Source organism: Desulfosporosinus shakirovi (genome assembly GCF_020595055.1).
GTDB classification, from domain to species: Bacteria; Bacillota; Desulfitobacteriia; order Desulfitobacteriales; family Desulfitobacteriaceae; genus Desulfosporosinus; species Desulfosporosinus shakirovi.
In genome coordinates this window covers 1-115,343 of sequence record NZ_JAJDOO010000014.1, presented here as the reverse complement: position 1 = coordinate 115,343, position 115,343 = coordinate 1, and the positions used below count along the sequence as shown (strand labels likewise).

Sequence of the window (115,343 nt, the reverse complement as noted above, 5' to 3'; positions counted from 1 at the left end):
GTAACAGATATTGATCCGAGTCACTTAGACATACAATCAATACTCAATGGTGAAATAAAGCAGTCTTCGAATACCCGGAATTTCATAACTTCAGTTCCAAAACTGGTGAGCTTTATGTCTCAGGTCATGACGCTTAATCCTGGGGACGTAGTACTTACTGGTACTCCTGAAGGAATTGGAGCTATACAGTCAGGGGATGAAGTTATCGTTAAAATTGAAATGATTGGGGAACTACGCAATACCGTAAAATAAATCATTGAATGACACTTATTACTTGCATAACATGGGGGTACAAGCATGATTCGAATCGGACATAACCCTAACACTAATATGTTGCCTATGTTCTTTTTTTTGCAAAAGGACCACCCTTTACTGGAATCGGTTACCGCTGAGCCCACGGGACATAATGCAATGTTGGCTGATGGACGGATTGATATGGCACCGATAAGTGCGTTTTCCTATGGAGAGCATTGGAAAGAATATGCGATTTTGCCCAATCTGTCGGTTTCTACGAAAGGGCGAGTAGGATCAATTCTGATATTTTCGAAAGTGCCTTTAAAGAACTTGCACGGTTTGACCGTCGCTTTGACAGATACATCTGCAACCTCAGTTAATCTTACTAAGATTTTGCTTCACCATTTCCAGGGAGTAGTTCCTAACTATTTGACCATGTCCGCTAATCTTCAAGAGATGTTTGCTAAAGCTGATGCAGCGCTCCTAATTGGGGATGCAGCTATTCAAGCAGCGCTTCTTCATCCTGATTGTTATATCTATGATTTAGGTGAGGAATGGCTTAAATATACTGGCTGTTCCATGACATATGCGGTTTGGGCATTCCCAAAAAAACTCTTAACAGAGAGGAAGCAAGAAATACAGGCCACTTATCAGTTGCTCTTGGAGGCTAAAACTAAGGCACTGTGCCATATAGAGAATATCATTGAGACATGCCAAGTCATGCTTGGAGGATCCCAGGATTTTTGGAGAGATTACTTTACACAGTTTAACTATGGTTTAGATCCCTCGTTTGTCTTAGGGCTAAATAAATATCTAGATTTATGTTTTGAGCAGAATTTGTTGTCAAGTCGTCCAGTCCTTGAGTTTTGGCCTAAGGAGTAAATTATGGGATATTGGGTTTACCTTGCAAGATGTGGTGACAATACAATCTATACCGGTGCGACAACAGATCTTATGCGGAGGGTGAAAGAACATAACAGCGGTGTTACAAGAGGCAAAGGAGCAAAGTACACTGCCTCCCATCCTCCAGTTACTTTGGCACAAGCTTGGGAGGTTGAAACATGGAGTGAAGCCTTGCGCTTGGAATATGCCATAAAACGATGCCTCCGTATAGAAAAGGATCAATTAATAAAGCAACCTGAACTTATTTACCACCTTGCGGAACGACGTGGCCTTAAATTTTCGATTTTAGAGGTTTCTCAAGAATTGGTAGATCAGGCGAATTGATAGCAGTTAATAGAATATTGGGAGGGGATTTCATGCCAATTGTACAAATCGAATTATTAGAAGGTCGTACACTCGAACAAAAAAGATCACTCGTAGAGAAAGTCACTCAGGCAATTATAGAATCAACAGGGGCTGCGCCAGAAGCTGTCTCAATAATTATTCGGGATATGCCAAAGGAAAATTACGCTAAAGCTGGTAAGCTTGCTAGTGACAAATAGGTTAATTAGGTTAGTTATAGCATAAAAAGCAAAGTGCGAAGAGTATTCTCGTCTTCGCACTTTGCCTTTATGTGATTAGATGGGGCTATACATTGTAGGCACTTCCTCCTAAAAACTCTCTTAAAATAGAGTTGAAAGGAACAGTAGAAATATCTAATATATCAAAAAAGGATAAAAGGGTTAAGAGGTGAACGGCCATCTCATAATGAGGGCATTCTGGAGTTATAGAGATCAGTAAATGTTCGGCATAGGGTCGTAATGCGTTGAGTTCGTATAGCAGGCTAGAATTAAACATGACATCTGCTTCTTCCTGATAAGGAAAGATATTGTTGTTTTCTCCTCGACGAACACTTTCCCATTGGGCTAAAGTTCGAGCAGGATCACTCCCGCGGAATTTATAATCTCTTACAAGACGGCGTATGAGTCGAACCTCTGTAGTGGGAACTCGAGTATAAGCATCAATATTGAGCTGGAAAAGGGCACTAACATATATCTTGAACATTTGAGTACGATCAAGTGAAGGAAGTAAAGATGGGTTAAGTGCATGTATTCCCTCTATAACAAGAATTTCATCAGGACCCAGACGCATAGTTCTCCCGGCAGGACATCGCCCGCCGCATACAAAATCAAAAAGCGGAGTTTCAACTTCTGATCCCCCAATCAGAGCATTTAAATGGGCAGCAAGAAGGGGTAAATCGAGAGCTTCCAGGCACTCAAAATCGTACTGTCCATTGCAATCTAAGGGGGTTTTTTCCCGAGGTAGAAAGTAATTATCAAGAGATAATGCAACTGGGCGAAGACCGTTAACGCGTAATTGAGTTGACAAGCGTTGGGCAAAGGTTGTTTTTCCAGAAGATGTAGGCCCAGATATAAGGATAACACGGACTTTGGAACGTTTCTTAAAGATACGATCAGCAATTGAGGAGATCATCTTTTCATGTAAGGCCTCAGCCAAATAGATCAGGTCCTGAGAAGATTTGGCGGAAATAATTGCATTGACATCTTGAACGTTAGAAAGATGTAAGTTCTCCAACCAACGCTGGGTTTCGGAGAATGTTGCAGATAGTTTTTCCGGTGGAACAAAGGGAGAGAGCGATTCTGGATGATTGGCATTAGGAAAAAGCAGAATAAACCCAGGTAAAAAGTGGATCAATTTAAAGTGCTTTAAAGTCCCAGAACGCTCTAATGGAGGATAGATCGTAGTGATCATTTGCTCTTCTATTTGGCAATGAAATAAATGATCGTTACCAGTCTCATAGTGAATAGTTTGATCTGTATTCACCCAAGTCTTCAAGTGGTCTTCAATTTTCTGAATTTCCCTTGAAGACAGTACTGAATTTTTGAGTTCACAATATACACCATCAAGGATAGAGTGAGAAATTATAAGTTGTTCGCCCGGAAAAAGCCCTTTAATGAGTCCTATAAGTCCAATAATTAGAGTTTGCCGATATTTGCGGATTGAGTAATCAGACATTCACGATCTCCTTTCGTTTTTTGCTATATTTCACAATGGTATTCGATAATAGAGTATAGGTTTCCTTTAAAACTATGATCTGATTTCAGAACTTAATTATGCATTTAAGCTTTTAAGAAGGAGATTTATTATTATAGGGCGAATATACAGCGAATAGATTGTAAATAATTAATCAAGTTAAATAGGTCTGGGAGGGAAACGTATTGTACGAAAGCACACGGGGTAATCTTTATGGACAAACTGCAGCGCAAGCTATAACATTAGGAATGGTACCGGGCGGGGGACTTTTTGTCCCTTCAACTTTTCCCAACTTGAATTGGAAAGACCTTCAGGGGTTAACATATCGTGATGTCGCCAAACGTGTCATGATGCCATATTTAGCGGACTTCGCTGAGGAGTCTCTTTCCGAAATAGTCAACGTATATTCAGATGGCAGATTCGATAGAGAAGACCCTGCACCTTTGGTATCCTTAGGGAGATTTGGAGTGTTGGAACTTTGGCATGGACCTACGGCTGCTTTTAAAGACATGGCCTTGCAAGTATTGCCCGACTTAATGAAGGTTAGCCTTGAACAGTTTGACAGGGAAGAAGATGTATTAATTCTTGTAGCAACCTCCGGTGATACTGGAAAGGCTGCCTTAGAAGGGTTTAAAAACAGAAAAGGGATGCATATTGTTGTCTTTTACCCAGATGGTGGTGTGAGTCCTGTTCAAGAGCGTCAAATGACAACAACAGAGGGATCAAATACTCATGTAGTGGCTGTTGTGGGTGGGAACTTTGATCAGTGTCAAACAGCCGTAAAGCACATCTTTGCTTCAGATTCTTTAAAGGCAAAACTTCAAGGGAGAAATTTAATCTTTTCCTCTGCTAATTCAATTAACTGGGGTCGGCTTTTGCCTCAAATAGTATATTATTACTGGGCTTATTTACAAGCAGTAAGCCAGGGGAAAATTACCTCAGAGGGAAAGATGAATGTGGTAGTCCCTACTGGAAATTTTGGAAACTTGCAGGCTGCGTACTACGCTAAGGTCATGGGTCTTCCGATTAATCGGATAATATGTGCTTCAAATACTAATAATGTCTTAGCAGATTTTTTTGCAACTGGAGTTTATCAGAGTCAACGTGCCTTTTTTCAAACGATCTCACCTTCAATGGATATTTTAGTCTCAAGTAATTTTGAGCGGTTTCTATATGAAATGAGTGGGCGAAATGCAGAGAAGATTCAATCATGGTATGACGCAAGTAATCAGGGGACGTTTACAGTTGATCCAACTACCCTGAAAGCATGTCAAGATACAGTTTATGCAGGATGGGCGAATGAAGAGGAAACTCTTGAGACAATAGCAAGAAGTTATAAAGCCTATCAATATGTTTTTGATCCACACACTGCAGTTGCTATGAAAGTGTACGAGGATTATCTTTCCGCAACAAACGATCAAACATTCACGGTTATTGCTTCAACGGCAAGCCCTTTTAAATTTTCCTCAAATGTCATTAGAGCGTTAGATGGAGAGCAAGAGGCGAGTTGTAAGGATGAATGGGAAGCTCTTGAGCGTTTAAATCTATTTACAGGATGGAGAATCCCTCTAGGTCTGCAGGGATTAGACAGTAAGATAGAGAAAAAAGCTGCATTATGTGTACCAGAAGGGATTGCTGAGCTAATTGAAAAAATGTTTATAGATTAGTCTAAATGGACTATGTAAAGATTAAGGAGTGAGGATGACTCTCACTCCTTAAAATACTCTCTCGTGCGGGTGTGCTTTTGGGTAAGAACCAAGAAGTTTAACGGAAATATGTTCTTCCTTAAGTGCCCAAAGCACATCTTGAATGAGGGGAGCAAAGACATAACCGTCTACATCAACAAAGAAAACATACTCTCCCAGTTTTCGTTTTGAGGGACGGGATTCAATACGGCTTAGATTGATATGGCGTTTGGCAAATTCACCCAAAATACGATATAGGGCGCCGGGGGTATTTTCTGCAATAACCAAAAGAGAGGTTTTATCTTCGCCGCCAGACATTTCTGCAAGGCTATGACCAACCAATACAAAGCGTGTTGCATTTAATGTAGCGTCTTGAATGCATTCTCTTACAAGGTGAAGGTTATATAGTTGAGCAGCTCGACGAGGACCTATAGCCGCCCAGTTTTCCCGAATCGAAGAAATTCTATGGGCTGCCTCAGCTGTGCTCAGGCAAGTGATTTGTTGTGCATTAGGGAGATGATTCTCCAGGAAATCCCTGCATTGCCCAATCGCCTGTTCGTGAGAATAAACCCGCTCGATTTGTTCCAGAGGCATAGGTTCGTGTGCTAAAAGGCATTGGTCAATGGAATGGATAAACTCATTGGTGATAAAGATGTGCTCAGTTTGACCTAGTGTATCCATAGTTACTCCAACTTGCCCTTCGGTAGAGTTCTCTAAAGGGACAAAGGCCAAGTCAATTTCATTATCATTACAGGCGAAAAGCAATCGTGGAATTGTAGAGAATGCGATAAGCTCAGGCAGTGAATCATTTAATTCAGGCTGAGAAGCTATAAATAAATGAATCGCCTCCTCAGAAAAGCTGCCTTTAGGTCCTAAATAGCCAATTTTTTTCATGTCCAGTATGTCTCCTCTCTAAATAAAGAAAACTTGGCAAGCATAAAACGCTGGCCAAGGATGGCCGAGTGTCCCTGGAGCCAAGGACGGCGGGAAGGGACCGCTGGGAATGTATAAAAAAATCCGTCCCATCCCGTTTAAGGAACGATTCGGAGTTTTACGGCCCGCCCTCAAGGAGTTAAGCGATTTCTGTGTCCATTATGTAAAGACTTGATGAATATCGAATATATTTCTACTATCATAATACAGATAGAGATTAACGGCAAGTTTATAGTCGAAAGAGAAGAATTACACACTTGCATAGGTCGCAGTGATCTAGTAGAATATATCTTGGAAGGTTGGGGAACCTTCCAAGGGGATAGTGGACAAGGTGAAGCAGGCAGTGGTACGTACGCTGTCTGTTTCGCTATGTTTATAGGTATTTTGGGTATAATTTTTATAGGAGTACAACAATTTGATTTCTCCTATTACTTATAAAGTCTCTAAGAAATAGTAATTTACATGCAGGATGTATATAATAAAAGATAGGTAATTATTACTGGGGGGGTAAATATTCGTGGATCAGCAAAAACTTAAGACTAGAGCAGAAATACCAGAAGCTAATAAGTGGCATTTGGAAGACGTTTTTTCCGATAATAATCAGTGGGAGGCAGAGTATTCTCATGTCGAAAACCTATTGGAAGAAGGAAAGAAATTTGAAGGGCATTTAGCCGATAATGTGGATATGTTAATCTCGTGTTTTGACTGGATGGATGATTTAAGTCTTCGTATAGAAGAAGTATATGCATACGCGCGTATGAGGCGTGATGAGGACAATAGAATTGCTAACTATCAGGCTTTAACAGATCGAGCAGGTGCTCTCGCCGTTAAGGTTAGTAGTGCGGCATCTTTCGTTGTTCCTGAATTATTGGCCATGCCAGAAGGGAAACTGAAAGAATTCCGAGCAACGTCCACAAAAATGGAACTTTATAATCATGCGCTGGATGATATTCTTCGCAAGAAAGAACATATTCTTAGTTCAGCTGAAGAAAGATTATTAGCTGAAGTTGGTGAATTGGCAGAGGCCCCGGGGGCTATTTTTTCCATGGCTAATAATGCGGACCTTAAATTCTCGAATATTGTCGATGAATCTGGCCAAGAGATGGAATTAACAAAAGGTAATTTTATTCAGTTCATGGAAAGTCAAAAGCAGGAAGTGCGCAAGGCAGCTTTCAAGACGCTCTATGGTACGTATGAGAAGCAAAGAAATACCTGGGCAGCTACCTTGAACTCAAGCATAAAGTCAGACATCTTTTTTGCTAAAGCCAGACACTACCCCTCAGCCCTTCAAGCTTCTTTAGATGATGATCGCGTTCCGTTAAAGGTTTATGATTCTTTGATTAATACAGTGCATGATTTTTTGCCTCATATGCACAGATATATTCAATTGCGCAAAAAAACCTTGAAGCTTAGTGAATTACATATGTATGATATTTACGTCCCCATCGTCCCAGAAACGACCATGAAGATAACCTATGAAGAAGCAAAAGATATGGTCATTGAAGGATTAAGGCCTTTAGGGGAAGAGTATACCCGTATTCTGGAAGAAGGATTTTCAAAGAGTTGGATTGATGTTTATGAAAATGAAGGGAAAACAAGTGGAGCATATTCTTGGGGTACATATCGCGCCCATCCATTTGTGTTACTAAATCATCAAGATACACTGGATTCTATGTTTACCCTTGCTCATGAGATGGGACATTCATTACATACTTATTTATCAAATCGGAAACAACCTCATCTTTATGCTGGATATAAAATCTTTGTCGCTGAGGTTGCTTCGACGTTGAATGAATCATTAATTATGGAGCATCTCTTGAAAAAAACAACAGACCCTAAAATTCTGGCATATTTAGTGAACCATTATCTGGAGCAATTTCGAGGTACTATCTTCAGACAAACTATGTTCGCGGAATTTGAAAGAAAAGTTCACTCAGTTGTTGAGCAAGGCGGTGCCTTGACCGCGGATAATCTCTCGGAAATGTATCGCGATTTGAATTCAGTCTATTATGGAAAGGATGTCGTCCTTGACCCGGAAATTGCCTTAGAATGGGCACGTATACCTCATTTTTATAACGCTTTTTATGTTTATAAATATGCAACAGGTTTCTCGGCGGCAATTGCCTTTGCACGGTCGATACTGGAGGAAGGTCAACCAGCCGTGACTCGGTATTTAGAGTTCTTAAGCGGTGGAAGTTCGGATTATCCAATCGAATTACTGCGAAAAGCAGGTGTGGATATGGAGACCCCTGCACCTGTAGGGAATGCTCTTCAGGTTTTTGCGGGACTTGTAGATCAATTGGAGAAACTCCTGAATTAAATTAGGGTTTGACCAAGGTTTGAAAGCGAGGATCACTACGAACGGGGAGAAAGTCGTGTTCGTTACGGGCGACTTCCTTGACATCGGTATCAAGAGCAATCGCAGGTTTCAGATATTCTAGGACTTTGTCAATATTACCCTGGCGACCGTAAATGCTGGCAATGCCATAATAGCTCCATGTATCTCCATCGTCCAGTTGCAGAGCCTTTTGATAGGATGCGATTGATTCATCCCAGCGACCCGCCAGTTCATAAGCCAGCCCTTGGTTAAAATGTGCATAGACAAACGAAGGATTTAAATCAAGGGCTTGCGTAATAAGAGCAAGCCCTTGATTGTGGTGTCCTTGAAAAGCGAGAGCAGCTCCTTTGGCATTTAGTGCTTCATAACAATGATCATCAATTTGTAAAGCGTGATTGAAAAGATCAAGTGCTTCAGGGTATTGGCGTTGATAATAAAGCTTAAGCCCCTGTTCGTAGAGAACAAGTGCTTGGGAATCTGATATATGGACTGAGAGCAGAGCTGAGGTTCGGGAGAGCTCCCTATCTTGAGGTTCAGATGAAGAATCAAGGCTTTTCTCAGGCACGGCAGGTATTTCTTCTGGTTTAGTTGGGGATTGGGTTTGGTCAAATTCAGATGTAAAAGAAAACGTGGAATTAATTTGTAAAGTATAGAAAACTATTATAGCAATAACTAGGCCTACTCCAAGTGAAATGATAATTTTTGACGATAATCGTTTACGCATAAGCACTCCTTTGAGCATATGAATAGAGTCCAACAGAATTCTTTGCTAATTATAGCATAATTACAGAGATATATAATTAATATCCCTATAGACTTAAGTTGAGAATATAATTGCTAATTTCCATAATTGGAAAACTTGACAAGGTAGGAATAGCGGAATAAGATAATTTTAGAGTATTGTACCGAACCATCAAGTGTAAATGGTGTTTATCCTCTGGAATGGGGGGTTATAAAAATGACTGGTGTTTTATCACAAGGTGCTTTGCAACAGATTATTCAAGTTGCGCAAGGATTCTACGCTCGGAAAGATCGTGCCCATGATTTAGAACATGCTTTGAGAGTTAGAGAGTGGGGCAGAAAACTGGCTCTGGAAGAAGGCGCAGATATAATTGTCATTGAATTGGCTGCACTTCTCCATGATATTGGTCGTTCTGGTGCAGTGGAAAAAACTCATGCAGAAAGCAGTGCTGGGTTAGCCGTGAATATCTTGCAAAAAAACGGTTATTCTGAGGGGATAGTCAAACAAGTTAAAGAAGCAATTATTTCTCATTCTCGTGAGGCGGGGCATGAACCGAAGACCCTTGAAGCGAAGATTCTGTATGATGCTGATAAATTAGATTTTGTAGGTGCAATCGGGTTGGGACGATTGTTTACTTGGGCTGGAGTCCAAGGGTGGACTTTAGTAGGAGAAAACTCCTGTGAGAAGTTTTACTATGATAGAATCTGCAGCTACAGAGATCACTTGTTTACACAGTCTGCTAAAACATATTTTGATCCATTATTTCTTTATATGGAAGGATTTTGGCAACAATTACGTGCCGAAAGACTTAAATTATCTAATTCTGGACAAGCTGACACTATATAAAGCTTGAAAGGATGAATCAAAATAATGCGTTGGTTTTGGCGACTGTTGACTCTCCTTGTTTTTCTGGGACTCGTTCGAACTTTATTGGTTCCAGAACCGAAAACCTTTATTATTTGGCCAAAAGATCAAAATTGGGTACAAATGATTCAAGGGGAACTAAGACAATGGCAAAAATTATCCCAGGATCTCCCGGCGAGTATTGAAGTTGAAGTGCGTCGTCTTTGGAAAGATTTTAAACCAAATGGAGACGGCAAAGAAGTATAATAAACAATAAGAGTTATATTTATGTGATACTTTTAAAAAAACTAGAAGTATGGTATATTAAGAATTAATTGGATTAAAAAGGAGTGAAGATAATGGTTAATATTACTGAAATAGCTGCCCAGAAAGTTAAAGAAGTGCTTAAGAATCAAAATAAAGAAAATGCATTTCTTCGCCTTTATCTTGTAGGCATTGGCTGAGGTGGGCCGAATTTCGGCATGACTCTGGAAGAGTCAAAAACGGATGAAGATGTTCTTGATGTTGAGCATGGTGTTTCTATTCTAACGGATAAAAAACTTACTACCCACTTAGAAGGGGCAGTCGTCGATTTTATTGAATCCAACAATGGTGGTGGATTTGAAATTCGAACGGCGAAGTCCGGTGGTGGTTGTGGAGATAGTTGCGGTGGAAGCTGTTCGTAATTGTTCGGTGAAAGAGAGCTCAGTGAGCTCTCTTTTTTAGTATCTTATATAGAACCATTTATAAGAACAATTTATCCCACGTATGAATTTATATTTAGTAAAAACTTACGGTTTTTTAGTCATTTTTGGTTATACATTTATAAACATAAAACTTGAATGGGCTTGAGTATACTAGGTAAATATGTTAGTCTAATCCCCATAATAGATACATTGCCGATAAAAGGGAGGAAGAACCATGACTATGCCACGAGAAGAATCTAATCATGCAATTATAACCGTAATAGGGCGTGATCAGATTGGAATTATTGCTTGGGTATCCGGGCGTCTTGCTGAATATCACGTAAATATTCTAGATATTAGTCAGACAATATTAAATGAATTTTTCACAATGATTATGGTCGTAGACTTAGAGCCATCTGCATTAAAGCTTGACGTATTAGCAAGCGCCCTGGAACAAGAGGGAGACGACAAAGGATTACAGGTAAAGGTTCAACACGAAGATATTTTTAAGTTTATGCACCGTATCTAATTGTAAAAACAGACAGATGGAGTTAAGTGAATAGTGGAGGTAAGTCATGACAATCACATTCGCACGAGAAGAAATACAACAAACAATTAATATGATTCATAAGGAAAACCTTGATATTCGGACTATTACAATGGGAATTAGTCTGCTTGATTGCAGCTCCGATGATATTGGCAAGATGGAAAAGAAAATTTATGATAAGATTACCAAAAATGCAGGGAGATTAGTTGAAGTTGGCGAGCAAATCTCGGCACGTTATGGGATTCCAATTATAAATAAACGGGTTTCTGTTACCCCCATAGCTATCGCTGCAGCACAAATGAATGTAGATGAAATGGTACGGATTGCTAAGACATTGAACCGGGCTGCCCGCGAGATTGGAATTAATTTCGTCGGCGGTTTTTCTGCGCTAGTTCAAAAAGGGTTTACTTCAGGAGATTTGGCACTTATAGATGCTATACCACAAGCCCTTAGTGAGACGGAATTTGTCTGTTCCTCAGTGAATATCGGAACAACAAAAGCTGGAATTAACATGGATGCGGTGCTTAAAATGGGCAATGTAATTCTAAAGTCTGCGCAACTCACTGCAGACAATGACGGGATTGCGGCTGCTAAGTTAGTGGTATTTTGTAATGCCCCAGAAGATAATCCTTTCATGGCGGGTGCTTTCCATGGTGTAGGCGAACCGGATACAGTTATTAACGTTGGTGTCAGCGGCCCAGGGGTTGTCGCAAAGGTTGTGAAAAAATATCCTGAGGCAGATTTTAGTGAACTGTCAAATTTGATAAAACAAACTGCCTTCAAAATTACCCGTATGGGAGAGTTAATTGCGCGCGCGGCATCAAAGGCTTTAGATGTCCCGTTTGGAATTATAGATCTTTCCTTAGCCCCTACTCCCGCAATTGGAGACAGTGTAGCAGAAATACTTGAGAATATGGGTCTTGAACGATGTGGAACCCATGGAACCACCGCAGCCTTAGCTCTGCTCAATGATGCAGTTAAAAAGGGGGGAGCAATGGCATCATCTCATGTTGGAGGGTTAAGCGGCGCTTTTATACCTGTTTCGGAGGATGCAGGAATGGTAAGGGCTGTCGAAGAAGGGGCTTTGACCCTTGATAAGTTGGAAGCAATGACCTGTGTCTGTTCAGTCGGCTTGGATATGATTGCGTTGCCGGGTGATGTTAGCGCAGAAACGGTTTCGGCCATCATAGCAGATGAAGCGGCCATAGGGATGATTAATAAGAAAACTACGGCAGTGCGAGTGATTCCTGCGATTGGTAAAAAAGCCGGAGATCGAGTAGAATTTGGAGGACTTTTGGGAGGAGCACCTGTTATAGCTGTGCATCCCTATTCTTCAAAATTGTTTGTGCATCGCGGAGGTCGAATTCCTGCGCCAATTATAAGCCTTACAAACTAATTCGAAATTTGTTGCTAAGTATTCATAAAGTTAAACGACCTGTAATGAGGTCTTTTTTCTTTGTGTCTTCATTTTACTTAAGGAAAAAACATAAACTTCTTGGATGTGGCTCAAAAATAGCCTTTCTAGGTAAACATTGGTTGGATGGCGGATTTAAAGTGGGATAACACTGTTGTAGGGATTTAAGTGAGACCATTCATATAGTAAGGTTACAGGCAGGTTTATCGTCTTCTGGATAGGCCTAACCCTATATCCGATTTAGGTCTTAGGTAATTTCAACATATAATAACTGGAATTGATATTTTTCCGCAGAGAGGAATTTTTTTCCTCAGGAATTTTGCAGGACATTTTAGGTTTGTCTCGAATAGTATTAACTATAGTAAAAGCTGAATCCAAATCCTGTACTTTGGAGCGGGGGATTATTATGGGGGTGAATCACGTGCCTATTCACGTGTAGGGCTTACACCTGCTGCCCGAATCCGTCAACTAACCTCGCAAGCTAAGAAAGGTGGATTTTTTCTTGGCGGTTTCCTCATCTACGTGTAAGTGGTTGGGAAGCGTTGCTTTGTCGGGCTTGCTTTTAGCAAGCTGCCTTCCTACTTTAGCTTCAGCTCAACCCACGACGATAAGCCGTACCCCTATGAAGTCCTTGTTGCTAGTTGCTGATAGTTTATCGGCAACAAGTTATACTCAGACAGTACGCAAGCAAATGCAATGGGTCGCAAGCCCGATCACCAATGTCAGTGTGGAAAGTGCTGCTTCCATACCTGAATCTATATCTATACCGAGCGAGCCAGTCGCTGTTGCCGTTGCTGAGAAAACAACTCAGCAAAGTAATGATGCACAAACAATTATAAAAGTACAGACTGCTAAAAAAGCTTCAGAACCTGTTCAAGTCGCAGCCGCAGTGCAAGGAAAAGCCGCAGTGGAAACAGAACTGCCTAAACAACAAATATCTAGATCCGGAAGCCCTAATCTTGTGAGTAATGCTTTAAGTCTAAAAGGTGTACCTTACGTTTTTGGAGGAATTAGCAAGAGTGGCTTTGATTGTTCGGGATACACTCAGTATGTTTTCAAGGGTTCGGGCATATCCTTGCCAAGGACATCTCAAGAGCAATTTAATGTGGGGTCACCTATAAAGAAAGATCAACTGCAAACGGGTGATTTGGTATTCTTCACGACGTATGCAAAAGGACCGTCCCATGTTGGCGTTTATATCGGCGGTGGAAATTTCGTACATGCGTCAAACAGTGGTGTACGTACAACAAGCCTTAGTGATGGTTATTATTCTAGCCGTTATCTGGGGGCACGTAGAGTCAACTAGTTTACCTAATAAGGGAAACTATGACAGTACAAAAAGGTCCAGCAAGAATTTGAGTTCTTGCTGGACCTTTTTGTATTATTACTTTCAAAAATTGTTCTAAAGTTGTGGTAACCAGGGGATAGGTTTGAATTTAACGCATTCCCCACCTGGTTTAGAAAAAGCTAACGACGAATTCTGGATATAATAATCCGTCATTGAGCATTTATGAGTTCGTTTAAAGTAACATTTTCGACATACTTCAACTCGATAATTTAGGATCACTGGAAGAATTCTCCTTTCTATTCGACAGCTAAGGTTGGCTTAGTGTCGCGAAAATATTCATAGATTGTGGTGGCTGCATTTTGTGGAATTCCAGCTGCTTGAAGCTCTTCAAGGCTGGCACACTGAATCTCATCCAGAGATGGAAAATGACGTAACAGTTGCTGCTTGCGTTTAGGGCCAATACCTGGGATGCTGTCTAGTGCAGAGAAGGTCATATTTTTAGTTCGTTGTTGGCGATGGAAGGTAATTGCAAAGCGATGGACTTCATCTTGAATTCTGCCAAGTAAAAAAAACGTGGGATGATTTTTAGTTAATGGGACTTGGACCCCTGACTGATCTAGAAGTCCATGAGTTTGATGTCGGTCGTTTTTAACCATGCCAGCAACGGGGATGGATAAGCCTAATTCTTTTAATGCCTTTAAAGCAGCGCTTACTTGGCCTTTCCCTCCATCAACTAGAATTAAATCTGGAAGAGGTTCGTTTTCTGATACTAATCTTGAATATCTGCGCATAACCACCTGATTCATGGCAGCAGTATCGTCCAATGTTTCCATGGGTTGAATTTTGAATTTACGGTACCCCCTGCGTTGAGGTTTACCTTCGATGAATTGTACCATACCGGCAACGTTATGAGTTCCCGCAATGTTTGAAATGTCAAAGGCCTCGATTCTGCTGGGAGCTGGGATGCTTAAGACTTCTCCAAGTGTTTCTAAAGCCTGCCCTGTTTCATTTTGCTGCTTAACTTCAATAGTAATTGAGTCGTGAAGGGTGGTCTGGGCATTCGTCATTGCCATTTGGATTAATTCTCGTTTCTTCCCTTTTTGGGGGACAACGATGGGAAATAGTCTAGATAAGACCAGAGATTCAATAGATGGGAGCAAAATTTCTTTGGGCCATACTTGGCGTTCAATATAGAACTGAGCGATAAAGGAAATGAAGGCTTCTTCTGGATCCTCGTAATAGGGGAAAATATAGCTATCTCGAGCTAACAATTTGCCTTGACGCAAATAAAAAACTTGAATGCACATCTGGTCTGTCGTTATAGCATATCCTAAAACATCGCGATCAATAAAGTCATTGAGCGTGATGTTTTGCTTTTCTCCTAATTGCTTCAAATCTTCAATTAGGTCTCGATATTCTTTGGCTCGTTCGAATTGAAGCGCTTCTGAAGCTTTAAGCATTTTTCCATTTAAGAGAGCGAGAATATCGCTTTGATCACCCTTTAGAAAGGTGGAGACCTCTTTCCGCATTCCTGAATAGACATCGGGAGAAATGTCATCAATACAAGGGGCCAGGCATTGCTCTAAGTGGTAATATAGGCAAGGCTGTGAGGGTATCTGCCGACATTTTCGAAAAGGAAACAATCGATTAAGCAAACGTGCAGCTTCCTTAGCGGCTGTTGAATTGGGATAAGGTCCATAGTATTTAGATTTATCTCTTTTTATTTGTCTGGTTACAAGGACCCGTGGATGACTTTCCTCAGTAATTGTTAGGTAGGGATAAGTCTTATCATCACGTAAGAGAACATTGTATTTGGGGTTATGCTTTTTAATTAAATTACATTCTAAAACAAGGGCCTCAACTTCGGAATCTGTCGTGATATATTCAAAATCAGCAACTTGACTGACTAATCGGGCGGTTTTACCATCATGTGATCCTGTGAAATAGGATTTAACTCGGTTTTTGAGTATTTTTGCTTTGCCGACATATATAATTTGCCCCTGATTATCTTTCATCAAATAGACCCCTGGTTTTTCTGGCAACAACGTCAATTTTTGTCGAAGAAGATTCATATTCCCCACCTCAACTCTTATTTTAGAGGGTGGAATTATGAGATGCAAGTTTATTAATCATATCTTTGCACTGACATACGTATATATGGTAATGAGATTGCGGGTGTCATAGCAGACCTGAAGTACAAGTACAAATGGAGGGAAAGGTATGTCTAATACTTGGAGACGACCACCGCGCAATGAAATATGGCGGGATTTACAAGCCCTTGCTCTATGGATATTGATTATTGGAGTTGTGGGTTACGTTCTTTTTCCAAGCTTTTTTAAAGATATCTATTCGCATCTGGCGGACCCTGTTACTCAAACTAGTACTCTTAACGATCAATATACTCTAAATAATTCAATTAGTACAAGTTCTGATTTGACAGATCAGAACTTCTTTGGGCAGGATTATTCTAGTGTATCTAATGCACTATATAATAATAGTAATGACGAAGTATCCATAGGTTACTGGGTTATCTTTGTCGCTGACGGAGAATTCAAGCAGTTGTCAGTAAGCAGTAATACCTACACCTATTTGCTTAGCTTAATAGAAAGTGATGTAAATGCTGCCGGAAAAATTACGATGATATTATCTTCAAACGGTAAAATAAGCAAGTATAATGTAAGTCAAGAGATATACGCCATTATTACCAATATGGCTTTAATCGTAAATCGTAATAATACCTAAAAATTACAATAGGCTCAACGGAAGAGCAACTTGGCTCCTACAGCGAAGAAGCCAATCCCCAGCAGTTGCCATGGACTCCATGGCAGTCTGTTCACACCTAGCAAGCCAAAATGGTCTATGAGTACAGCGGTACTGACTTGGCCAATAATAATCGCTGTGGTGGCATTACACACCCCCACTTTTGGGATGCTCACTGCAACAAGTCCTACTATGATGACACTTAGAACACCGCCCAGATATAGATACCAAGGGGTTGAACTCCAATTATGGTTTAAGAATGGTGCTCTCCACAAGAGAACAGCACCTAGAGAGACAATGGTTCCAATGATATGGACAACGAGTGTCGCCGAAAGTAAAGATGTCTTTTGACTTAACGATGAGTTTATGGTGCCCTGAACAGCCATAGCAACCCCTGAAATAGCTGCTATTAAAAAAGGAAGAGAAAGCAATTTTAACATTTAATACCTCCTGAATAAGTTTTTGGAAGCATGGTGAATAAAGCCATTTCCGTTAAGATGTATCAGTATTCATTACCAAGGTTAAGGGGAAAATGTAAGTATCGTAAAAATAAAATAATTGAAAAAGAGGTGCATCATGGACATTGATTACAATTTGGTACAGCGCGCCCAGATGCTACTCACTCTGGACCATCCTTTAACACATGTTCGAGAAATCCTGCTAAAGGAAGGATATCCTCAAGAACAAGTTATAGAATTAATGGATGCCACCGAAGAAGTATTAAACTACCTCGTTCCGCCACAATATGATAAAAATAAAATAGGAATCGATATCTTACACCCTGGAGAAGAGAAGACACAGGGCAGGAAACCGACAGTTGATATATTAATTGACAAACGATCTGGACGGTTGGAACTTATAACCTCAGACCAACCTGAGACCTGGCGCGTGGCCAACGAGGTTCGCAAAGCTATCAAGCGCCAACGCAAAGCAACGAAATATTATCATTAAATATTAGCCTGACTGTAAAAGTATTTACAGTCTTTTTTTATTTAGTTCGACATCTTTCTATATCTTTTCTCGAATTTCAGGAATTATGTTATAATAAGAATAAGTAACAATTTCAGGAAAGAAGGGTCCATAGTGGAATTTAATCCAGTATTAAAAGGGTTAGAAAAGGTATATACAAAAATTATTAAAGAACAAAGACTAAACAGAGAAGACGGTTTAGAACTTTTACAAACGACTAATATACTTGGTCTTGGTCACCTGGCGGATGAGCGGAAACGTGCTATGACTGGTGATCAGGTTTTTTATAACAATAATGCTCATATTAACTATAGTAATGTATGTAAAGTGCGGTGTGGACTTTGTGCCTTTGCAAAAGACTCTGGTGAAAAGGGATCTTATACAATGTCAATCGATGAAGTTGTCAATAAAGCAGGACAATTCGCAGAGCAAGGAGTTACTGAACTTCATATTGTAGGGGGAATACATCCGGATCTTCCTTTTTCGTATTATCTGGACATGATCCGAAAGATCAAAGAACGTGCTCCTCAAGTTAGCTTAAAAGCTTTCACTGCGGCAGAATATGATTTCTTTGCTCAGATTGAGAATGTGCCTGTAATAGAAATTCTTAAAACATTAAAGGACGCCGGTCTGAGCTTTATTACGGGTGGGGGAGCAGAAAATTTCAGTCCAAGAGTACGAGAAATTATTTGCCCCGGAAAACTAAGCGGTCAGCGGTGGTTAGAGATTCATCGTCTTGCACATCGGCTCGGCATTCCTTCTAATGCCAACGTGCTTTATGGTATTATTGAGACAGATGAAGAACTGATTGATCATCTCTTAGCGTTACGGGATTTGCAAGATGAAACAATGGGATTCAAGGCCTTGATTCCTACGGCCTTTCATCCCAAAAATACCAAATTTGAAGATCTGCCTCAGGCCAGTGCTATTCGCACCTTAAAAGTAATCGCAGTTTCTCGCTTAATATTGGATAACTTTCGTTATATTAAGGCTTATTGGGTTTCTTCAAGTCCTCAAGTGGCCCAAATGGCGCTTTCATTCGGTGCTAATGATCTTGATGGGGTTGTACGGGAAGAGAAAATTTATCATACGGCTGGTGCCACAAGTCCACAAATGCAAAGCGAATTGCAGTTAATTAGCATGATTCACGAACTAGGCCTAGAGGCCGTTGAGAGGGATACCTATTACAATGTGATTAAGACCGTACGTCCTCAATAGAGTTAGAACTAAGAGGTGGTTAAGATGCACATCGCAGTATTGTCAGATACCCATTTACGCAAAGGAAAGTCTCTCCCTAGTTTTGTTTGGGAACACATATCTCAAGTTGATGTAATTTTGCATGCCGGTGATTTAACCCATATTGGGGTGTTAGAGGAACTTTCTTGTATTGCCCCTGTTCGAGCGGTTAGAGGAAATTGTGATGGCTGGGATGTTTCGTTGCCCGATCATGATATAATTGAATGCGGGACATTAAATATTGGTTTAATTCACGGTAATACCGGAAAGGGGAAAAATACCCCGGACCGTGCCTATTCTTCATTTGCAGATTCTGCAGTTAATATCATTGTTTTTGGTCATAGTCATTCTCCATATTTGGAATGGAGAAACGGTATCCTTTTGTTTAACCCGGGTTCTCCAACGGATAAAAGACGGGAACAATACTTTTCTTTTGGGCTGATGGATAATTCTGCAAGGGCAGGTCCAAGCCAAGCATCTTTACTTCTAAATCCGGAGGAAATCATGAAACATCGAAGGAATAAGGTCAAACGTGAACACGGTATTATTCAAAATGCTTTACTCTGGTTAGAAAGTTTAAGCCGTTTAGCGGAAGTGACAGACATCATTCCTGGTGTTATAGATGTTAGTCGGTCCTCAGAAAGAGGCATTGTTTATAAATACGAAACTCAAACGGGATGTAAGCTATTGCTTAAAAGTAATGGATCCATTCAAGAAGCCTTTGTAGTAACTAAACACCCTGGACGTGTTCGGGAGTGGGTTGATACGGAGTTTCCGCCCGATTTACCACCAACCATTGCTAAAAGCATATATCCAAATGACTCCTACGAAACTAAAAAGAAGATATTAAAGATTTCCACAAAACCAGCGGTCGAATTAGAATACAAACCTTCCATACCAAGGCGCCAATCGAAAAAACAAAAGCGCTCTAAAGCTGTACCGTCTTATTTTAAAGATGACGATGCACTAAATGTTGCTGACCGATTGGACAGTTCTACACTGAAGGCCTTGAAACAGTTTGAAAAATCACTGGAAACCGTTAAGACTGAAAACCTTAACGCAAAAGATAAAAGAAAATCGTAGATTAGCAGCTTAAGACGCATGTCTTGTCAGGCTGAAAAAATTAGTAACTTATGGCTATATAAGCTGTTCAGCATACGAGAGGTGTATAAGTATGGAAGTAAGCAACATATCGACAGCACCTAGTTCGATTAGTGCATCTTTTCTTAATAGGTTTCAGCTTGGAGAGCGTCTATTGGTGGAAGTCGTTCAAAAACTCAATGACGGGGAAGGGACTGTTCGAATAAAAGGACAAAATATGCACGCTCTTTTAGAAACTTCTACTCAGGCGGGGGAGAAGTTTTGGGTTAAAGTAGGAAGTTTAAATGAGGGCGGCTTATTGCTGATACGCGAGCCCATCCTTGGGAAATCGAAAGATATTTCTTCAGCCCCTCAACAATTACAACTGATCATAGAGAGGGGATTACCCAATAACCAAGAAATTATTGCCTTGATAAAATCATTCCAAACATCAAATTTGGGGTTGTTTCGTTCATTGTTTGGGAGTATGCAAGGGACTTCAATAACTGATGAATTGTTAACCAACTTAAAAAGGGCAATCCCTCAATGGAACATTTTTTCAGAAGATAATGGAACGGAAGAACTATTGTCGAGTTTGAAAAAACTTGGTCTTAATTATGAACAACGGATACATCAAATGATGAAATTAGATTATCCTGAACGGGAAAGCGAGAAACAAAGGCTACAGGAGACCTTCAAAGGAGTGCTCCTTAAAATAATCCAAAGTCAAACAAGTGAGGACATGTCTGATTCTGATAGTCCTCTGCTACAATTACTTCAGAAGATAACCGGTCAACAACTGTGGCTTAAAACAGGAACTATGGACAGTGCTTATATGATGCTCCATATTCCACTCTTTAATAAAGAGCAGTTTATTCCTGTCCAGATAGCCATTGAAAGTGCGCGAAAGGGACTGAAAATGGATGAACAACACTGTAGAATTGCTGTCTTAGTTGAAACTCAGGAGCTCGGAGAGATAGGGATTGATGCTTTTTTTAATGAGAATTCATTCACATGCCTTGTTTTAAGTAATGATTTGCAATTCTTGCCGGCTCTCATTGAAACAGTTGTTCCTGAAACAAGGGAAAGGTTTGCAAAACTGGGATTTCACATAGAGAGAGTTGAAATGGGAGAATTTGATCAAAATCTTGAATTTAAACATTTCCTTCAAGGATCTCGCCGTACTGGAGTTGATATTTCGAGGTGAAAGATAAGAGCGAAAACAATGACAAGATGCAGTTTAAGAAGGAAGAGAAGGCAACTGCCTTAATATATGATCAAGCCGGGGCACCTCGGCTAGTGGCAAAAGGGGTAGGAGAAGTGGCTCGGAAAATTATTGAAGCCGCTGAAACAGAGGGAATCCCTATTCAAAAGAATGCGGTACTTGTTGAAGCCTTAATGCAAGTGGAGCTGACTAAGGAAATACCGCCTCAACTTTATCGTGCAGTCGCAGAGTTACTAGCGTTTATTTATCGCTTGGAAAATGCCAAAACCTCATCTGGATCGTAATTGACCATACATAATTCATAGAACGCTTCTGCAAACTATCAAAAGAAGGAAAATAAGGATGCAGGAGGTTCTCTATGAAGACATCATATGAAGCGCTTAATAAGATCCTTAAGGGCGAACATATGGCGATCAGACAATATCAAGCGTATATTGACACACTGACTGACAGTCCGTTGCGCAACCATCTTACCGCTATTCTCACAGATCATAAAGAGCATGCAAGCCGTATAGCATATTACATCCAAACCAATGGGGGGCAGGTTGAGGAAGGTGCAGGATTGGTGGGTATTGTGGCAGACTGGAAAACTCGTCTGACTAATTTGAGGGAGATAACGCCAATAGAAATGCTGAAACGTCTCTATGATGGTGAAGATAATGGGTTGGCTAGAGCTGTTCAGTATTCTGAACAGTACTTAAACAGTGCGGAGAAAGAGGTGCTTAATCCAATATTCTCAGATGAACATGATCATCTGAAACAATTACAAAATCTGTGGGAAGGACTTTACAATAATATTTGATATATGAGTTAGTTTCATAACTCATAGCGCTTGCTATGAGCGGACTTTTTACCCACAAAAAGAGGAGTACCTCCCCAAAATCTCGAAAGTGTAAGTGTCTAAGCAAACACCGAGAGGTTGAAAGGAGAACTCCCAATGTTTAGTATTCGCCAAGAAAGTCTATTCTCCTTGGAAGAAATTTTGGAAATGTCACCGAAAAAATCCTATCCCCTCCTTCTTGATCCGCTGGATATTAACCCGTTGTTGAAAGCTGTTTCCAAAAAAGCATTCCTTGGAGCTCCAACACAACTTAACTATTCAGCCATGATCTACTCTTTATTCATCCGTGTCATCGAAAGAATTCCCACGATTAAAGACTTGCGAAAGCGGCTGAAAAACAGCATGGAATTTCGTTTTGACTGCGGATTTACTTTAGCGGACTCAGTTCATAGTGAGGCTTCCTATTCTAGGATGATACAAAAAATCCATGCTTCATCTGCTTTAGAGCAAATCCAAAATGACTTAGTGTCTCAGGCGTTTCAAGAGGGTTTTATAGATGGTAATGTTGTCGCAATCGATGCAACCCATATTGAAGCGAGAGATCGATTGCCTGAGAAAAAGAAGGAAGAAGAGGTTCCGGCCCAGCAATCTACCAAAAAACGCGGACGAAAACCCAAAGCGGAACGAGAGAAATGGCTGAGAGAACAACAGGAACTGGAGGAGAATCGGCCCCTTTTTGAGAAGGAAATTGAAGCTCAACTTCCTCTTGATTTCAAGACGATAGAAGCGCAAATCCCTCAACTTCCTCACTGGGGAATTGAGAAAAACTCTGAAGGGAAAAACGTGTTCTGGTTCGGTTTTAAAGGTCATCTTCTCGTGGATTGTAAAAGCCAATACATTTTAAGTTCTCTACTCTCTTCAGGAAATGTTAATGACGGTAAAATGGCGATTCCGCTGCTTAAGGCGTTGAGTGAATTTCATCCTTAGATGAAACCATCATACGCGCTTTTGGATGCAGGTTACGACTACACTGCCATTTACCAACAAGTTCAAAGTTTGGGAGCAAGGCCCCTCATCGATTACAATCCCCGAAATGAACAGCAACCAGAAGACAAGGATAAATACTATCGACCCAAGTGTCAGAATGGTCATTCCTACCGATATGATAGCTATGATTCCCAACACGACGCTCTAAAATATACTCAACCTAAGGAGTGCAAAGAGTGCCCTCGGAATGAAAACAACCAGTGTCAAAAAGTATTCAAGGTTAAGATTTCATCCGACCTCAGAAAATACACTGTACCAGCCAGAGGAAGCAGTAGCTATTTTGAACTGTATAAACAAAGAACCGCGGTAGAACGAGTGAATGCCTATCTCAAAGAGTACTTCCAGTTAAACAACATTCGACATAGAGGAACCCTAGCCAAAGTCGATTTTGAAATATCCGTCTTGGCCTATACACTCGGTAAATTAGCGGTAGACCGTTTAAACAAGTCAAAAAAGATCGCCGCATAGGGTTTTCAATAAAAAGTAGGTTGACAAAATTCTGGAGGTATCCCCTTCGGAAAATAAACATTATGAAATTGACTCATATAATAAAAAAAGCGGCAAATTGCCGCTTTTTATACTTAACTCATTAATTGGACAGAGCATCCTTTTCGCGTTGTTTCTTTGATAAACGCTTCCGTGCTAACATATTGGCCACTTTACTATTGTCTCCTAAAATCATTCCTTGTAATCTCCATTCGCGGAAGAACTGCCAGAACTGTTGTTCAGAGATTCTACGGGTAAAGCCTTCAGACTCCTCATCATAAGGCCAAAATACATCGACCCAAAGTGTTCCATTGTTGCTTAAAACCAGTAAAAAATGTACCAGTTCAGGATTCGTAGATTCAGAATCACGCATTAATATGTGGGTACGACCGTTAGGAAAATCAGTTCGTATGTAACTCAGCTTCATCTCAATCCCCCTCTGATAATTCCAGAGATTCCTGACATATCAGGTTTAGTATAGCATGAAATGAATGATAAAACGATGGGCATTTTTAACTGCGTCGACCATTATGCCTTATCTTAAATTATGCTAAGTGTTGATTGAAAGTTCACGAGATTTGACGTATGTGTTAAGTAAGTTTAGGACAAACTAAAAAAGCTAACTTTATATAAAGGATAATGGGGGGTATATTATGCTGACAGTTATTCATACGTTCAACGGTCCGGACGCAGATCGAATTTTAGGGGAAGTTCGAACCGGGATACAATCCCTTGAAGATATAGAGGGATTTAAATTTGCATCCGTCAATAAACAGGAAAACACAAGAGATATAATGCTTTTTTCGAAGTGGGAAAATCGTTCCGCTTACGAAAATTGGGCAGATACTGTTGGAGAGAATAAGGCCTTCAAACAAGCATCGCCACAAATATTTGAGGTTCTCGAAGAAAAATACTAAAGATATAACAAAAATACAAGGGAGGTGCCTGGGTGAATTATCACTGGGCACCTCTCTTGTATTTAGAATTTATGTATCAAGAATATAGGCGGATGTCTTAACAAAATTCTTGTACGCAGTTTCAAGGCATCTCATTCCTGAATCTAGGGTGCCTAATGGAGACACCAGAAAGGAAGTAGCGTTGACTTTACTAACTGGCATTATACCCATTAAGGAGTTAGTCATAAAGATTTCATCAGACGATAAGAGGTCAGATAAGGTGTATAAGCCTTCTTGTATAGAGATTTGTTGAGAGCGAGCTAAATTTAGAATAACTTGACGACGAGTTCCAGGTAAACACCCACTAGAAAGTGAAGGGGTAAAGAGAGTTCCATCTTTCAGAAAAAAGAGATTACTCATTGTTCCTTCAGCAAGGAATCCTTGGGTATTAAGCCATAAGCCTTCTTCACACCCATGGCGACCAGCTTCTTCCTTTGCCAAAATATTTTCCAGGTAATTTGTCGATTTAACAGAGCACAAAGGAGATTGTTCATTCCTAGGGTAAGGCAACATGTTAAGCTGTATCCCTGAGGCATACTGTTCAAGTGTGTATGGTATTGAACGTTTGTGAAGCAGAAGTCGGGCAGGATGCCGGGTCAATGGTGATCCGCCGCTTAGAGTGATCCTCAGGGCATATGGGTGGGTTTCCGGGGTTTGTTGGATAAACCCTTGGATAAGTCGTAACCATTCTTGTTTATCTGGCAACCTGAGGCCGAGTATCTGAGCGCCCTTGTACATACGTTTCCAATGCAGATCAGAAAATAATGGCCCGCACTCGGTGATAAGAAGAGTTTCAAAAAGTCCAAATCCAAATAAAACCAAACGATCATTGGTTAAAATCATTTCATCGGGAATCATGTAAACTTCCTTTCAAAACCCTAAAAAGTGCTTTAGCTTTATCGAGAGTCTCAGTATATTCAGCCTCGGGTCTGGAGTCTGCAACAATCCCACCTCCAGCATGGATAAAGGCCTTTCCATCCTTTAATAAGATGGTGCGTATGACAATATTAAAGTCCCAGGCACCATCAAAGCCCATATAACCTATGCTTCCAGTATAAAGCCCACGAGTATGCGGCTCTAACTCTTCGATAATCTCCATAGCTCTAATTTTTGGAGCACCGGTGATTGACCCCCCAGGGAAAACTGCATTTAAGATCTCACTTGGTTTTAACCCTGGCAACAATTGTCCGGTAATACTCGAGACAAGATGCCAGACTGTTGGATATTTTTCCAGCCTAATCAAATTAGGAACTTTAACCGTTCCAAACTTGCAAATACGCCCGATATCGTTGCGCTCTAAATCAATAATCATAGTTAATTCCGCACGATCTTTGGGGCTGTTTTGAAGCTCAACGGCTTGTTGTTGATCAGCCGAAGGTGAGTCTTCACGCGGACGGGTACCTTTAATCGGACGAGTCTCTATTTGTCCTTCCGGTTTAATTCGTATAAACCGTTCAGGAGAGCTGCAAAGAACTTGAAAATCTGAGTAAGGCAGAAAGGCAGCGAAGGGAGCAGGATTTTGTTGATGAAGTTGAGAGTACAGATTCCAGGCATCTCCTTCCCAATTCACGTAGAAGCGTTGGGTGAGATTGGCCTGATAAATATCACCTGCGTAGATATAGTCAATTACACGCTGTAAATCTGCTAAATATTGTTCTCTCGTGACACTTGGTTCGATTTTAGAATAGGTTTGAGTTTCTAATGCGTCAAATGTTTTTTGCTGGGCTTTCTCTCTGGCAAATGTATTTAATTTTTGTTCCAAGCGTTGGATTCGAGTAAGAGCTGATTCAGCACGACATCTTCCATCTTCTTCAATACCACAGGCAGCAATCCAATATTTACACTGATCATGATCATAAATAACGATTCCATCATACCAGGCAAAACGCCACAGCGGTAAGTTCATGTCATCTTTAGCATACTTTGAAAGTTGCTCAATTTCATTTTTTAGGTCATAACTTAAAAATCCAACGGCCCCACCGGAAAAGGGAAAAGGAGAATTAAGTACACGGTATTTACGATTTATATCATCAAGAAAGTTTAGAGATTCAGATCGTTGAAGAGGGGTTAAGTCTTGCTTTGAAAGGTAGGGCCATATTAGTTCGAGTTGATCTGGATAGGCTGTGGCTTCTAAAAAAGGGGATGACCCCATATAAGAATACTGGCCGAGTTCTTTGTAATCATTTCCACTATCCAGGAAAAAAGGGGAGGGCTCTTCTTTAAATGATTGGAATAAGAGATAAGGGGGAATTGACAAAGAAAGTGGCTGAACCACCCATTGTGAGGGAGAATTATTGTGCTGCCATAACTTGGCATTTTGAAGGGCGTTTTTTAATAATTGATGACCAGACTGAGTTAAGATCGCTTCAGGATGAAATTGAATGCCTTCTATCGGCAGTTCAGTATGGCGAATACCCATTATTTCTCCATCGGTTGTTTCTGCGGTAATTATGAGTTCTTCAGGAAGGGTAGAACGCTCGATTATCAAAGAATGATAACGTGTTACTTCCAAAGGATTGACAAGTTCTCGGAAGACTCCCTGTTGATCATGTCGAATAGGCATTGTTTTCCCGTGAATTGGTTGCTTGGCACGGATAACCTTTCCTCCAAAAAATTGTCCTATAGCTTGATGTCCGAGACATACCCCTAAAATTGGGATTTGACCTTTAAAGTGTTCGATAACAGCTAGGGATAGGGGAGCTTCATCGGGTGTACAAGGACCAGGTGATAACACAATCAGGTCGGGATGCAACTCTTCGATATCTTTAAGAGTGCACGAATCTCGACGTTTGACTATGACATCTTCACCAAGTTCACCGAAGTATTGGTAAAGGTTATAAGTAAAGGAATCATGATTATCCAGCATAAAAATCATAAATTTATTCCCCTATCGCACATTGCAAAATTTTTAGATTTAGCGATGATAGTCAAGCAAAACAATAGTCAAGATATAGGTTTCTAATGAAATATAGTGTCTCTGGTTAAGCAGTCTTTATCCAAATATGGACGTTCAAGCTGTTTTTTTGTAATAGACTCCTTGATAAGAAAGCTTGGGGGTAGTCGCCAAGCTTTTGGTGCATTAACGCCAGGTTTAGTGTTACTAGTTTCAGTATTACAGTACAAAAAGAAAAGTTGCATTAATGCAACTTTCTATTCCACTTTATGCAACGCATCTGTTAACTCCAGAAAAGCTGGTTGAAGGTTTGGATTTTCAATCCCCTGTAATATAATTGTCTGATTGAGGATAACTTGCCCCACATTTGCCCCTTCTACCTCTATTTGTATAGACTGTACATCTATCGTAAGTACTTTGTTGTCTACTACAAATTTCATGCGCTTTGGTTGAGGGAAATTAGCTTGTATTCTCGTTGCTTTAACTGGGGTCTCTGTAGATGTTCCCAATGAATTGGGAGTGTGTAAATCGCTCAGGACAAACGATGCCTCTAAGAGGAATTTTTGCAGTACCGCCATATTCGTGTTCCAAGGTAATTCTACCAGCTCTGATTGGGTCATTCCTGAAGGAGAAACAGTCAAGATTACATATGTTCCGTCTTGTGTTAAAAAGGGTTTGGGAGAACATCCGTTAAGGAAAAGACCGGCGAATAAAATCGCGAGACTGAGTCCGAACATCGATATCCTTTTTTTCAACAATGGGGAATCCCTCTTCCTAATCAAAGATAGTCGAATTTCAAATTCATAAAGAGTATTCGCTATGGATTTTGAAAAATCCTGCTTTGTTGGTCCGAAAGTTGAAAATAGTGTACAATATCATTAAGAGAGGGGTCAACATTTGTGGATAAGGATATCGTGTTTTTTGATGTGGAGACATTGGACTTGGAGCTTGAAAGTGATAAATTCAATGAATTTGCTGCACTTCGAGTTCGTAACGGACAGATTCACGAATCATGTCGTTATCTTTTACAAGGAGTAACCGGTAAATTGCATATGGATCTTCAAATAGAGAAACTTGGTAATGAGTTGCTACTATCTAGTGATCACCAAGAAATCATAAATTTTCTTGGTGATGCAGTTCTAGTTGGTCATGAAATATCGGGCTGCCTCTCTATTCTTGAAAGGAAGTTAAACGTTCGTTTTCAGCAACCTTTATGGGATACATTAGACTTAAGCAAGGTTTTTTTCCCAACTATGCATCATTACCAACTGTCATACTTGGCTGATAAGCTTTCATTACCATTAAAAGATGAAACACTACATCCGTCGGAAGAAAAGGCCTGGTTAACTTGGAAGCTTTTTGAAGCTTGCTGGAATAAAGGCTTGAAGTTTGATTTGAGCTTTTTTAATCATGCCAAAGGCTTTATGGCGGAATGGGTAGGTAAAGATTTTATTGAACAATTGCATAAAGAAATTATTATGTCCTTTCCTGACCGCCCAATCCGTACGGATCTAGTTCTTACTCCTTTTACAGACGACGGCCTGTTTGCCACTGAAAAGATATCGACAAGTATTCCGGAATCTATAGACTGGGTAGTAGACAATTTTTCTCCGGGAGGGAACCTCGAACAAAATTTACCAAGTTATGAAAGCAGACCGGGTCAAGTGAAAATGGCAAGATTAATAGCTAAAGGGCTTTCTTCTTCACAACACGTTGTTGTTGAAGCTGGCACTGGGACAGGAAAATCATTTGCATATTTGATTCCAAGCCTATGGTCAGCTAAAAAAACCGGTCAAAAAGTCGTTGTAGCGACCCATACAATTCCACTTCAGGAACAACTTCAGAAAAAGGATATTCCGATTTTAGAAGCGGTGTTGCCGTTTTCGTTTAGAACCTCTGTACTAAAAGGGAAAAGTAATTATTGTTGCCTCAAAAAATGGCAAGGGTGCTTAGTTAATCGAGAAATATTAGGCAACCAACAAAAACTGGCAGTATTAAGTGTCCTAGTTTGGTTAAGAGAAACCTTAACGGGGGACATCCAAGAACTTTCGAAAGTTCCTGGACTCATGGAACTTTGGCCAAATATAAATGCGGATAATGAAACCTGTATTCCGGGAAGGTGCTCGAAAGCTGGAGTTTGCTTCTTGCTTAGAGCTAGAAAAAAGGCTGAAGAGTCTGATGTTCTGATTGTTAATCATTCACTCCTTTTCTCGGATCTAAAAACAGATTATAATGTCTTGCCTGAATATCATCAATTAGTGATTGATGAGGCCCATCAGATCTATCAAACGGCACTGCAACACCTCGGTTCTGAACTAAGTCTAGAAAATGTCACGCGAATTATTGATAATATATATCGGCCAACCGGAATGAATTTTTATGGGACAACCAAACAACGTCTGCAGTCACTTGCAAGCAGTGTGCCATCTGTGCCCTGGGAGATATTTACTAAACGGTTGGAGGGAGTTCCTGAAACTTGTGCGAGTGTCTTAGAACAGATGAAAGAATTATTCGAGTTGCTGTCGATGATTCTAGGAATGGAGCGAACGTTCCGATTTGTTACCCAACATACAGTTAAACCTTGGTGGGCAGGACTTAACGTTCAGATCGAAAACTTAGTGGGAAGACTCAAAGGCCTGCTTACCGTCCTCGAAAGTTTAACAAGCGTCCTAAGTGGAGATGACGCAGATGAGATTGAGGAACTAAAATATACCTTAAATGGTCATCAGAGAGACTTACAATCATTTGTAGACACGCTTATACTGGCGATAAATGTAAATAATCCTAAACAAGTAACTTGGCTTGAACAATCTTCTAGATTGTATTTAAAGACTTCTCCAATTGAAGTTAGTGAAATTCTAAGAGAAAAGATATTTTCACGTCTCGATTCCGTCATTTTGACGTCAGCCACCTTAAGCATCTCAAATTCATTCGAACATTTTCTTCAAGATATTGGATTACCAAAGTCTACTCTAACTGCACAGGTTGATTCCCCCTTTGACTATGAGCGACAGATGCAATTTATTGTAGTTAAAAAAGGGATGAACCTTCAAAATACTGATGGGGAAAAGGCAATAGAACTTGCTCAGTTTATTGCTGAAGTTGCAGGGCGAATGAATGGTCGGACAATGGTTTTATTTACTGCTCACAATATGCTACGGCAAACGTATGAGTATTTGAGTCCTTTACTGGCTAAGGATGGAATTGAATCCTTGGCTCAAGGAATACAAGGTGAGCGCAGCACGTTGCTTGAAGCTTTTAAAAGGAATTCTAAGAGTGTTCTTTTGGGGGCTAACAGCTTTTGGGAGGGAATAGATATTCCCGGCGATACATTATCTTGTGTCATTTTGGTTAAGCTTCCATTTTGGCCTCCTTCGTTGCCATTAATAGAGGCCCGCTCTGAGTATCTAAAATCTCAAGGACGGGATCCTTTCCATGAACTCCTTTTGCCTGAAGCGGTTATTCGTTTTAAACAAGGATTCGGGCGTCTGATTCGCTCTAAGGGGGATCGAGGGGTCGTCATCTTACTGGATGATCGGGTCATTGAAAAATATTACGGAAGATTCTTTTTAGGTTCATTGCCAATAAGGACCCATATTCGAGGAGAGAATGCACTCGTATTTCGAAAAATCGAGGAATATACCAGGGATTTAAGCGAAGAGCTTTTATAATCGTCCTAAAAATGATAGACTAGAGTAAATCAAGAGGAGGAGGTCAATTTTTAGGTGAAACAATATCCCATTTCCCGCGATGGTTGGATGTATCTTGCGATATTAGCAGGGCTAACGGCTTTAGCCTATTGGGTTTGGCCGTGGCTTATTATTTTACCAGGAATTCTGTTTTTATTTGTTTTATTTTTTTTCCGAAACCCGGAAAGGCAAGTGCCTATTGACGAATTAACGTTAGTTTCCCCTGCAGACGGGGTAGTTATGGATGTAGAAAGGGTCTATGAGGACCAATTCTTTAATGGAGAAAGCATTCGTGTTCGAATCTTCTTAAGCGTTTTTAATGTCCATGTTAATCGCAGTCCAATGGCTGGAGAAGTTGTTTTTCGTGCCTATCGCCCGGGTAAAATGATTCCCGCCTTTAAAAGCCATGCTTCGGAGCTGAATGAAAAGAACTTTGTAGGAATTGAAAATAGTCACTTGAAAATTTTAGTGACACAAGTGACAGGATTTATTGCTCGTCGCATAGTGTGCTGGGTTGATAGAGGAGATGTCATGACCAAAGGGGAAAGATTTGGCTTGATTAAGTTTGGATCATGTACAGAAATTTTTGTGCCGACCAATGTTGAAATAATGGTTAAACAAGGAGATAAGGTGCGAGGAGGACTAACTATAGTCGGGAAGGTGAGTGTGGAATGAGGAAAAATCCGATTACTGCACGCATGATCCCAAGTATCTTCACCTTAGCAAATTTGCTGTTTGGTTTCCTGGCACTGATCTGGGTTATTGAAGGGCAGTACACTTTAGCAGCAGCTATGATTGTGCTTTCTGTTCTTATGGACAGTTTGGACGGAAAGGTAGCCCGCAGACTTTCAGTGAGCTCTGATTTTGGTAAAGAACTTGATTCACTAAGTGACTTGGTTTCTTTTGGGGTGGCGCCTGCTATTCTTACTTACCAAGCAATCTTGTATCCTCAGCCAGATTACGTGAGGTATACAGGGTTAGGTATTGCTGCAGTTTTTGCTTTATGCGGTGCTGTACGTTTAGCTCGTTTTAACATGCTTAATATTACGACTTATTTTGTTGGCGTACCGATTACTTTCGCTGGTGGTTTTATGGCTCTGTTAATGTTTTTTCGAACAATGTTGCCATGGTATATTTACTTGGGCAGTATGTTTATTTTGTCTTTTTTAATGGTTTCGACATTTAAGGTTGCGAAATTAGGAAAATAGAGGGGACTTTTACGACACAGCGCTCGGTGCTTACGACGTAAAGAAAACTAACCGTTTAAGCTCTTTTCTCTGGGGAGCGGGGCGGAACACGGGTGGTGAGTGTTCCGCCAGATGAGTCGCCTTGGCTCACTGGCGGCAGTGTACATTCTCCCTGGATGGACTGGTGTCCCCAGAGCCCGAAGACACTGTCTTCCCACGGATTAGCCTTCCTGCATGATGGCGGGAGGGGGCCCTGTAAACTGTCCCGTATCCGGGGTCGCCTAAACGGAAGTTTGCTTTTCTGCTTACATAAAGACGTCGCGCTCGTGTCACACTGCGCTTTAGCTTTGGGGCGGGCAGTTATGTCCAGCTTATGAATTAGTTGTGAATTCGGTTAGTGACAAGAGTTGGGGGCACATTTAGGTCCGACCGTCTTGTCTGGGGTCAATGCGAACTGCCAATCAAGAATTACAAGCTAAATATGACAAGTCTCTCAAGAGCAGAGAAGGTATTTACCTTCTCTGCTCTTTTTTTCACCCTTGTAACGCTTCAGGCATATAGTATGGCACGGGAACTGAATGTTTAGGGGGGACATATTAATGGAAAATCAACAAGTAAGTTGGAATAGCGTGGGATTACGTATGGTGCAAGGCTTAACGACAACAATTGATGCAGTTCGTCAACTAGATGTTCAGGAAGCTTCTTTAGTCATGAGGTTGTTAGGAAAGAGTTGTACCCGCATGATTAAGGAGGGTGTAGGGCATCAATTTGGAATTGCCTTGATAGAAACCAGTGCCCAATTAGCTATGAAAGAGAAGTTAGTTTTGGAAGACGTCCTAAAAGTTATAACCGGCATTATTGGACGGCTTTATTTTACAGCAAATACTGAGGAGGAGCGTTTACTTGTTGCTCAACTCGAGGAGGCAGTAAAGAATTACCAATCCGTTTAGAAGGTCATTCCCCGCTTTGTCTGCATACATTACCACTGAGTAATGGATATTAAATGGGATGCAAAGGAGGAAGGAGACTATGCGAATTTATTATGTTCGGTTACCGGAGTTCGTGCTTAATGTATTAAGAAAAGTTTTTGGTTAAAGTGGTCTGAAATTTGCTTTTCCCTCCTAGAATATATGGTAGAGACAAGCAAGGAGGGAAATTATGCGTCAAAGTCGTTATGTATGGTTAATTGGGATATCACTCTTATGTCTAATTACAATAGTCGTATTGAAAACACCTCAAGCAGTGATATCGACTCTAGCGGATCCACAATACGGGAATTCTCAAAGGAAGACAATCCAACAATTCTGGAAATATATGGATTTGCGCCAAATTGACTTAGCTTGCGATCTGCTAAGCTTACCAAAGGGTTCTGCGGATGAAAGTGAGTTTAAGGTTTGGGAGACCCTAATGAACAAGGATCCAATGTTGTCATTACAAAAAGTGGAGTTTATGAATCCTGATATGGAGGGTTCGCAGGATGTCATTGTGCGTGTTTCATGGACATCGTCGTTAGAAAAAGTGCAGCAGGTAACATTTTCTATGAGCCTGGCTAAAACTGAAAAGGGTTGGCAAATTCAAGGAATTAAGCGGATCAACGATCTCTCGTATATTGGGGGGGATCAAGATGGAGGGTCAGTTTAGACCTTATAACAGTATGAGTTCAAGTACTCAAGTGAGTAAAGCCCCTTTACGCTTATATGTGGGTATTGTCTACTTAGCTATTGGGTTAATATTATATCTGTTTACCAACTGAATTTTGACTTAGTTATAAGGAAATAGTTTGAAACACGGTGTACCTCATTGGGTACACCGTGTTTCTCGAATTATAAGTTTGAGATAGATGAATTCATAACGAAAACTTATTAAGGTATTAGTTGGATCATTGATCAGATTAAAGAATAAGTACAAGTCATTGCATAGTTTGTCGAACATTGGTTTAAACTGAGGCTGAAATAGGTTTACTTTGGAGCGTGCTTAAATACACTCAGAAATGTGTTTTAGGTCACACTTAAGCGATGGCAGGCATGTTAATCTATGATCATGAAGAAGGAGGTTATTTCAATGGCAGACGTTAAAAAAGAAACTCCTGAGATGGAGTGCGATCATTGTGGAACTACAAGCGAATTAGCTCCTATATTGACTTATGCTCATCAAGGTGAAGAAAAACATGTATGTACGCGTTGTTTGCCAATGCTTATTCATGGTTAGGAGTTGAGTAGATGCGCTTTACACTAGATATGAAATTAAAAGACATAATGTCCTCCAATCCAAAAACAGCAGAAGCAATGCAGGAATTAGGATTACACTGTTTAGGGTGTGCTTTTTCAGTCAATGAAACTCTGGCCAATGCAGCACAAATGCATAATTTAGATCCTAATGTCTTGTTGGCAAAAGTAAATTCTGTGGAACAAGGCGAGATGTCGGCGGAGGCTGCTGCAAAAGCTCAACCAGCGGGAGGAATTTTGCAAATGGATAAGAAAACTTATTCAATTGCTCCTCATATACCGGCTGGTGTTGCGACTCCGGAAATCCTGCGTAAGATAGCTGATGTCTCTGAAAAATATCATGCCCAAGCAATTAAGGTGACTTCTGCTCAGCGTATCGCTATCGTTGGACTAAAACCCGAGGATGTCCCTAAAATCTGGGATGAACTTGGCATGGACCCTGGACATGCTGTCGGATTATGTGTGCGAAGTGTAAAAGTTTGCCCAGGCGATACTTTTTGTAAAAGAGGTCTGCAAGAAACACTATCTCTAGGGGTGGAAATTGATAAACGTTATCATGGCATGCAGTTACCCTCTAAATTTAAAATCGGGGTTGCCGGTTGTCCCAATAAATGTACAGACTCAGCTTCGGTCGATTTAGGATTGATGGGTACTAGCAAAGGATATCATTTGTATGTAGGCGGAAATGGCGGAGTTAAGCCAAGACCGGGTAATATCCTTTTGGAAAATTTGCAGAGGGAGCAAGTATTATCGGTTATGGATGCGGTCATTTCGTATTATAAAGAAAATGCCAAGCCACAAGAACGGATTGGACGTCTCATTGACCGAATCGGAATAGATGGACTGCGTGAATTTGCGGAGCAAACAAAACATTAAGAAAACGCGGATGCATTGCCATCCGCGTTTTGATTGTCTTAACCCTTTAATCTAGATTTAGTCAATTTAAATTATTCGACATGTATAGCATCTGTAGGACAGCCGTCAGCAGCATCTTTGGCAGCTGACTCAACTTCACTTGGTACAGGGTTAGTATAGGCTACGGCTAATCCGTCATCTTCCATCTTAAAAACCTCAGGGCAAAATTCCGGGCAAGCTCCACAACCAATACAAGCATCTTTGTCGACTGCAGCTATCATAATATCATCCTCCCTTACCTTCTTAACTATCATTCGACCATAGTATAACCAAAAATAACAATAAACTTAACACTGAAATATACTTTATTTTTTAATGCTTCTTCGTAATTCATGTATTTAATTAAAGAAAATTGTATTATACCCAGCGGTTTGATAAATCTCGATTGTGTTAGTATTAATTCGATAATCTTACGCCACGTAGTAATCGATATGGAAAATAGTGGTAGATTTTGCGATAAATATAAATACCATAAATATCCAAATAAGTGCCTTGAAGTTAGGTCTTACCTCACTTTTGAGCGGAAATTAGTGTTGACTTATTATTTGCGATTTCGACATCAACCATAGCGTATAATAAAAGCACCGGAGAGATGCAAATGCAAATTATGGCGCTAATGCTGGACCGGAATACATTTAAGGCGGGATGATTTTAAGAATGAGTAAGAAAATAAAAATAATTGTTGCCGATGATAATCGTAATTTATGTCAAATGCTACAAAACTATCTCCAAGGCCAAGAAGATTTAATCGTTGTTGGAGTTGCAAATAATGGTTTAGAAGCGTGGGAACTTATTCAAAGCCAGGAACCGGATTTAATCATTCTTGATTTAGTAATGCCTAATTTGGATGGATTAGGTGTATTGGAAAGAATTAACTCGCGTACAACAATAAATCGACCTAAAATAATCATGTTAACAGCCTTTGGACAGGAATCACTTACTCATCAAGCAATGATGCTCGGTGTCGACTATTTTATACTTAAACCCTTTGATTTGGATATTCTCAGTAAACGTATTCGTTCTTTAACTCAGGATATACCTTCATCCCAGCCTAACCATAATTCCTCCGCTTCACCCATTGTTGTTTCAACCGTTGGAAGTGGATTGAACCTGTGTGTAGAAGTGACGACGATGATGCATCAAATTGGGATTCCAGCTCATGTAAAAGGATACCAATATATTAGAGACGCTATTCTGATGGTGGTTGAAGATGTTTCATTGCTAGGAGCGGTAACCAAAGAGCTATACCCAAGTATTGCCAAGAAATTCGATACTGCTCCGAGCAGAGTAGAACGTGGTATTCGCCACGCAATAGAGTTGGCATGGGAACGTGGACATACTGATACCTTGAAGAGAATTTTCGGATATTCAATGAACATTGAGCGACAAAAACCTACAAACTCAGAATTCATAGCTTTGTTAGCTGACAAGTTGAGAGTTATGAGCAAGGTTAGCTAGAAATAGAAAAGACTTGAAAAATTCAATTATAAAAGCATCTCCTTTTAGCTTTAGGGCAAAAGAGAGGTGCTTTCGATTTTGTAATTAAATCTTACAATTAACTATTAAAGTGTTGTTGAAATGCAATTTTATTGATAGACTAATCATTAAAGTAACGCTAATTACTTTAATCAAAACTTTATAGTAGATATAAAGCATAAAGAAGGAGCCGGTTTTTTTGAAAGGAAAACTCATAGTCATAGAAGCAGGAGATGGCAGTGGCAAGGCGACGCAAACAAAATTATTGTTTGATAAACTATCCCTGTATAATTATAACGTTAAGCATGTAGAATTTCCTGATTACCAGAGCAAGTCCTCTGCTCTTATCAAAATGTATTTGAATGGGGAATTTGGCAATAATCCGAATGATGTCAATCCCTATGCTGCGTCTACTTTCTATGCTACTGATAGATATGCTTCCTATAAAAAAAAGTGGGGAGACTTCTATCAGAGTGGCGGCATTATTTTAGCTGACAGGTACACCACATCCAATATGGTTCATCAGGCGGCTAAAATAATCAACCCTGACGAACGGGACGAATATCTCAATTGGTTATGGGACTTGGAGTTCGTAAAGTTCAAACTTCCAGTACCTGATTGCGTAATTTTCCTCGATATGCATCCACAATACAGTCAGATCCTAATAAACAACAGATCTAACAAATTTGGCGACGGTGAAAAGGACATACATGAAAGGAATTATGATTACTTAGTTCACTCATATAACAATGCTACTCAGATCAGAGCATCATTTGGCTGGGAAATGGTAAATTGCGTACATAATGGTCAGTTGCGAAGTAAGGAAGATATTCACAGGGACATTTATGGAATTGTAACAAAAGTCATCCATGGCGAAGGCTAAGGAGGGAAAAAGGATGCTAAAGGGTACAGGACGTTGGTATTTGGTTATTGCGGTTTTGTTATCAATAACTTTAATCCTGTCCGGATGTGGACCGAACACTGCACTGACAAATGGGGATAAACCAAGCGGTGCAACTCCTGTTGATGGTGGAACATTTCGTTTTGGGATGATTTCAAGTCCTTCAGCTCTGGAACCGGCCTTTTTAGAAGAAATTAATGGCATACAAATTGGCAAAGAACTCTATGATGGACTTGTAAAATACGATCCTTCCTCTTTAGAAGTAATGCCCGCTATAGCGGAAAAATGGGATTATTCTGCGGATAAGAAAGTTATTAAATTTCATATACGCGATGACGTTAAATTTCATGATGGAACTGCAGTAAAAGCTCAGGATGTTTTAGATGTCTGGAATCGTTTAGCTGCCAAAGACACACTTTCCCCCGTTGCCTTCCCACTTGAACCTATTGTTGGATTCGCTGATGTGAATAGTGGAGAAGCCAAGACAATTTCAGGACTAAAAAAGATTGATGATTATACGATTGAAGTGACTTTAAGAGAAAAGAATGCAGCTTTTCTAACCTCTTTGGGGCACCCGGCAGTCAGTATTTATAAGATAGAATCTGCGCTAAAGGCGGGTAAAGATTTTGGTACGCCTGTCGCCACTCCCGAAACTTTAATTGGAACAGGAGCCTTCAAGTTCGTTAAATGGAATTCCGATCAAGACGTAACAATAGAGAAGTTTGATGATTATTATGGAACCAAGGCACATGTCGATAGAGTCGTCTATAAAATTTTTAATAATGAATCGACGGCTTTAAATGAGTTTCGTGCTGGAAACTTGGATTATGTGGATATGTTGCCTCCAGGTCAAAGAAAATCTATTAATATGGAATTCCCTGATCAAACCATTAATCAAACCACTTTAACTACACAGTTTATCGGATTTAACCTGACTAAGGTGCCGTTTAAGGATAATGTTAACTTACGCAAGGCAATTGCCTACGCTCTTGATCCCCAGAGTATCATTGATACTGTACTAGAGGGAAACTCAACTCTGTCCAACGGACCATTGCCTTCAACAATGCTAAGCTATGATATAGACCTAAAAGCACCAAAATTTGACCCTGCTAAAGCTAAAGAATATTTAGCTTTAGCAGGGTACCCCGATGGCAAAGGCCTCGCACCGATTCAGTATGCCTACAACTTTAATCAAGAAAATCAAAAAGTTGCAGAAGCTTTCCAAGGCCAATTGAAAGAGATTGGAATTCAAATCGAGCTAAGAAACATGGAATGGGGTTCCTACGTTAAAGCTATGCAGTCAGGCGAAAATCAAATGTTCCGCGTAAACTGGGTTGCGGATTATCCGGATCCGGCTAATTTCCTGAACATTCTTTATTCCAAATCTCAATGGGGGATGAATAATGTTGTTTTTTATTCTAACCCAGTGGTTGAAAGTCTACTGACTCAAGGCTTAGAGGAAACTGACACAACCAAACGTATGGATATCTACAAAAAGATCCAAGAATTAGTCGTAGAAGATCAACCTGCCGTTTGGACATTTAACCCTAACTATCTTCGTTTGTTAGGAAAGAAAGTTCATGACCTGACCATTAGTGCTTTAGATCATAAAGATATGCGTATAGTCTGGTTATCCAAGTAACTTTGGTGCAATTAATATTGGAGTTTATGCTTACTGATGCATAAACTCCAATTTAATGTACGACTATTCGAGTAAATTGTTTGAATTTTAGGAGGAAGCTAATTTGTGATACGTTTTGTCATTCGGCGTATTTTTCAATTGATACCTGTTATCTTAGGGATATCAATGTTGACTTTTGGGATGATGTCTTTTGTCCCTGGAGATCCGGTAGCATTAATGTTAGGACAACATATTTCTCCTCAAACCATGGAAAGTGTTCGCATGGAATTGGGATTAGATCTGCCCTTTTTAACTCGTTATCTAAACTACCTTTGGAATGTCCTGCATGGAAATTTTGGTCGATCCTACATACAACATCAAGAGGTTTCCCAGATGCTCTTAGATAAAATCCCTGTTACCTTTTGCTTAGCATTGGTATCTTCAGCGATTGCGATAATATTTGGTGTACTTATTGGAGTGTTGTCCGCAGTTAGGCAATACAGTTTTTGGGATAATTTTACTACCTTTTTTACGTTAATAGGTCTCTCGTTGCCAACTTTCTGGTTGGGGATGGTCTTGCAATTGGTATTTGGCGTTATTTTTCGTGTATTGCCAATCAGTGGATCTGGTGGTGAAGGGTTTCATCTTCAATACTATATCTTACCCGGATTTGCACTAGGTTTTGCTTCAATGGCAATGTATGCCGGACTGACTCGCTCTAGCATGTTAGAAGTTTTAGGTGAGGATTATATTCGTACCGCACGTGCTAAAGGTCTTTCTAAACGGGCCGTTGTTTTCAAACATGGGATGAAAAATGCGCTTATTCCAGTGTCTACGCATGCAGGTATGGATTTTGCGAGCTTAATGGGTGGCACGATTTTAATCGAGACAATTTTTTCGCTTCCTGGAATTGGATACATGCTTTTTAATGCCATCTCCAGAAGAGATTATCCTGTTGTCCAAGGGGCTACGCTCTTTCTAGCCCTCGTTTTTGTGGTTATGAACTTGCTTGTAGATATTTCCTATGCATTTTTAAATCCTCGCATTCGATATGATTAACGGCTAAGGAGGTAGGAAAATGTCAACTAATTCAGATGCCGATAAAACCTTGGAATTATATGAAACATCCTCACTTTTCTTGGAAATATGGGTTCGCCTGAAAAGAAATAAGCGTGCGATATTTGGCCTTTTCTTAGTTGTTTTCTTAATATTGGTAGCCTTATTTGCCAATGTTATTGCCCCGTATGATCCGGTACAGATTGCTTTGAAAGATTCACTAAAAGAACCTAACTTGGCTCACTTAATGGGTACGGATGTTCTGGGACGAGATGTTTTTAGCAGAATTGTCTACGGAGCTAGGGCTTCATTAATCATCGGTGTGGTGGCTACAAGTATTTCCTTAGTCATAGGAGTCATCATTGGTGCTTTTTCAGGCTATTATGGGGGATGGCTTGATTTACTAATGATGAGAATTACGGATATTTTCTCAGCATTTCCATTTTTCCTTTTGGCAATTGCAATCATGACTTTTTTTGGACCAAACTTGCTAAATATCTTCTTTGCCTTGGGGATAGTGGGATGGACAAATTATGCGCGCCTTGTCCGCGGACAAGTTATCTTAGTTAAAGAAAGTAAATAATAGAAGCAGCTCGCTCTATCGGGGCAAAAGACAGACGAATTATTTTAAGACATATCCTTCCCAACGCTTTAGCACCTGTGATTGTTTACACTGCCCTGAATATCGGAGGAGTTATTTTAGCTGAGGCAGGATTGAGCTTCTTAGGCCTTGGAGTTCGGCCTCCTGCTCCGAGTTGGGGATCGATGCTGGCAGAAGGCAAAGACTTCATCTTTAATGCTTCGTGGCTGGTTGCTTGGCCCGGTGAAGCCATTTTTTTTACTGTACTAGGTTACAATTTATTAGGTGACGGGTTGAGTAATGCTCTGGATCCGCGCTTGAACCTTAGGAGGATAAAGTAATGGATCAAGAATTGTTACTTCGTGTTAAAGAACTTAGAACTTATTTTTACACGGATGCCGGGGATATAAAGGCTGTAGATGGCGTGAACCTTGAGATTCAAATAGGAGAGACTCTTGGAGTTGTAGGTGAATCGGGTTCAGGAAAAAGTGTTACGGCCATGTCTATTATGCGTCTGATTCCTATCCCTCCAGGTAAAATCGTAAGTGGAGAAGTAATGTTTAATGGCAAAGATTTGCTCAAGGCTTCGGAGGATGAATTAATGAGGATCCGTGGCAATGATATTGCTATGATTTTTCAGGACCCTATGACATCTTTAAATCCAGTACTTACTGTTGGAGATCAAATAATGGAAGCTATTATGCTTCATCAGAAAGCAGGACGTACTGAGGCGAAAAAAAAGGCTGTCGAAATGTTAAAAAGGGTTGCTATTCCTGAAGCGGAAGTACGCATTGACAATTATCCGCATCAATTTAGTGGTGGTATGAGACAACGTGTTATGATCGTTATGGCTCTATCCTGTAATCCAAAACTTCTCATTGCTAACGAGCCAACAACAGCGCTCGATGTTACTATTCAGGCTCAGATTTTAGATTTGATGAATGACTTGAAAAGGGAATATGGTGCAGCGATTATGTTGATTACCCACGATTTAGGGATTGTCGCAGAATTGTGCCAAAAAGTGTTAGTAATGTATGCTGGAAATACGGTCGAATACACGGATGTTGTTTCTTTGTTTACCAAGCCTATGCATCCGTATACATGGGGATTGCTAGGATCGTTGCCAAAACTTGATGTGTGGGCAAAACAACATCTGGAACCTATTCAAGGGCAACCCCCTGATCTGCGAAATTTACCGCAGGGGTGTAACTTTGCACAGCGATGTAATCATAAAAAGCTCATTTGTGAACAACAAAAACCGACCTGGCTCGAGAATGAACCAGGGCATTTCGTAAGCTGCTTTTTATATGAAGAAGAGGGTAAGCGACATGATTGAAACTAAGAAAACAACTGAAACCCTGTTAAAGGTTGAGAATCTGAAGAAATATTTTCCTATCAAGAAGGGAATAGCAGTTCAGCGGTATGTAGGTGATCTTAAAGCAGTTGACGGGGTTTCTTTCGAAATTCGTCGCGGAGAAACACTAGGATTAGTTGGAGAAAGCGGATGTGGCAAATCCACAATTGGACGGGTAATCTTAAGATTACTGGAACCAAGCAAAGGAAAGGTCATTTTTGAGGGGAAGGTTCTGAATCAGCTTTCCCATGAAGAAATGCGCCAAATGCGTAGTCAGATGCAAATGATTTTCCAAGATTCATATGCTTCTTTGAATCCTCGCATGAGAGTGGGGGATATCATTGCAGAGCCTATTTTGATTCAGGGAGTTTCGAGTCGTGCCGAGCGAGAGAAACAAGTTTGTAAGATCTTGGAAGTCGTAGGTTTAAGTCCTTATCACGGAGCACGTTATCCACATGAATTTTCGGGAGGACAACGACAGCGGATTGGAATCGCTAGAGCTTTAGCTCTTAACCCAAAGTTGATTATCTGCGACGAACCAGTATCGGCACTAGATTTGTCGATTCAAGCACAGTTGATTAACTTACTTGAAGATTTACAAAAAGAGTACCATTTGACGTATTTATTTATTGCACATGACTTATCAGTAGTTAAACATATTAGTAACTGCGTTGCAGTTATGTATTTGGGTAAGATTGCTGAACTTGCAAATTCAGAGGAACTCTATAAAAATCCTCAACATCCTTATACAATCGCTTTATTATCAGCTATACCTGTTCCGGATCCAACCGCTAAAAAAGATCGCATAATTCTTAAAGGAGATGTTCCCAGCCCAGTTAATCCCCCTTCAGGCTGTCGATTTCATACGCGTTGCTCTAAAGTACAAACTATTTGCAAGGAGCAGGATCCGAATTATAGAGAATTGGAAATGATCATTTCGTAGCTTGTCATCTTGTTTAAGATAACTGAGCGATTGGCTGTCATATAAATGAATAATATTTACAGCAAAAGCCACAACAAAAGTTGTGGCAAATTTATCATGGTGCGCCCGGCGGGATTTGAACCTGCGACCTCCGGCTTCGGAAACCGTCACTCTATCCACTGAGCTACGAGCGCTTATAAGAGGCACTTCAATACTTTATCTAATTATGAGTATTTTGTCAAGCTAAATAGCAGGATCCATTGAATGCGATATTCCCTTTATGATATAGTAAAAGATAAGTTATCTTTGGATTTGTTTCTTAAAAGACTCTACTGTATAATTTAAAAGATAACAATGCACTGTTACAGGTGAAGAACGGGGGTTCCTATTGCTGAGGCGTTTTCGTGACTATTTTACATGGTATTTGTTTAAGCACTTTTTTGGAATCGTAATTGGTTCAACTATTGTAAGCGTAAGTATCAATACATTAATTATTCCTAATGGAATAGCTGATGGCGGAGTCACAGGGATCTCGATAATTCTGCATTACTTATTTGGTTGGCCAGTTAGTTGGGCTGTTCTCCTTTTAAATCTACCACTTTTTTTCCTCGGACTGCGTATGGTGGGAAGAGATTTTTTAGTGTTCAGTATTGTAGGTGTGGGAGTTCTCTCAGCGACGCTTTCTCTGACTACACATCTGCCAGCCTTAACCAATGATACATTGTTGGCCGCGATATCTGGCGGAGTTCTTACAGGAATTGGAATGGGCCTCATTTTCCGATCCAGAGGATCGCTTGGCGGAACTGATATATTGGCGGTATTGCTTACTAGAACTACCTCTTTTAGTGTTGGACAAATCCTACTTGGAATTGATGCGGTTATCTTTCTGGGCGCAGCCATTTTGTTTGGCCCAGAAATGGCTATGTATGCCATGATTTATATGTTTATTGCTACACGGGTTGTGGATCTCGTTCAAGAGGGCTTAAGTGTATCTAAGTCAGTTTTGGTGGTAACTGCTCAGCCTCAGAGAATTGCTGAGGAGATTATCGATAAGCTTGAGCGAGGAGTAACACTTTTTCAAGCAATCGGCGCTTTCTCGGGTGAAGCGAAGCAAGTTGTTTATTGCGTTATTAACCGTTCAGAACTGTCTCAAATAAAGGAAATTGTTCGTGATCAGGATCCTCAAGCTTTTGTAGCTATTTCCGAAGTGCCTGAAGTTGTAGGGGAAGGTTTTTCTTCTTGGAAGGGACACTGAGAAGGGATTTAACGATTAGAGGTTATATAAAATAGTGTTGAGGATAGAGATTTCGCTCTTGAATCATTTAAGGGCACTTTGAAACGAGGGATTGGGATTGTTTAGTCAGCGCAAAAAAAGTCATAGAAGTCGCTGGAAGACAGTATTCTTACTTTTCTTGGTTGTTGTTTTTATGTTCACTGTGGGACCCTTCGTCTGGTGTATGCAACAACTAAAACACGCAAAAAGTGTTTATGATGTTCAGAAGGTTCAAGAGGAACTGCATTGGATAGAGAAAAATGCTGCCTTTTTAAAAAATCTGGCAATTGTTAAAGATACAAACCTGTGGTTGGCGCTTAATGTTGGAAACAAGGACATAGATGAATCCAAGTTGGCCTCATATCAAGACGGAAAACATCAATTTTGGTTGTACCTGTTTTATTTGCAAGAGGGAAAATTAAGCTCAGCTCAGAACGTGTTGGCTAAGATGAGTGACAGCAGCCTTATATCACTGGGGAAAGGTTTGATGTCCATCTCAAAGGGGGATGCTCAGCAATCACAACGTTTACTGACAGATACTAATATTGACTGGAAGGCATTATCGATTGATGAGCAGACCCTTAGGCATTTAACCTTAGCACAAGCAGCCATAATTGGGGAAGATCTTCACACTGCACAAACAGAGCTCAAAGCAGCTCAACAGTTAAATCCGTATAATCCTGCGTGCCTGTCTATGGCATTTAATGTCGCAATAGAAGAAGAGCAATGGTCGAAAGCTCTTGAGATTAGTCAATTAATCAATGCTCAAACATGGCGCACTGCTAATACGTTATTTGAGACTAAAAAAGCTATCCTTGCTATTTACCAAGGCGACAAGTTGAGTCTGTCTAATAGTCTCGCCTCTCTAAAAGAGCTGCCCCAGGGTGATGCTTGCATAACCTATGTGAATGGAATTCGCGTTTTGGAAGAAGGGAAGTTAGAAGAGGGTAAGGATTTACTGGAACGGTCAATAAAGGATGGACTTGAGGGTAAATTAAATGTTGATGCTCAAAAAGCCCTTAATCAAATCAATGAACGGCTAAAAGCGGATCACAGTCTTCGCGCCGCAGTGGCTGAAACCAATGAACAATGGTAGTTAGGCGGGCAGTTACTTGGCGGGGAGAGCCTCTTCTTTCAAATTGCTTTCAGGTGGCCAGGTACTGCTTGCTTGAGATAATAACTTTCCCACAGGAAGTAAAGTATTCCCCTTGCTTTTAAGGCTCTGAATCACGGTAGGTAAGGCTTCAATCGTATCAGGAGCAGAGTCGGAGGCATGAAATAGAATTATATCTCCAGGTTTAGCTCCTGTTCCAGGACGGGGGCCATTAAGCACATTATTAACGACGGCACTTGGGCCGGGACGCTTCCAGTCAAGAGAATCAACACTCCATTGAATCACACGATATCCCAGTTCATCGGCTGTAGCAATAACCTTATTATTATAGGCTCCATTAGGGGTGCGAATTAGTCGTATTTTTTGACTTGTTATTTTTTCAAGGACTTGCTGGGCACTGGTGATCTCTTTTCCTATTTCTTCTGCTCCTAAAGTGTTGAGATCGATATGACGGTTTCCATGCGAACCGATTTCATGCCCTTCAGCTATCATTCTGCGCACTAATTCTTGATGCTTTTCAGCCCAGGGACTGGAAAGGAAAAACGTTGCTTGAATTTCTTCTTTCTTAAGAATGTCTAGTATGGGTTCCGCCGTCTTCTCTCCCCAACTAATATCGAAGGTTAGACCAATAGCTTTGGTGTTAACGTTGACTGAGTAGATCGGTTTTAATTTTCCAGAGAAAACAGATGTAACATTTTCGCGGTAAGCAAGCATGACTAATAAAAGAATTCCCCAGAGAGCAACATTTCGCCATGAGGGACGTTTGAAAATAATAATTCGCATTTGGCACTCCTCCTTCGACTAAAAGATATTCATTGAATAGCAAGATCATGAGAAGTAAAACAAAAAAAACGCCTGTAAAGGCGTTTTAAAACTGCTAGTTAGACTTATATTCCGCTATGCGGCTTCATTGATGAAGAGGAAATCATTTTTCGGGAGCAGAAAGTATTGAGTGTAACTAACGTGAACGCTGGTTTCTTGAAAGCTCAGCGTTAGGCAATTTTGAAAATATGCATTAGGTATAAAATCCAGTATGTTCTAGCGCTGAATGAATTGCTTACCTGACTGGATTAAATTTACTCTAAACAATAATTTCAGGAAAATATGAAGGACAACGAATGAAACCGCTATAAAAACGAGAATACGTACTACGAAAAATGTTACGGCAAATACCAAGGAAAACACTTTACTTAAGACCATGGCTGAGACATATAGTCCCAGAATGAGAATGACCAATTTGAGAGCAACCATCCAGTAATTTGAAGACTGTGCAGGACGATAAGTATTCAAGCCAAACACTCCCTTCTAGCTTAAGATTATCATATTTCGACTTTTATGTCTAGATTACAAGCTAGTTCACTCTAAAGTTATTTCTAAATTACAAGGTCATCTCAACTGACATAATTCTTGCTATCATGTCAACGTTCCATAGCTGCAGTTCTTTGCACAAACATTTGTTTGGACCTTGGATTTCACATATTTAAAACTTATATCTTTATAATATGCCCAATAAATCCCCTCGTGCATATGATGGAACAGACACGGAGGGATTTATATGTATGATTCTGACTTATACATCTGGCGAAACCTTATGGAAGATGGAACACAGTGTCTTGGAGATGAGCAATATCTTAAAGCAGAAAAATATTTCATTCAGGGTTTGTTAAAGGCCTACGAATTAACCGTCCCAGAAATTCTGGCCTTTACACTGCGACTTCTAGCGACGGTTAGAGTGCGCCTGGGGAATTTGGAGCTTGCTGAAGAAGGGTTTAAAGAAGCTTTACGCATTTGCCAAGAGATTCAGAACGCTAAAGGAATGGCTGAAGCCTGGGCGGGTTTGGCAAGTATCTCAGTTAAAAAGAGAATGCTTCCGAAAGCGGTTGAAGAGTATGAACAAGCAATAGCTGTTTACCCTAAATCATCCCCCCAGCTTAGGCTTGGAATGCTTTATGCTGACATGGGTCAAGTTTATACTGCTCTTGAAAAATGGACTTGTGCCAAGAACTCATATGCAAAGGCAGTAGAACTTTGTCGCTTGTATGGTTTCCCAAAAGGGGAGGCAGAGTTGGATGTTCTTTCCGGAGAATTATGCTTTAGACTTGGGCAGAAAACTGAAGCCCTAGGAAATTTAAAACATGCCTGTCAACTATTTGCCCAACTACAGGATATGGTCGCTTTATCGACGACACTTCAATATTTGGCTTTACTTTACTTTGACCAAAATGAAATGCGCTTAGCCCTTGAAAGTCAACAAAGAGCAGTTAGTCTCTGTCTAAAGTTTGACACCAAGGAGGTTTTCAGTGAAAGCTGTTATTTCCTTAGCAAAATTGAACAAAACTTAGAAGATTACCTAGAAGCAAGATATTATCTAGAATTATCGGTTCATTTTTATCCTGAGCAAACTATCGACTTTGCTATACGCTATCAAAATTTAGGAAGCTTACTGTTTCTTTCAATGGATTATACGAAATCTGAGATATACTATTTAAAGGCACTAAATCTCTTTGAATTGTATCAAGATGACCAGCGCAAAGATGAAGTTTATGAAGCATTGGCGCTCCTAAAAGGGTTGCGTGAGCAAAATGACGGTCCGTTAAACACCCGACATAAGCCGGAAGATAGATCTAAACTCCATGGGGAGTTTACCTTGGAGGCCTTAATACATTTAGCAGAGTTTTATGAAAAACGTCATAACGATCGCGATGCCTTGGAATGCTACTGGAAGGCTTTGAAAAAGGGACGTGATGCTGAGGTGGCAACGGATTGGATAGAATACAGGGTGCAACAGGTTTCAAAACGTCTTCGCAAGAAGAAGTAATTTCCAAAATCTTATAAAACTAGCTTTATTAATTATCGGAATTCAGTTAGAATAACAATATATAAGTTGCTGCTAAAAGGAGACGGGGGGGATAATCGACATGCGAGAGGAAGATTCGATACTTCTCGAGTGCTTGGAAGATGTGTATCACACCTTTGAAAAGGCCTTAAAGAAGGCTAATCAGGTTCGTTCGATCCATGTCCAGAAATTTGAGCAACTCCTTGTTGAGATAAGAAGCGAGCGAAGGATTTTTGAAGATATTTCTATTCCAGCTCGACTTATCGTTGAGCAACTCTTAGAATCTCAATTCAGAGTTGGACAGGTTGCGATAGAAGCAGAACGGCTTAAGCAAGCGTTTGCTAGTGTATCCTATGTTAAGGTTGAGGAATTTAGTAAGATATGTATAAAAATTGGGGAGCTAGAGGTCTCTTGGCGAGATGGGAACTACTCATATTATCTGTATCCTGACAAAGTAGAGCTAAGAGCAACTGATGAGAAGTCATCAATTAAGTTGTTTTTTTCCATAGCTTTTAATCGTCAATCAGTGGAGCGTTTTCCAGAAATCCTTATTTCTCCTAATGTTGTTTATATCCATCCACAACTCGAAAAATGGATACGGAAGGTGCAATAATGTCAAATCTTTCTCAAGGATTGATCCAAATATATACTGGGAATGGTAAAGGGAAAACAACAGCAGCATTTGGCTTGGCGTTACGGGCTGTTGGCCATGGTTTTCGGGTTTTCATCATTCAATTTATGAAAGGAAACGATGGTTACGGTGAGTTAGATGGCATAAAACGTTTAAGTCCTGAATGTCAACTTGAACACTATGGGGGAGCAGGATGGGTTCACAAGGGAGAAAATATCGAAGAGAACATCGTTGAAGCGAAAAAAGCTTTCTCTAGAGCGCAAGAAATTCTCCTCTCAGGGAATTGGGATATTGTCATTCTGGATGAGATTCTTAATGCAATTTGGTTTGACCTGATTCCAGAAAGTGAAGTTATGGAACTGTTGACCAAGAAACCGTCTCATGTAGAATTGATCTTGACTGGCCGAAATGCTTCAGAGAGCATGATTGAAAAAGTGGATTTAGTAACAGAAATGGTGCTCAAGAAACATCCCTATGAGAAAGGTATTATGTCACGTCAAGGAATTGAGTTTTAAAAACATCTCTTAGGAGGTGTTTTTTTCATGATCATACACAAATGATTTCAATGACTTATCTTCGTCGACTGGGCATATACTTAAGTATTATCCCGACAAGTCTTGCTGTTGTTAGAGAAGGGAGGGCTACTATGGAAGTCATTAAATGGTTGCGAGAATATCGCGAAGTAGAGGCTGCACTGGCTTGGAGTGGCACTTTTGCTGATTATTTGCAAATGGTTACTAAAAACTCTAAATTGGCGCTGCATGCCCATGCTCGAATCTATGAGATGATCAAAGCGGCCGGAGTTGAAACAATTGGGGATTCGAAAAAGTACAGTTTTTTTGACAAAGAGCTTTTTGGGTTGGATAAGACTTTGGAGAGGCTGATTGAAGAGTATTTTCATAGTGCAGCCAAGCGGTTAGATGTCCGCAAACGGATCTTACTTTTAATGGGACCAGTAAGTGGCGGGAAATCAACAATTGTCAGCCTATTGAAAAGAGGACTTGAAGACTATACAAGAACTGAGGAAGGAGCAGTTTATGCCATTGATGGATGTCCTATGCATGAAGATCCCCTGCATTTGTTGCCGGTATCTTTACGTCAACAATTTGAAGATACGTACGGGATTCGTATCGAAGGAAATTTATGCCCCGTATGCCGCTTGCGTTTGGATGAGGAGTTTGTTGGTGAAACAGAACGCTTTCCGGTAAAAAGAATATTATTTTCAGAAGAGCAACGGGTTGGAGTTGGAACGTTTACCCCATCAGACCCTAAGTCTCAAGATATTGCAGACCTAACCGGCAGTATTGACTTTTCTTCTATCACGGAATATGGATCAGAATCCGATCCTCGCGCTTATCGTTTTGATGGAGAGCTGAACAAGGCAAACAGAGGTCTAATGGAATTCCAGGAAATGCTTAAATCAGATGAAAAGTTTCTCTGGAATCTTTTAAGTCTCTCTCAAGAAGGAAATTTTAAAGCAGGGCGCTTTGCTTTAATTTCAGCAGATGAGTTGGTAATCGCACATACAAACGAAAATGAATATCGGGCTTTTATTGGGAATAAGAAGAATGAGGCGCTGCAATCCAGAATTATTGTTATGCATATTCCTTATAATCTGCGAGTTAGTGATGAAGTTAAGATTTATGAAAAATTAATAAGTCAAAGTGACATTAGAAATTTACACATGGCTCCGCACAGTCTTTGGGCAACCTCAGTCTTTAGTGTACTTTCACGGCTAAAGCCTTCGAAAAAGCAAGGCATGGATCTGGTGAAGAAGTTGCGTATTTATGATGGAGAAGATGTGGAAGGATTTAATCAAAAGGACATTAAAGAATTAACTATGGAGGGAGAAGAACTGGGCGAAGGCATGAATGGCGTTGATCCGCGTTATGTTATCAACCGAATTTCGACAGCCTTAATTCGAGATGAGCATAAATGCATTAATGCACTAGATATCTTGAGAGCTTTAAAGGACGGTTTATCTCAGCATACATCGATCATGAAGGAGGAAAAAGAGAATCTTCTAAATCTGATTTCAGTTGCGAGACGGGAATATGACGAAATGGCTAAGAAAGAAGTACAGAAGGCATTCGTCTATGCTTACGAAGAATCTGCGAAGTCACTCTTAAATAATTATTTGGATAATGTAGAAGCATTCTGTAATTCTACAAAAATTTATGATTCAATAACAGGTGAAGAATTATCACCTGACGAACAACTTATGCGAAGCATTGAAGAACAAATAGGGGTTTCAGAAAATGCCAAGAAAACCTTCCGAGAAGAAATACTGATTCGAATTTCAATGTATGCTCGAAAAGGAAAAACCTTCGGATATGAATCGCATGAACGTTTAAAAGAAGCGATTGAGAAAAAATTGTTTGCAGATCTTAAGGATATTGTCAAGATCACAACCTCTGTCGCGCATCCTGATCAGGAGCAATTGAGAAGAATCAACAATGTTATGGATCGACTTGTCAAAGAGCATGGATACTGCCCAATCTGTGCTAACGAGATAGTGAAGTATGTTGGGGCCCTCCTTAACCGATAGAGAGGACAGGGATTTAGTATGGCGGATGACATCATCGTAAGCCGTGATGACTGGACTTTGCATCGCAAAGGACATCTTGACCAATCAAGGCATAAGGAAAAGGTTGAAGAAGTCATTAAGCAACAAATGGGGGACTTAATTGTTGATGAAAGCATCATCTTAACGGATGGTAAAAAAAGTACAAAGATTCCCATGCGCTCTCTTGAAGAATTTCGCTTTCGGTATGATTTTAATAAGCAAAATCATACCGGACAAGGGAACAAAAAAATGGCTCCCGGTGATATTATTGGAAGGGAACAGCCTGGTAAAGGTAAAGGAAGCGGAGCAGGTGAAGAACCTGGCCAAGATATTTATGAAGCGGAAGTTACGTATGAGGATCTGGCAAGCATTCTTTTTGAAGAATTAAAGTTACCTAATTTAGATGATAAAAAGAGACCTCTTATTGCCCATGATCGTCCCGAATTCAATGATGTACGTAAGAAAGGGCTAATGGCTAATGTGGATAAGAAACGTACATTGCTTGAAAGTATCAAAAGACAGGCCTTTTCAAAGAAAAAGAAGCTGAATAAGGAAGCTAAACTAAGAATATCTCAGGAAGACTTGCGTTTCAAGACTTGGGAGACTCGACCTAATTTTGAGACTAACGCGGTTATCTTGGCGATGATGGATACATCAGGCTCAATGGGTCAATTTGAAAAGTATATTTCCAGAACCTTTTTTTTCTGGATGGTGCGTTTTCTGCGTTTAAAATATGAAAATGTAGAGATGCGTTTCCTGGCACACCATACTGAGGCAAAAGAAGTTACAGAGGAGGAATTTTTTACACGTGGAGAAAGTGGAGGTACTCGTTGTTCATCGGTTTATAAATATGCTTTAGATATCATTGAAAAGGATTATCCCCCAGCTCATTATAATATTTATCCTGTTCATTTTACGGATGGCGATAATATTGGATCGGATAATTCCAGGGCATTGGCTCTAATGAAAAACCTAGTCGAAGTGAGCCAAATTGTTGGCTACGGAGAGATCTTAAGAACACATTACTCCAGTACATTAATGTCAACCTTAAAGCGCATAGCCGATCCTAAGTTGCGTTTGGTAACCATAAGGGATCGCAATGAAGTATATGATGCACTCAAAACAGTTTTCTCCTAAAAGTGAAAGAACGTTATTGAATAGGAGTATGTAAGGGGGGGAGTCATGGACAGTGAGATGCGAGCCCTAACTAATATAGCTCAAGATATCGCGCAGGTGGCCCGTGACATGGGACTTGATTTCTATCCGGTAAATTTTGAAATAGTTCCGGCAGAGGCATTGTATACATTTGGAGCCTATGGAATGCCGGTACGTTTTACACATTGGAGCTTCGGTAAGGCCTTCTATAAGATGAAGATGCAATATGATTTAAATCTAAGTCGAATTTATGAATTGGTCATAAATACCAACCCTGCCTATGCTTTCTTGTTAGAGGGAAATCGTTTAATTCAAAACAAACTCGTCATTGGGCATGTCTATGCTCATGTTGATTTCTTTAAAAATAATCATTATTTCTCCCGTACGCCTAAAGATATGGTTGAACGCATGGGTGCCCATGCCGACAGAATTCACGAATATGAAACCAATTACGGACGTGACAAAGTGGAACAAATCATGGATGCAGTCTTGGCTATTCAAGAACATGTCGATTATAGAGCTCACATCGGACCCATAAAAAAATCTGAAAATGGACTTAAGAGAGATAGACGTGAAAAAGGTGAAGGGCATGTTTGTCAAGGTAAATCCTGCGCCGGAACTTGCAGTGGAGAAGCCGTTCAAGGACTAGGGAAATGGGATCAGCAAAAGAAGACTCGAAAGAATACAGTCTCGTTACCGTACGAAGATTTATGGGGAGACCTGTTAGCAGATGAATGTGGAGTCCTGCCCCAGCAGGAATTTGAAGATTTGTTGCTGTATATTATTAGGTTTGCACCCGGCCTGGAAGAATGGCAAAAGGACATTGTCAGCATTGTTCGTGAAGAGTCACTGTATTTCTTTCCTCAGATCGAAACTAAAATTATTAATGAAGGTTGGGCCACCTTCTGGCATGCCAGGATTATGCGAGAGCTCAATCTAACTGATGCAGAAACCCTAGAATTTGCGATTATGCACAGTCAAGTTGTTCAGCCTTCTCGATTGGGATTAAATCCTTATTACTTGGGAGTGAAGATATGGGAATACTTGGCAAAAACTAAATCCGATAATGAACTATTTGACCTGCGCGAGACTGAAAACGACCTTTCATTCATTCGCAATCATCTTAGTGGTGAATTGGTCGAAGAATTAAATTTATTTAATTTTCGTAAAGTGGGTGCTCATTGGCAGGTTACAGAAAATGAATGGGAGAAAGTCCGGGATAATCTAGTGAAACAATTGGTTAATGGAGGGCATCCTCGAATTGTTGTTATTGAAGGAGACTATGAAGGTAAGGGAGGATTGCTGATTAAACACTGTCATGAAGGAATGGATCTGGATATTATGTATCTCGAAAAAACCTTGTCTCTCGTTCAATTTCTCTGGGGGAAATCAGTAGCCCTTGAGACCGTAGTGGATAATAAGAAATACATCTATGAATCTGCGAACGGAATAGTAAGCCGTCGTCTGGTATCTAAAAATGAAGAAAATGGCGTCAGATAAGAATTATTCACCAGCTCAAAAACAGATGCTAGAATAGGTATCTGTTTTTGAGTAATAAATAAAGGATTTTGGACTATTAAAGTAGAATATATAATATTAAGTCGATGTTTTAAGTTTATATTTCAGACTATGCCCTAATGTGCAACTAAGGGTGATAGGGTTATTGAGGAAGGCAGGAAGGAAGGGCATGCAAGGGCTAGAACAATATTTAATAGATATAATCTATCACTTTAAGTATATTGGCTTATTCATTTTACTCACTTGCGGTTTGGTCGGTGTTCCTGTACCGGATGAATTCCTTATGACCTTCAGTGGCTTTCAAACGTCTTTAGGGCGAATGGATTTTGGGACAACCCTAATGGTTGCTACCTTGGGCAGTTTCTTAGGAATGAACTTAAGCTATTGGATTGGAAGGAGATTGGGAATTCCCTTCTTGCACAAAGTTGCACCTTATCTTCATCTTAATGAAAAGAAAATCGTCAGAGCTGAACATTGGTTTCAGTGTTATGGAGACAGGCTAATTGTAATTGGATATTTCTTTCCTGGATTTCGCCATTTTACAGCTTATTTTTCTGGAATGAGTAAGCTTCATTTTGGACGTTATACAGTATTGGCTGGGATTGGAGCTTTTCTTTGGGCCTTAACATTTATTACGCTGGGACGAATTCTTGGCGTACACTGGCAAAGAATAACTCATATCTTGCACCATTACTTGGCACGGAGTGGAATTGTCCTAGCTATTATCGTATTCTTAATCTATCTCTACAGTGTAAAAACGAAGCAGGGAAAGTCGTTCGTATGAACTGAACCTGTTTAAAAAATATTTCCCATAGATTAGGGAAAGTCAGAATCCAGTGGTATAATACTATGGATAAAAACCTAAAACATAAAGGAGGTCACACGGGTGACAAATGAAACGAATCAGGATCAAGAAGCTAAACAAAACCCCATAGTAATCATTGAAATGGAAAACAATAATACGATTAAAATTGAACTTTATCCAGCTATTGCGCCGGAAACTGTTGAGAATTTTATAACTCTCGTTTCTGAAGGCTTTTATGATGGCCTCATTTTCCATCGATGCATCCCAGGTTTCATGATTCAAGGGGGAGACCCTAATGGCACAGGAATGGGCGGAAGCAAAAAAACAATCCGTGGCGAGTTTAGTGGTAATGGTGTCAAAAATGATTTGATGCATGATCGCGGAGTAATCTCAATGGCTCGTACCTCAGCTCCTAATTCCGCAAGTTCTCAATTCTTTATTGTTGTCAAAGCTTCAAGCCACTTAGACGGTCAATATGCCTCTTTCGGTAAAGTCATCGAAGGTATGGAAGAAGTCGACCGGATCGTCAGTGTTCCGAAAGATCGAGGAGATAAACCTTTGGAAGACCAACGGATGAAGAAAGTCACAATTCAAGCTTAGGTATAGATTGAATTGTTTTGAGTGATTCTATGCAGAAAGAGGAGGGCCATGCCCTCTTCTTTCTGCATATTCTGAGTTCTATTACGGATGGAGGTGTACCATGTTAGATTTGATGCGGTTATTTGCTCAGGTGGTAGAGGAACAGAGTTTTACGATGGTTGCTCGAAAGTTAGGAATCAGTCAACCTGCTGTTTCCAACCAAATACGCGCTTTCGAAGAAAAACTGGGAGTCAAGTTGCTTTATCGTAAAGGAAAGGGATTTGCACTTACTCCAGAGGGGGAGACAGTTCACAGACATACCTTGCATATGCTTGATGAATGGTCAGAGCTTATGCGAGAAATTGGTGATTCTGAGAAACTTATGAGTGGGAAAGTCCATATCGGAGCTTCTCACATTCCAGGAGAATATTTACTGCCAATTTATTTAGCTGCCTTTCGTAAACAATATCCGGAAATTAAATTCAAATTATCCATTGGAGACAGTCTTGAAATGGCGGAAAAGGTGCTTGCCCATGAAGTTGATTTTGCCGTGGTTGGAGCAATTTTTGATACGGAAAAAATAACCTCTGAATTTTGGCTAAAGGATGAACTGGGTTTCGTAATCTCAAGTGATAACCCCTTGTGTGCCAATCAAAGCATTGAACTCGAATCTCTTAGGGAGGACCCTATGATTATTCGAGAGACAGGGTCGGGGCATCGGCGAGCCTTCGAAGAAGCACTCACTAAACAGGGGTTAGACTTGAATGATTTTAACATAGCCTTAGAAGTTGGAAGTACTGAAGCTGTAAAAAATGCCGTTCGTTCCGGTATAGGATATTCGTTTCTTTCAAAACATGCGTTAGAATCTTGTGAGAAACAAGGTCTAGTATGGGCAAACGTCAAAGATTTTTATATTGAACGAGGTTTCTATCTTTTAACCCGCCGTAATAAACCGTTAACGGTTGCTGCTGATGCAAGCTACCGTTATTTGGCTAGTCAAATGTCTGAAACCAGAAGCAGTCGAAATTTGAAAGCAAATTATAGTATTAGGAAGTAGTCTATTCAATGTGCATAAGTTTGTTTATCGGTACTTCTAAATATTTCGACATCTATGTCTAAATTCTACTGCAGTTTTATGAGATAATAATTAAGATAAGATTCTAAAAGGAGAGGCCCGCTTGAACTGGTTTATAAGTGAATTTAACTTTCGAGCATACCGTATGGTAAAGAAATTCCAGCTCCATAAAGCTCCTGATGTTAGTTTAATTTATGGACCAAGAGGAGTAGGTAAATCAACTTTATTGTATCATCTTTATCGACAAGGTGAATCGGAGAATGGAAGGCTTATTACGGATGCCTTGGCTTTTGCTCGTCAGTATGCCTACGCAGCTCAAGAGAAAAAGCTCAATCAATTTCGTGAACGATACCGCTCAGCTCGACTGTTGCTAATTGATGATCTTCAGTGCTTAGCGGGAAAAGTCAAAACAATTGAGGAACTCCATTATACCTATGAGTATATTATCGAAAATGGGGGTAAGTTGGTGATTGCCTTGGAAGCAGACCGGTTAGCCTTAGACTTCCTAGGTGATCGGCTGGCATCACGGTTTTTGAGCGGTGTTGCCATACTTGTCGATCGACCTCAGGAAATTGAATTAAAGCGCTTCTTAGAGGACTATATTCGAGAAAAACGTCTTTTCCTGAATGAATCGGTATTGAGCGCGATCGCAGAGAGAACATCTAATTTATCAGATGCCATTACCACTGTGGGGAAGTTTATTCAATTCGCTGAATTGTGGCAAGATGAATTAAGTCTCACCTGTTTTCATACTTACTGGGACAATAAAGAGAGCGTAAAGCACAACTTAGCTGATCCGACCAACATTATTCAAAAGGTTGGTCAAACGATGGGAGTTTCTGTTCAGGAATTATTAAGTTCCAGTCGCAAGCCAAAAGTAAACGAAGCAAGAGAGATGGCGATATATCTAATACGTACGCTTTGCCATATTTCTTACCCAACAATAGGAAGTTATTTTAATCGTAATCATAATACTGTAATCATGTCGTATAAAAAGATACAAAATAAGCTTATCAATGATGAAGAATTAATCAATAAATATCTAGTCATATTAAATGCGTTTAATCCCTCGGAAGCTTAAAAAGATATAGATGATCTGACTAAAAAACATCATAAAGCTAGATAATGAGAAGGGGTGATGCAATGTCGAGAGTAATACAACGGATCGGGGTACTAACGAGTGGCGGTGATGCTCCTGGAATGAACGCAGCCCTTCGCGCAGTCGTCCGAAAAGGGATTTATCACGGGTTAAGGGTTTATGGAATAAGTCGAGGGTATGAAGGGCTTATTCACGGAGAAATTAAAGAAATGAGCATAGGCTCTGTGGCAGATATTGTGCTTCGCGGTGGAACGATACTGAAAACCGCTCGGTCAGCAGAAATGATGACACCTGAAGGCCAGCAGAAGGCCTTAGATCAGTTGCATAAGCATCAAATAGACGCCTTAGTAGTGATCGGCGGTGATGGGTCTTTTAGAGGGGCTCAAACACTGGCAAAAGGAATTCGGATTGTTGGGATTCCAGGAACAATTGACAATGATATCCCTGGGACAGATCTAACGATAGGGTTCGATACGGCAACTAACACGGTCATTGATGCCGTAAGTAAAATTAGAGATACAGCGACCTCCCACGAAAGAACATTTATTGTGGAAGTTATGGGCAGGGATTGCGGAAATATTGCACTTCAGGCAGGTATTGCCTGTGGAGCCGAAACCATCTTGGTACCTGAGATTCCCTTTGATTTAGACGAGATTTGCGATAAGTTAAAACGCGGTCATCAACGTGGAAAAAATCATAGTATTATCATTATCTCAGAAGGTGCAGGAAGTGCGTATAAAATCGGTGAGGAACTGCGTTCTCGTTCTGGGTTTGAGACTCGTATAACAATCCTGGGACATCTGCAACGTGGTGGTAACCCCAGCGCTTTGGATGCTGTGATTGCGGCTGCTATGGGAGGGAAAGCGGTTGAAATTATTTTGGCTAACGAGACTAATAGAATGACAGGCTATGTCAATCAAGAGGTTATATCCAGACCACTCGAAGCAGCCTATGGAGAGAGGCCGCCTTTTAACAGAGAACTGTATGATTTAGCAAATCAGCTTTCAATTTAGCATTCGAGCCCAAATGCAGAGATGAGGTTGAGCTTATGGAAAATCAAGTACGGTCAGGACTAGGGATAGATTATACAGGAATGATGAATAACTTGCAAAATCCCAGTGGATTTACTAAGGCGGAATTGCAGAGTCTTCAGACTGAGTTGGATAGAGCCCAAACTTCACTTCAGTCGCGTTGGGAGGCCGGTGAGTTAGATTTCTCGAAGCTTTTGGTGTCTATGAAAGCCCAAGTCCCAGGAATCGTTAAATATGCTGATACAGCTGCCTCTAAATTTCAAAACTTTGTTGTTTTAGGAATTGGGGGGTCTGCGCTGGGACCATTAGCAGTACACCAAGCCTTAAACCATTACTACTATAATGAGCTTCCTCCTGAGAAACGCGGTTGCCGACCCCGTTTGTATGTTGTGGACAATATAGATCCAGTCCGATTTAAAGAATTGTTTCAAATAATTGATCCCAGCAAAACTCTTTTTAATGTCATTTCGAAATCCGGCAACACGTCAGAAACTATGGCTCAGTTTTTGATTGTTCGGGATATATTGCGTCAGGTATGCGGAGACAGCTATGCAGAACACATCGTAGTCACGACAGATAAAGCAAAAGGCAATCTCTTGCCAATTGCAATTAAAGAAGGGTTTCAACGCTTTATAATACCAGCTGGAGTCGGTGGCAGATTCTCAGAGCTAACTCCAGTTGGCTTGCTTGCTGCAGCGGTATGCGGAATTGACATTGATCAGCTTTTGGAGGGCGCTCTAGGAATGGATCAGTGGATTCGGGAAACACAAGGGGTGTTCTCTAATCCAGCGCAACTGCGGGTAGCTTTAGCTCATTTTTCTTTGCAAAAAGGAAAGACTGTGTCAGTTTTTATGCCTTACGCTGACGGCTTGAAAACCATGGCGGACTGGTATGCCCAATTGTGGGCGGAAAGCTTAGGAAAACGATTTGATCGCCATGGACAGGAAGTGCATGTAGGGCAGACACCAGTCAAAGCGCTCGGAGTAACGGATCAGCATTCCCAAGTGCAGTTATATGTTGAGGGGCCAAATGATAAAGTAATGACCTTTGTGACAGTTGAGAAATTTATGGACACTCAATTGATTCCATTAGACTCGGAGTTGCCTGAAGATATTCACTTTCTAGGGGGACGCACCTTAGAAGAATTGTTATTCGCGGAACAAAAAGCCACCGAATACGCACTGACTTTAGCGGGACGGCAGCATCAAAAGATTATTCTGTCCAGATTAGACGCCTATAACGTTGGACAATTGTTGCTCTTGCTGGAGTGGGAGACGGCGTATATGGGTGAGCTATTAAACATAAATGCTTTTGATCAACCAGGAGTTGAAGAAGGAAAAAACGGGACGTATGCCTTAATGGGTCGCAAGGGATATGAAACTAGGAAACAAGAAATTGAGGAGTGTGGTAAGACGCAGTACATTTTGCGCTCATGATGCAATTTCACAATAAATTGTGTTCACTAAGGCAGGAAAAATGCCTGCCGTTATCATAGGTGCAGCTGTCCCTAATTAATCAGTTTATCTTTATCATCAAGGTCGATGGCAAAAATTTTGCTATCGACCTTGATCGTGTGGCGCATAATGTTATAGGTCTATTAATATTAGCGAGAAGGATTTTGCCGTCATAAGGCGAATTTAGGTTAAAGAGAGGTGAGAAAGTGGAACCGATTTTTGCGTTGGATATTGGAACACGGATGGTAATGGGACTAGTGATGACTAAGAATGACGAGCAAGGTTATGAGATTTTAGCGAGTGCCCAAACTGAACATCGTCAACGTGCCATGTATGATGGTCAAGTCCATGATGTAGATGAAGTAGCTCGAGCTGTTGCAAAGGTTAAGGCACTCTTAGAACAAAAACTGGATTATCCCTTGAAACAGGTAGCCGTGGCGGCTGCAGGCCGCGCGTTAAGAACAGAAGTTGCAGTTGCTGAACATAAGGGACTGCTTCCAGTACGCTGGGAGCGGGAGAATGTATTAGCTTTGGAAATAGAAGCAGTTCATCAAGCCTTGCGCCAACTCCAATCATCAACTGGTGATGACTTACAAAGTTATCACTGTGTAGGATATAACCCTATTGCTCGCTGGAACGAGGGAGAAGAGATTGCGAATCTGATTGGACAGCGGGGAAGAGTGGCTAAGGTATCCGTAATTGCAACCTTCCTGCCCCGGACTGTCGTTGATGGTTTAGTGGCTGTATTAGGACGGGTAGACTTAGAAATGACAAGTCTGACGCTGGAACCGATTGCGGCGGGTCAGGCTGCTATTCCACCGAATATGAGACGTCATAATCTGGCTTTGGTAGATGTAGGAGCCGGGACAGCGGATATAGCTCTAACTCGAAGCGGGTCCTTTTTCGCCTATGGGATGGTTCCTATGGCAGGGGATGAGGTCACTGAGGAAATTTGTAAGCATTTTTTGTTAGATTTCAAAGTGGGTGAAAAAGTAAAAAGAGAAATACTGAAGAAAAAGCAGTTAAGTTTTACGGATTTTCTTGGAGCCAAAGTCGTTGTAGATCAATCTGAAGTTCTGGAATTAATTCAATCCGTCGTTGGAAAGCTAGCGGAAAATATTTCTAAGGAAATTATAAAACTGAATGATGGTGTTCCCCATGCTATTATACTTATTGGAGGGGGAAGCTTAACCCCATTGCTTTGTGAACTTTTGGCTGAGACCTTAGGAATTCCTCAGAATAGAGTTGGAATTCAGGTGAGAGATCGGTTAGGGGGAATACACGGAGAAAAAAGCTTAAAGGGGCCGGAAACTATTACCCCAATTGGAATTGGCATTGCAGCGCTTGAAGGAAATGGGCTTCAATATTATACTGTATCAGTGAACGGTACACCTGTTCCTATCTTCGCTTTACAATTAACGACAGTTGCAGAAGCTTTACTTGCCGCAGGCATTCAGCCACGTTCTTTTTTTGGTAAGCCTGGATCGGCATTGACCTTTGAATGGAATGGTGAAATGCAGGTTATCAAGGGAACTTTAGGCAGCTCAGCGGAATTGTTGGTTAATGGAAAAACCGGTAAACTGGATCAATCCTTAACAGCCGGAGATGAAATAATCTTCATCCCTGGTGAACGGGGTAAAGATGCACAGATATCGGTTAAAGATATCTTGCCTGTTCAAAATCCAAAATGGATTTTCTGGAATGGAGAGCAAGAGAGGTATGCGCCCCAAGTCTTTGTCAATAATAAGCTGGTTCTAGAAACAGATCATATTCTTGATGGAAACAAAATCTCTTACATTGCCAACGATGACCTTAGTAATCTCCTTAAACAAAAAGGCTATAACCATCAAGAAAAGGAAGAAATGGAAATTAGCATTAATGGAGAGACTCGTATGTTTCACTTACACCATGAGGTTTTGGTCAATGGGAACACGGCAGAGGGCAACATAATCATTAATGACGGAGATTGTATCGAGGTTCGTAAAGTCCAGCTAAGGATAGGTGATCTAAAACTTAAGCCTAATCCAATCACTTTTTATATAAATGGTAAGGAAATGGAATATCCAACTCAAGAAACTATCATAACTTCACAAGGCAGACCAGTGCAGGAAGACGAACTGCTTATAGATGGAATGGATCTATGGGTAGTGGGATATAAACAAATGCCAATCCTTTCAGATCTTTTGCCCTATGTTAAGTTTTCAGATGAGGTGCCTCCTGGTTCCACATTAACCCTAATTGTCAATGGACAACCAGCGGAGTTTACAACAGTGTTACGTCCAGGTGATCGTTTGACAGCAACATGGAATTAAAAACACTTGACAATCGCGCTGAAGGACATAAAATAATAAGGGAGGTGTTGTGAAATGTTGTTCCAATGGTTAGTTGCACTAATTGTAATTGCTGCCTTAGTTATTACTTTGTATTCTGATGCGGGATCGGCTAAGAAGAAACACTCCGACTATTTCCAAAGAGTTCAAAAGCCAACCGGAAAAGCAGAACGTAATGCAGAAATCCCCCGTGGAAATAAACACGATCCATTTTATGCCAAACTAAATAGTTTATAATTTTAAAAGACAGACGGTTACTTTGGTATCTGGTCTGTCTTTTAAAATCATAATACTTTAGGAAAAGTGTTGGAGAAACTTGAGATCATTTCTTATTCAAGCTATAATGTATTAGAAAAACTTGGCTGGTGCCATGCCGAAGAGAATGGTGGTAGCTTAATTATGATGCCGAGACTTTTTACATAGATGACCATGGGTTAATACTCTGCCATAAATGGTAAGGTTCTGTGATTGCGAGAAGGAACTTATTAAAAAGTATATTACGATCAAGTTATACTTAAGGAAAATAATAGAGGCAAAGCGTTTGTAAAATCAAAATACATGGTTTTCAGCTGAGGGAGGATATAATGCATCAATATTGGTTTTTCATTGGAGATTTTCCTATTAGGGCCTATGGGACGATATTTGCTTTAGCTTTCATTATTGGAGTAGGGGTTACCCTGTATTTTGCTAAAGCGGAAGGACACCCGGAATACATAGACTTATTTATGGACTTAGCGCCCATATTACTTATTTCTGGTATAATAGGTGCCCGCTTCTGGCAAGTGTTTTTTTTCGATTGGGGATTTTATAGTAAATATCCTGGTGAAATCTTGGCGATCTGGCATGGCGGACTTTCGATTCAAGGGGGCGTGGTCGGGGCATTATTAGCCGGTGCGATTTACGTTTGGCGAAAAAAATTATCCTTCTGGGAATTAGCTGATATTGCGGCTCCTGGGCTTATATTGGCCCAGTCCATCGGTAGAAATGCTAATCTAATGAACGGTGACGCTTTTGGAGGTCCTACAGGAGGAGATTTTGGAATTCTTTACCCCGTCGGCACCATTGCTCGAAACACATTTGGAGATCAACCGCTATGGCCGGCAGAAGTGTGGGAAGGGCAAGTTGACATAATTATTTTTGCGCTTCTTGTGATTCTAAAATTAAGAAAATGGCCGTCGGGCATGATCTTTTTGTTATATATGTTTTTGTATAACCTGACAAGGTTCGTTTTGGAAAGTCTGAGAGGAGACAGCCCAAGGTTTTTATTCAACTGGACAGCAGCCCAATGGAGCAGTATGGTGGCCGTAGGAATTGCGTTGGTGCTTCTTGTTTGGAGAATATGGAGAAATAAAAAGACGGAGGAAGTCCCTAAAGAATTATAACAACTTGAGCTTTTTAAGGATTCAAATTACATTACGTGATTAGTACATTCTGTATTTTACAAAAGGATGACTCTTCTATACCTAAAATAATTCGGATAGCTTCTAAATTTTTGGTTTGTATTTCACGTGGACTTAGAGGTTCTTCAGCGTCTGCGATCTGTTCTAATATTTCTGAATGGACTGTGATCAGTATTTTTTTTGACATATCCACATTTTGAAAGTGGTAAACATGAAGTTTTTTTTCGTCAACAAGCAAGTTTTTACGTCCGTATGTTGCCCGGTTTATTATTTGAAAGGCGTCGAGTGCGCAAGAATGTGTATAAGCTGTAACTGAGATCCCTGAATCGAGTGCAGCGGAAATCTCCAATTCTCGATTAGCAATTTGGGCCAATCGATAACCTAAGGCTATTCCGGGGCACGTATGCCCGTGAAATTCTATGACCTGTTCCCACGGGGTTTTTTCTATGCACATAGATATTTCCTCCTCCGCAAGCTTTTTGAATTATTGTATAGCCTTACGGGGAAAATGAAAAGTAATAGTTTTTAAAATTAGATTTAGGAAATTGCAGGATTTTTCAGATAAAAGTAGAAAATTATAATAAATAATAAGAGGGAAATCTCACTGCGGGATTTCCCTCTTATCTCAAAGCTCGGTTTTCTGAATAGTAAATTATGGTTGGGGGATGATCACTCCGATGATTCCGCCCACTCCACCAGAAACTAGTGCCACGATAGTTTTCTCAAACATTTTTAGCCAAGACGGAGTGTTCGACCAGAAAACGGAGGATAGGATCAGCACTAAAAGAATAAATCCTATGCCAATAGACAATCCATAGTACAACCCCCTTGTGCCTGCTTGGAAGGCCGTGATAAAGGCAGCAATAAAGACACTTGTACCAAAGATAATATTGATTGACAAATTAGATTCGGGGAGTGATGTGTAGGAGAGCAGAGCACCGAATACCAGAGAGAATACTATGGCTAAGACAGACGCTACGAGAATTCCTTTGAGAATTAAGCTGATTTGAAAGGATTTTGACATAGGTTTATCCCTCCTTTGCTTGTACTCGTAAGAAAGTATAACTTGGCGGTCACAAAACTCAACATCTATGTTCGATTGTGGGTTGCAGGGAAACTTGGCCAGCCTTGGGCAATTAACACGATCGCCAGCGACTAAAGTCTTGGCGCTAGCCTAGTTTTCTTTATTAACTACGTATGCCAAAATTTTAGAAAGTATGACTAAAAGAAAATTGTTCATTAGAGAATGATCATAGGGAGGAAATGTAATGAGAAAGATGATTCCTGATTTTGACAAAATGAAACAGGCTGGAGAGAAAATTAGCATGTTAACTGCCTATGATTACCCTTCTGCTCAGTTCGTCGAAGAAGCTGGGGTCGATATGATTTTAGTAGGAGATTCTTTAGGAATGGTCGTACTAGGATATGACTCAACAGTTCCAGTAACAATGGAAGAAATGCTTCATCATACTAAAGCAGTTCGCAGGGGAGCATCACAGACGTTTATAGTTACTGATATGCCATTTATGAGCTACGCGACTATTGATCTGGCAATCGTTAATGCGGGGAGGCTTATTAAAGAAGGCGGATCGGATGCCGTTAAGTTAGAGGGAGGCATGGACATTGTACCTATTGTTCAAACCCTGACTCGTGCAGGAATACCGGTAGTTGGACATATTGGCTTAACCCCTCAAACCGCTAATCAGCTTGGTGGTTATAAAGTACAAGGGAGAGACCTCGATAGCGCTGTCCAGTTGGTTAAAGATGGTCAAGCTTTGGAGCAGGCGGGTGCTTTTATGATTGTTCTTGAAGCGATACCCAGGCAAGTCGCCGCACAAATTTCTACCGGACTGAGGATACCGACCATTGGAATAGGGGCGGGGTCTGATTGTAATGGGCAAGTCTTGGTATTCCATGACATTCTTGGTCTTTTTAAACGATTTACACCTAAATTTGTTAAACAATATGCCGAGTTAAGGTTAGATAGTGTACGAGCAATACAACAATTTCACAAAGAAGTTAAACTAAGTACTTTTCCATCTGAAGAATACACCTTTGGATTGTCAGACGAGGTTATTCAAAGGCTATATGGAGATTGATAATTTTAATTGTAATTAGTTTGATTAAATTTAAATATTAACAATATTCAGTATAGATTTTTTCCATAAATTTGATATAATATTAATGTTTTTAAGTTATTTTATTTTGGTTATGGAAGGATGGACTAGCATTGAGATTAAAAGAAAAAACTCATCGAAAATTTGTTGAATTTTTCGAGAAGATTTCTACTATGTATCAAGGCAAGGATTTTGAATTAGCATATTCAGATATTCAACGTGAAACAGGTGCTGCAAGTGTTACTTTAAAGCGAGCTATTCAGGCTTTAGCAGAGGATGGTGTCATTGAAGTTCAGCCTGGACGTAACTCAAGATATGCTCGTTTTAAGTATTTATTGGCAGCTCAAGACATTGATGAAAACTCGACAGATGCATTATCATCAGAATCGCAAGGTTCAGAAAACTTGGATAAAGAAGAAACGCCTCATTCCGGAAGAGTGTTTGAATCAATGACAGAAGACGTTGGAGAACTTTTACAGTTAGTCGATCATCTGAAGCGTCGTGTGCGTAATCAAGAAATGGCTATTGCTTTACTGCAAGATCGTTTAGCGGAAATTGAGGACAAAATACGAAAACGATAATTTCCAAGGATTTGCTAGAGATTTTTTGTAACAGTAGTGGTATAATATGAACATATCCTAGCTGGTGCGTATTGACTACCATGGTTTTGATCCTATTATGTGACTAGGGAGCTAAATGCTGGACGATTACAACAAGCCCGTATTCTCAAGAATAAGGGAAGTTGGAAAGTTTAGACTAAGCACCCACCTGCGAGAGCAGGGTCAGAAACCTGGAGTCTTACGGCAAGTTGGGGAAGGGTAGGGGCTATTCCCTACCCTTTTAATTCTAGAGTTAAAAGCATATCAGTGCAACTAAGGCTACCGCTGGGACAAAGTCTTGGCGCTGGCTATTTTTTTGAGGAGTGTATTTATGACACGGATCATTCTAACGCGCCATGGTCAGACATTATGGAACATTGAGGGGCGAGTCCAAGGAAGTTTAGATTCTCCACTTACCGAAAAGGGGATACTTCAAGCTCGCTCTTTAGCAATAAGGTTAAGAGGCGAGGAAATCCAACATATCTATTCCAGCGATTCTCTCCGAGCGATTAACACGGCTGAGGAGATTCGCAGTGAACTCGGACTTGGAAAACTATCGTCAAGTCCTGCACTTCGTGAGTTTTCATTTGGAGAGTGGGAAGGGTGTGTCTGGCAGGAATTACGAGAAACCTATCCGGACATCTTTAAGCAATGGGACTCAGAACCTCATCTTGTCACTGCACCTGGCGGAGAAAATATGGAACTTGTACAAAAAAGAGCATGGGATTTTTTACAACAGATCGCACAAATTCATAAGGGAGAAACCGTTTGCATTGTAACCCACGGATTAACCCTCAAGTTGCTAGTAACAAAAGCACTGGGATTTGAGGTTCATGAATGGGCAAAAACACCCTGGCAACATAACACGGCACTGAATATTTTAGAGGTCAAAGGAGAAAAATGGATTCCATGTATCCTTGGAGATTGTCAGCACTTAGACGAAATTGAATAGTTTAGGGTTAGAAACATAATTACAGGGACAGGCATTTTAAGTGCCTGTCCCTGTAATTATGTTTTAGCAATTGATATCAGTGAATGTCCAGAGCATTCACTTACTCAGTACTTTTTTCCCAATCTTGGGTAAACATGGTCATCAATTTGTTCGATGCAACAGGGGAAGGAACTGTAACGGAAAATTCATGGTTAGCGGTGAATGAATAGCGAGTCCAACCTGAACTGCTTAGAATAAATGAAGTATTATCAAATATTGCTAAGTTCATTCCTAATGGCGGTTGGCTGGGATAATAACGAATTTTCACCCCATTAGATGACAGTTCTTCCAGGGTAACGGGTGTTTTAGCAGTTAGTGATTGATCAAGTATAAGGCGAACGTCACACCCTTTTACGGTTGCATCTATTAAGGCTTGTTTCAGATCAGGCTCAGTAACTTCTGTGCTTTCTATCCATATGGATTTTGTACTTGAGGATATATGTTCTATAAGTTGCTGTCTGACATTAGTATTAGTGGCTAAAACAATGTTATCTTCTGGCAGAGTGGATGTCTTTGGGACATCTAAGGGAAAAGTAGTGGTAAATTCCCAATCCCTTGAAAATACAGTCGCAGCTTTCCATGCTGATCTTCCAGAAAGCTCCACAGCTAGGTCGTGTGCTTGAAGACCATTCTCTGTCCAAGCAGGACCATAAATAAGGGCTCTTGTTTGGTCAACAATTAGATATTTAGTGTGATTATATTGTCCTTTTTGGGCTGGATAAAACTGAACTGAAACATTTTGACTTTTCAGTTGATCCAAAGTTATGCGATTGGCTTTTTGCCATTGATCCAGAAGGACGCGAACATCAATACCTGAACGTGATTTTGTGAGGAGAAGCTGGATAAGATTAGGATCATCAAACACCGCCTGCTCAACATAGATTGATGTCTGGGCGGATTCAATAAGTGCAAGAGTTCGATTATAGATGGCATCTTTGTCAATAAACAGTGCATCAGGAGGCAGATTAGAAACTGGGACCTCTTCAGGAAAAAACTCTGGAACTTTAATGTTACAGCCATTTAAGAATAACATGCTAAAAAACAGCAGAATAGAAATCGAAATTACGGAAATCCGTTTTGACATGCGCATACTTCTCCCAAGTAATTATTGTAGCTACATTATATCATATACCTTCTTAAGGATAAAACTATTGTAGGCATAACCATAAGAAGTTTTTCATAAGAATTGGCAAAGTAAGTTTGAACTTTGAAGGGGCATGGGGTATGAAGATTTCTAAAGTTATTTTGATCACATTAATGCTTGTTTTCGGCTTAGTTACGATTACGTGGTTAGTTTCTTCAAAATCTAATACTACTCCGATTCTCAAGGCTTCAATCTCAGGATTTTCGGCCGAAAATGCGTTTGAACATGTAAAGTATCTTGTGCAGAAAATCGGACCGCGGCCGGCCGGAAGCAAGGCAGAAGTGAAAGCAGCTCAATATATTGATTATGTGTTAAGGCAAAACGGTTGGAAGGTACGCGATCAACCCTTTAGTAAAGTCGTCCTGCGTGAGGCTTCTGTTCTACAAAAGGAACAACAGGTCGAATTAATTAACAGCCAAAATATAATTGCCGAATTAACAGGAACACGTCCCGATACCATCATTGTCGGTGCTCATTATGATTCTGCAACATTCAATGCCCTCGGAGCAGTGGACAATGCTTCGGGCGTAGGAGTTTTATTGGAACTTGCCAGAGTTCTTAGTCAAGAGCCCCACGAAGAAACCTATCAACTTGTTTTCTTCGGAGCAGAAGAGTATGGACTAGTTGGATCGCAATTCTATACGTCTCAAGCAGATTTATCAGCCGTTCGATGGATGCTCAATCTAGATATGATAGGACTCCCTATGGAAATTGATGTTGCAGGAAAAAAATCAACCCCTCCAGAGTTAATCAAGCAAGTTACAGCATTAGCTGGTGAAAGCAGCATGCCTTTTCACCTTAGTCGGGATTTTATTATAATGACACGTGAAAGCGCTCAAGGGGGAGTAAGCGACTACAGTCCGTTTCTCGATCAGAATATTCCTGCTTTGGGATTAGGTATTTATGGTCGGCCCGAGGGGTATTTTCACCGACCGGAGGACGGTATTGACCGAGTTTCGCTGGAAGAGATTCAGAAGATTGGAGATTTTGCGCATCGTTTGCTAACTAATGTAAAAATGAGCACGATTGGCCCAAATGAATGGGATGAATTATATCTGCCTTTCCAGCTCGGAAAGCATGTAATTATTCTCCCTAATTATGTGATACGTATAGTTACTTGTCTTACATTCTTGGTGACTGTTCTAATGTTAATAAAGTATCATAAGAAAAGGAACCTGAAAAAGTTTGAATGGAAAAAGGTTTTAGGAGTGTTAGGAATCTCGTTGTTGCTAAGTCTGATTGTAGTTATTACAAGTGGAATGGGTGAAGCACTATGGGGATTGATTAAAGAAGTGCAACTATTGAACTACGCATATCCCCTGCTTTTTATAGTTGCCCGTCTGGGAATTGCGCTAGGGGTTTTCTTAATTATAGCAAGTTGGCTGTATAAGCTTCCTTTAGTGCGGGATTCCGAACTCTATTGGGTTACTGGAGCAGTAGTGATTTTAGGAATTAGTTTAGTCTTAGCATTAACTCGGATTGACCTGGCATTTCCGTTTGTATTTTGGTTGTTGTGCCTAAACATCCAGTTCTTTTTCCCTAACATTATTTTGGTTTTAATAGGCCCTTATTTCCTTATTTGGATGCACTATGAACTTCTTAATTCCCAACAATGGATTAGTTATTATCAAGCAATACATAACTATTTCTTAGTTTTCCTTGGGATTTACAGTGTATTGCTGATTCCATTTTTTCTAGCGTTGCTGCACGTTGTGATCACCAAGACCCGTCTCTTGAAAAAACTGTTGGTTCTTTCAAGAAAGCCGGCACTAGTTGTTACTGCTTTAGTAATTCTATCACTTGGCTTAGTTCCTGTTTACACCAGATCTTACCCTCAAACAGTCGTCGTCCAAGAGGAATGGTCAGGAAGCAACGAGGGGAAGGTTCACATTTTCTCTGACGAACGTTTGCCCAGAAGCGTCGTAAAAGATTTAAGCGTAGAGGATGGAAAGAGTCTTTACATCCCCATACAAAATGAAAAACCGCCAATTAATGTTGGAGCTTCTATTGCAGAGACTATTAACGATGGACAGAGGATTCTTGACATATCATTAATTTTAAATTATTCGAGGGAACCATACTTGACACGGATCAGGATAGAAAGTGAACATCCTTTTGAAGTGCAGACCGACGAATTTTTACCAATGGCCAAACTTCCTAAAAAATTGCAGCTAAAAGGAGTACAACAATCAAACCAAAGATATTCAATCATATTACAGAGAACACCACCGCATAAAAATAATATCCACATGTCCATCAAGACACAGGGTTTAGTAAGCTGCTCGATCGAAGCAATATTTCCTGATCCATCCCCAAGAATACAAATTGAACATGATCTATTATCTATAGACTACCAGATTTGGTTCGAAGAAATATATCATTTTTAACTGAAACATTGAATAGGCCCAAAAAGAATTGGGAACGATGATAAAGATGATTTGGAGGAGGGTGAAAAAATGTATACAACGATTGCCGTTGAAGATGGACTTGGTAATGTAATTCAGGCTCTTCATAATGCAGGGTTTAAAACGACCCCTTTGGAAGGTCAAACATTAAAAAACAACGTTCGGGCAGTTGTTGTAAAAGGGGACGAAACGAATATTCTAGCCCCTGAATGGTCGTTGAAACTGCCAGTAATTAATGCATCCGGACGAAGTGCTGATGAAATTGTAGATGTTCTCCGAGATCGTCTCTCATAATTCGTAATTATTTTTTTAAATTCAAAGTCATCCTTCTGTAAAGGACGACTTTTTTCGTGACCATAAAGGTATAATATTCCATATAATGAATTGAGACTTGTATCTCATTCAGGAAGGAGTTGCTCTTATGTTCTTTGGTCTTATTCCCTTTGCCTTGGGTTTTGGTTTAGGTACTTTTACGGCTGTACCACGTTATGTTCCGTATCAGTATGCTTATCCTTATTCCCCATATCCCTATCCTTATCCTTATCAGAGATGGTAATAGAATGCGGCCTTAGTTGCACTTGTGTTTAGAAAGTTTATAACGTAAGTTTAGACATTCTGAGATTAAAATGAGAGAAAAGGAAGCAAAAGCTTTCTTTTCTCTCATTTTCGAGGTATATTTTGGAGGATGTCAATCTCATATTAATGGTAGACTGAAAGCGAGGGAACTAAATGACGGTTGCAAAAGCGTTTCTCAAAAAGAATCGCAAAAAGAGACTTGAGCAAGGGCATCCCTGGGTTTTTCCCGGTGAAATTGAAAAGATCGAGGGGAATCCTCAAGGCGGAGATGTTATACATATTGTGAATCATGTCGGACATTTTTTGGCCCAGGGATTTTATAATCCGCTCTCCCAACTTATCATACGAGTAATAACTTATTCAAATGAAGTTGAAGTAGATCAAAATTTATTTCTCCAGAAAATTGAGCAAGCATGGAAGCGGAGACAGTGGTTAGTTTCGGATGCCACATCTTGTCGGGTTGTCCATGGTGAAGCTGATTTTTTACCTGGATTAATCATCGACAAATATGAAGATGTTTTGGTCGTGCAAATTCTTTCCCTAGGCGTAGAGATACGTCGACAGTGGGTCTACGATGCCTTAACTAAGACCTTTAATCCACGTGGGATTTATGAACGAAGTGATGTCCCGGTAAGAAGGCTGGAAGGACTACAAGAAAGAGAAGGCTTCGTTGATCAGCCATTTGATACCAAGGTTACGGTCTTTGAAAATGGTCTGAGAATTTTGGTGGATGTAGCTGAGGGACAAAAAACAGGATATTTCTTTGATCAGCGAGAAAATAGAGTAGCCTTGAAGCCACTGATGACGGGATGGGGCGCTAGGCACGGCATTAAAGTGGAAGGGGACACGCTTCCCGTAGATGCTAAAGGGAAAGCTGTAAAAAATCCTTTTTGGGATGGTGCTGAAGTATTAGATTGTTTTTCTCATACCGGTTCTTTTATGTTGCATTCCTGTCTCTATGGTGCTAAAAAGGTCACCTGTGTAGACATTTCAGAAAAGGCCGTTGAAATGGCTAAAAGTAATGCATTGCTTAATGGCTTCCTGCATCGTACTGAATTTATGGCAGCTAATGCTTTCGATTATTTGAGAGAACAAGTAAATGAGAAAAAAAGCTGGGACATTGTAATTCTAGATCCGCCGGCATTTGCCAAAAACCGTCAATCTATTGAAGGGGCTATACGCGGTTATAAAGAGATCAATCTCCAAGGCATGAAATTGGTCCGTAACGGAGGGATTTTGGTAACTGCATCTTGTTCTTACCACTTAAGTGCTGCACGGTTCTTAAGTATGCTTCAAGAGGCTGCCGCAGATGCTCATAAAGTATTAAGACTCGTTGAATTCAGGCGTGCAGGCATTGATCATCCTGTTCTTTTAGGCAGTGAAGAAACGGATTATTTAAAATTTGCGATATTTGAAGTGTTTAACCGCTAAATTACCAGAAAATCACTTGCAAAGGATTGTCATTATCATATAATAGGTAATATATGGAGGAGGGCTGGGAATGGAGGAAGTTAAAACTTTTGAAAGTATTTGCAATTTATTACGCAATCGCTCCTATAAGTTGACCCCTCAGCGTCAGACAATTTTACAAACATTTCTGGAGCATGTCGATCGTCATTTGAGTGCTGAAGAGGTATATATGCTTGTAAAACACCAAAATCCAGAAATCGGTTTAGCAACTGTCTATCGTACCTTGGATATTCTGGCGGAAATAGGAATTTTGCTTAAAAATGATTTCGGAGATGGGCGGAGCCGATATGAGTTTAGCAGAAAAGACGAACAGCACCATCACCATCATCTGATCTGCTTGGGGTGTGGGAATGTTTCGGAATTTGATGATGATTTGCTAGAGTCTCTTGAAGCCGTGATCATTAAACGAAATCAATTTAAAATTATGGACCATGACTTAAAATTTTATGGGTATTGCAGTCAATGTGGAGAGGGGCATTAAATTGCGCCTTTCCATTTTTTTAGCAAGATTTTATAAATGGGAATAAATAACAAACAGGAGCTGTAAAAGTTAGAATTCTGACGAGTAAAAGCATTATTAATAAGCCTAATTGCGAATTACCGCGCATTTGATAGGCATTTGACGTTCGATTTATGTGCTAAATAGAAGGGGAAAGCAATGCGAAAGGAGAACTTAAATATGGTAAAATAAGTAAAAAGAGGTGGAAGCTATGGATCTACCTATGGCCTCAAATAGCAAACAAAAAAGGCCCGCTCTAAAAAATTCGTATTTGTGGAGTTTTATGCAAGCCAGATGGAATCGTCGGTTTGGTAAGACCGATGAAGCTATCCAAAATTGGGTAGATTTATTGAATCGAGAATCATCTAGACCACGTTTTAAAGAAGTCGGCTATTTAATTGAAGTCCAAGCACTACAAGAAGCAAGAGAATATTTAGAACAGCTGGAAAGTGAATCGGATGAGGATATAGCGGAAAAGAACTATCTTCTTTCGAAGTGTTATCTTGGGCAAGCCCTAATTCCACAGGCCAAAGAAAAGATAGAACAAGCGATCCTCAAAAAGCCGCAGAATGCAAAGTATTGGGACTTACTTGCGGACTGTTATCTAGAACTGGGAGATTGGCGTGAGGCAATTAAGGCCTTAGATAACTCTATGAGAGCCGCACCTCAAAATGCAGATACAAACTATCGGCTGGGGATGATTTACGCTTTTCATGAGGAATATCACGAAGCTTTAAGGTGTTTTCAAGGATGTTGTCAACTTCGGCCCCGTGAATTCTTGTATTGGGAAATGAAAGCAGAGATGCATTTACTTCTAGAACAGTTAAAAGACGCCTGTAACAGTTATGAAAGAGCACTTCGTTATGGAGGAACCCCAGACTTGGCCGCCAGACTGGCTTACTGTTATGTTCAGAATGGTGAGATTAAGAAAGGAATTCAATATTACAAATACACCTTAAAGTATGAACCCGATCATTATGACAGTTTAAGTAATCTGGCAGCTGTCTATCAAAACCTGGGCCGTTCCCAAGAAGCTCTGACCTTGTTGGAACGTGCCAAAAACATCTATCCTAAGGACCCGATACTGCTTAATAATTTGGCTTTTACCTTAGTTCATCAGGGACGTACAAGAAAAGCATCTGAGTATTATCGAGAAGCGTTAGAGTTGACACCAGATCATCCGCTAATTCTATACAATTTAAGTGTTTGCCTTACGCGTAAAGGAAATTGGCAAGAAGGTATAGATTTAATAAATCAACTTCTTAAAATTGATCCAAATCATTCAGCAGGATGGGCTTTGCTGGGAAATATTTATGACCAAATTGACCAATCAGAGGTTGCAATAGACTGCTTTAATAAGGCATTGAAGCTAGCATAAAAGAGAAGGGAGAGACCCTTCTCTTTTCTCGTATCAAATCAGAAAGTTCAGCTGTCTATCAGCTCAAAATCGACGGCAATGACGGCAACAGTATATTTTTGATATTTCATTTTTCTTTTGTAAATAATAATGGTAAAATAGAATGTAATTTGTCTAATAAGGAGCGCGAAATGTTTCAGGTATGTGTTCGAGCGCACTTTGATGCTGCTCATTTTATCAGGGATTATGATGGTGATTGTTCTAATTTACATGGTCATCGATGGGATGTAGAGGTTTGTATCGCCGATAAACAATTGGATCATTTAGGGATGTTGATAGATTTTAAGGAAGTTAAGCAGAGCATACGTAAAACGCTTAAATTACTGGATCATGGTTTGTTAAATAACTTAACTTCTTTTGGTCCTGAAGGAGTTAATCCTACAGCAGAGAACCTAGCCCAGTTTTTGTTTTTGGAATTCAAAAGGGATTTGGTCTTAGAAGATAAGCGCTTGGCGTGGGTAAAAGTCTTTGAATCTCCTGATACATGGGCCATTTTTAAGGAGGATTAAAAAATGGCGGGAATTGTTTTACTTTCAGGTGGTTTAGATTCTACTGTTGCCTTAGCGCTCTATTTGGAAAAGGGCAGTATTGATTTAGCCCTTACCATCGACTATGGACAAAGGGCAAGCAGGAATGAAATCTCTGCTTCGCGAAAGATTGCAGAGTACTATAACATTGCGCATCAGGTTATTCCTATACCTTTTTTGCAGGAACAGACTCACTCCGCTCTTGTTAATCGTTCTGAAAATTTGCCCTTGATAGAATATAACAAACTAGATGATCTTCAAGGCCAGGCGCTAGAAAGTGCACGTCAGGTATGGGTTCCCAATCGCAACGGTTTATTTCTGAATATTGCTGCTGTTTTTGGCGAAAATATGGGCGACCACCCAGTTATAATCACAGGTTTTAACAGGGAAGAGGCTGCAACCTTTCCGGATAACTCCCTAGAATTTATAAAAGCGGTAAACCGATGTTTGGCTTTTTCTACGCAAAATAATGTGACCGTTGTCAGCCCTACTTCGGTTTACGAAAAAAAGGAAATTGTTAGAGAAGGGTTGCGCTTGAACGTTCCATTTAACTATATTTGGAGCTGTTACGAAAGTGGAATTAAAGTTTGTGGACAGTGTGAGAGTTGTCAACGTTTAAAACGAGCCCTGCTTAAGAACGATGCAGAAGAACTGGTAAGAGAATTATTTGAAATAGATCATAAATAATCGTTTTTAAAAGATCTAAACAGAGACCCAGAAGAGAGGAAATATCAATGAAATACTTTATTGAGCAAAAACTCCTAAATTACGATGGCAGCCAACTTCAGTCTTTATTTGCCTATAAAAATTTTGGTTTAATGGGGGACAGTATAAGTGTATTCCGTGGCTCCTGCCGTGTAGAGCAAAACGAGATGGTAGACATGGAGGATGTCTTGGCTAAGGATTGGATTTACAGCGAAGACATGTTGCATTTTATAGTAGAACACTTTGATATGGATTTAGAAAAGTCAATTATTCGGCAACGCCTACTCATCGCTACAATCAAGGAAGAACTCGAAAAACTTGGGGTGAAGAGCCTAAGTCGGAGTGGGGATGATCTTTATGAGGCAGATAAAAAGCTTTCTGTAAGTATTAGCACCCTTTCACCAGTGTCTAGCATGATTCATTGCGGGCTTAATGTTTCCAAGCTGAATACCCCCATTCCAACCATAGCCTTAGGTGATTTCCGGATTCAAGATGTATTAGGATTTGGAGAGAGCGTTGCCAAACATTATTGTGATGAGGTTCTTTCTATTCGTCTTGCGCGATGTAAAGTGCGAGGGGTTTCGTAATGCTTAAGTTGCCAGTTACGGAAATATTCTCTTCAATTCAAGGGGAAGGCCCTTATGTTGGAGTAAGGCAAATTTTTCTTCGCTTGCCAAACTGTAATTTAAGGTGTCCATATTGTGACACGGTGACAACAGCACCGCAACAATTGCGCATGGAGACGGAAGCAGGGTCGGGAGTTTTTAACATGACTGAAAACCCTGTTCCAATTGAAAAGCTTATAAAGTTATTGGAAATTTATGATTTTTCACTTCATCATTCTTTGAGTATCACTGGAGGAGAGCCCCTTCTGTGGGTTAACGAGTTACGAGCAATCTTACCTTTTTTGAGAGAGAAAGGCATTAGGATATACCTTGAAACTAATGGAACATTACCTGAGCAACTGCATCGTATCCTACCCTGGGTTGATATTATAAGTATGGATATTAAGCTGCCATTTAATGGTCAAAGCTTCTGGGATGTTCATGAGTCTTTTCTGCGCTCCAGTCTTCCAAAAGAAGTCTTTGTCAAAATTGTTGTTCATCAAGAAACCAGTCTTACGGAACTCCAGTACGCTCGTGATTTAATTGTGGCGGTAGATCCGCTGATCCCAACAATCTTACAACCTGTAACAGCAACAAATGAGATAACTACCCCTAAACCTTATCAACTTCTAGAATGGCAAAGTTTTTTTCTTAAGAAACTTACTAACGTAAGAGTTATTCCTCAAACACATGTATTTATGGGACAACTATAGTTAAGTTAAATCTAATGAAGGACCATATAGAGTAAAGGAGAAAAGAATTATGGGGATGGATTTACAAAAGATTGAGCAAGCTGTTTACATGATTTTAGAAGCTATAGGTGAAGACCCTGAGCGCGAAGGGTTACGGGATACACCAAAGCGTGTGGCTAAAATGTATGCTGAAGTATTTAGCGGTTTACATGAAGACCCTGGTTATCATTTAAATGTTCAATTTTCAGAAGAACACGAAGAGATGGTTATCGTGAAGGATATACCGGTTTATTCCATGTGCGAACATCACCTTGTCCCATTTTACGGCAAAGCCCATGTCGCTTATATCCCGAGAAAAGGTAAGATAACAGGTTTATCAAAATTCGCTCGTGTAGTTGAAGGGTTTGCCCGCAGACCGCAACTTCAAGAACGTTTAACGTCTGAGATCGCAGATGCTATTATGGCAAAACTCACCCCGCTGGGCGTTTTGGTGGTTATTGAAGCAGAGCATATGTGTATGACTATGCGAGGGGTTAAGAAAGCAGGATCACAAACATTAACGTCTGCCGTACGTGGGATATTTAAGACAAACCCAATTACTAGATCGGAAGCATTTTCACTAATTCAGGGACACAGACGCTAAGAAAGAGGTAATTTTGGGTGAATGATAATATAAACCCGTCTGATCGTCAAGGAAAGATAGAACTTATTGCCTCACAACGCTTAAGTGTGAATGGTGAACTTTATAAAGTGGTTGATTTTTTAAATAAAAACCTCAAGGGACATCACTTAATGTTTGGGTTGACTAAAAAGGAAGATAAAATGGTTATTTCTGTTTACGAAGTAGAATAATCGGAGGAAATTATATGCATATTTTACTGACAAATGATGATGGATATCATGCCTCTGGTATTCAAACATTATATCGTTCACTTCGATCCCTGACAGAGCATGATATTAGCATTGTTGCTCCAGCAGGTGAGCGTTCTGCCACGGGCCACTCTATAACCCTGTTTCATCCTTTGTTTGTAATAGAACATGATCTTGACAGCCATCAAAAGGGATTTGCCGTTAGCGGTACTCCTTCTGATTGTGTTAAACTTGCTATCCAAGGAGGGCTTATTACTAAGCCTGACCTGCTTATTTCGGGAATTAACCAAGGCTCTAACTTAGGAACGGATGTTTTTTACTCAGGAACAGTTTCGGCGGCCATGGAAGGAGTAATACTGGGCGTTCCTTCATTAGCTGTTTCTTTAGCAAACTATCAATTTAAAGATTTTGAACCGTCTACAGTCTATTTAGCAAAGCATTTGGATTATATCATTAAGCGTCATAAGAAAGGCTTAATGAATATAAACTTTCCGGGCAAACCTCAGTCTAAGTGGGCTGGAGCTAAAGTGACAAGACTTGGTAAGGCTATTTATGACAATGTGTTTGAGCGAAGAGTTGATCCTCATGGGCGAGCTTATTATTGGCAATGTGGCAATAGGGCAGAAGATCTTGAAGAGGATACGGATTTAAGAGCGATCCAAGAAGATTTTATTTCGATTACTCCAATGCATAGTGATTTGACGGATTTTAAAGAGATTGAACCTTGGAAAAAATATTTTAACACATCCAACAGTTTGCTCGATAACGGGGTATAATTAAAGGAGTACAGATTATTTCTGTACTCCTTTACCTATTGATTATAAAGAAGTCTCATTTAAGGATTCTTTTGCTCTGCGGATCATGGTTTTAACCATGCTTCCACCAATTCGTCCTCCGACATGACCACATTCTCGAGAGGTCATGTTTTCCCAACCTTGACTCTTAATTTTTGAGCTTATACCTAGTTCATCTGCAACTTCCCATTTGAATTGTTCCAACACCGATTCCGGTAAAATTCCACTATTTCTATTTCTGTGACTCATAAACACATCTCCTCTCAACTCTATCTACTGACACAATTGTAGTATTCACATATGCTTCAATGTTTATAGTGCATAAATAATGGATAGTTATTGTGTTTTTACTAATGGAGGAAGCTTTAATGATAATTGGCACGTTTATATTTTATTTTATATTATTTGCGATCATCTTCTCCTATCCAGGATTCCGAAATAAGAAGGATAAACGTTCAATATTTAAATTATTAACAATTCCTGCTATCTTAGGACTCGGAATGGTTTTTTTAACTGTCATAAAAGTATATTTTGTTTACAAGATTTTGGCATTATTAGTTGTTCTTGTGACATTTGTTTTATCTTATTGGCAATGGGGAAACCAAATTCGTCGATTGTGGAATAAATTTTAGGGCGGAACAAACTTTCCGATCCATGGCAGTCGTTTTAGATCGGCAAAGGTGACGCCGCCATTAAATAATAGAATTGTACCATAAACGACTATTCCAACTAAAAATTCAAGGGGATATCCTAAAGGATGGTTGCTAAAGAACGGATCCAAAAATTGAAATACGAGAAGCATACCTACTCCGCCAAAAACTGGTTGGAGAACAAATCGTTGAAGATCTAAAGGCATTCCGGTGTACCTTGAAATTGCCGCCATATTTAAGACAGCCATAATAAAATAACCAAATGCATATGCCCACGCAGTTCCACGCAGACCCCAATGGGGGAGACCTGTAAGGTAGATGAGCAAGGGGATGCGAATGACAGCCCCAACGATGGAATGGACAACTGGAAGATGAACTTTTCCGATTCCTTGCAAAATTCCCGTTGTGGTTTGTTGTACGTAAGAAAATATCCCTCCAAAAGCTAACACACGCAAGATTGGCGCAATTTCTGAACTCTTGAAAAACGCGGTCAATGGACGAGCAAAATAAAAGAGAATAATAAGGCAAGGAATTCCAATTAAGATCGTTAAACGAATGGCTTCAGCGCTGCGTGCTCGGACGACGTTTAATTGGCGTCTTACGGTTGCTTCAGATATTGCAGGTACCAGTGAGGTTGCTAAGGCAAATGTAAAGACACTGGGAAAGGTAAGCAGTGTAAAAGCAGAACCACCAAGCTGTCCAAATAAGGTTACTGCTTCTCGTGCAGAATATCCCGCTACTTGAAGACGAAGAGGGATGACTATTGCATCTAATGAAGACAAACCCGTAGACAGCAGTCTTCCAACGGTAACAGGAGAAGCTAATTTCCATAATCTGATTAATATTTGGCGTGAGGAAAAAGTTCTTGCCTGATTATCTCGTGTGAGTTTGAGTTTTGCCCTCGAATATTGGATAATAATAGCGATCAATCCGACGAATTCGCCAGCTAACATGCCTAGTGCTAATCCTGCTGCAGCCCATTCTACGCCAAATTTCAAAAGTCTAAGAGCTGCCCCATATCCGACTGCCACTCGAATTATCTGTTCGCAAATTTGGCTTATAGCCGTGGGAACCATATTCTGTAAACCTTGAAAGTATCCCCGGAAGACCGATGACACGGAAACGATAAAAACTGCCGGAGTGCATATGAGAAAGACGTTAATCACTCTTGGGTCAGAAAAGATCTTGTGAGCTATATATGGGGAAAGGAAATAGAGTGAAATTGATACGAAGGCTCCTGAAATACTGAGGAGCCAAAGGGCTAAACGGAAGATGGATTGGGCATTAGAAATACGTCCAAGAGATACTTCTTCGGAAACCATTTTGGCAATTGCGAGTGGAATACCCGCTGTTGTAACAACAAGAGCCATCATGTACATAGGAAATACCATATTAAACAAACCATAGGCTTCACCACCAATATTTATCATTATTAAATATTGGTAGGCGAAGCCCAACAGGCGGTTTAACAAATTTGCACCTAACAGGATAGCTGCACCGTAGACAAAGGTCCTTCTCGCCATGTAACCCTCCTAATCTGAGTTATATATAACCATATGCTTGTGGAAAAAAAGAAATGCTTAGGAAATTTTCGCAATACTTACTAGGCATAAAGGATTTTGGCTCACGATGAAGAAATGTTAAATACATGGAATATTGATCCAATATTGGGGTATTATACCTCGTGAGGGGAGAGGTAAAAGTGTGGGTACTTCTTAAGAACGCCAAAATTTACTGTCCTGAGTATACTGATGATTCGGACTTGTTGATTGTTGGAATTAGCATTGCTGCGGTTGGCAAAAATCTGAGACTGCCTGATTTTGCAGAGGGGGAAGTAATCGACCTTCAAGGTAAGACACTGGTCCCAGGTTTTATAGATGCTCATGTACATATATGTGGAGGAGGGGGCGAAGCGGGACCTGCTTCGCGCACTCCGGAACTTCAACTTTCTCAAATAACTCGGGCTGGAACAACAACCGTCGTTGGTTGTCTGGGGACAGATTCTGTATCACGCTCTATGTCAGAGCTTTTGGTTAAAGCGAATGCACTCCAGGAAGAGGGAATAAGTACCTATATTTATAGTGGGGGCTACAGAGTTCCCATGAGAACACTTTTGCCAACCTTAGAACAAGACCTAGTCTTGATTTCAAAGGTGATTGGTGCCGGGGAAATAGCTATCTCTGATCATCGTTCGGCACAACCTCAAATCAGTGAACTTGAGCATTTAGCTGCAGAAGCCAGAGTTGGTGGAATGCTCGGAGGAAAAGCAGGGGTCGTTCACGTTCATCTAGGAGAGGGGAAACAAGGTTTACACCCTATATGGGAAATATTGGAGAAAACAGATATCCCTATTACTCAATTTATACCGACTCATATTAATCGAACTCATACTTTACTGGAACAAGGGATTCAGTTTCTTTTAGCAGGAGGGCATATCGATCTCACGGCAGGGTGTGACGATTTTTCAGTTGAACTGCAGGTGCCGTCAGTCTTAAAAATGTTGTACCAGCGGCAACTTCTTAATGATAGGATCACCGTAACCTCAGACGGGAATGGAAGTATGCCTAGATACAACGAAGCAGGCATACTTATTGGCATGGGAGTCGGTTCAGTAGAAGTTTTATGGCGTGATATTAAAAGTTCAGTCATGCAACACGAAATTCCTTTGGAGGCAGCCTTGCGTACAATTACAGCCAATGCAGCAAACGTACTGCGCCTTACAAACAAAGGGATGATCCACGCAGGCTATGACGCTGACCTAGTAGTGCTTGATGAAGATCTGCAGGTCGATTCTGTCTGGGCTAAAGGCAAATGTATGATCCGCAATAAACAGCCACAGGTCTGGGGCACATACGAAAAAATAAATTAATATTTCTAAACTTGAGAATACTTGACCCACTCTAATCAATAAATTAGTACTAATCTAGGATCTAGACATAGAAACTCCGCTAATCTGTTGCAAGTAAAAAGGCTCGATCCTTTTTCTTAAATAACAAATCAAGGAGGAATCGTCTTGAAAACCTATGACACAAACCAACTTCGCAACGTCTGTCTAGTTGGGCATGGTGGTGCAGGAAAGACTTCCCTGGCGGAAACCTTTCTATTTAATTCAGGTGCGATCAATCGTATTGGCAAAGTTTCTGAAGGAAACACAATCTCAGATTATCTGCCCGAAGAAGTTAAACACAAAGTGTCGATTAGTACGAGTCTTACTCCATTTGAGTGGCAAGGAGTTAAAGTCAATATTCTCGATAGCCCGGGATACTTAGACTTTTTGGGAGAAGTTAAGAGTGGTTTACGTGTTGTTGAGTGTGGAGTTCTCGTACTTTGCGGGATATCAGGGCTTGAAGTACAATCGGAAATTGCGTGGAATATTATGGAGGAACAAAAACTTCCTAAGATTATTGTTATTAATAAATTAGATCGAAAAAATGCCAATTTCCATAAGGTAGTGGATCAGCTAAAAGATGCCTATCCTGAAGCAAGGCTTGTTCCTCTTCAACTTCCTATGGGGCAGGAATCAAGTTTTAAAGGGTTAATCGATATTCTCGAAAATAAAGCCTACGACTATGACCCAGATGGAAGTGGGAAGTATTATGTCAAGGAGGTCCCATTCGAGTACAGGGAAGAAACCGATTTTTCAAGAGAACAATTAGCTGAAGCAGTTGCGGAAGCAGATGATGAAATATTAATGAAGTATCTTGAAGGGGAAGGATTAAATGAGGCAGATCTGCAAACTGCCTTGAAGGAAGCATTAAGGCAAAATCTTATAATTCCAGTACTCTGCGGTTCTGCTAATAAAAATATCGGGATTTCAAAGATTATGGATTTCTTAGTGAAATTCGCTCCCCCCCCGGAAGCAATTCAAGATAAAGCGGCTCTTGTCTTTAAAACGCTAACAGATCCTTATGTCGGGAAAATGTCTTTCCTTCGCGTTTACGGGGGGAAATTTACTGCTGAATCATTGGTCTATAATTCAAGTCGCGAATTAGAGGAAAAAATTGGGCAACCTTTTTATTTAAGAGGTAAAATCCAGGAGCCTGTTGGATCTGTGTTAGCGGGAGATATTGCAGTTATTGCAAAATTGCAAGAGGTAAAATCAGGAGATACACTATGTGCAAAAGATCATCCTATCGAGCTTGAGGGGATAGACTTTCCGGTCCCTGCGCTATCAGTGGCTATTCAAGCGAAGACTAAAGGGGATGAAGATAAGCTAAGCAGTGCGTTAACACGTTTGCTTGAGGAAGATCCTACAATTAGGATCAGTAAAAACACTGAGACTAAAGAACTAATTTTAACAGGGCTAGGAGAAATGCAACTTGAGATTCTCCAGGAAAAGCTAACCAGGAAATTTGGAGTTGATGTGACCTTAAAAGTTCCTCGCGTGCCTTATCGTGAGACTATTCGTAAAGCAGTTAAGGTAGAAGGTAAACATAAGAAGCAAACGGGCGGACATGGTCAATACGGGCATGTATGGATTAACATAGAACCATCTGAAGGCAGTGACTTTGAGTTTGCTGAGTCGATCTTTGGAGGGTCTGTACCGAAGCAATACATTCCAGCAGTCGAAAAGGGAATTCGTGAGGCTATGGCAGAAGGAACTATGGTAGGATATCCGGTAACAGACATTAAAGTTACTCTTTGTGACGGTTCGTATCATGCTGTTGATTCTTCAGAAATGGCCTTTAAACTTGCAGCGATTATGGCTTTTCGCAAAGGGGTAGAGTTAGCAAAACCCACCTTGCTTGAACCGGTTGTTGAAATAGAAGTGAGAGTTCCTGAAGCCTTCATGGGAGATGTAATTGCGGACCTTAATGGGAAACGGGGAAAAGTGTTAGGGATGGATGCCAGCGGAAAAAACCCATCCATACGGGCACACGTACCACAGGCCGAAATGATGCGTTATGCTATAGATTTAAGAAGTTTAACTCAAGGGAAAGGTTCATTTACTATGGATTTCCTGCGTTATGAAGAAGTTCCAAGCAAAATAAGCGAGACGTTAGTCAGTCAATTGAAAATAGTGAATAATCGTTAGAAAACCTGGGTCGGTTGCCAGGCTTAAATCGTCTGCGATCGCTTTAGGTGAACTGAATGCGCTGGTCATGGAATAGGGGCTGTAAAGTTACAGCCCCTATTTCTATTAAGAATACATTTTGGAATAAAGCAGTTGTCTTTTCTAAAGAACAGGTCCGTTTTTTGCTATAGAGACAAATTATTACAAGTTGTATAATTGTTTTCCATATCTAGCATCTTTTCCGTAAGAGGATGAATACAAATATAGGAAATAGTGCCATGATGTTGGATTGAAGTTATGAAGGTAGAATGATAAAATAGATGATGTTAGCAAGAACTAACATGATGAAAGTAGTGATTGGAGAAGGACTATGTGCACTACGGAAGATAAAATAATAAATGCTTCAATTGTTCTCTTCTCGCAAAAAGGTTACACTGCTGTTACTACTATGGAAATAGCTAAAGAAGCTGGCGTAAGCCAAATGACACTTTTTAGGCACTTTGAAAGTAAACATAATTTATTTGAAAGGTCCTTGGATAAATTTGTTTTTTCTCCTAAATTTAAAGCATTATTTGAAAGCTTAGAATGGGATTTAGAAAGAGATTTGAATAAAATTTGCGCTTCATACCAAGATGTTTTATATAAAAACCGAAAAATTATTCTTATGCATTTAAAAAACGAGGAATTAAATCCGCATTTTGAAGCTGTATTATATAAGTTCCCGAATGAGTTTAAGAAACTTTTAAGCCGTTATTTCGAAGAAATGAGGAATCGAGGGGCTATCATTGAAAATCCAGAAACGTTAGCTGTGAATTTTTTAACAACCAGCTTTGGCTTATTTTTCACATCTTTAGTCATGAACAAACTTACGTTTGATACTGATATTCAGACATGTATTTCTAATTATATTAAAATATTTACAAAAGGCATTAGCTTGTTGTAGATAATTCTCGCCATTACTAATCTAATCATCGAGGGCCAGACCTGAATGATTGAGCGAGCCAAATTCCCAAAAATGTTATGCATAGTGGAGGAAAAAAATGAGTAGCAGAAGAGTTTTAAATATTGGTTTGGACATTGGTTCTACAACTGTAAAAATAGTTGTTTTAGATAAGGAAAAAAATATTCTTTACAAGAATTATTTAAGGCACTTTTCTAACATTCGAAATACGGTTATTGAAGTGCTTGATGATGCGAGAGCTATTATACAGGGACATTTATTGACCTTGATGGTTACTGGATCTGGTGGGTATAATATTTCTCGAACTTTAGAGATACCTTTTATTCAAGAAGTGATTGCGTGTACGAATGCCATAAAGGTTATTATTCCCAATACGGACACTGCCATTGAACTTGGCGGTGAAGATGCCAAGATTACTTTCCTTGGAGAATCCATTGAGCAACGAATGAATGGAACGTGTGCCGGGGGCACCGGAGCATTTATTGATCAAATGGCTTCCCTATTGCAAACAGATGCCTTGGGCTTAAATGAATTAGCTAAAAACTATCATCACATTTATCCAATAGCTTCTAGATGTGGAGTGTTCGCAAAGACTGATATTCAGCCCTTATTAAATGAAGGAGCTGCCAAGGAAGACATTGCTGTGTCTGTTTTTCAGGCCGTTGTAAATCAGACGATAAGTGGTCTGGCTCAGGGACGGCCTATTAAAGGAAATGTAGCATTTTTAGGCGGGCCTCTTCATTTTATGTCGGAGCTGAGACATCGCTTTATTGAAACCCTAAAGCTAGAGAACAAGAATGTCATATTTCCTGAGAACTCCCAATTTTTTGTGGCAATCGGAGCGGCACTGTCTTTTGGTGAAATGGCACCTATCACTCTTCAGAAGTTGTACTCTAAAGTACCTGAGATTCTAAAGGTCGATAATTCTGAGAATAAAGAGTTAGAAGTTTTATTTGCTAGTGACGAGGAATATAACGAATTTGAGAAGCGACATGCTCTGCATAAAGTCAATCGAGTGGAACTTGATAATTACGAAGGAGATGCCTTTCTGGGAATTGATGCCGGTTCGACGACCACGAAGATTGCCCTTGTCGATGAAGCTGGAAGCTTATTGTATTCCTATTATGGCAGCAACATGGGTAAACCCTTAGAGTCTACCATCTCGGCCTTGAAAAGTTTATATGAAAAACTAAATAAGGGCATAAGGATCGTAAATTCTGCCGTTACCGGATATGGGGAACATCTTATTAAAGCGGCCCTTAGAGTGGACATTGGAGAAATTGAAACCGTCGCTCATTACACGGCAGCTAACTTTTTTCAACCAGGAGTCGATTTTGTTCTTGATATTGGCGGACAGGACATGAAAAGTTTAGTGATCCGTGATGGGGTTATAGAATCCATTACATTAAATGAAGCCTGTTCTTCAGGCTGTGGATCTTTTGTGGAAACTTTTGCAAACTCATTAAACATGGATGTCAAAGAATTTGCCCGATTGAGCGAAGGGTCCAGGCATCCTGTGGACCTTGGGACACGATGTACGGTATTCATGAACTCTAAAGTAAAACAGGCGCAGAAAGAAGGCGCTGAGATAAGTGATATTTCTGCAGGAATCTCCATTTCAGTTATTAAGAACGCACTTTATAAAGTCATTCGATTGAGAAATATCGAAGAACTAGGGAAAAAAATTGTTGTCCAGGGAGGAACCTTTTATAATGATGCCGTCCTTCGGGCCTTTGAGAAAATAACCAAAAGAGAAGTAGTTCGACCAGATATTGCAGGCATAATGGGTGCTTTTGGTGCCGCTTTAATTGCTAAGAATCTATATGAATTTGGGTATCAAACAAGTCTTGTTCAAGGAGACGATTTGTTCAATTTTACCACTGAGACTACGATGAAGCGTTGCGGTTTATGTGGAAATAATTGCTTAGTAAGCATTAAGCAATTCTCAGGTGGAAATGAATATATTTCGGGAAACCGATGCGAACGAGGACTGGGAAAAGATCTCGTCAAAAGTGATATCCCAAATCTTTACGAATACAAATACCAAAGAGTTTTTAACTATAAACCCTTAGCCAAAGACAAAGCAACGAGGGGAACCATTGGTATTCCGAGAGTTTTAAATATTTATGAGGACTATCCTTTCTGGTTCACCCTTTTTACAGAGCTGGGTTATCAAGTGATAATCTCGGGTCGTTCCTCAAATAAGATTTATGAGCAAGGAATGGACACAATCCCTTCTGATTCTGCTTGTTATCCTGCCAAGCTTGCGCATGGGCATATGGTTGACTTAATTAATAAAGGGATTAATAAACTTTTTTACCCCTGCATTCCTTATGCAAGGCAAGAAGATAAAGAGGCTGACAACCATTACAACTGTCCTATAGTTACCTCTTACCCGGAGACAATTAATGCAAATATGGACAGCTTGCGGGAATCAAAAGTAACGTTCTATCACCCTTTCCTGCCATTGGATATGCCTCGCAGAATGCTAAAACGACTAATGGAAGAGTTGAAACCTGAGGGAATACCAAAGCATGAGCTAGCGCAGGCGCTGGATAAAGCATATGCTGAACTTGATCGTTATAAGGACGATGTAAGAACAAAAGGAGAGGAAACTCTAAACTATATCCGAAAAAATAAGATCAAGGGAATTGTCCTCGTGGGAAGGCCTTATCATATTGATCCTGAAATTAACCATGGTATACCAGAGATGATAAATTCCTATGGTTTTGCTGTTCTATCTGAAGACGCGATTCAACATCTGGGCAAAGTCCAAAGGCCAATGCGTGTTGTTGATCAATGGGTGTACCATTCAAGAGAATATAATGCGGCAAGTTATGTAGCAGAACAGGGGGATTTAGAATTAATTCAATTGAATTCCTTTGGGTGCGGACTTGATGCAGTGACTACTGATCAAATCAAAGAGATACTCGAAACATTCGGGAAGATTTATACAGTCTTAAAAATTGATGAAATAAATAATTTGGGAGCAGCAAGGATACGTTTGCGCTCTTTGATCGCCGCAATAAAAGAACGAGATAAGAGAAACTTCACTCCTAAAAGACTATATAATTATCCAACAAGAGCTGTATTTACAAAGGAAATGAAGAAAACTCATACAATTTTAGCTCCTCAAATGTCCCCGATTCATTTTCAGTTCTTTAAGACGGCGTTTGAAGATTCTGGTTACAGTATAGAATTTCTGCCCTCAGTGGATAAGTCTGCAGTCGACGAAGGCTTAAGGTATGTGCATAATGACGCTTGCTATCCAGCTATTATTGTCGTTGGTCAACTAATGAAGGCGTTGAAATCCGGAGTTTATGATATTAATAACACCTCAGTTATAATGACTCAAACGGGTGGCGGTTGTCGAGCAACAAATTATATTTCGTTTATCAGAAAAGCGTTAAAAGATGCGAATTTGGAACAAGTTCCTGTCATTGCCTTAAATACGGGAAATTCATCCGGTTTGGAGACCAATCCCGGTTTCAAATTTACTGTTCCTATGTTTAATAAGATAATGCGGGGGCTGGTCTATGGAGATCTTTTGATGAGAGTCCTGTATAGAGTGCGACCTTATGAGAAGTTTCCGGGTTCAGCTAATCTGTTATATGACTATTGGGTTGAGAGATGTCAAGAATCATTGAAGAGTGGAAATAAAAGAGAACACGAAGAGAATATTCGTCAAATCGTAGCAGATTTTGATAGCCTGGAACTTTACGAGGACTTAATCAAACCGAAGGTTGGAGTTGTTGGTGAAATTTTGGTTAAGTTTCATCCGACTGCAAATAACAATGTCGTTGAACTGTTAGAAGCTGAAGGAGCAGAGGCTGTAGTTCCTGACCTTACAGACTTTCTCTTGTATGGTGCTTTTGATAATCGCATTAAATATGAGAAACTCTCCGGAAGTTTTTGGGAGATGGTGTCTGGATACTTTTCGATTAATAGAATTGAATCTTATCGTAAAGAGATGAAGAAGGCACTTAAAGCCAGTAAACGGTTTGAAGCTCCAAAACCTATCGAAGAGATTGCCAAGTACGCGGAAAACCATCTCTCGCTGGCAAATCAGTGTGGTGAAGGCTGGTTTCTTACTGGAGAGATGGTTGAGTTAATTCGCAGCGGCGTTAATAACATTGTTTGTTTACAACCCTTTGCCTGCTTACCTAATCATATTACGGGAAAAGGCATGGTTAGGGAAATTAGAAGATCCTACCCTAAAGCGAATATAGCAGCTATTGATTATGACCCGGGAGCAAGCGAAGTTAATCAACTCAATCGAATTAAACTTATGCTTTCAGTTGCCGTAGAAAATCTTGAAAACAAGTCTGAGGAAGCTAAAAACCCATTGTTAGATTTAGAGACTGAGTTAGTGGAACGTAAGTTGACGATGGTCTTAAGCGGAGAGCAGAATTTAATTGAGTGTAAAATGGATTAGCGTAGATGTAAAGGGCTCAACCTGTTTTTTCCTAAACGGTTGAGCCTATAATTTTGATCGAGCAGAGGCAAGTTTAAGGAGTGGTTAGGTTTACTACCCCGGCCAAACCTCTAATGGCTTGAGCCTCTAAATTTTTTTGATAATGATTAACAATAGAGCTATGATGATTAATAACGCCCCCAAAACACCCAAAAGGCCTAAAAGTATTCTCTTCACCCCCTCATTTAGATCTGCAGAAGAATGAGAGGTTTTATTAATATAGTGTATTCAGCATGTCCGTAAAATTTCGATTTTTATAATTCTGTAGTCACCCGACAAGAAGGAGTTGTTATGCATAACTATAGTCTTAGGGAATCTTTATTGTTTCCACCTGTTTATTTGAATGTAAAGAAACTTAGGTCCGAACTTCAAGGAAAGACTGTTCTTATTACTGGTGCGAGCTTTGGGATAGGTGAGAAGTTAGCTTATTTACTGGCAGATATGAATACTCATTTGATTTTAGTCGCTAGGACAGAGGAAAAGCTTTTAACAATGAAAAGGGAGATAGAAGAGAAAGCGGGCAAAGTAAGTGTTTATTCTGCCGACTTTAGAAAACCTGAAGACATTAAGGAATTGTTAACCTTTATTCATCAGTTGCCTGATGGTTTGGATTTGTTGGTAAACAATGCGGGTATATCGATAAGGCGATCAATTAACCATTCATTAGACCGTTTTCATGATTTTACTCGAACGATGGCTATTAATTATTTTGCGCCAGTTCAATTGTTATTGTCGCTCATTCCACTTCTAAAAAAAAATAAAGGTCAGGTTATTAACATATCAACAATAAACGTCTTGTTAATCCCCTTCCCTTATTGGGCTGCTTATCAGGCATCAAAAACAGCTTTTGATACCTGGTTTCGGTCTGTAGAACCTGAATTGAATGCTATGGATATATCAACAACAACTATCTATCTTCCATTAGTGAAAACACGCATGATCATGCCAACAACTGCTTATCAAAAACTTCCTGCTATGAATCCATATCATGTTGGAAAAATCATTTGTAAGTCAATGTATACAAAAAGACATAAGTACAGGCCATGGTGGTTAATTCTTGGACAGTTTGCTTCACTTATGTTCAGAGGAATCTGGGAATTATCGACTTCGGTTATTATAAGAAAGAGGAGATTCGATAGAGATAATGGTTAAACTCATCAATGTTTTATTCAAAATGAGATTACTTTCTCCATCAGGACTTTATAGCCTAATTTCTGCTGTTTTCAAATATGGAATGAACGTAATGGCTCTATTAAGTTTTGCAGAAAGGATATATGCAAGTAAAACTGTATTAGTGGATGAGGATGAGACATTAAGTTACGAAGAATTATGGTCACAGTCGGAAAGAATTTCCCTTGTTTTGCAAGAAAGCTATCAACTTCGAAGCGGTCAAAAGGTGGGGTTTTTATGTAAAAACCATGCGTCTTTAATTAAATCATTTTTTGCAGTTTCTCAATTAGGGGCGGATATCTATTTGCTCAATACTGAAATGAGCCTGAATCAGTTTAATAACTTAATCGATCAACATGATTTTGACTTTCTTGTCTATGATTTTGAATTAAGTTCTAAAATTGAAGAGTCATCTTATAGTAAAGATAAGATTCTGAGTTACCATAGTAGGTTAACGGCAATCAATACCTTGTTAAATACAACTGGGAAGGAAAAACTAAAATCCCGACGGTCTTCATCGAGTAAAATTGTGATACTAACAGGTGGTACAACAGGAAATCCTAAAGCTGCAGCTCATAAACCATCCTTGCTCAATTATATAAATCCATTTCTGACCATTCTAACTAGACTCAAGCTTATAAATTATAATACCGTTTTTATTGCTACGCCGATTTATCACGGTTATGGGGTAGCTATGCTATTGTTATTTATCGCATTGGGTAAGAAAGTGGTTATTAATAATGGATTTGAAGTAAAAAAGGCGTGTACTCTAATTCGTGAGCATAACGTTGAAGTAGTAACTGTCGTACCATTAATGGTCCATAAAATGCTAAAGCACAATGCAGAAGATTTAAAATCCCTATCCTGTATTGTTTCAGGCGGGGCTGGACTCAATCCAAAACTAGTAATAGATATTCATAATACACTGGGAGAAGTAGTGTATAATCTATATGGTACTTCAGAAGCAGGATTGAATACCATTGCAACTCCACAGGATTTACTCTATTCAACGAAAACGGTGGGGAAAAGAATAGAGGGTGTCCGCTTAAAGATTTTGGATGAAAATAAGAATGAAGTGAACTATGGCTACGTAGGTCAATTGTGCAGTAAAAATAAATGGTCCTTGAGAAACAGTAAAAGTTCTTGGATTGAAACAGGGGATTTGGGTTATCGAGACTCTAAAGGGTATTACTTTTTATGTGGACGGGTGGACGATATGGTTGTTTCAGCTGGTGAAAACGTTTATCCGGTTGAAATTGAGCAGGCATTAATAAATCACCCTCAAGTAGAAGATGCTGCAGTTATTGGGATTAATGATGAAGGCTTTGGCCAACGGTTGAAGGCCTATGTACTTCTAAATAAAAATGCTGATCTCACAGAAAAGGAACTTTTAGAATGGCTCACCTTTAGAATTGCGAGATTCCAGATGCCTAAAGAAATAGCCTTCGTTCATCATTTACCTTATACATTTTTAGGTAAACTTGATAAGAAGCAACTTAAAATGAAATAACCAAATAAGCCCTATCGAAGGGCCTATAAAATAAATCTGTTCAAACCCGAAATGGGCAAAAAGAAAAAGGCTCAAAGCCTTGGCGAGTTTGGCAGGGGATGAGAGAGTCGAACTCCCACTGACGGTTTTGGAGACCGCTGTTCTACCATTAAACTAATCCCCTGTGTTTTTGCAACGAAATGAATTATATCGTAAAAAGGTGAATGTGTCAATATGTTTTTTGATGATTCTTTGGGAATTGAATTCACCATTGAATTTAACCCTCGAATTTATTTGTATTTAATTTGGATATAAGCAGGCAGGATTTTTTGAAGAAAAACAAGAATAGGCATACAATAATAAAGTACATCTATGATCATTTTGTGGATTTATGGCAAGAGTTATAATAATCCATAAAGCAAAATGCTAATGAGGGAGGGGTGTTTTTGAGGTCCGATTTACACATTCATACTCATGAATCAGATGGATTGCTTTCCGTAGAAGAGGTCATTAACCTTGCTCATGCAAATAAAATCCAAACCTTAGCCATTACGGACCATGAAAGTACAGAAGCAATCAACAAGGCTGAAAGTCTTGCTGAAGAACTAGATATTAAGATTATCCCTGGAGTAGAATTGCTAACGAGCTATCAAGGGCATGAAGTGCATCTGCTTGGGTATTTCAAGGACGTGAATCATTCGGTCCTGCAAGAACGTTTAAAGGAACTTCGAGTACAGCGTACTGATTTAGCCCATGACATGGTTGAATGCTTAAAAAACAGTGGAATTTCTCTAAAGTGGCAAGATGTTAAAAAGGAAGTCGGAGCAAATGGAGCAGTTACTAAAGGGCATATTATGAGGGCCATTTATCATCAGGAAGATGGCAACACTAAGAAAAATTGGCGAGAAATAGCCGCTCATTTTCGTCCGGGGGGAGTTGCTTATTTACCCTATCTAAACCACACCTTTGAGGATGCAGTGGATCTAATATTTTCTTGTGGCGGACTGCCAGTGGTGGCCCATCCGGGACTGCTTTGGGATCCCCAGATAGTGTTCGATCTGTTAGCCTACCGGCCTATAGGACTTGAAGTATACTATGGGTATTTGGAAAGACAATCAGCGTTAATAAAATACTATACGGAGGTTGCTGAAAACTATGCTATTATTGCAACAGGCGGCAGTGATTATCATGGACCTTCAGGGTATGTAAAACTGGGGCAAATGGATATTCCCTATGACAGCGTTCTTAAGCTAAGGTCTTACTTAACAATTTAATCTGTGCGTAATAATGTTCGACTCGCCAGAAAGGAGAAAATTGTTGGTTAGGAGGGTTTGGAACGACTTTGTTACCTTAGTTGTTACACTAATAGTGGGGACAGTCGGCCTTATGGTAACAGAACATCTTAGTTTAGCCAGAGCAATATATCTTACGGTTCAGACAGTTACGACGATTGGATTTGGAGATATTGAACCTCAAACCTATGCCGGCATATATTTCTGATTTTTATGATGCTGAGCGGAGTTGGAGTCATGTTATATTTTGCTGGACTATTAGCGGCCTTTCTGATTGGAGGTCAGTTAGCTGGTGTATCAAGATCATGTTATTGTCTGCGGTGCAGGACGTGTGGGCAGGCAAGTCGTTTACCGCCTTCGTAAAGAGGGGGCTCAATGTGTTGTAATAGAACAAAAAGAAGATCTGGCTAACGAATTAATTGCAGAAGGTTTTTTGGTTATTAACAGTGATGCAACTCATGATGAAACCTTAATTATGGCTTCCATAGACAAGGCTAAGGGACTTATCTTAGCTCTCCCAGAAGATGCTCTAAATGTTTTTGTCACTTTAACAGCGAAAGGTTGGAGAGACATTACTCACTTGTGGAATTGAACAGCAGACTGGGGCAAATGGTACTTGCCATTTTGAGAGGCGATCAGGTAATCAGCAAACCAAGCGCTGGAGACCAATTATCGCTGGGCGATCTTTTGATCGTTTTAGGGTTAAGAGATCAATTGCATCGGTTAGAAAAACTAGCTGCAAATCTTTCGAATTGTAAAACCTGAAAAACATCATAGTTTTCGGTTAAAAGGAGAAGAGTTGGGATAAAATACCCTCTATGTGAGAGTAGTAACACTTTTCATGGTGGAGGGAAGATATATGCATAATTCTCGTTCTCAGAAAGATGTCCTGAAGGATATTAAGAAACTAATTCAAACTCATTTCGGAGAAAGCGCTCAAGGAATTCACGTTGAGGTCAGAGGGGATAAGGTTACACTGTGGGGAACAGTGGACAGCCTCGTAGAAAAAGACTTTTTTGCAAGCCGTATCGGACGAATTGCCGGGGTTCGAGAACTGGATAATTCTCTAACTGTAGCTAATGACGGAAACATCTTGGATAAAGACATCGAGAGAGATATAATCGAACGTTTTCAAGGATCTCGTTATGAGGATATCGCTCACTTGGGTTGTCGAGTAAGCCGGGGTATAGTCACCTTGCTGGGGCATATGGAAACTCAAAGTGAGGAGAGATTTGCTAAACGCTTGGCTTCCCAAATACGGGGAGTTAAAGAAATACGGAGTGAAATTCAGTTTTTACAAAAGGCAGTTGACGATGCGACTTTAGTTAATCGTGTCGAAACTGCTATGGTTGCTTCTCCTTGGGTAGATGCTCATGAGATTAAGACTGTAGCTCGAAATGGTCTGATTACCCTCACTGGACTTGTTGACTCTCCTGAGGAAATAGAATGGGCTGTTGATACGGCCTATAAAGTGCCTGGAGTAAAAGCCGTTGTCAGCGAAATATTTGCTCGTCATCAATCTCAAGGGGAGGATTTGTGGTTAACCGAACAGTTAGTCTCTAAGCTTGGCCAACACCGCTTGAATTCTGGACAAATTCGCGCTTTTGTTAAAGATGGAATTGCTTTTCTAACCGGAGAAGTGTACTCAGAAGAAGATCGGGAATGGGCTGGAAAGATGATTCAATATATTCCTGAAATTCATGAGGTCAATAATTCTATAAAAGTCGCGGCACACTCCGCAAAATAAGCTTTAGCTCTAACCTTTTAACATAGATATTATTGATCTTAGAAGCCTTCGTTTGTACTAGTAAAGTATGATGAAGGCTCTGTTTTTTGTGGCTAATAATCCACATGACGCTCGATAAATTTTTAAAGATTAGTCTATAATGCTACACATTATAAATATGAACATAAAATGGAAATTAGAGAAATGAAAAGACATTATATTTTTCGATAGAAACTCATGCTATAATGAGGACTGTATTGTTTAAGGGTAATATTGATTCTTCGGAAAACTTGGCTAGCGCCAAGCCAGTCTAAAAAGATAGAGAAGGTGAGCTGTTGGATCCGATAACACATGGCTTAATTGGAATTGCACTTAGTACCTTGTCGGGTCACCCAGTGCAATTGACTGATCCTGTTTTTTTAGGTTGCACATTAGGTGCAATGCTCCCTGATTTAGATATTATAGCTCACGCAAAAGGTCGCTTGAATTATCTATTAAAACATAGGGGAGCAAGTCATTCGTTGATTGCCTTGACCACTTCGGCACTAGGACTCGGCACTGGGCTTTATTTGTTTTTCCCAACCACCTCGTGGTCAACGGTGTTCTTTTGGACTATGATAGGAACAATGTCTCACGGAATAATGGACTTATTAAATTCTTTTGGTGCAGAGCTCTTATGGCCTTTTTCACGGAAAAAAATTACTGTGGATATGATTATGCTTTCAGACCCTGTGGTACTAGGTTCTATGCTATTGTCTTTAATTATTTCCCTGATTACACCTGAGTTAGCAAGAAACTCCTCGTTTATTGCTTTAGCGCTTAGTGCTATATATTTAGGATTTCGTCACTTAGGGAGAATTGAGATAAGAGATCGTTTAAGGAGTATTTATCATTTGAAGGAAAAAGATCAAGTTAAGGTTATTCCTGCAATGTACCATCCTTTTACCTGGAATTTTATACTTTTCCAAGAGGAACATGTGAGTTTTGGGGTTATTCGAAATCAAATACCATTGATCTGTCGTGTGTTGCCTAAATTGACCGAAAATAATCCCTCGGTTGCTAATGCCTTAGAAGGAAATGTAGCTGAAATATTTAGCCAATTTACTCCTCATTACCATATAATTGCTCATTATTTAGATAATGAAGAGTGCAGGATTGAATTTTTGGATTTAAGATATTGGGTAGACGGAGATTTTCTCTATACGGGTAATGTGTTTTTAGATTTAAATGGCGAAATATCTCATGAAATCTTTCACCCATTACCTAAGCATAAAGGGGTGCTGTTAAGTTATTAGTTCGAAAATCAAAAAAACCTTTTGACATTCGCCTAGAGCATCTACCATAATGAATACAGTGGAGGAGGTGGAAGATATGTCGAAAAGGAGAAAAAACAGTTTCTTTTGGCTTAAAATTAGTGCGCTTTTATTATTAATTATATCGATCTTAGGCTTGCTGGGCGCTTTCGGTTTATCCATCGGAAAACATTTTGATGCTTTCTTTACTTTGACTATGGGAGGTCTAGCTTGGGCTGGGCCCTTCTTATGTTTTATAATAGGGGTTATACTCTGGATTTATGCATCAACTATTACGACGGAATCCTCTATAAGTTCAGAAAGGTCACCTAAGGATGACTCAAAGATACCAAATACTCAGAAACGCCAGGAAAGAAGAAGTAAAGAGAAATCGCAAGACCCTAATGTCTTTCCTCTTCCTGCAGGGAAGATTGTAAGCTTAAAAGGGTTTGATCAATATTTCAATTCACCAGAATTGGTAGAAATGAAGGATAAAGATGCCCAAATGAGTGAGGAAATGCAGGAGATAGGAAGAGATTTTCCATCTTATTTCGGAACAGGAGAATCCGGTTTTCCAACGAAACGCCGCAACATGACCGTTTTAAAAGGGCTTAATGACTATTTCACAGAAGTAGATCAAGAAGTAAGATTAGAGGTTAGCAGCTCTGATCATAAATATTTTGAGCCAGCAAAGTTATCGAAAATACTTACAGAGAAACCAGCAAGCTATTCTACTGTGTTTAAGTCGAAAATAGAACAAGAAGAATACTTATCCCAATTCAAGGAGGATGAAAATCCTCTCAACGAGAAACTTGATTTTGTTGAAAATCGGAGTGAGGACATCAGAATTAGCAGTGAGGCAGGGGGTGTTGTGGAAACATCCCAAGCCATTGATATTCCAATACCTAAAAATGAGACAGTATTAGAGACAACAACAGATTCAGATTCAGATTCAGAAAGGCCGGAAACTGGCTATGGAGAACTAACTGAGCAAACTGTCAAAGGAGTTGCATGGAATACATCAGCACTTACAGAGGCCGTGCTGGAGACGGCCTGTACTGTTGAGAGTGTGCCAATGTCAGACCTTGCAGTTGCTCCTGTGGCCGAAGAGCCTGCTTTAACATTTGAATTTGAGGAGCAAGTGGAGCAAATAGCACAAGTTGAGCAAGTCCTCGATCATAAAGCTGAAGTTGTTAAGCACTGGGAGTTTCCCAATTTCAACTTATTGGAACCACTGCAACACAGAACAATCATTCAAGATACTGAAACATCGAGGCAACTTGAAAAAGTACTTCTCGATTTTGGAGTAAAAGCCAAATTAATTCGTGTGACAAGGGGACCTGTTATTACCCGTTATGAGTTGGCACCTGCACCAGGAGTGAAAATTAGTAAAATTGTTAATTTATCGGATGATATTGCGCTTGCGCTTGCGGCGCGGGATGTCCGCATTGAAGCTCCGATCCCTGGAAAAGCGGCGATAGGTATTGAAGTCCCAAATAAACAGGCGCTTTCTGTACCCTTTAGAGAAGTGTTAGAAACTGCTAGCTTTGGACAATACTCTTCCAAGCTCAAAGTTGCTCTAGGAAAAGATATTGCGGATCAACCGATTATCGCTGATTTAATAAAAATGCCTCATCTGCTGGTAGCGGGTGCTACTGGTTCGGGGAAAAGTGTTTGCATTACGACGATTATTAATTCTCTGCTTTTCAATGCAACGCCGGATGAAGTAAAACTCCTGCTTGTAGACCCCAAGATGGTCGAACTGAGTCAATACAATGGTATTCCGCACTTATTGGCTCCCGTTGTGATCGATCCTAAAAAGGCAGCAAGTGCTTTAAAATGGATTGTTAAAGAAATGGAAAATAGATACGAACTCTTCGCGGCTTCAGGGGTTCGAGATATTGAACGGTATAATCGCTTAAAAGCAGCAGAGACTTCAAGAAATACACCGGCCTTACCGTTTGTGGTAGTGATTATTGATGAGCTCGCAGATTTGATGATGGTTGCGGCGGGGGAAGTAGAAGAAGCAATTTGTCGTCTAGCTCAAATGGCTCGGGCGGCTGGGATTCATTTAGTGATTGCGACGCAACGTCCATCGGTTGATGTAATAACCGGAGTCATCAAAGCCAATATACCTAGTCGAATATCCTTTGCTGTTTCATCTCAAATTGACTCCCGTACTATTCTTGATGCTACTGGGGCAGAGAAATTGCTTGGCAGAGGAGACATGCTTTATTCTCCCTTGGGAGTAAATAAGGCGCTTCGAGTACAGGGGTGTTTGGTAACGGATGAAGAAGTCCAGCGAGTAATCATGCATTGGAAGGAAATGGGCAAGCCGGAGTATCTTGACCCAGAAAGACTTTTTGCAGAAACTACTGTTAAGAGTGAAGAGGGGAATGGACCGGATGATGCTTTGTTCCTCGATGCCGGGCACTTATTCATTAGGACAGGCATGGCTAGTGTATCCTTTCTTCAACGCAGGTTGAAATTGGGCTATACCAGGGCAGCTAGATTAATGGATATGCTGGAAGAACAAGGGGTTGTAGGAGCATATGAAGGAAGTAAACCGAGGCAAGTACTTTTAACTCTGGAAGAATTTGATGAAAGATTTGGATGATAAATATAAAGAAACACCCTTGTCATGTGACAAGGGTGTTTCTTTATGTATGAATGAAGTAAGGGGAAATGGGAATAATGCATAAATGATGTATTAAAATTAAGACGGAGACGGAGAATGAAGTTTTTCACACAATCTTTAAGAAAGAATAAGCCTTATAAAGATATTGTTCTTAACGGCGAAGATTTACTCAGTCATGCTGAAGAGATTGCTCGATCAAATGTTAATCAGGGGACTAGTCAGCTAAAACGATCATTGATGCCCAGAGTAAAACAGAATATGAAATTTTTAGAACAGGCTTACCATGAAATTGCTGATTATTCATCGAGAACACAAGACAGTGTACCTGCAACTGAATGGTTATTGGATAACTTTTATAGTTTAAAAGACTTGAGAGTAGAAATTCAAAGCAGCCTTCCTCAAAAGTTCGAACGTCAATTACCGCAAAATTCTACGGGCGATTTCGAAGGATACCCGCGAATTTATGGACTGTTGATTGAACTTATTGAACACACGGACAGTCAATTGCAAAGTGAAACGCTAAAAGCCTTTATTAACGCCTATCAGGTTCAAGTACCCTTATCTAGCGGAGAACTATGGGCAATTCCCATTATGTTGCGTATTATCCTCTTGGAAAATATTCGAAGGTTAACGGAACAAATACTTTATACTCAAGCAGAAAGAGAAGCAGCCGATCATTGGGTTATGCCCTTGCTGGAATCAGAACACGGGTCGGAAGAATGGGAAAAACTATTAAAAACGTTAAGTCCTCAAGAAGAATATTCGTCTTCTTATGCAGAACAGATCCTAAAGCGAATTCGGGAGGTTGGTGCGGATGTAGGCCCGCTGTTACAATGGGTAGATCGTGTTGTAGCCAAACAAGATACTACAATTGAAGAACTGGCAAAACTGGAACGCCAACGTCAGACCATGTATCAAGTGTCAATGGGTCACGCAATTTTGAGCATTCATTTCGTTAATGCTGAAGACTGGCCTCATTTTTTTGAAGAAGTCAGTTTAGTGGAAGGTATATTTGGAAAGGACCCAAGTAGAGTTTATGGCCAAATGGACTTTCAGTCGCGTGATTTCTATCGACATTGTGTAGAAAAGATTTCAAGAAACTTTAAAGTGTCCGAGTTAGTTGTAGCTCGAAAAGTGTTAGTGAAGGCAGAAGGGGCATATGAACAAGGGGATGCTGTCTCGTCGCATGTCGGGTTCTATCTGATTGGAGCAGGGCGAGAAGAACTTGAACAAGAATTGGAAAAAGATTTTGGAAAGTCAAGGGGCTTCTGGAGTAAGGTTCGGCGCAAAATACGCAAGCAACCTAACTTATATTATTTCGGAAGTTTGTTGATTGGAGCAGGAACTCTATTCACCTTGGCCTTAGTATACGCGCTCGTAAAGACACCCATTTCCCTTGGCTATATTCCTTTAGTTATAGCGTTGTTGATTTGGGCGAGCAGTATTGTCATCCCCTTAGTGAACTGGATGGCTTCTGAACTATTTCGTCCATCATTCCTGCCAAAGTTTGAATTAAGGGAAGGAATACCTCAAAGATTACGGACTATGGTTGCAATTCCTACGCTTTTAACAAATGTTGACAGGGTTATTGAACTTGTCAGCGAAATTGAAGTTTATTATCTTGCCAATCGAGATGAGAACTTGTATTTCGCTCTTCTGGGCGATTTTGCGGACGCAGCGACAGAAAGTGTTCCAGAGGATAAAGAAATTGTTTCGGCGGCAGTGAGTGCCATCGAGAAATTAAACAGCAAATATGGCAACAATCGATTCTATTTCTTCCAAAGAAGAAGACTCTTCAATAAATCTGAAGGGGTATGGATGGGGTGGGAGCGCAAACGTGGGAAACTTGTCGAGTTCAATCGACTTCTGCGTCAAGAAGGAACGACAAGTTACGATATTCAAATTGGAGAACTTTCCATACTGTCAACCATTCGTTATGTAATCACACTTGATGCAGATACCCAGTTACCGCGGGGAATTGCTAAGAGACTCATTGGAACAATCGCTCATCCTTTGCATTCACCTCAACTTAGCGAAGATGGAAAAAGGGTGGTTCAAGGCTACGGGATCCTTCAACCGCGAGTGGGCGTATCAATTCTTAAAGCTGGTGCTTCTAATTTTGCAAGAATTTTCTCGGGAAGAGTTGGAGTTGATCCTTATACTACAGCAGTATCGGATGTTTATCAGGACTTGTTTGGTGAAGGTATTTTTACTGGAAAAGGAATTTATGATGTAGATGTTTTCCATAAAGTAACGGATCAATCATTTCCGGAAAACACGATTCTCAGTCATGATTTGATTGAGGGATTGTATGCACGGGCCGGGTTGGTATCTGATGTGGAACTTGTTGATGGTTATCCTGCTAACTACCTCGCTTATACCTGTCGGCAACACCGCTGGGTCAGGGGGGATTGGCAACTCTTATCCTGGTTGTTTGCGCCGATCCCATTTTTAGCACGTTGGAAAATATTCGATAACCTGAGAAGGAGTTTAGAAGAACCTGCCCTGTTGTTACTTCTTATGCTTGGATTCATGGCTCTTTCTGGAGAACCAATAGTTTGGGTTGGAATAGTCTCTCTAAGTTTATTCTCGCCCATTGTATTATATCTGCTTAATCAACTTTTCAATGACCGGGCTGAAAAGGGAAACTTAAGCCAAGACTTAATGACCTTAGCCATGCAGTTTATTCTTCAGTTCGTGTTTCTTCCTTATCAAGCTTTAGTTATGCTGGATGCGATCGTCAGAAGTCTGTATCGCCAGTTTGTTTCTCATCGACTTCTGTTAGAATGGGAAGCTGCTTCAGATGCAGAGAAACGCATAGGTGCCAGCTTGCAAACCATGTCTCGCTCGATGTGGCCTGTAATTCTCTTTGTTTTGTTGGCAGTTTTGGGCATTGCCTACGCTTTCCCAACAAAGCTTGGACAATTTGTCCCGTTGGCAATTGCTTGGGTCATTTCAATTTGGGTTGCTCATTATGTAAGCGAACCTATTCAGCATAAAAAAATCTCACTTTCAGCTTCAGAAGAGATCGTTTTGCGTCGCTTTAGCAGAAAGATATGGGCTTTTTTTGAAGAATATCTTGGCGAGGAGGATCATTGGTTGCCTCCGGATAACGTGCAAATTGATCCACCAAATGGCGTAGCACATCGAACTTCACCCACCAATATTGGGTTAGCGCTTTTAACAAATTTGGTGGCAAGGGATTTCGGATATATACCCTCAACAAAGGTGTTGGAAAATATTCAGCATATGGTTAATACTATTGGAAAGCTGGAACATTGGAGAGGGCATCTTTATAATTGGTACGATACTCAGACCCTTATGCCTTTAGAACCTCGCTATATCTCGACAGTTGACAGTGGAAACTTTGTGATGTATCTTTTGACGTTAAAATCAGGGTTAGCCGAGATTATTGAAGAAAAACCTTTGCTTGATTTGCAATTTGTAAGAGGGCTTAAGGATACTTATAACCTTTTGCTTGAAGAGGTTGACGAAGATACCTATCAAGAACTGAATTCTTTTAAAGTAACAATGGATCAACTTCTTGGTTCAGATGAGCCTTTGAATCTTAAGAACTGGATGAATCTATTATCACTATGGCCAGCGCAAATTTCAGAGCGTGAATTAGGCAAAGAGGGATTATACTGGGCACATCGTTTAGATACCATGATTCAATCATTTTGTTTAGAACTAGGCGAATTGTGCCCTTGGATTGGAAATGAGCAAGTTATAAATAATCTCAGCCTGAAGGGACTTGCTGATTTCTATGCGAACGGACTTGGAAATGGCAGTTTTCCTCCGGAACTTAGTGAGAGCATCGAACGGGCACACAAGAAGATTCAAGGTTATATTCATAAATCGGAGGAATTGCAGCAACACCTTGAGGGGATGGCTTTAGCTACAGATTTTTATCCCTTGTTTGACGAATCACGTCAGCTCTTCTCAATCGGTTATCGTGTTTCAGACAGCAAACTTGATAACTCTTATTATGACTTATTAGCTTCTGAAGCCCGCCAAGCAAGCTTTTTTGCAATCGCCAAAGGGGATGTGCCTCCAAGCCATTGGTTTAAACTTGGACGTTCACTGACAATGACGAAAGGCAAACGAAGCTTAGTCTCTTGGAGTGGAACAATGTTTGAATTTCTGATGCCACTCTTAGTGATGAGGAATTATGAGGGAACACTTCTCAATGAAACTTATCACTCGGTTGTTGATGTCCAAAGAAAATACGGATTGGATCACAATGTACCTTGGGGTATTTCAGAGTCAGGATTCCATGCTTTTGATCCTCAGCTAAATTACCAGTATAAGGCGTTCGGAGTACCTGGATTGGGTCTGAAACGCGGGCTGATTCAAGACCTTGTGATCGCGCCGTATGCAAGCTTTTTGGCGCTGATGGTTTCTCCTTTTGAAGCATTGTTGAATATCTCCGCGATGGAACAAAAGGGTTTTGGAGGTCGTTTTGGGTTATATGAAGCAGTTGACTTTACTAGTGAACGTGTCCCGGTAGGACGTTCCTATAAACTTGTCCAGAGTTTTATGGCTCATCATCAAGGAATGAGTTTGATAGCGATCGATAATGTCTTATTTGAAAACGTCATGCAACAGCGTTTACACAATGAAGCATTAATTCAGTCTGCTGAACTTTTGCTTCAAGAGCGGTTGCCGGACGTAACGTCAATTATTCCTCAGCCTGAAGATGAACACCAAGCTATCAGGCCAAAAACCAAAACTCTTGATCTCGAGAAAAACCAGTTCATTCTTTTAAACACTGTAAATAGCCCAATTCCAATTGCACATTGTATTTCCAACGGACATTACTCTGTCATGATGACGAATTCGGGATCAGGTTTTAGTCGATATAAGAATATTTGTGTCTCCCGCTGGAGAGAGGATGTGACGCAAGATGCGTGGGGCATGTATTTCTACATTCAAAACCTGAACTCAGGTGACGTATGGTCAGCTACTTACCAACCCTGTAAGAATTCTGGCGAGGAATACAAGGTGACTTATGCACCGGATCAAGTTGAGTACTGTCGGAAGGATGGCAACATAACTACCCATACCGAAGTTGTTGTATCCCCTGAGGACCAAGCGGAGATGCGCCGTGTTTCTTTGACAAATCATAGTAAGCATGATCGAATCGTCGAAGTCACAAGCTACTTTGAAGTGGTTTTGGCTAGGCAAAGTGAGGATCTTGCGCATCCAGCATTTGGTAACCTCTTTATTCAAACTGAATTTGATCATGAGGCACTTTTAGCATCTCGTAGACCACGGAGTGAGAATCAAGCTAGACTATGGCTCATGCATACAGTTGCAACAGAAGGGGAAAAAGTAGGGGCCCTTCAATACGAAACAGATCGTGCGCGTTTTATTGGCCGAGGTAGAAGTCTTGCCAAGCCTCAAGCCTTAGATGCCAACCATCCTTTGTCGAATACTGTTGGTGCAGTGCTAGATCCTATCATGAGCCTGCGTCAGCGGGTTAGAATAACTCCGGGGCAAACTGTGCGGGTCTCATTTTCTGTCGGATACGCGGAGAGCCGTGAGGAGGCAGTCCGTATTGCAGAGAAATATCGTGATCCTCTCTCAGTTAATAGAGCGTTTGAGTTAGCATGGACACATAGTAAAATGGAACTTCGTCATTTAAACCTGACATCAGCACAGGCCAATGAGGCCTTAAGTCTTGGCGGACATTTACTTTATCTCAGTCCTTGTCGCAGAGATGCGGAGGAATGCATTAAACAGAATTCCAAAGGGCAGTCTGCTCTTTGGCCTTATGCGATTTCGGGAGATCTTCCGATTGTCCTTGTTCGAGTTGCTAATGCTGAGCACTTAGATTTGGTGCGCAGACTTTTGACAATTCATGAATATTGGAGACTCAAAGGACTGCTGGCTGACCTTGTAATACTCAACGAAGATGAGAGCGGTTATGTACAGGCTTTCCAGGATAGCTTGCGTGATTTTATCTCAATGGGACATGCCCGAGATCTTTTGAATCAACCTAGTGGTGTCTTTCTTCTTCAAAAAGGGCTTGTTCAGCCAGATGTACTTAATCTTCTCTGCACAGTAGCCCGTATTACCTTTATTGGAGAGGGAGGATCTTGCTCTGTTCAAGTTCGCAAAAAGGCAAAGCTTAGTACGAGGGAATCTGAGCTTCTTGCAGATAATTCTCAAGACCAATCTCTTCAAAATGATCAAAACATAATTAACATGGTGCAGGATGTGACAGAAGGATCAGATGGTCCCTTGCATTTTGCTAACGGATACGGCGGGTTTAGCGAAGATGGGAAAGAGTATATAATTGAATTACAGGAAGGTATGAATACCCCCTTGCCATGGATCAACGTCATTGCTAATTCCAAATTCGGTTTCCAAATATCTGAAGTGGGTGCTGGTTATACATGGTCTCAAAACAGCAGGGAATATAAGTTAACTCCTTGGTCAAATGATCCAATTCTTGATCCGGTGGGTGAAGCACTATTCTTGCGTGATGAAGAAACGGGCGAGTCTTGGTCTGTTACTGCTAATCCGAGACGTGAAAATGGTGTCTATAAAATTCGGCATGGACAGGGATACTCAATTTTTGAGCATTACAGTCGAGGATTGAAGCAAACTCTGCGTTTTTTTGTTCCCATTGATAAGCCTGTTAAGATTGTGGAGCTGACGCTGTCGAACCTTACAGAGCGCTCTTTAAGTTTAAGTGCAACTTATTATGTTGAATGGGTCATGGGGGTTGTTCGAGAGCATACTGCGCCTTATCTGGTGACTGAGTATGACATAAAAAGCAGCACTTTCTATGTTCAAAACACCTATCAAGAAGAGTATATTGGAAGGATTGGGTTTTTAACGGCCTTTGGAGCTACCGTTGCTAGTTACACAGGAGATCGTTCTGAATTTATTGGACGTAACAGAAGTTTGGAAGATCCTATCGGATTACAGCTGGATTCCTTTTCGGAATCTATTGGAGCGGGACTTGATCCATGTTCTGCGATGCGACTGGAATTTTCAATGATGCCAGGTGAAAGCAAAACGATTACCTTTTTATTCGGAGAAACAGCTAATCGCCAAGAGGCAGAACAGATCATTTCTGATTATGAACAACCTAAAAAGATTGAGGATTCGTTTGAAGAAGTCAAGCAGTATTGGGATGAGTTATTAGGGAACATTCAGATCCATACCCCAGATTTGTCCATGAATTTGCTTTTAAACCGTTGGTTACTTTATCAAACAGTAGTGTGCCGATTATGGGCGCGTTCTGCGTTTTATCAGTCGGGAGGGGCTTACGGTTTTAGAGATCAACTTCAGGATGTAATGGCCCTTGTTTATACGGAGCCAACGGTCACTCGTAATCAAATCCTTATCCATTGCAGGCATCAGTTTATCGAAGGGGATGTACAGCATTGGTGGCACGCTGAAAAAGGAAAAGGGATTCGAACTAAATTTTCAGATGATTTATTATGGTTGCCCTTCGTTACCTTCCATTATATTGAGCGCACAGGGGACATCGGTGTTTTGGATGAAATGACTGAGTACTTAGAGGATGAACCACTAAGAGAGGGTGAAGATGAACGATACTCAATTCCAAGAATTTCTGATCAACAGGGAACGGTATATGAGCATTGTCTGCGCGCAATCGAACAGGGCTTAAGTTTTGGAGAACACGGCTTGCCGCTTATCGGCTCTGGGGATTGGAATGACGGCTTCAGCAGAATTGGACATAAAGGTAAAGGTGAAAGTGTATGGCTGGGCTGGTTCTTATATATGACTTTGGTCCGTTTTGCAGGCTTATGTGATGCTCGTGAAGATTCGGAACGGGGAGTTCATTATCGAGATATTGCCGAAGAACTTCTGAAAAATATTGAACTGCATGGTTGGGATGGAGGTTGGTACCGCCGTGCTTATTTCGATGATGGAACACCGCTGGGATCTTCTCAAAATAAAGAATGCCAAATTGACGCACTTGCCCAATCCTGGTCAGTTCTGTCTGGGGCCGCCAGACCAACTCGGGTTCAGGATGCCATGTTGGCTTTAGAACACTATTTGTGGCGCAAGGAAGATGGAATTCTCCTCCTGTTGACCCCGCCCTTTGACAAGTTGCTGCCTGATCCAGGATATATTAAAGGATATGTTCCTGGCGTCCGAGAAAACGGAGGACAGTATACCCACGGAGCGGCATGGGCTATTTTAGCCTATACGACTTTAGGAGAAGGGGACAAGGCGACCGAGCTTTTTCAGATGTTAAGTCCTATACATCATGCTCGTACTGAACATGAAGTGAATCGCTATAAAGTAGAACCCTATGTTATGGCGGCTGATGTCTATGGCACTCATTCACATGTAGGACGCGGTGGCTGGACATGGTATACTGGAGCTGCGGGGTGGATGTATCAAGCAGGATTAGAGGGGATTTTAGGATTTAAACGGCAAGGAGATACAATAGTCTTAAAGCCCTGTATTCCCAGCCGTTGGTCGGGCTTTAGCTTAACTTATCACTATCAAACAACAAAATATGAGATTTTCGTTGAGAATCCTAACGCCAGGATGACTGGGTATACGAAGATCATCTTAGATGAAGCAGAGTTACTTGAACCTGTTATTGTCTTAAAAGATGACGGTCAAACCCATACAGTACGATTAATTCTCTAAGTAAACAGGCCTGCGGTGCGGATTCTGAGAAAATTCACCTTGGCGAATATCGAGAGGAGGATAACTGAGATGGATTTTTACCGTGCCTTATCCGAACACTATGATGAAATATTTCCGCTGAGGGAACCGCAGAAAGTGTTCCTGCATGATTATTTGAAACAAGATAATCTAAGCTCGGTACTGGATATCGGATGCGGTACAGGGACGACTGCCTTAGAAATAAGTCAAACCGGCGTGCGAGTGCTCGGTGTAGATTTAAGCGATGAGATGATTGAGATTGCTAAAAGGAAGGCACAAGAGAGGAAAAGTAGATCTTCATTCGCCATGGCAGATATGCGAGACTTGCAGTTAATACAGGAAGAATTTGAGGGAATCTTATGTTTAGGAAATACGCTGGCACATGTATCTGGGGAAACTGAGTTGAATCAGGTTTTAGGTCAGTTCTGGGAAAAGGGAACCTACCTTTTATTGCAAACAGTTAACTATGACCGAATTTTGACCAATCAAATCATAGAGTTACCAATTATTAAGACCTCTCAGCTTGCCTTTTATCGCTACTACACCCATAGACCGGATGGGAAACTCGATTTTTCCATGAAGATCGAGTTTCCGGACACGAAACACGTTATTTCTGGAGTTAACGTTTTGTTCCCCATAACTAGTTCTATTTTAAGAAAGGCCTTGAAGGAGACCGGTTGGGAAATAACCGGTCTGTGGGGTAACTATGAAAAAAGCCCTTGGACTGAGGATTCTCCGGCTACGATTGCAGCGGCGAAACGTATATCAAGGTAAGAAGTGGACACATCCTAAGTTTTTTACTTAATATAAAAGCTAGTAACCTTTTTGCTTGGTAAATAAAGGTTGCTAGCCTTTTTGTTATTATTTTAAAGAATATCTCCCAATACAAATTACCCACCTTTTTTCAAACACAAGTTTTTATTTTATATCAAATGAATATAAAAAAGAACTTACAATATTAAAAAAATATATAAGAAATAATTATTACTATAAAAGAGGAATTGCATCAAAAATGGAGAATTGATAGATAGTATTTTAATTGTGATTGATTATCCCATAAGTTTCGAAGGGACTCAAACCGCAATTACGATCAATGAGATTTAAAAAAAGGAGATTGGAAGCAAAATGAGAAGCAGGGTAGGGAATGTATTGAATTTATTTTCTAAGAAACCACCATGTGAAGAATCTACTTTTATATTTAACTATGTAGAGGAGAAGTTACAGGGGATAAATGCCGTTGAACCAAAGGTTGACTATCCGATCCATAAAAAGATGATTAGTTACTTTATTAAGCTTTTCGATAATGAACGACAAATGGCATTATCATCAAAAAAGTTGTTAACTATTGCAGCAACATTAAGTAACTTTGACGTCAACATGTCACATATAGCACATCAGTTGATTGACTTTGCTAAAAAAATGTCGTTATTGAGCGAATCTAATCTTGCTGTTGTAGAGCAGACTAACGCAGGAATGAGCGAGGTGAATTCAACAGTAGAGAGAACTTCCACTACACTATCTCAATTATCGGACGCCTCTAAAGATCTTGTTCAGAATAACTATCTAAGTCTTAATCAACTCACAGAAGTCAATGAATTGAAAGATAAGGTTATGCTTGATGCCAATATTATGGGCGAGAAAATTGCTCAATTGGTAGAAATGGCGAATAGAGTCAATGAGATAGTTCAAGGAGTTGGAGATATAGCTGAGCAGACCAATCTACTTGCTCTCAATGCTTCTATCGAAGCAGCGCGGGCAGGCGAAAATGGTCGTGGTTTTTCCGTAGTTGCTGAAGAAATTAGGAAATTGGCTGACGATACGAAAAGAAGTCTGGAAGGTATGAAGTCTTTTGTGGGTAATATTCAAACAGCTGCTAAAGAAGGCAAACAAAGTATGAATAATACGATGGCATTAACGAAAAAAATGAGTCTTAAGATTGATAATATTACAGACACTATGGGGAAAAATGTAGAAATGCTAAAAACGACGATTAATGATGTACAATTCATTAATCAATCAATGGAAGGTATAAAAACTGCCACAAGCGAGATTAATCAAGCGATGGATGTTTCTAGCCGTGATGCTGAAGAGTTAACTATGATGACTCAAATAATTCATAGAGATGCTTTAGCAAGTGCAGAATCTGCAAAGGAAATTGCTAGGATTGATGATGAAATCTCTACTATTGTTAGAGAACAAATGAGTTCTCTGAAGGGTAGCAGTAATGCCTTAAACAATCAAGAATTTTTAGTTACTATTTCAGATGCTAAAAAAGCCCATGCCAATTGGTTAGATAATTTCAGACGAATGGTTGATGATATGACGATTTATCCGCTACAAACGGATGGAAGTAAATGTGCTTTTGGTCATTTTTATCATGCTGTTCAAATAACGAATTCCATAATTGAAGAAGACTGGGAAAAAATCGAGGCTTTTCATAGTGAGTTTCACAAAATCGGGCAAATTGGTATAGAAGCAGTTAAAGCTAATCAACAAGTAAGAGCTCAGGAATCTTACGGTAGAGCAGAAGTACTTTCAAGAAGTATTTTTGGACAGTTAGATAAGGTGGCAGCTTTAGTTGAAGATATGACAACTAAAGGCATTAGGTTATTTGGAAGTAACCTGAGTGATCATTCCTGTGACAAAGAATGTGCAGGCTGTTAGAGCTTATAACCTATCTCAGGATTGGGGGATTTTCCTCAGTTGTTACTTCAATATGAAAAGACAGCCCGAAGGCATCTTCAGGCTGTCTTTCATGTCCAATATTCATGGTCATTTGTTTCTCAGAAAACAAGTTAAAGTTTTAATCACGATATCATACATTGAGCACTGATCAAGCTATACCATTAAGCCGATCATAGATGACCTCTCGAGCTCCGACTGTTAAAATTACAATCAGATTTTCTTTAGCAAAGACGGTATAGATGACTCTGTGTTCCTTTGTTCCACTGCGGAAAGAGACACGATAAGTCTCATAATACGGCCCTCTGAGTCGCTTAAAAACAAACGGATCTTGTTCTAAGCTTTCGAACACTGCTGGAATTTCTCTAAGCTCTTCTTTACGGAGAACAACCAGATCATGGACACCGCGAGTAGTGATCATCACCTGATACAGTCCTTTGCGGTCCTTTTGAATGCACAGTGATGTTAAAGCTTGAGCTTCCCACCACTTAATCGATTGACCATTTTTATGTGCTCTGTGCGCTTCTTCTGATAAACGGTCGAGTACGGTGCTTAGCTTTAATTTGCGTTCCAGGAGTTTGTTTTTAAGACAGTCTCCACTGCAGCCCTTTGCAAGCAAATCACTTACAATTAAGTCTTCAAAAAAATCTGAAAGTGGCCTGACTGAGCGCTCGGCAGTTCGGACAAAAACTTTACCTTCTGAATCGACACACAAATCTAAAGTATCCTCTGCTACTAGTCCAAAGAGTTCTTGCAGTTCTTCAGGTAATATGATTTCTCCTTTTGAGCCAACCTTTACCCGATAAGTTTCCATAGATACTTCCTCCTTCTAGATTATTTTTGTTTATAAAGGGCTAAGGTCGGATGTGAATCAAACCCCTAAATATAATTTCAACAATAGTTTGAATATTCCTTCCAATTATATCGTATGCTTAAGATATTTTTTTGAGTTCTAAGATTTAGATATTGCTTTGTATTTTTTTGCTTACATATTAAAATTTGAATAGAAAACGATTATAATTGTATAATCAGAAAGAACAATTAACACCTTGCCATTCATGACTCGGTGTTATTAATCTTAAACATCCTGTTACAGTCATGGTCCGGCCACCAGCCAACAGTTTTAGTGCTGGAGAGTAAAAGACAAGAGAACTTATTAACTTTTGGAGGGAACATCTTTGGCTAAAAAAAATTATTACGTTGTTAAAAGCGGGCATAATCTCGGGATTTTTAATAACTGGCCTGAATGTCAAGCGTCAGTCAAGGGTTATAAGGGAGCGCTCTATAAAGGCTTTGAAACGAAGGCTGAAGCACTTGAGTGGCAAAATGATGGAGGAGTCTCTAAGGATCTTAGAGATGGCAACAATGCCGGTATGATTACATCATTTATTGGTAACATTGACTTTGAAGTATATACAGATGGAAGTTATTTAAATGGTAAGTATTCCTATGGCTATGCCTTTGTCAAGGATGGTGAAGTCGTTCTCGAAAGTTTCGGGATAGGGGAAGACCTTGAAGCCGCCAGCATGAGAAATGTTGCGGGCGAAATTGCCGCAGTACTTCATGCCGTAGAAAAAGCCAAGTCACTGAACGCACGTATTCGTATCTATCACGACTATTCTGGCATTTCTCTTTGGGTTACTGGAGATTGGCAAGCAAAAAATAAGTTTACTCAAGCTTATGTTGAATTTATGCGTACGAACCATGGATTGTATGAGTTTAAAAAGGTTGCCGGTCATAGCGGAGATCAGTTTAACGATTACGTAGACCGGCTGGCTAAAAAAGCTTTGGGAATAAAGCCAAAATAACTAAATAAAGAGTTGCATGTCTGATTCAAGAGCATCTCTTAAATACTCTTTGCCTGTAATGACTTCAACTTCTGGGAGTAATTCATCTTCTTTAAAGCCCATAACTTCAACAGATAGCTTGCATCCGTAAAATTTGACTCCTTTTTTTCGAGCTCCGTTGAGAAAGTCTGTTAGAGAAGGAGCTTTATCATCTTCCATCATTTCTAGAAGCATTTGTTTTCCCAGACCTGCCATGTTCATGCGCGAAAGGGGCAACTCTTCAGGCCCTTTAGGAGTGACTATTCCAAACATTTTTTCGTAGAGAGTTTTATCATCTGATGTTTCCTTTTCCGGATCGCGAACGAGACAAAGCCCCCAAAATGCGAAGAACATAGTCACATCTACATCAAGCTCTCGGGCGGAATTGGCTAGTATAAGTGCTGCTAGAGCCTTATCATAATCGCCGCTAAACATTAAAAGGTTCATTTTCTTGTTCAATTTGTGCACCCCTTTATGATCGTTATATAAATCCTATTATTAGTAGAAATAGGTATTTATATTAGTTGATTAAATGTAAGATGTTGGGTGCTTACTGATTCTTTCTAACAATTGCATCAGAACATCTATTTCACTAAAATCGTTGTACAATCCAAAACTTAGACGAACTACGCCTGGTCGGGGAATATCTCTGCGTTTTCTGTGTAAATCCATTTGACCTGGGGAGATAGATAAAAGTCTTTGAATATAGGGCTGGGTGCAAAAACAACCGGTCCTAACGGCAATTCCTGCCTGATTGGATAAAATTGCAGCTACTTCTTCATGGGCAATACCGTTAACATTAAAAGGGATTACGCCGATTCGAGGTTCACCCGGGGCCGTATGGGAGTAGACTGTTATACCCGGAATGGATCTTAGTTTTGAGTTGGAATAGTTTGTAAGCCGGTCTTCATATTGGTTGATGTTTTTCATCCCTACTGTGGTCAGTGTCTTAATCGCTGCTGCCAGAGCGACCACACCCATTAGATTGGGGGTGCCTGCTTCTTCTTTATGCGGGGGAGGTTCCCATACTACCCAATCGTGAGTGACAGTTTCGGCGGTACCTCCTCCTACATACTCAGAGATTCCTTTTTTGAAGGTTTCTTGTGGACCGATAAGTACTCCGGTTCCAAAAGGTGCGTACATCTTATGCCCTGAAAAGGTCAGATAGTCAATGCTTTGAAGCGGATTTTTCGGATTCATGTTGACAGAATTATGAGGAACCAATTGGGCTCCGTCAACATGTATTTTTGCTCGGTAGCGATGAGCCAACTCACCTATTTTATGTATTGGATTTATATACCCTGTGACATTGGATGCTCCAGTGACTGTTACAAGTTTAACATTGCCTTTGTGCTTGATTAATCTGCTCTCTAGATCCTCGAGACTTAATTTTCCAGAGGAATCTGTCTGAACATAATCGACTTGAAACTTGTTTCTCCACGGAAGATCGTTAGAATGGTGTTCCATCCAGGTTGACAAAATAACACTTTTTTTGTTTCCATCCCATAAACGATAAGATAATTTATTAATTGCCTCAGTGGTATTTTTGACAAAAATAACCGTATCTCGAGAGGGATCGGCATTAACGAATTTTAGAACAATTGATCGTGCTTCTTCAAAGACTTTAGAAGAAAGTTGTGATTTATAACCTGTGCCCCGATGAATGGATGAATACATGGAAGCAAAGTGATTTATTTCTTCCATAACTGAAACAAAAGGCGGGGTAGAAGCCGCGTTATCAAAATTGATGGCTGTTGTGTATTGACCATTTTTTAGTGGGATTTTTGTATCTGTTCCTATAACTAGATTTCTATAATTAGATCGGGATAATTTAAAGCTTAAATTCATAGGATCACCTCAATCTGGAAATATTCAGTTTTTATACTCTGCTAGCATGATATTTTTTGATTGACAAAAAGGTTACAGAAGTTTTGAAGCGCACAGGATATTTACTCTACTGAAACATACTAAATATAGATACTGAATTGAATAAAGATTCGTGGAGGTAAGTATGAAAAAATCAGGTGAAATACACAAACATACTAAAGGGTATACCCTATTCTTTTTCATAGATTTACCAATAACTGTAGGCTCTGTCGGGTTAACTCAGTTTTCAGGTAGTGCTGCTAGAATAGAAATCGGACAACTGAAATAGAGATTTTCCCTAGTTTAGTATAAAATC

Annotated in this window: 105 protein-coding genes, 2 tRNA genes, 1 other RNA gene, 3 pseudogenes and 1 riboswitch (1 of these 112 running past the window's edge); of the genes and pseudogenes, 89 read left to right on the top strand and 22 right to left on the bottom strand. The window is 40.2% G+C overall.

The genetic code is table 11. The annotated features are described in order from the left end of the window. The 4 genes in view from LJE72_RS13960 to LJE72_RS13945 are tightly spaced (at most 45 nt apart) and all read left to right on the top strand, a layout consistent with a single transcriptional unit that may run on beyond the window. Positions 1–252, top strand: partial view of a fumarylacetoacetate hydrolase family protein gene (locus LJE72_RS13960; RefSeq protein ID WP_229248257.1) — the end only. It extends 507 nt beyond the left edge of the window; only the last 252 of its 759 coding nucleotides appear in the window; its start codon lies beyond the left edge, outside the window; its stop codon occupies positions 250–252. 45 nt (positions 253–297) lie between these two features. Beyond that, positions 298–1,116: a menaquinone biosynthetic enzyme MqnA/MqnD family protein gene (locus tag LJE72_RS13955; RefSeq protein ID WP_229248256.1), complete on the top strand. Its 819-nt coding sequence runs from the start codon at positions 298–300 to the stop codon at positions 1,114–1,116. Between the two features lie 3 nt (positions 1,117–1,119). Then, a complete protein-coding gene (locus tag LJE72_RS13950) occupies positions 1,120–1,461 on the top strand; it encodes a GIY-YIG nuclease family protein (RefSeq protein ID WP_229248254.1) in 342 nt (113 codons plus the stop codon). Between the two features lie 32 nt (positions 1,462–1,493). Continuing rightward, complete coding sequence (locus tag LJE72_RS13945; RefSeq protein ID WP_229248253.1) at positions 1,494–1,679, top strand: 4-oxalocrotonate tautomerase; 186 nt, start codon at positions 1,494–1,496, stop codon at positions 1,677–1,679. An 85-nt stretch (positions 1,680–1,764) separates the two neighbouring features. Here LJE72_RS13945 and LJE72_RS13940 read toward each other — a convergent pair whose 3' ends face one another. Beyond that, on the bottom strand, positions 1,765–3,153 hold the full coding sequence (locus tag LJE72_RS13940) for a uridine kinase family protein (protein ID WP_229248252.1): 1,389 nt from the start codon (positions 3,151–3,153) through the stop codon (positions 1,765–1,767). Positions 3,154–3,356: 203 nt separating this feature from the next. Between LJE72_RS13940 and thrC the strand changes: the two genes are divergently transcribed. Next, the gene (thrC, locus tag LJE72_RS13935) at positions 3,357–4,838 is read left to right on the top strand and encodes a threonine synthase (RefSeq protein ID WP_229248251.1); all 1,482 of its coding nucleotides are present in this window, start codon (positions 3,357–3,359) and stop codon (positions 4,836–4,838) included. 48 nt (positions 4,839–4,886) lie between these two features. On the opposite strand, the gene pheA is transcribed toward thrC, so the two are convergent. Then, positions 4,887–5,750 carry a prephenate dehydratase gene (pheA, locus tag LJE72_RS13930; RefSeq protein ID WP_229248250.1) on the bottom strand — a complete coding sequence of 288 codons (864 nt, stop codon included), beginning with the start codon at positions 5,748–5,750 and terminating at the stop codon, positions 4,887–4,889. A 556-nt stretch (positions 5,751–6,306) separates the two neighbouring features. On the opposite strand from pheA, the gene pepF reads away from it, so the two are divergent. Continuing rightward, entirely contained in the window at positions 6,307–8,109 is a 1,803-nt protein-coding gene (gene pepF, locus LJE72_RS13925; RefSeq protein ID WP_229248249.1) for an oligoendopeptidase F, read from the top strand. Position 8,110: 1 nt separating this feature from the next. Here the strand turns inward: pepF and LJE72_RS13920 are convergent, their stop codons facing one another. Beyond that, positions 8,111–8,851: a tetratricopeptide repeat protein gene (locus LJE72_RS13920; protein ID WP_229248248.1), complete on the bottom strand. Its 741-nt coding sequence runs from the start codon at positions 8,849–8,851 to the stop codon at positions 8,111–8,113. A 234-nt stretch (positions 8,852–9,085) separates the two neighbouring features. Between LJE72_RS13920 and LJE72_RS13915 the strand changes: the two genes are divergently transcribed. The 6 genes from LJE72_RS13915 (at position 9,086) to LJE72_RS13890 (ending at position 13,665) form a co-directional block, all read left to right on the top strand. After that, positions 9,086–9,715 (top strand): HD domain-containing protein, encoded by a 630-nt coding sequence (locus LJE72_RS13915; protein ID WP_229248247.1) that lies wholly within the window; start codon positions 9,086–9,088, stop codon positions 9,713–9,715. Between the two features lie 24 nt (positions 9,716–9,739). After that, positions 9,740–9,979 (top strand): hypothetical protein, encoded by a 240-nt coding sequence (locus LJE72_RS13910; RefSeq protein ID WP_229248245.1) that lies wholly within the window; start codon positions 9,740–9,742, stop codon positions 9,977–9,979. Positions 9,980–10,071: 92 nt separating this feature from the next. Continuing rightward, positions 10,072–10,398, top strand: a complete 327-nt coding sequence (locus LJE72_RS13905) for a HesB/IscA family protein (protein ID WP_084110213.1) — start codon at positions 10,072–10,074, stop codon at positions 10,396–10,398. Between the two features lie 235 nt (positions 10,399–10,633). Then, positions 10,634–10,927: an ACT domain-containing protein gene (locus LJE72_RS13900; protein WP_229248242.1), complete on the top strand. Its 294-nt coding sequence runs from the start codon at positions 10,634–10,636 to the stop codon at positions 10,925–10,927. Positions 10,928–10,973: 46 nt separating this feature from the next. Beyond that, complete coding sequence (locus LJE72_RS13895) at positions 10,974–12,341, top strand: PFL family protein (RefSeq protein ID WP_073029314.1); 1,368 nt, start codon at positions 10,974–10,976, stop codon at positions 12,339–12,341. A 374-nt stretch (positions 12,342–12,715) separates the two neighbouring features. Then, positions 12,716–12,857: riboswitch (cyclic di-AMP (ydaO/yuaA leader) on the top strand. Positions 12,858–12,861: 4 nt separating this feature from the next. After that, the gene (locus LJE72_RS13890) at positions 12,862–13,665 is read left to right on the top strand and encodes a C40 family peptidase (RefSeq protein ID WP_229248240.1); all 804 of its coding nucleotides are present in this window, start codon (positions 12,862–12,864) and stop codon (positions 13,663–13,665) included. A 278-nt stretch (positions 13,666–13,943) separates the two neighbouring features. Here the strand turns inward: LJE72_RS13890 and uvrC are convergent, their stop codons facing one another. Further along, complete coding sequence (uvrC, locus tag LJE72_RS13885; RefSeq protein WP_396391077.1) at positions 13,944–15,767, bottom strand: excinuclease ABC subunit UvrC; 1,824 nt, start codon at positions 15,765–15,767, stop codon at positions 13,944–13,946. A 100-nt stretch (positions 15,768–15,867) separates the two neighbouring features. Between uvrC and LJE72_RS13880 the strand changes: the two genes are divergently transcribed. After that, positions 15,868–16,389 (top strand): hypothetical protein, encoded by a 522-nt coding sequence (locus tag LJE72_RS13880; protein WP_229248236.1) that lies wholly within the window; start codon positions 15,868–15,870, stop codon positions 16,387–16,389. 14 nt (positions 16,390–16,403) lie between these two features. Here LJE72_RS13880 and LJE72_RS13875 read toward each other — a convergent pair whose 3' ends face one another. Beyond that, positions 16,404–16,847, bottom strand: a complete 444-nt coding sequence (locus tag LJE72_RS13875; protein WP_229248234.1) for a DMT family transporter — start codon at positions 16,845–16,847, stop codon at positions 16,404–16,406. Between the two features lie 136 nt (positions 16,848–16,983). Here LJE72_RS13875 and LJE72_RS13870 point away from each other — a divergent pair, with 136 nt between their 5' ends. From LJE72_RS13870 to LJE72_RS13835, 8 genes and pseudogenes are all read left to right on the top strand, one after another. Next, complete coding sequence (locus LJE72_RS13870; protein WP_229248233.1) at positions 16,984–17,358, top strand: hypothetical protein; 375 nt, start codon at positions 16,984–16,986, stop codon at positions 17,356–17,358. A gap of 132 nt (positions 17,359–17,490) precedes the next feature. Further along, positions 17,491–18,594, top strand: a complete 1,104-nt coding sequence (mqnE, locus tag LJE72_RS13865; protein WP_229248231.1) for an aminofutalosine synthase MqnE — start codon at positions 17,491–17,493, stop codon at positions 18,592–18,594. Between the two features lie 24 nt (positions 18,595–18,618). After that, positions 18,619–19,102: pseudogene (locus tag LJE72_RS13860) on the top strand (metallophosphoesterase family protein). 14 nt (positions 19,103–19,116) lie between these two features. Next, positions 19,117–19,695, top strand: coding sequence for a DUF2103 domain-containing protein (locus LJE72_RS13855; RefSeq protein ID WP_229248229.1), 579 nt, complete (start codon positions 19,117–19,119; stop codon positions 19,693–19,695). A gap of 91 nt (positions 19,696–19,786) precedes the next feature. Next, positions 19,787–20,899, top strand: coding sequence for a hypothetical protein (locus tag LJE72_RS13850; protein WP_229248228.1), 1,113 nt, complete (start codon positions 19,787–19,789; stop codon positions 20,897–20,899). Positions 20,900–20,925: 26 nt separating this feature from the next. After that, on the top strand, positions 20,926–21,201 hold the full coding sequence (locus tag LJE72_RS13845; protein ID WP_229248277.1) for an EscU/YscU/HrcU family type III secretion system export apparatus switch protein: 276 nt from the start codon (positions 20,926–20,928) through the stop codon (positions 21,199–21,201). A 74-nt stretch (positions 21,202–21,275) separates the two neighbouring features. After that, positions 21,276–21,719 carry a DUF2383 domain-containing protein gene (locus tag LJE72_RS13840; RefSeq protein WP_229248227.1) on the top strand — a complete coding sequence of 148 codons (444 nt, stop codon included), beginning with the start codon at positions 21,276–21,278 and terminating at the stop codon, positions 21,717–21,719. 135 nt (positions 21,720–21,854) lie between these two features. Beyond that, positions 21,855–23,213, top strand: a pseudogene (locus tag LJE72_RS13835) (transposase). Positions 23,214–23,334: 121 nt separating this feature from the next. On the opposite strand, the gene LJE72_RS13830 reads toward LJE72_RS13835, so the two are convergent. Beyond that, complete coding sequence (locus tag LJE72_RS13830) at positions 23,335–23,658, bottom strand: hypothetical protein (protein WP_073029302.1); 324 nt, start codon at positions 23,656–23,658, stop codon at positions 23,335–23,337. Between the two features lie 226 nt (positions 23,659–23,884). Here LJE72_RS13830 and LJE72_RS13825 point away from each other — a divergent pair, with 226 nt between their 5' ends. Then, positions 23,885–24,148: an antibiotic biosynthesis monooxygenase gene (locus LJE72_RS13825; protein WP_229248226.1), complete on the top strand. Its 264-nt coding sequence runs from the start codon at positions 23,885–23,887 to the stop codon at positions 24,146–24,148. Between the two features lie 69 nt (positions 24,149–24,217). Here LJE72_RS13825 and LJE72_RS13820 read toward each other — a convergent pair whose 3' ends face one another. The 3 genes from LJE72_RS13820 to LJE72_RS13810 all read right to left on the bottom strand — a co-directional run bounded on the left by LJE72_RS13820 (position 24,218) and on the right by LJE72_RS13810 (position 27,838). Beyond that, positions 24,218–25,045, bottom strand: a complete 828-nt coding sequence (locus LJE72_RS13820; RefSeq protein WP_229248225.1) for an aminotransferase class IV — start codon at positions 25,043–25,045, stop codon at positions 24,218–24,220. Further along, positions 25,032–27,062, bottom strand: a complete 2,031-nt coding sequence (pabB, locus tag LJE72_RS13815) for an aminodeoxychorismate synthase component I (RefSeq protein WP_229248224.1) — start codon at positions 27,060–27,062, stop codon at positions 25,032–25,034. Before pabB ends, LJE72_RS13820 begins: the two co-directional genes overlap by 14 nt. A 275-nt stretch (positions 27,063–27,337) precedes the next feature. Continuing rightward, positions 27,338–27,838 carry a hypothetical protein gene (locus LJE72_RS13810; protein ID WP_229248223.1) on the bottom strand — a complete coding sequence of 167 codons (501 nt, stop codon included), beginning with the start codon at positions 27,836–27,838 and terminating at the stop codon, positions 27,338–27,340. Positions 27,839–27,979: 141 nt separating this feature from the next. On the opposite strand from LJE72_RS13810, the gene LJE72_RS13805 reads away from it, so the two are divergent. From LJE72_RS13805 to LJE72_RS13775, 7 genes are all read left to right on the top strand, one after another. Continuing rightward, positions 27,980–30,751 (top strand): helicase C-terminal domain-containing protein, encoded by a 2,772-nt coding sequence (locus LJE72_RS13805; protein WP_229248221.1) that lies wholly within the window; start codon positions 27,980–27,982, stop codon positions 30,749–30,751. A 54-nt stretch (positions 30,752–30,805) separates the two neighbouring features. Further along, the gene (locus tag LJE72_RS13800; protein WP_229248219.1) at positions 30,806–31,444 is read left to right on the top strand and encodes a phosphatidylserine decarboxylase family protein; all 639 of its coding nucleotides are present in this window, start codon (positions 30,806–30,808) and stop codon (positions 31,442–31,444) included. Further along, the gene (pssA, locus tag LJE72_RS13795; RefSeq protein WP_229248217.1) at positions 31,441–31,977 is read left to right on the top strand and encodes a CDP-diacylglycerol--serine O-phosphatidyltransferase; all 537 of its coding nucleotides are present in this window, start codon (positions 31,441–31,443) and stop codon (positions 31,975–31,977) included. The genes LJE72_RS13800 and pssA overlap by 4 nt, the downstream gene beginning before the upstream one ends. Before the next feature lie 578 nt (positions 31,978–32,555). Beyond that, positions 32,556–32,906, top strand: a complete 351-nt coding sequence (locus LJE72_RS13790; RefSeq protein WP_073029294.1) for a recombinase — start codon at positions 32,556–32,558, stop codon at positions 32,904–32,906. 208 nt (positions 32,907–33,114) lie between these two features. Then, a complete protein-coding gene (locus LJE72_RS13785; protein WP_229248215.1) occupies positions 33,115–33,597 on the top strand; it encodes a hypothetical protein in 483 nt (160 codons plus the stop codon). Between the two features lie 420 nt (positions 33,598–34,017). Then, on the top strand, positions 34,018–34,164 hold the full coding sequence (locus tag LJE72_RS13780; RefSeq protein ID WP_229248214.1) for a hypothetical protein: 147 nt from the start codon (positions 34,018–34,020) through the stop codon (positions 34,162–34,164). Between the two features lie 11 nt (positions 34,165–34,175). Next, entirely contained in the window at positions 34,176–35,057 is an 882-nt protein-coding gene (locus LJE72_RS13775) for a DUF1858 domain-containing protein (protein ID WP_229248213.1), read from the top strand. A 71-nt stretch (positions 35,058–35,128) separates the two neighbouring features. On the opposite strand, the gene LJE72_RS13770 is transcribed toward LJE72_RS13775, so the two are convergent. Continuing rightward, positions 35,129–35,317 (bottom strand): ferredoxin, encoded by a 189-nt coding sequence (locus LJE72_RS13770; RefSeq protein WP_229248212.1) that lies wholly within the window; start codon positions 35,315–35,317, stop codon positions 35,129–35,131. A 436-nt stretch (positions 35,318–35,753) separates the two neighbouring features. On the opposite strand from LJE72_RS13770, the gene spo0A reads away from it, so the two are divergent. From spo0A to LJE72_RS13735, 8 genes and pseudogenes are all read left to right on the top strand, one after another. Further along, entirely contained in the window at positions 35,754–36,554 is an 801-nt protein-coding gene (spo0A, locus tag LJE72_RS13765; protein WP_073029290.1) for a sporulation transcription factor Spo0A, read from the top strand. A 217-nt stretch (positions 36,555–36,771) separates the two neighbouring features. Further along, the gene (locus LJE72_RS13760; protein ID WP_229248211.1) at positions 36,772–37,455 is read left to right on the top strand and encodes a dTMP kinase; all 684 of its coding nucleotides are present in this window, start codon (positions 36,772–36,774) and stop codon (positions 37,453–37,455) included. Between the two features lie 13 nt (positions 37,456–37,468). Beyond that, entirely contained in the window at positions 37,469–39,115 is a 1,647-nt protein-coding gene (locus LJE72_RS13755) for an ABC transporter substrate-binding protein (protein WP_229248210.1), read from the top strand. Positions 39,116–39,220: 105 nt separating this feature from the next. Further along, a complete protein-coding gene (locus tag LJE72_RS13750) occupies positions 39,221–40,153 on the top strand; it encodes an ABC transporter permease (RefSeq protein ID WP_229248208.1) in 933 nt (310 codons plus the stop codon). A gap of 19 nt (positions 40,154–40,172) precedes the next feature. Then, positions 40,173–40,733: an ABC transporter permease gene (locus LJE72_RS26285; protein ID WP_282437907.1), complete on the top strand. Its 561-nt coding sequence runs from the start codon at positions 40,173–40,175 to the stop codon at positions 40,731–40,733. Beyond that, positions 40,730–41,071: an ABC transporter permease gene (locus LJE72_RS26280; protein ID WP_312038934.1), complete on the top strand. Its 342-nt coding sequence runs from the start codon at positions 40,730–40,732 to the stop codon at positions 41,069–41,071. The genes LJE72_RS26285 and LJE72_RS26280 overlap by 4 nt, the downstream gene beginning before the upstream one ends. Beyond that, positions 41,071–42,066: an ABC transporter ATP-binding protein gene (locus LJE72_RS13740; protein WP_229248207.1), complete on the top strand. Its 996-nt coding sequence runs from the start codon at positions 41,071–41,073 to the stop codon at positions 42,064–42,066. Before LJE72_RS26280 ends, LJE72_RS13740 begins: the two co-directional genes overlap by 1 nt. Further along, positions 42,059–43,044, top strand: a pseudogene (locus LJE72_RS13735) (ABC transporter ATP-binding protein). The gene LJE72_RS13740 and the pseudogene LJE72_RS13735 overlap by 8 nt, the downstream one beginning before the upstream one ends. Positions 43,045–43,124: 80 nt before the next feature. Here LJE72_RS13735 and LJE72_RS13730 read toward each other — a convergent pair. Beyond that, a tRNA-Arg gene (locus LJE72_RS13730) sits at positions 43,125–43,200 on the bottom strand. A 194-nt stretch (positions 43,201–43,394) separates the two neighbouring features. Between LJE72_RS13730 and LJE72_RS13725 the strand changes: the two genes are divergently transcribed. Together LJE72_RS13725 and LJE72_RS13720 are read left to right on the top strand one after the other, a co-directional pair. Next, positions 43,395–44,261, top strand: coding sequence for a YitT family protein (locus LJE72_RS13725; protein WP_229248205.1), 867 nt, complete (start codon positions 43,395–43,397; stop codon positions 44,259–44,261). Between the two features lie 97 nt (positions 44,262–44,358). Then, positions 44,359–45,375, top strand: coding sequence for a tetratricopeptide repeat protein (locus LJE72_RS13720; RefSeq protein WP_229248203.1), 1,017 nt, complete (start codon positions 44,359–44,361; stop codon positions 45,373–45,375). A gap of 12 nt (positions 45,376–45,387) precedes the next feature. Here the strand turns inward: LJE72_RS13720 and LJE72_RS13715 are convergent, their stop codons facing one another. Further along, positions 45,388–46,176, bottom strand: coding sequence for a polysaccharide deacetylase family protein (locus LJE72_RS13715; protein WP_229248201.1), 789 nt, complete (start codon positions 46,174–46,176; stop codon positions 45,388–45,390). A 255-nt stretch (positions 46,177–46,431) separates the two neighbouring features. Then, positions 46,432–46,692, bottom strand: a complete 261-nt coding sequence (locus LJE72_RS13710) for a hypothetical protein (protein WP_396391067.1) — start codon at positions 46,690–46,692, stop codon at positions 46,432–46,434. A 256-nt stretch (positions 46,693–46,948) separates the two neighbouring features. Between LJE72_RS13710 and LJE72_RS13705 the strand changes: the two genes are divergently transcribed. The 15 genes from LJE72_RS13705 (at position 46,949) to lgt (ending at position 63,854) form a co-directional block, all read left to right on the top strand. Then, positions 46,949–48,211: a tetratricopeptide repeat protein gene (locus LJE72_RS13705; RefSeq protein WP_229248199.1), complete on the top strand. Its 1,263-nt coding sequence runs from the start codon at positions 46,949–46,951 to the stop codon at positions 48,209–48,211. Positions 48,212–48,311: 100 nt separating this feature from the next. Continuing rightward, a complete protein-coding gene (locus tag LJE72_RS13700; protein WP_229248198.1) occupies positions 48,312–48,842 on the top strand; it encodes a hypothetical protein in 531 nt (176 codons plus the stop codon). After that, complete coding sequence (gene cobO, locus LJE72_RS13695) at positions 48,842–49,375, top strand: cob(I)yrinic acid a,c-diamide adenosyltransferase (protein WP_229248197.1); 534 nt, start codon at positions 48,842–48,844, stop codon at positions 49,373–49,375. Before LJE72_RS13700 ends, cobO begins: the two co-directional genes overlap by 1 nt. A gap of 131 nt (positions 49,376–49,506) precedes the next feature. Next, the gene (locus LJE72_RS13690) at positions 49,507–51,408 is read left to right on the top strand and encodes a PrkA family serine protein kinase (protein WP_229248196.1); all 1,902 of its coding nucleotides are present in this window, start codon (positions 49,507–49,509) and stop codon (positions 51,406–51,408) included. An 18-nt stretch (positions 51,409–51,426) separates the two neighbouring features. Further along, the gene (gene yhbH / locus LJE72_RS13685; RefSeq protein ID WP_229248195.1) at positions 51,427–52,563 is read left to right on the top strand and encodes a sporulation protein YhbH; all 1,137 of its coding nucleotides are present in this window, start codon (positions 51,427–51,429) and stop codon (positions 52,561–52,563) included. Between the two features lie 45 nt (positions 52,564–52,608). Beyond that, positions 52,609–54,081 carry a SpoVR family protein gene (locus LJE72_RS13680; protein ID WP_229248194.1) on the top strand — a complete coding sequence of 491 codons (1,473 nt, stop codon included), beginning with the start codon at positions 52,609–52,611 and terminating at the stop codon, positions 54,079–54,081. A gap of 187 nt (positions 54,082–54,268) precedes the next feature. Continuing rightward, entirely contained in the window at positions 54,269–54,883 is a 615-nt protein-coding gene (locus LJE72_RS13675; RefSeq protein ID WP_229248193.1) for a DedA family protein, read from the top strand. 102 nt (positions 54,884–54,985) lie between these two features. Next, positions 54,986–55,504: a peptidylprolyl isomerase gene (locus LJE72_RS13670; protein ID WP_229248192.1), complete on the top strand. Its 519-nt coding sequence runs from the start codon at positions 54,986–54,988 to the stop codon at positions 55,502–55,504. A 100-nt stretch (positions 55,505–55,604) separates the two neighbouring features. Further along, a complete protein-coding gene (locus LJE72_RS13665; RefSeq protein WP_229248188.1) occupies positions 55,605–56,540 on the top strand; it encodes a selenium metabolism-associated LysR family transcriptional regulator in 936 nt (311 codons plus the stop codon). 121 nt (positions 56,541–56,661) lie between these two features. Further along, positions 56,662–57,639, top strand: a complete 978-nt coding sequence (locus LJE72_RS13660; protein ID WP_229248187.1) for a helix-turn-helix domain-containing protein — start codon at positions 56,662–56,664, stop codon at positions 57,637–57,639. Positions 57,640–57,701: 62 nt separating this feature from the next. Further along, entirely contained in the window at positions 57,702–58,670 is a 969-nt protein-coding gene (gene pfkA / locus LJE72_RS13655; RefSeq protein ID WP_229248186.1) for a 6-phosphofructokinase, read from the top strand. Between the two features lie 35 nt (positions 58,671–58,705). Continuing rightward, entirely contained in the window at positions 58,706–60,124 is a 1,419-nt protein-coding gene (locus LJE72_RS13650) for a glucose-6-phosphate isomerase (protein WP_229248185.1), read from the top strand. A gap of 224 nt (positions 60,125–60,348) precedes the next feature. After that, positions 60,349–62,454 carry a cell division FtsA domain-containing protein gene (locus LJE72_RS13645; RefSeq protein ID WP_229248183.1) on the top strand — a complete coding sequence of 702 codons (2,106 nt, stop codon included), beginning with the start codon at positions 60,349–60,351 and terminating at the stop codon, positions 62,452–62,454. Positions 62,455–62,508: 54 nt separating this feature from the next. Then, positions 62,509–62,709: a hypothetical protein gene (locus LJE72_RS13640; protein ID WP_229248182.1), complete on the top strand. Its 201-nt coding sequence runs from the start codon at positions 62,509–62,511 to the stop codon at positions 62,707–62,709. 347 nt (positions 62,710–63,056) lie between these two features. Beyond that, positions 63,057–63,854, top strand: coding sequence for a prolipoprotein diacylglyceryl transferase (lgt, locus tag LJE72_RS13635; protein ID WP_229248181.1), 798 nt, complete (start codon positions 63,057–63,059; stop codon positions 63,852–63,854). A gap of 31 nt (positions 63,855–63,885) precedes the next feature. On the opposite strand, the gene LJE72_RS13630 is transcribed toward lgt, so the two are convergent. Then, positions 63,886–64,326: a formylmethanofuran dehydrogenase subunit E family protein gene (locus tag LJE72_RS13630; protein WP_229248180.1), complete on the bottom strand. Its 441-nt coding sequence runs from the start codon at positions 64,324–64,326 to the stop codon at positions 63,886–63,888. A gap of 198 nt (positions 64,327–64,524) precedes the next feature. After that, complete coding sequence (locus LJE72_RS13625) at positions 64,525–64,896, bottom strand: TIGR04086 family membrane protein (RefSeq protein WP_229248179.1); 372 nt, start codon at positions 64,894–64,896, stop codon at positions 64,525–64,527. Positions 64,897–65,140: 244 nt separating this feature from the next. Here LJE72_RS13625 and panB point away from each other — a divergent pair, with 244 nt between their 5' ends. The 4 genes from panB to LJE72_RS13605 all read left to right on the top strand — a co-directional run bounded on the left by panB (position 65,141) and on the right by LJE72_RS13605 (position 67,540). Continuing rightward, entirely contained in the window at positions 65,141–65,971 is an 831-nt protein-coding gene (panB, locus tag LJE72_RS13620; protein ID WP_229248178.1) for a 3-methyl-2-oxobutanoate hydroxymethyltransferase, read from the top strand. A 131-nt stretch (positions 65,972–66,102) separates the two neighbouring features. Further along, positions 66,103–66,570: an IclR family transcriptional regulator gene (locus tag LJE72_RS13615; protein ID WP_229248177.1), complete on the top strand. Its 468-nt coding sequence runs from the start codon at positions 66,103–66,105 to the stop codon at positions 66,568–66,570. Between the two features lie 51 nt (positions 66,571–66,621). After that, positions 66,622–66,808: non-coding RNA, 6S RNA (ssrS, locus tag LJE72_RS13610), on the top strand. 111 nt (positions 66,809–66,919) lie between these two features. Next, positions 66,920–67,540 carry a histidine phosphatase family protein gene (locus LJE72_RS13605; RefSeq protein ID WP_229248175.1) on the top strand — a complete coding sequence of 207 codons (621 nt, stop codon included), beginning with the start codon at positions 66,920–66,922 and terminating at the stop codon, positions 67,538–67,540. A gap of 100 nt (positions 67,541–67,640) precedes the next feature. On the opposite strand, the gene LJE72_RS13600 is transcribed toward LJE72_RS13605, so the two are convergent. Then, positions 67,641–68,663 (bottom strand): phospholipase D-like domain-containing protein, encoded by a 1,023-nt coding sequence (locus tag LJE72_RS13600; protein ID WP_229248174.1) that lies wholly within the window; start codon positions 68,661–68,663, stop codon positions 67,641–67,643. Between the two features lie 140 nt (positions 68,664–68,803). On the opposite strand from LJE72_RS13600, the gene LJE72_RS13595 reads away from it, so the two are divergent. The 13 genes from LJE72_RS13595 (at position 68,804) to surE (ending at position 79,265) form a co-directional block, all read left to right on the top strand. Continuing rightward, on the top strand, positions 68,804–71,110 hold the full coding sequence (locus LJE72_RS13595; protein WP_229248173.1) for a M28 family metallopeptidase: 2,307 nt from the start codon (positions 68,804–68,806) through the stop codon (positions 71,108–71,110). Between the two features lie 69 nt (positions 71,111–71,179). Further along, positions 71,180–71,422, top strand: coding sequence for a YkuS family protein (locus LJE72_RS13590; RefSeq protein ID WP_229248172.1), 243 nt, complete (start codon positions 71,180–71,182; stop codon positions 71,420–71,422). 127 nt (positions 71,423–71,549) lie between these two features. After that, entirely contained in the window at positions 71,550–71,684 is a 135-nt protein-coding gene (locus tag LJE72_RS26275; RefSeq protein WP_282437905.1) for a hypothetical protein, read from the top strand. Between the two features lie 173 nt (positions 71,685–71,857). Continuing rightward, a complete protein-coding gene (locus tag LJE72_RS13585; RefSeq protein WP_229248171.1) occupies positions 71,858–73,135 on the top strand; it encodes a class I SAM-dependent rRNA methyltransferase in 1,278 nt (425 codons plus the stop codon). A 70-nt stretch (positions 73,136–73,205) separates the two neighbouring features. Continuing rightward, on the top strand, positions 73,206–73,655 hold the full coding sequence (locus LJE72_RS13580; protein ID WP_229248170.1) for a Fur family transcriptional regulator: 450 nt from the start codon (positions 73,206–73,208) through the stop codon (positions 73,653–73,655). 229 nt (positions 73,656–73,884) lie between these two features. Then, positions 73,885–75,051: a tetratricopeptide repeat protein gene (locus LJE72_RS13575; protein ID WP_229248169.1), complete on the top strand. Its 1,167-nt coding sequence runs from the start codon at positions 73,885–73,887 to the stop codon at positions 75,049–75,051. A gap of 170 nt (positions 75,052–75,221) precedes the next feature. Then, complete coding sequence (gene queD, locus LJE72_RS13570; protein ID WP_229248168.1) at positions 75,222–75,599, top strand: 6-carboxytetrahydropterin synthase QueD; 378 nt, start codon at positions 75,222–75,224, stop codon at positions 75,597–75,599. 3 nt (positions 75,600–75,602) lie between these two features. Beyond that, positions 75,603–76,304 (top strand): 7-cyano-7-deazaguanine synthase QueC, encoded by a 702-nt coding sequence (gene queC, locus LJE72_RS13565; RefSeq protein WP_229248167.1) that lies wholly within the window; start codon positions 75,603–75,605, stop codon positions 76,302–76,304. 47 nt (positions 76,305–76,351) lie between these two features. Then, positions 76,352–76,909, top strand: coding sequence for a DUF366 family protein (locus LJE72_RS13560; RefSeq protein WP_229248165.1), 558 nt, complete (start codon positions 76,352–76,354; stop codon positions 76,907–76,909). Then, positions 76,909–77,640, top strand: a complete 732-nt coding sequence (locus tag LJE72_RS13555) for a 7-carboxy-7-deazaguanine synthase QueE (RefSeq protein WP_229248164.1) — start codon at positions 76,909–76,911, stop codon at positions 77,638–77,640. The genes LJE72_RS13560 and LJE72_RS13555 overlap by 1 nt, the downstream gene beginning before the upstream one ends. A gap of 49 nt (positions 77,641–77,689) precedes the next feature. Further along, a complete protein-coding gene (gene folE / locus LJE72_RS13550; protein ID WP_229248163.1) occupies positions 77,690–78,262 on the top strand; it encodes a GTP cyclohydrolase I FolE in 573 nt (190 codons plus the stop codon). A 17-nt stretch (positions 78,263–78,279) separates the two neighbouring features. Then, complete coding sequence (locus LJE72_RS13545; RefSeq protein ID WP_073029250.1) at positions 78,280–78,471, top strand: YpmA family protein; 192 nt, start codon at positions 78,280–78,282, stop codon at positions 78,469–78,471. A gap of 14 nt (positions 78,472–78,485) precedes the next feature. Then, positions 78,486–79,265: a 5'/3'-nucleotidase SurE gene (surE, locus tag LJE72_RS13540; protein WP_229248162.1), complete on the top strand. Its 780-nt coding sequence runs from the start codon at positions 78,486–78,488 to the stop codon at positions 79,263–79,265. Between the two features lie 42 nt (positions 79,266–79,307). Here the strand turns inward: surE and LJE72_RS13535 are convergent, their stop codons facing one another. Both LJE72_RS13535 and LJE72_RS13525 read right to left on the bottom strand, forming a co-directional pair. Further along, the gene (locus LJE72_RS13535; RefSeq protein WP_229248161.1) at positions 79,308–79,532 is read right to left on the bottom strand and encodes an alpha/beta-type small acid-soluble spore protein; all 225 of its coding nucleotides are present in this window, start codon (positions 79,530–79,532) and stop codon (positions 79,308–79,310) included. A 379-nt stretch (positions 79,533–79,911) separates the two neighbouring features. Beyond that, complete coding sequence (locus LJE72_RS13525) at positions 79,912–81,456, bottom strand: putative polysaccharide biosynthesis protein (protein ID WP_229248159.1); 1,545 nt, start codon at positions 81,454–81,456, stop codon at positions 79,912–79,914. A gap of 179 nt (positions 81,457–81,635) precedes the next feature. Here LJE72_RS13525 and iadA point away from each other — a divergent pair, with 179 nt between their 5' ends. The 6 genes from iadA (at position 81,636) to LJE72_RS13495 (ending at position 93,062) form a co-directional block, all read left to right on the top strand. Beyond that, a complete protein-coding gene (gene iadA / locus LJE72_RS13520; RefSeq protein ID WP_229248157.1) occupies positions 81,636–82,802 on the top strand; it encodes a beta-aspartyl-peptidase in 1,167 nt (388 codons plus the stop codon). Positions 82,803–82,946: 144 nt separating this feature from the next. After that, the gene (fusA, locus tag LJE72_RS13515; RefSeq protein ID WP_229248155.1) at positions 82,947–84,968 is read left to right on the top strand and encodes an elongation factor G; all 2,022 of its coding nucleotides are present in this window, start codon (positions 82,947–82,949) and stop codon (positions 84,966–84,968) included. Between the two features lie 349 nt (positions 84,969–85,317). Continuing rightward, positions 85,318–85,890 (top strand): TetR/AcrR family transcriptional regulator, encoded by a 573-nt coding sequence (locus LJE72_RS13510; protein ID WP_229248153.1) that lies wholly within the window; start codon positions 85,318–85,320, stop codon positions 85,888–85,890. A gap of 97 nt (positions 85,891–85,987) precedes the next feature. Beyond that, positions 85,988–90,343: a 2-hydroxyacyl-CoA dehydratase gene (locus tag LJE72_RS13505; RefSeq protein ID WP_229248151.1), complete on the top strand. Its 4,356-nt coding sequence runs from the start codon at positions 85,988–85,990 to the stop codon at positions 90,341–90,343. 330 nt (positions 90,344–90,673) lie between these two features. Continuing rightward, positions 90,674–91,534, top strand: coding sequence for an SDR family NAD(P)-dependent oxidoreductase (locus tag LJE72_RS13500; RefSeq protein ID WP_229248150.1), 861 nt, complete (start codon positions 90,674–90,676; stop codon positions 91,532–91,534). Further along, positions 91,527–93,062, top strand: a complete 1,536-nt coding sequence (locus LJE72_RS13495) for an AMP-binding protein (RefSeq protein ID WP_229248149.1) — start codon at positions 91,527–91,529, stop codon at positions 93,060–93,062. The genes LJE72_RS13500 and LJE72_RS13495 overlap by 8 nt, the downstream gene beginning before the upstream one ends. Positions 93,063–93,151: 89 nt before the next feature. On the opposite strand, the gene LJE72_RS13490 is transcribed toward LJE72_RS13495, so the two are convergent. Further along, positions 93,152–93,225: transfer RNA gene (locus LJE72_RS13490), tRNA-Trp, on the bottom strand. A 262-nt stretch (positions 93,226–93,487) separates the two neighbouring features. Here LJE72_RS13490 and LJE72_RS13485 point away from each other — a divergent pair. The 10 genes from LJE72_RS13485 to LJE72_RS13440 all read left to right on the top strand — a co-directional run bounded on the left by LJE72_RS13485 (position 93,488) and on the right by LJE72_RS13440 (position 111,317). Then, positions 93,488–94,315: a PHP domain-containing protein gene (locus tag LJE72_RS13485; protein ID WP_229248148.1), complete on the top strand. Its 828-nt coding sequence runs from the start codon at positions 93,488–93,490 to the stop codon at positions 94,313–94,315. Between the two features lie 43 nt (positions 94,316–94,358). Next, the gene (locus LJE72_RS13480) at positions 94,359–94,541 is read left to right on the top strand and encodes an ion channel (protein WP_229248147.1); all 183 of its coding nucleotides are present in this window, start codon (positions 94,359–94,361) and stop codon (positions 94,539–94,541) included. Positions 94,542–94,625: 84 nt separating this feature from the next. After that, positions 94,626–94,925 (top strand): potassium channel family protein, encoded by a 300-nt coding sequence (locus LJE72_RS13475; RefSeq protein WP_229248146.1) that lies wholly within the window; start codon positions 94,626–94,628, stop codon positions 94,923–94,925. Between the two features lie 17 nt (positions 94,926–94,942). Beyond that, on the top strand, positions 94,943–95,098 hold the full coding sequence (locus LJE72_RS13470) for a TrkA C-terminal domain-containing protein (protein WP_229248275.1): 156 nt from the start codon (positions 94,943–94,945) through the stop codon (positions 95,096–95,098). Between the two features lie 94 nt (positions 95,099–95,192). After that, complete coding sequence (locus LJE72_RS13465) at positions 95,193–96,080, top strand: BON domain-containing protein (RefSeq protein WP_229248144.1); 888 nt, start codon at positions 95,193–95,195, stop codon at positions 96,078–96,080. Positions 96,081–96,391: 311 nt separating this feature from the next. Next, positions 96,392–97,354, top strand: a complete 963-nt coding sequence (locus LJE72_RS13460; RefSeq protein ID WP_229248273.1) for a metal-dependent hydrolase — start codon at positions 96,392–96,394, stop codon at positions 97,352–97,354. A 76-nt stretch (positions 97,355–97,430) separates the two neighbouring features. Next, positions 97,431–99,968 (top strand): DNA translocase FtsK, encoded by a 2,538-nt coding sequence (locus LJE72_RS13455; RefSeq protein WP_229248143.1) that lies wholly within the window; start codon positions 97,431–97,433, stop codon positions 99,966–99,968. Positions 99,969–100,085: 117 nt separating this feature from the next. After that, positions 100,086–108,635, top strand: a complete 8,550-nt coding sequence (locus LJE72_RS13450) for a GH36-type glycosyl hydrolase domain-containing protein (RefSeq protein ID WP_229248142.1) — start codon at positions 100,086–100,088, stop codon at positions 108,633–108,635. A 69-nt stretch (positions 108,636–108,704) separates the two neighbouring features. Further along, positions 108,705–109,427 (top strand): class I SAM-dependent methyltransferase, encoded by a 723-nt coding sequence (locus LJE72_RS13445; RefSeq protein WP_229248141.1) that lies wholly within the window; start codon positions 108,705–108,707, stop codon positions 109,425–109,427. A 351-nt stretch (positions 109,428–109,778) separates the two neighbouring features. Beyond that, positions 109,779–111,317: a methyl-accepting chemotaxis protein gene (locus LJE72_RS13440; protein WP_229248140.1), complete on the top strand. Its 1,539-nt coding sequence runs from the start codon at positions 109,779–109,781 to the stop codon at positions 111,315–111,317. A 169-nt stretch (positions 111,318–111,486) separates the two neighbouring features. On the opposite strand, the gene LJE72_RS13435 is transcribed toward LJE72_RS13440, so the two are convergent. Then, a complete protein-coding gene (locus LJE72_RS13435; protein ID WP_229248139.1) occupies positions 111,487–112,149 on the bottom strand; it encodes an AbrB family transcriptional regulator in 663 nt (220 codons plus the stop codon). A 364-nt stretch (positions 112,150–112,513) separates the two neighbouring features. Here LJE72_RS13435 and LJE72_RS13430 point away from each other — a divergent pair, with 364 nt between their 5' ends. Next, positions 112,514–113,143, top strand: coding sequence for a ribonuclease H1 domain-containing protein (locus LJE72_RS13430; RefSeq protein WP_229248138.1), 630 nt, complete (start codon positions 112,514–112,516; stop codon positions 113,141–113,143). On the opposite strand, the gene LJE72_RS13425 is transcribed toward LJE72_RS13430, so the two are convergent. Together LJE72_RS13425 and LJE72_RS13420 are read right to left on the bottom strand one after the other, a co-directional pair. Continuing rightward, a complete protein-coding gene (locus LJE72_RS13425) occupies positions 113,144–113,620 on the bottom strand; it encodes a DsrE/DsrF/DrsH-like family protein (RefSeq protein WP_229248137.1) in 477 nt (158 codons plus the stop codon). A 69-nt stretch (positions 113,621–113,689) separates the two neighbouring features. Next, the gene (locus LJE72_RS13420) at positions 113,690–115,009 is read right to left on the bottom strand and encodes an aminotransferase class V-fold PLP-dependent enzyme (protein ID WP_229248135.1); all 1,320 of its coding nucleotides are present in this window, start codon (positions 115,007–115,009) and stop codon (positions 113,690–113,692) included. Positions 115,010–115,172: 163 nt separating this feature from the next. Here LJE72_RS13420 and LJE72_RS13415 point away from each other — a divergent pair, with 163 nt between their 5' ends. Next, positions 115,173–115,316, top strand: a complete 144-nt coding sequence (locus tag LJE72_RS13415; protein WP_229248133.1) for a hypothetical protein — start codon at positions 115,173–115,175, stop codon at positions 115,314–115,316. The last annotated feature ends 27 nt before the right edge of the window (positions 115,317–115,343 follow it).

Coding starts and splice junctions, on each gene's coding strand:
- LJE72_RS13955 (WP_229248256.1), top strand. CDS start 298: ATGATTCGAATCGGACATAACCCTAACACTAATATGTTGCCTATGTTC.
- LJE72_RS13950 (WP_229248254.1), top strand. CDS start 1,120: ATGGGATATTGGGTTTACCTTGCAAGATGTGGTGACAATACAATCTAT.
- LJE72_RS13945 (WP_229248253.1), top strand. CDS start 1,494: ATGCCAATTGTACAAATCGAATTATTAGAAGGTCGTACACTCGAACAA.
- LJE72_RS13940 (WP_229248252.1), bottom strand. CDS start 3,153: ATGTCTGATTACTCAATCCGCAAATATCGGCAAACTCTAATTATTGGA.
- pheA (WP_229248250.1), bottom strand. CDS start 5,750: ATGAAAAAAATTGGCTATTTAGGACCTAAAGGCAGCTTTTCTGAGGAG.
- LJE72_RS13920 (WP_229248248.1), bottom strand. CDS start 8,851: ATGCGTAAACGATTATCGTCAAAAATTATCATTTCACTTGGAGTAGGC.
- LJE72_RS13915 (WP_229248247.1), top strand. CDS start 9,086: ATGACTGGTGTTTTATCACAAGGTGCTTTGCAACAGATTATTCAAGTT.
- LJE72_RS13910 (WP_229248245.1), top strand. CDS start 9,740: ATGCGTTGGTTTTGGCGACTGTTGACTCTCCTTGTTTTTCTGGGACTC.
- LJE72_RS13900 (WP_229248242.1), top strand. CDS start 10,634: ATGACTATGCCACGAGAAGAATCTAATCATGCAATTATAACCGTAATA.
- LJE72_RS13895 (WP_073029314.1), top strand. CDS start 10,974: ATGACAATCACATTCGCACGAGAAGAAATACAACAAACAATTAATATG.
- LJE72_RS13880 (WP_229248236.1), top strand. CDS start 15,868: ATGTCTAATACTTGGAGACGACCACCGCGCAATGAAATATGGCGGGAT.
- LJE72_RS13875 (WP_229248234.1), bottom strand. CDS start 16,847: ATGTTAAAATTGCTTTCTCTTCCTTTTTTAATAGCAGCTATTTCAGGG.
- LJE72_RS13870 (WP_229248233.1), top strand. CDS start 16,984: ATGGACATTGATTACAATTTGGTACAGCGCGCCCAGATGCTACTCACT.
- LJE72_RS13855 (WP_229248229.1), top strand. CDS start 19,117: ATGAAACATCGAAGGAATAAGGTCAAACGTGAACACGGTATTATTCAA.
- LJE72_RS13850 (WP_229248228.1), top strand. CDS start 19,787: ATGGAAGTAAGCAACATATCGACAGCACCTAGTTCGATTAGTGCATCT.
- LJE72_RS13845 (WP_229248277.1), top strand. CDS start 20,926: ATGCAGTTTAAGAAGGAAGAGAAGGCAACTGCCTTAATATATGATCAA.
- LJE72_RS13840 (WP_229248227.1), top strand. CDS start 21,276: ATGAAGACATCATATGAAGCGCTTAATAAGATCCTTAAGGGCGAACAT.
- LJE72_RS13830 (WP_073029302.1), bottom strand. CDS start 23,658: ATGAAGCTGAGTTACATACGAACTGATTTTCCTAACGGTCGTACCCAC.
- LJE72_RS13825 (WP_229248226.1), top strand. CDS start 23,885: ATGCTGACAGTTATTCATACGTTCAACGGTCCGGACGCAGATCGAATT.
- LJE72_RS13820 (WP_229248225.1), bottom strand. CDS start 25,045: ATGATTCCCGATGAAATGATTTTAACCAATGATCGTTTGGTTTTATTT.
- pabB (WP_229248224.1), bottom strand. CDS start 27,062: ATGATTTTTATGCTGGATAATCATGATTCCTTTACTTATAACCTTTAC.
- pssA (WP_229248217.1), top strand. CDS start 31,441: ATGAGGAAAAATCCGATTACTGCACGCATGATCCCAAGTATCTTCACC.
- LJE72_RS13790 (WP_073029294.1), top strand. CDS start 32,556: ATGGAAAATCAACAAGTAAGTTGGAATAGCGTGGGATTACGTATGGTG.
- LJE72_RS13785 (WP_229248215.1), top strand. CDS start 33,115: ATGCGTCAAAGTCGTTATGTATGGTTAATTGGGATATCACTCTTATGT.
- LJE72_RS13780 (WP_229248214.1), top strand. CDS start 34,018: ATGGCAGACGTTAAAAAAGAAACTCCTGAGATGGAGTGCGATCATTGT.
- LJE72_RS13775 (WP_229248213.1), top strand. CDS start 34,176: ATGCGCTTTACACTAGATATGAAATTAAAAGACATAATGTCCTCCAAT.
- LJE72_RS13770 (WP_229248212.1), bottom strand. CDS start 35,317: ATGATAGCTGCAGTCGACAAAGATGCTTGTATTGGTTGTGGAGCTTGC.
- spo0A (WP_073029290.1), top strand. CDS start 35,754: ATGAGTAAGAAAATAAAAATAATTGTTGCCGATGATAATCGTAATTTA.
- LJE72_RS13755 (WP_229248210.1), top strand. CDS start 37,469: ATGCTAAAGGGTACAGGACGTTGGTATTTGGTTATTGCGGTTTTGTTA.
- LJE72_RS26285 (WP_282437907.1), top strand. CDS start 40,173: ATGTCAACTAATTCAGATGCCGATAAAACCTTGGAATTATATGAAACA.
- LJE72_RS13740 (WP_229248207.1), top strand. CDS start 41,071: ATGGATCAAGAATTGTTACTTCGTGTTAAAGAACTTAGAACTTATTTT.
- LJE72_RS13715 (WP_229248201.1), bottom strand. CDS start 46,176: ATGCGAATTATTATTTTCAAACGTCCCTCATGGCGAAATGTTGCTCTC.
- LJE72_RS13705 (WP_229248199.1), top strand. CDS start 46,949: ATGTATGATTCTGACTTATACATCTGGCGAAACCTTATGGAAGATGGA.
- LJE72_RS13700 (WP_229248198.1), top strand. CDS start 48,312: ATGCGAGAGGAAGATTCGATACTTCTCGAGTGCTTGGAAGATGTGTAT.
- cobO (WP_229248197.1), top strand. CDS start 48,842: ATGTCAAATCTTTCTCAAGGATTGATCCAAATATATACTGGGAATGGT.
- LJE72_RS13690 (WP_229248196.1), top strand. CDS start 49,507: ATGGAAGTCATTAAATGGTTGCGAGAATATCGCGAAGTAGAGGCTGCA.
- yhbH (WP_229248195.1), top strand. CDS start 51,427: ATGGCGGATGACATCATCGTAAGCCGTGATGACTGGACTTTGCATCGC.
- LJE72_RS13680 (WP_229248194.1), top strand. CDS start 52,609: ATGGACAGTGAGATGCGAGCCCTAACTAATATAGCTCAAGATATCGCG.
- LJE72_RS13675 (WP_229248193.1), top strand. CDS start 54,269: ATGCAAGGGCTAGAACAATATTTAATAGATATAATCTATCACTTTAAG.
- LJE72_RS13665 (WP_229248188.1), top strand. CDS start 55,605: ATGTTAGATTTGATGCGGTTATTTGCTCAGGTGGTAGAGGAACAGAGT.
- pfkA (WP_229248186.1), top strand. CDS start 57,702: ATGTCGAGAGTAATACAACGGATCGGGGTACTAACGAGTGGCGGTGAT.
- LJE72_RS13650 (WP_229248185.1), top strand. CDS start 58,706: ATGGAAAATCAAGTACGGTCAGGACTAGGGATAGATTATACAGGAATG.
- LJE72_RS13640 (WP_229248182.1), top strand. CDS start 62,509: ATGTTGTTCCAATGGTTAGTTGCACTAATTGTAATTGCTGCCTTAGTT.
- lgt (WP_229248181.1), top strand. CDS start 63,057: ATGCATCAATATTGGTTTTTCATTGGAGATTTTCCTATTAGGGCCTAT.
- LJE72_RS13630 (WP_229248180.1), bottom strand. CDS start 64,326: ATGTGCATAGAAAAAACCCCGTGGGAACAGGTCATAGAATTTCACGGG.
- LJE72_RS13625 (WP_229248179.1), bottom strand. CDS start 64,896: ATGTCAAAATCCTTTCAAATCAGCTTAATTCTCAAAGGAATTCTCGTA.
- panB (WP_229248178.1), top strand. CDS start 65,141: ATGAGAAAGATGATTCCTGATTTTGACAAAATGAAACAGGCTGGAGAG.
- LJE72_RS13605 (WP_229248175.1), top strand. CDS start 66,920: ATGACACGGATCATTCTAACGCGCCATGGTCAGACATTATGGAACATT.
- LJE72_RS13600 (WP_229248174.1), bottom strand. CDS start 68,663: ATGTCAAAACGGATTTCCGTAATTTCGATTTCTATTCTGCTGTTTTTT.
- LJE72_RS13595 (WP_229248173.1), top strand. CDS start 68,804: ATGAAGATTTCTAAAGTTATTTTGATCACATTAATGCTTGTTTTCGGC.
- LJE72_RS13590 (WP_229248172.1), top strand. CDS start 71,180: ATGTATACAACGATTGCCGTTGAAGATGGACTTGGTAATGTAATTCAG.
- LJE72_RS26275 (WP_282437905.1), top strand. CDS start 71,550: ATGTTCTTTGGTCTTATTCCCTTTGCCTTGGGTTTTGGTTTAGGTACT.
- LJE72_RS13585 (WP_229248171.1), top strand. CDS start 71,858: ATGACGGTTGCAAAAGCGTTTCTCAAAAAGAATCGCAAAAAGAGACTT.
- LJE72_RS13580 (WP_229248170.1), top strand. CDS start 73,206: ATGGAGGAAGTTAAAACTTTTGAAAGTATTTGCAATTTATTACGCAAT.
- LJE72_RS13575 (WP_229248169.1), top strand. CDS start 73,885: ATGGATCTACCTATGGCCTCAAATAGCAAACAAAAAAGGCCCGCTCTA.
- queD (WP_229248168.1), top strand. CDS start 75,222: ATGTTTCAGGTATGTGTTCGAGCGCACTTTGATGCTGCTCATTTTATC.
- queC (WP_229248167.1), top strand. CDS start 75,603: ATGGCGGGAATTGTTTTACTTTCAGGTGGTTTAGATTCTACTGTTGCC.
- LJE72_RS13560 (WP_229248165.1), top strand. CDS start 76,352: ATGAAATACTTTATTGAGCAAAAACTCCTAAATTACGATGGCAGCCAA.
- LJE72_RS13555 (WP_229248164.1), top strand. CDS start 76,909: ATGCTTAAGTTGCCAGTTACGGAAATATTCTCTTCAATTCAAGGGGAA.
- folE (WP_229248163.1), top strand. CDS start 77,690: ATGGGGATGGATTTACAAAAGATTGAGCAAGCTGTTTACATGATTTTA.
- surE (WP_229248162.1), top strand. CDS start 78,486: ATGCATATTTTACTGACAAATGATGATGGATATCATGCCTCTGGTATT.
- LJE72_RS13535 (WP_229248161.1), bottom strand. CDS start 79,532: ATGAGTCACAGAAATAGAAATAGTGGAATTTTACCGGAATCGGTGTTG.
- LJE72_RS13525 (WP_229248159.1), bottom strand. CDS start 81,456: ATGGCGAGAAGGACCTTTGTCTACGGTGCAGCTATCCTGTTAGGTGCA.
- LJE72_RS13510 (WP_229248153.1), top strand. CDS start 85,318: ATGTGCACTACGGAAGATAAAATAATAAATGCTTCAATTGTTCTCTTC.
- LJE72_RS13505 (WP_229248151.1), top strand. CDS start 85,988: ATGAGTAGCAGAAGAGTTTTAAATATTGGTTTGGACATTGGTTCTACA.
- LJE72_RS13500 (WP_229248150.1), top strand. CDS start 90,674: ATGCATAACTATAGTCTTAGGGAATCTTTATTGTTTCCACCTGTTTAT.
- LJE72_RS13495 (WP_229248149.1), top strand. CDS start 91,527: ATGGTTAAACTCATCAATGTTTTATTCAAAATGAGATTACTTTCTCCA.
- LJE72_RS13470 (WP_229248275.1), top strand. CDS start 94,943: ATGGTACTTGCCATTTTGAGAGGCGATCAGGTAATCAGCAAACCAAGC.
- LJE72_RS13465 (WP_229248144.1), top strand. CDS start 95,193: ATGCATAATTCTCGTTCTCAGAAAGATGTCCTGAAGGATATTAAGAAA.
- LJE72_RS13455 (WP_229248143.1), top strand. CDS start 97,431: ATGTCGAAAAGGAGAAAAAACAGTTTCTTTTGGCTTAAAATTAGTGCG.
- LJE72_RS13450 (WP_229248142.1), top strand. CDS start 100,086: ATGAAGTTTTTCACACAATCTTTAAGAAAGAATAAGCCTTATAAAGAT.
- LJE72_RS13445 (WP_229248141.1), top strand. CDS start 108,705: ATGGATTTTTACCGTGCCTTATCCGAACACTATGATGAAATATTTCCG.
- LJE72_RS13440 (WP_229248140.1), top strand. CDS start 109,779: ATGAGAAGCAGGGTAGGGAATGTATTGAATTTATTTTCTAAGAAACCA.
- LJE72_RS13435 (WP_229248139.1), bottom strand. CDS start 112,149: ATGGAAACTTATCGGGTAAAGGTTGGCTCAAAAGGAGAAATCATATTA.
- LJE72_RS13420 (WP_229248135.1), bottom strand. CDS start 115,009: ATGAATTTAAGCTTTAAATTATCCCGATCTAATTATAGAAATCTAGTT.
- LJE72_RS13415 (WP_229248133.1), top strand. CDS start 115,173: ATGAAAAAATCAGGTGAAATACACAAACATACTAAAGGGTATACCCTA.